Source organism: Stenotrophomonas sp. STEN020 (genome assembly GCF_056760195.1).
Genome location: NZ_JBRREI010000013.1, coordinates 1 through 97,709 on the forward strand (window position 1 = coordinate 1; position 97,709 = coordinate 97,709).

89 protein-coding genes, 5 tRNA genes and 1 pseudogene are annotated in these 97,709 nt (G+C 61.0%); 45 read left to right on the top strand and 50 right to left on the bottom strand.

Features of this window, described 5'->3' with window-relative positions; translation table 11 throughout:
- Positions 1 to 123: 123 nt before the first annotated feature.
- Positions 124 to 1,080, bottom strand: a complete 957-nt coding sequence (locus ACVOLZ_RS07560; protein ID WP_481515644.1) for a chemotaxis protein — start codon at positions 1,078 to 1,080, stop codon at positions 124 to 126.
- A 114-nt stretch (positions 1,081 to 1,194) separates the two neighbouring features.
- Between ACVOLZ_RS07560 and flgA the strand changes: the two genes are divergently transcribed.
- The 4 genes from flgA (at position 1,195) to ACVOLZ_RS07580 (ending at position 3,846) form a co-directional block, all read left to right on the top strand.
- Positions 1,195 to 1,839 carry a flagellar basal body P-ring formation chaperone FlgA gene (gene flgA, locus ACVOLZ_RS07565; RefSeq protein ID WP_481515645.1) on the top strand — a complete coding sequence of 215 codons (645 nt, stop codon included), beginning with the start codon at positions 1,195 to 1,197 and terminating at the stop codon, positions 1,837 to 1,839.
- A gap of 62 nt (positions 1,840 to 1,901) precedes the next feature.
- Positions 1,902 to 2,204 (top strand): flagellar biosynthesis anti-sigma factor FlgM, encoded by a 303-nt coding sequence (gene flgM, locus ACVOLZ_RS07570; RefSeq protein ID WP_481510927.1) that lies wholly within the window; start codon positions 1,902 to 1,904, stop codon positions 2,202 to 2,204.
- A 2-nt stretch (positions 2,205 to 2,206) separates the two neighbouring features.
- On the top strand, positions 2,207 to 2,539 hold the full coding sequence (locus ACVOLZ_RS07575; RefSeq protein WP_481515719.1) for a flagellar protein FlgN: 333 nt from the start codon (positions 2,207 to 2,209) through the stop codon (positions 2,537 to 2,539).
- 86 nt (positions 2,540 to 2,625) lie between these two features.
- On the top strand, positions 2,626 to 3,846 hold the full coding sequence (locus ACVOLZ_RS07580) for an ATP-binding protein (protein WP_481515646.1): 1,221 nt from the start codon (positions 2,626 to 2,628) through the stop codon (positions 3,844 to 3,846).
- A 181-nt stretch (positions 3,847 to 4,027) separates the two neighbouring features.
- Here ACVOLZ_RS07580 and ACVOLZ_RS07585 read toward each other — a convergent pair whose 3' ends face one another.
- The gene (locus tag ACVOLZ_RS07585) at positions 4,028 to 5,758 is read right to left on the bottom strand and encodes an EAL domain-containing protein (RefSeq protein ID WP_481515647.1); all 1,731 of its coding nucleotides are present in this window, start codon (positions 5,756 to 5,758) and stop codon (positions 4,028 to 4,030) included.
- Positions 5,759 to 5,778: 20 nt separating this feature from the next.
- Positions 5,779 to 6,759 (bottom strand): annotated as a pseudogene (locus ACVOLZ_RS07590) (sensor histidine kinase); the annotation flags it as partial.
- 400 nt (positions 6,760 to 7,159) lie between these two features.
- On the opposite strand from ACVOLZ_RS07590, the gene ACVOLZ_RS07595 reads away from it, so the two are divergent.
- Complete coding sequence (locus ACVOLZ_RS07595; RefSeq protein WP_481515720.1) at positions 7,160 to 9,934, top strand: bifunctional diguanylate cyclase/phosphodiesterase; 2,775 nt, start codon at positions 7,160 to 7,162, stop codon at positions 9,932 to 9,934.
- 433 nt (positions 9,935 to 10,367) lie between these two features.
- On the opposite strand, the gene ACVOLZ_RS07600 is transcribed toward ACVOLZ_RS07595, so the two are convergent.
- The 6 genes from ACVOLZ_RS07600 to ACVOLZ_RS07625 form a co-directional block, all read right to left on the bottom strand.
- Positions 10,368 to 10,619, bottom strand: coding sequence for a hypothetical protein (locus ACVOLZ_RS07600; protein ID WP_481515648.1), 252 nt, complete (start codon positions 10,617 to 10,619; stop codon positions 10,368 to 10,370).
- A 77-nt stretch (positions 10,620 to 10,696) separates the two neighbouring features.
- The gene (locus ACVOLZ_RS07605; protein ID WP_481515649.1) at positions 10,697 to 11,896 is read right to left on the bottom strand and encodes a methyl-accepting chemotaxis protein; all 1,200 of its coding nucleotides are present in this window, start codon (positions 11,894 to 11,896) and stop codon (positions 10,697 to 10,699) included.
- Positions 11,897 to 12,022: 126 nt separating this feature from the next.
- The gene (gene hflD / locus ACVOLZ_RS07610; protein WP_481515650.1) at positions 12,023 to 12,637 is read right to left on the bottom strand and encodes a high frequency lysogenization protein HflD; all 615 of its coding nucleotides are present in this window, start codon (positions 12,635 to 12,637) and stop codon (positions 12,023 to 12,025) included.
- A 9-nt stretch (positions 12,638 to 12,646) separates the two neighbouring features.
- Positions 12,647 to 13,768 (bottom strand): tRNA 2-thiouridine(34) synthase MnmA, encoded by a 1,122-nt coding sequence (gene mnmA / locus ACVOLZ_RS07615; RefSeq protein WP_481515651.1) that lies wholly within the window; start codon positions 13,766 to 13,768, stop codon positions 12,647 to 12,649.
- Entirely contained in the window at positions 13,765 to 14,229 is a 465-nt protein-coding gene (locus ACVOLZ_RS07620) for an NUDIX hydrolase (protein WP_481515652.1), read from the bottom strand. Before ACVOLZ_RS07620 ends, mnmA begins: the two co-directional genes overlap by 4 nt.
- 2 nt (positions 14,230 to 14,231) lie before the next feature.
- Positions 14,232 to 14,708: a type III secretion system chaperone family protein gene (locus ACVOLZ_RS07625; protein ID WP_481515653.1), complete on the bottom strand. Its 477-nt coding sequence runs from the start codon at positions 14,706 to 14,708 to the stop codon at positions 14,232 to 14,234.
- Between the two features lie 104 nt (positions 14,709 to 14,812).
- Between ACVOLZ_RS07625 and clpS the strand changes: the two genes are divergently transcribed.
- The gene (gene clpS / locus ACVOLZ_RS07630) at positions 14,813 to 15,133 is read left to right on the top strand and encodes an ATP-dependent Clp protease adapter ClpS (protein WP_282272346.1); all 321 of its coding nucleotides are present in this window, start codon (positions 14,813 to 14,815) and stop codon (positions 15,131 to 15,133) included.
- 323 nt (positions 15,134 to 15,456) lie between these two features.
- Positions 15,457 to 17,736, top strand: coding sequence for an ATP-dependent Clp protease ATP-binding subunit ClpA (gene clpA / locus ACVOLZ_RS07635; RefSeq protein ID WP_481515654.1), 2,280 nt, complete (start codon positions 15,457 to 15,459; stop codon positions 17,734 to 17,736).
- 352 nt (positions 17,737 to 18,088) lie between these two features.
- Here the strand turns inward: clpA and infA are convergent, their stop codons facing one another.
- From infA to trxB, 5 genes are all read right to left on the bottom strand, one after another.
- A complete protein-coding gene (gene infA / locus ACVOLZ_RS07640; RefSeq protein ID WP_005409596.1) occupies positions 18,089 to 18,307 on the bottom strand; it encodes a translation initiation factor IF-1 in 219 nt (72 codons plus the stop codon).
- 98 nt (positions 18,308 to 18,405) lie between these two features.
- The gene (aat, locus tag ACVOLZ_RS07645) at positions 18,406 to 19,140 is read right to left on the bottom strand and encodes a leucyl/phenylalanyl-tRNA--protein transferase (RefSeq protein ID WP_481515655.1); all 735 of its coding nucleotides are present in this window, start codon (positions 19,138 to 19,140) and stop codon (positions 18,406 to 18,408) included.
- A complete protein-coding gene (locus ACVOLZ_RS07650; RefSeq protein ID WP_481515656.1) occupies positions 19,137 to 20,279 on the bottom strand; it encodes a GNAT family N-acetyltransferase in 1,143 nt (380 codons plus the stop codon). Before ACVOLZ_RS07650 ends, aat begins: the two co-directional genes overlap by 4 nt.
- Positions 20,276 to 21,169: a metallophosphoesterase gene (locus ACVOLZ_RS07655; protein WP_481515657.1), complete on the bottom strand. Its 894-nt coding sequence runs from the start codon at positions 21,167 to 21,169 to the stop codon at positions 20,276 to 20,278. The genes ACVOLZ_RS07650 and ACVOLZ_RS07655 overlap by 4 nt, the downstream gene beginning before the upstream one ends.
- Positions 21,170 to 21,192: 23 nt before the next feature.
- Positions 21,193 to 22,161, bottom strand: coding sequence for a thioredoxin-disulfide reductase (trxB, locus tag ACVOLZ_RS07660; RefSeq protein ID WP_282270462.1), 969 nt, complete (start codon positions 22,159 to 22,161; stop codon positions 21,193 to 21,195).
- A gap of 289 nt (positions 22,162 to 22,450) precedes the next feature.
- Between trxB and ACVOLZ_RS07665 the strand changes: the two genes are divergently transcribed.
- The 7 genes from ACVOLZ_RS07665 to ACVOLZ_RS07695 all read left to right on the top strand — a co-directional run bounded on the left by ACVOLZ_RS07665 (position 22,451) and on the right by ACVOLZ_RS07695 (position 30,288).
- Positions 22,451 to 24,817 (top strand): DNA translocase FtsK, encoded by a 2,367-nt coding sequence (locus ACVOLZ_RS07665; RefSeq protein ID WP_481515658.1) that lies wholly within the window; start codon positions 22,451 to 22,453, stop codon positions 24,815 to 24,817.
- 93 nt (positions 24,818 to 24,910) lie between these two features.
- Entirely contained in the window at positions 24,911 to 25,549 is a 639-nt protein-coding gene (gene lolA / locus ACVOLZ_RS07670) for an outer membrane lipoprotein periplasmic chaperone LolA (protein ID WP_481515659.1), read from the top strand.
- A 125-nt stretch (positions 25,550 to 25,674) separates the two neighbouring features.
- On the top strand, positions 25,675 to 26,970 hold the full coding sequence (locus ACVOLZ_RS07675; protein ID WP_481515721.1) for a replication-associated recombination protein A: 1,296 nt from the start codon (positions 25,675 to 25,677) through the stop codon (positions 26,968 to 26,970).
- 36 nt (positions 26,971 to 27,006) lie between these two features.
- The gene (crcB, locus tag ACVOLZ_RS07680) at positions 27,007 to 27,393 is read left to right on the top strand and encodes a fluoride efflux transporter CrcB (RefSeq protein WP_481515660.1); all 387 of its coding nucleotides are present in this window, start codon (positions 27,007 to 27,009) and stop codon (positions 27,391 to 27,393) included.
- Positions 27,394 to 27,482: 89 nt separating this feature from the next.
- The gene (locus ACVOLZ_RS07685) at positions 27,483 to 28,523 is read left to right on the top strand and encodes a glucokinase (protein WP_481515661.1); all 1,041 of its coding nucleotides are present in this window, start codon (positions 27,483 to 27,485) and stop codon (positions 28,521 to 28,523) included.
- 23 nt (positions 28,524 to 28,546) lie between these two features.
- A complete protein-coding gene (locus ACVOLZ_RS07690; RefSeq protein WP_481515662.1) occupies positions 28,547 to 29,554 on the top strand; it encodes a glycosylasparaginase in 1,008 nt (335 codons plus the stop codon).
- Entirely contained in the window at positions 29,551 to 30,288 is a 738-nt protein-coding gene (locus ACVOLZ_RS07695) for a copper homeostasis protein CutC (protein WP_481515663.1), read from the top strand. Before ACVOLZ_RS07690 ends, ACVOLZ_RS07695 begins: the two co-directional genes overlap by 4 nt.
- Positions 30,289 to 30,410: 122 nt before the next feature.
- Here the strand turns inward: ACVOLZ_RS07695 and ACVOLZ_RS07700 are convergent, their stop codons facing one another.
- Positions 30,411 to 32,588 carry a TonB-dependent siderophore receptor gene (locus ACVOLZ_RS07700; protein ID WP_481515664.1) on the bottom strand — a complete coding sequence of 726 codons (2,178 nt, stop codon included), beginning with the start codon at positions 32,586 to 32,588 and terminating at the stop codon, positions 30,411 to 30,413.
- A gap of 295 nt (positions 32,589 to 32,883) precedes the next feature.
- Here ACVOLZ_RS07700 and ACVOLZ_RS07705 point away from each other — a divergent pair, with 295 nt between their 5' ends.
- From ACVOLZ_RS07705 to ACVOLZ_RS07730, 6 genes are all read left to right on the top strand, one after another.
- A complete protein-coding gene (locus ACVOLZ_RS07705) occupies positions 32,884 to 33,255 on the top strand; it encodes a hypothetical protein (protein ID WP_481515665.1) in 372 nt (123 codons plus the stop codon).
- 94 nt (positions 33,256 to 33,349) lie between these two features.
- Complete coding sequence (locus tag ACVOLZ_RS07710; RefSeq protein ID WP_481515666.1) at positions 33,350 to 33,898, top strand: fimbrial protein; 549 nt, start codon at positions 33,350 to 33,352, stop codon at positions 33,896 to 33,898.
- A 77-nt stretch (positions 33,899 to 33,975) separates the two neighbouring features.
- Positions 33,976 to 34,728 (top strand): fimbrial biogenesis chaperone, encoded by a 753-nt coding sequence (locus ACVOLZ_RS07715; RefSeq protein ID WP_481515667.1) that lies wholly within the window; start codon positions 33,976 to 33,978, stop codon positions 34,726 to 34,728.
- Positions 34,712 to 37,288, top strand: a complete 2,577-nt coding sequence (locus tag ACVOLZ_RS07720; RefSeq protein ID WP_481515668.1) for a fimbria/pilus outer membrane usher protein — start codon at positions 34,712 to 34,714, stop codon at positions 37,286 to 37,288. The genes ACVOLZ_RS07715 and ACVOLZ_RS07720 overlap by 17 nt, the downstream gene beginning before the upstream one ends.
- A complete protein-coding gene (locus ACVOLZ_RS07725) occupies positions 37,285 to 38,634 on the top strand; it encodes a fimbrial protein (protein WP_481515669.1) in 1,350 nt (449 codons plus the stop codon). The genes ACVOLZ_RS07720 and ACVOLZ_RS07725 overlap by 4 nt, the downstream gene beginning before the upstream one ends.
- Complete coding sequence (locus tag ACVOLZ_RS07730) at positions 38,634 to 39,353, top strand: fimbrial biogenesis chaperone (protein ID WP_481515670.1); 720 nt, start codon at positions 38,634 to 38,636, stop codon at positions 39,351 to 39,353. The genes ACVOLZ_RS07725 and ACVOLZ_RS07730 overlap by 1 nt, the downstream gene beginning before the upstream one ends.
- 648 nt (positions 39,354 to 40,001) lie before the next feature.
- Here the strand turns inward: ACVOLZ_RS07730 and ACVOLZ_RS07735 are convergent.
- From ACVOLZ_RS07735 to ACVOLZ_RS07760, 6 genes are all read right to left on the bottom strand, one after another.
- Positions 40,002 to 40,256 carry a hypothetical protein gene (locus tag ACVOLZ_RS07735; RefSeq protein ID WP_481515671.1) on the bottom strand — a complete coding sequence of 85 codons (255 nt, stop codon included), beginning with the start codon at positions 40,254 to 40,256 and terminating at the stop codon, positions 40,002 to 40,004.
- Between the two features lie 69 nt (positions 40,257 to 40,325).
- The gene (locus ACVOLZ_RS07740) at positions 40,326 to 40,982 is read right to left on the bottom strand and encodes a hypothetical protein (protein WP_481515672.1); all 657 of its coding nucleotides are present in this window, start codon (positions 40,980 to 40,982) and stop codon (positions 40,326 to 40,328) included.
- A 391-nt stretch (positions 40,983 to 41,373) separates the two neighbouring features.
- Entirely contained in the window at positions 41,374 to 42,060 is a 687-nt protein-coding gene (locus tag ACVOLZ_RS07745; RefSeq protein ID WP_481515673.1) for a hypothetical protein, read from the bottom strand.
- Positions 42,061 to 42,531: 471 nt separating this feature from the next.
- Positions 42,532 to 42,924 (bottom strand): diacylglycerol kinase, encoded by a 393-nt coding sequence (locus ACVOLZ_RS07750; RefSeq protein WP_481515674.1) that lies wholly within the window; start codon positions 42,922 to 42,924, stop codon positions 42,532 to 42,534.
- A 259-nt stretch (positions 42,925 to 43,183) separates the two neighbouring features.
- The gene (locus tag ACVOLZ_RS07755) at positions 43,184 to 44,422 is read right to left on the bottom strand and encodes a sensor histidine kinase (protein ID WP_481515722.1); all 1,239 of its coding nucleotides are present in this window, start codon (positions 44,420 to 44,422) and stop codon (positions 43,184 to 43,186) included.
- Between the two features lie 17 nt (positions 44,423 to 44,439).
- Complete coding sequence (locus tag ACVOLZ_RS07760) at positions 44,440 to 45,132, bottom strand: response regulator transcription factor (protein WP_481515723.1); 693 nt, start codon at positions 45,130 to 45,132, stop codon at positions 44,440 to 44,442.
- A gap of 74 nt (positions 45,133 to 45,206) precedes the next feature.
- On the opposite strand from ACVOLZ_RS07760, the gene ACVOLZ_RS07765 reads away from it, so the two are divergent.
- Positions 45,207 to 46,850: a phosphoethanolamine transferase gene (locus ACVOLZ_RS07765; RefSeq protein WP_481515675.1), complete on the top strand. Its 1,644-nt coding sequence runs from the start codon at positions 45,207 to 45,209 to the stop codon at positions 46,848 to 46,850.
- Positions 46,851 to 47,140: 290 nt separating this feature from the next.
- Here ACVOLZ_RS07765 and ACVOLZ_RS07770 read toward each other — a convergent pair whose 3' ends face one another.
- The 4 genes from ACVOLZ_RS07770 to ACVOLZ_RS07785 all read right to left on the bottom strand — a co-directional run bounded on the left by ACVOLZ_RS07770 (position 47,141) and on the right by ACVOLZ_RS07785 (position 50,708).
- Positions 47,141 to 47,626, bottom strand: a complete 486-nt coding sequence (locus tag ACVOLZ_RS07770; RefSeq protein ID WP_481515676.1) for a hypothetical protein — start codon at positions 47,624 to 47,626, stop codon at positions 47,141 to 47,143.
- Between the two features lie 353 nt (positions 47,627 to 47,979).
- Positions 47,980 to 48,702 (bottom strand): hypothetical protein, encoded by a 723-nt coding sequence (locus ACVOLZ_RS07775; RefSeq protein WP_481515677.1) that lies wholly within the window; start codon positions 48,700 to 48,702, stop codon positions 47,980 to 47,982.
- Positions 48,703 to 48,814: 112 nt separating this feature from the next.
- Positions 48,815 to 49,657: a methylenetetrahydrofolate reductase gene (locus ACVOLZ_RS07780; protein ID WP_481515678.1), complete on the bottom strand. Its 843-nt coding sequence runs from the start codon at positions 49,655 to 49,657 to the stop codon at positions 48,815 to 48,817.
- A 115-nt stretch (positions 49,658 to 49,772) separates the two neighbouring features.
- Positions 49,773 to 50,708, bottom strand: a complete 936-nt coding sequence (locus ACVOLZ_RS07785; RefSeq protein WP_481515679.1) for a LysR family transcriptional regulator — start codon at positions 50,706 to 50,708, stop codon at positions 49,773 to 49,775.
- A gap of 128 nt (positions 50,709 to 50,836) precedes the next feature.
- Here ACVOLZ_RS07785 and msuE point away from each other — a divergent pair, with 128 nt between their 5' ends.
- The 3 genes from msuE (at position 50,837) to ACVOLZ_RS07800 (ending at position 53,540) form a co-directional block, all read left to right on the top strand.
- Positions 50,837 to 51,424 (top strand): FMN reductase, encoded by a 588-nt coding sequence (gene msuE / locus ACVOLZ_RS07790; protein WP_481515680.1) that lies wholly within the window; start codon positions 50,837 to 50,839, stop codon positions 51,422 to 51,424.
- 74 nt (positions 51,425 to 51,498) lie between these two features.
- Positions 51,499 to 52,482, top strand: a complete 984-nt coding sequence (locus tag ACVOLZ_RS07795) for a DUF1852 domain-containing protein (RefSeq protein ID WP_481515681.1) — start codon at positions 51,499 to 51,501, stop codon at positions 52,480 to 52,482.
- A 29-nt stretch (positions 52,483 to 52,511) separates the two neighbouring features.
- Positions 52,512 to 53,540: a methionine synthase gene (locus ACVOLZ_RS07800; protein ID WP_481515682.1), complete on the top strand. Its 1,029-nt coding sequence runs from the start codon at positions 52,512 to 52,514 to the stop codon at positions 53,538 to 53,540.
- A 126-nt stretch (positions 53,541 to 53,666) separates the two neighbouring features.
- On the opposite strand, the gene ACVOLZ_RS07805 is transcribed toward ACVOLZ_RS07800, so the two are convergent.
- From ACVOLZ_RS07805 to ACVOLZ_RS07815, 3 genes are all read right to left on the bottom strand, one after another.
- Positions 53,667 to 54,230, bottom strand: coding sequence for a dihydrofolate reductase family protein (locus ACVOLZ_RS07805; protein WP_481515683.1), 564 nt, complete (start codon positions 54,228 to 54,230; stop codon positions 53,667 to 53,669).
- Between the two features lie 131 nt (positions 54,231 to 54,361).
- Positions 54,362 to 54,907 (bottom strand): hypothetical protein, encoded by a 546-nt coding sequence (locus tag ACVOLZ_RS07810; protein ID WP_481515684.1) that lies wholly within the window; start codon positions 54,905 to 54,907, stop codon positions 54,362 to 54,364.
- Positions 54,908 to 55,154: 247 nt separating this feature from the next.
- On the bottom strand, positions 55,155 to 55,814 hold the full coding sequence (locus ACVOLZ_RS07815; RefSeq protein WP_481515685.1) for a lysoplasmalogenase: 660 nt from the start codon (positions 55,812 to 55,814) through the stop codon (positions 55,155 to 55,157).
- Between the two features lie 314 nt (positions 55,815 to 56,128).
- Between ACVOLZ_RS07815 and fdhD the strand changes: the two genes are divergently transcribed.
- Positions 56,129 to 56,971, top strand: a complete 843-nt coding sequence (gene fdhD, locus ACVOLZ_RS07820; protein WP_481515686.1) for a formate dehydrogenase accessory sulfurtransferase FdhD — start codon at positions 56,129 to 56,131, stop codon at positions 56,969 to 56,971.
- A 312-nt stretch (positions 56,972 to 57,283) separates the two neighbouring features.
- The gene (locus ACVOLZ_RS07825; RefSeq protein ID WP_481515687.1) at positions 57,284 to 59,560 is read left to right on the top strand and encodes an FdhF/YdeP family oxidoreductase; all 2,277 of its coding nucleotides are present in this window, start codon (positions 57,284 to 57,286) and stop codon (positions 59,558 to 59,560) included.
- A gap of 127 nt (positions 59,561 to 59,687) precedes the next feature.
- Here ACVOLZ_RS07825 and ACVOLZ_RS07830 read toward each other — a convergent pair whose 3' ends face one another.
- Entirely contained in the window at positions 59,688 to 60,494 is an 807-nt protein-coding gene (locus tag ACVOLZ_RS07830; RefSeq protein ID WP_481515688.1) for a TOBE domain-containing protein, read from the bottom strand.
- A gap of 181 nt (positions 60,495 to 60,675) precedes the next feature.
- Between ACVOLZ_RS07830 and ACVOLZ_RS07835 the strand changes: the two genes are divergently transcribed.
- The 8 genes from ACVOLZ_RS07835 (at position 60,676) to ACVOLZ_RS07870 (ending at position 69,348) form a co-directional block, all read left to right on the top strand.
- The gene (locus ACVOLZ_RS07835; RefSeq protein WP_481515689.1) at positions 60,676 to 62,661 is read left to right on the top strand and encodes a TonB-dependent receptor plug domain-containing protein; all 1,986 of its coding nucleotides are present in this window, start codon (positions 60,676 to 60,678) and stop codon (positions 62,659 to 62,661) included.
- 2 nt (positions 62,662 to 62,663) lie between these two features.
- A complete protein-coding gene (locus tag ACVOLZ_RS07840; RefSeq protein ID WP_481515690.1) occupies positions 62,664 to 63,203 on the top strand; it encodes a DUF2478 domain-containing protein in 540 nt (179 codons plus the stop codon).
- Positions 63,200 to 64,237: an ABC transporter substrate-binding protein gene (locus ACVOLZ_RS07845; protein WP_481515691.1), complete on the top strand. Its 1,038-nt coding sequence runs from the start codon at positions 63,200 to 63,202 to the stop codon at positions 64,235 to 64,237. Before ACVOLZ_RS07840 ends, ACVOLZ_RS07845 begins: the two co-directional genes overlap by 4 nt.
- A complete protein-coding gene (locus ACVOLZ_RS07850) occupies positions 64,234 to 65,253 on the top strand; it encodes a FecCD family ABC transporter permease (RefSeq protein WP_481515692.1) in 1,020 nt (339 codons plus the stop codon). The genes ACVOLZ_RS07845 and ACVOLZ_RS07850 overlap by 4 nt, the downstream gene beginning before the upstream one ends.
- Before the next feature lie 2 nt (positions 65,254 to 65,255).
- Positions 65,256 to 66,026 (top strand): ABC transporter ATP-binding protein, encoded by a 771-nt coding sequence (locus ACVOLZ_RS07855; RefSeq protein ID WP_481515693.1) that lies wholly within the window; start codon positions 65,256 to 65,258, stop codon positions 66,024 to 66,026.
- Positions 66,023 to 66,829 (top strand): class I SAM-dependent methyltransferase, encoded by an 807-nt coding sequence (locus ACVOLZ_RS07860; protein WP_481515694.1) that lies wholly within the window; start codon positions 66,023 to 66,025, stop codon positions 66,827 to 66,829. The genes ACVOLZ_RS07855 and ACVOLZ_RS07860 overlap by 4 nt, the downstream gene beginning before the upstream one ends.
- Positions 66,830 to 67,099: 270 nt before the next feature.
- Entirely contained in the window at positions 67,100 to 68,671 is a 1,572-nt protein-coding gene (locus tag ACVOLZ_RS07865; protein WP_481515695.1) for an SDR family NAD(P)-dependent oxidoreductase, read from the top strand.
- Positions 68,672 to 68,748: 77 nt separating this feature from the next.
- Complete coding sequence (locus tag ACVOLZ_RS07870; protein ID WP_481515696.1) at positions 68,749 to 69,348, top strand: DNA-3-methyladenine glycosylase; 600 nt, start codon at positions 68,749 to 68,751, stop codon at positions 69,346 to 69,348.
- A gap of 183 nt (positions 69,349 to 69,531) precedes the next feature.
- On the opposite strand, the gene ACVOLZ_RS07875 is transcribed toward ACVOLZ_RS07870, so the two are convergent.
- From ACVOLZ_RS07875 to ACVOLZ_RS07885, 3 genes are all read right to left on the bottom strand, one after another.
- Positions 69,532 to 70,533: a 2Fe-2S iron-sulfur cluster-binding protein gene (locus tag ACVOLZ_RS07875; protein ID WP_481515697.1), complete on the bottom strand. Its 1,002-nt coding sequence runs from the start codon at positions 70,531 to 70,533 to the stop codon at positions 69,532 to 69,534.
- 9 nt (positions 70,534 to 70,542) lie between these two features.
- Entirely contained in the window at positions 70,543 to 70,947 is a 405-nt protein-coding gene (locus ACVOLZ_RS07880) for a glutaredoxin family protein (RefSeq protein ID WP_481515698.1), read from the bottom strand.
- A gap of 272 nt (positions 70,948 to 71,219) precedes the next feature.
- The gene (locus tag ACVOLZ_RS07885) at positions 71,220 to 72,119 is read right to left on the bottom strand and encodes a LysR substrate-binding domain-containing protein (RefSeq protein WP_481515699.1); all 900 of its coding nucleotides are present in this window, start codon (positions 72,117 to 72,119) and stop codon (positions 71,220 to 71,222) included.
- 740 nt (positions 72,120 to 72,859) lie between these two features.
- Here ACVOLZ_RS07885 and ACVOLZ_RS07890 point away from each other — a divergent pair.
- Both ACVOLZ_RS07890 and ACVOLZ_RS07895 read left to right on the top strand, forming a co-directional pair.
- Positions 72,860 to 73,495 (top strand): glutathione S-transferase family protein, encoded by a 636-nt coding sequence (locus tag ACVOLZ_RS07890; RefSeq protein WP_481515700.1) that lies wholly within the window; start codon positions 72,860 to 72,862, stop codon positions 73,493 to 73,495.
- 14 nt (positions 73,496 to 73,509) lie between these two features.
- Positions 73,510 to 74,559, top strand: coding sequence for an LLM class oxidoreductase (locus ACVOLZ_RS07895; protein ID WP_481515701.1), 1,050 nt, complete (start codon positions 73,510 to 73,512; stop codon positions 74,557 to 74,559).
- Between the two features lie 169 nt (positions 74,560 to 74,728).
- On the opposite strand, the gene ACVOLZ_RS07900 is transcribed toward ACVOLZ_RS07895, so the two are convergent.
- On the bottom strand, positions 74,729 to 75,940 hold the full coding sequence (locus ACVOLZ_RS07900; RefSeq protein ID WP_481515702.1) for an MFS transporter: 1,212 nt from the start codon (positions 75,938 to 75,940) through the stop codon (positions 74,729 to 74,731).
- On the opposite strand from ACVOLZ_RS07900, the gene ACVOLZ_RS07905 reads away from it, so the two are divergent.
- Positions 75,939 to 76,091, top strand: a complete 153-nt coding sequence (locus ACVOLZ_RS07905) for a hypothetical protein (protein ID WP_481515703.1) — start codon at positions 75,939 to 75,941, stop codon at positions 76,089 to 76,091. The two genes, ACVOLZ_RS07900 and ACVOLZ_RS07905, sit on opposite strands and share 2 nt — an antisense overlap.
- 76 nt (positions 76,092 to 76,167) lie before the next feature.
- Here the strand turns inward: ACVOLZ_RS07905 and ACVOLZ_RS07910 are convergent, their stop codons facing one another.
- Both ACVOLZ_RS07910 and ACVOLZ_RS07915 read right to left on the bottom strand, forming a co-directional pair.
- A complete protein-coding gene (locus ACVOLZ_RS07910) occupies positions 76,168 to 76,662 on the bottom strand; it encodes a (R)-mandelonitrile lyase (protein WP_481515704.1) in 495 nt (164 codons plus the stop codon).
- 261 nt (positions 76,663 to 76,923) lie between these two features.
- On the bottom strand, positions 76,924 to 77,973 hold the full coding sequence (locus tag ACVOLZ_RS07915; RefSeq protein ID WP_481515705.1) for an NAD(P)-dependent alcohol dehydrogenase: 1,050 nt from the start codon (positions 77,971 to 77,973) through the stop codon (positions 76,924 to 76,926).
- A 126-nt stretch (positions 77,974 to 78,099) separates the two neighbouring features.
- Here ACVOLZ_RS07915 and ACVOLZ_RS07920 point away from each other — a divergent pair, with 126 nt between their 5' ends.
- A complete protein-coding gene (locus tag ACVOLZ_RS07920; protein WP_481515706.1) occupies positions 78,100 to 78,987 on the top strand; it encodes a LysR family transcriptional regulator in 888 nt (295 codons plus the stop codon).
- A gap of 85 nt (positions 78,988 to 79,072) precedes the next feature.
- Here ACVOLZ_RS07920 and ACVOLZ_RS07925 read toward each other — a convergent pair whose 3' ends face one another.
- The 4 genes from ACVOLZ_RS07925 to ACVOLZ_RS07940 all read right to left on the bottom strand — a co-directional run bounded on the left by ACVOLZ_RS07925 (position 79,073) and on the right by ACVOLZ_RS07940 (position 81,902).
- Positions 79,073 to 80,242: a zinc-binding dehydrogenase gene (locus tag ACVOLZ_RS07925; RefSeq protein ID WP_481515724.1), complete on the bottom strand. Its 1,170-nt coding sequence runs from the start codon at positions 80,240 to 80,242 to the stop codon at positions 79,073 to 79,075.
- A 268-nt stretch (positions 80,243 to 80,510) separates the two neighbouring features.
- The gene (locus ACVOLZ_RS07930) at positions 80,511 to 81,101 is read right to left on the bottom strand and encodes a helix-turn-helix transcriptional regulator (protein ID WP_481515707.1); all 591 of its coding nucleotides are present in this window, start codon (positions 81,099 to 81,101) and stop codon (positions 80,511 to 80,513) included.
- A gap of 14 nt (positions 81,102 to 81,115) precedes the next feature.
- Entirely contained in the window at positions 81,116 to 81,415 is a 300-nt protein-coding gene (locus ACVOLZ_RS07935; RefSeq protein ID WP_481515708.1) for an AraC family transcriptional regulator, read from the bottom strand.
- 178 nt (positions 81,416 to 81,593) lie between these two features.
- Complete coding sequence (locus tag ACVOLZ_RS07940; RefSeq protein ID WP_481515709.1) at positions 81,594 to 81,902, bottom strand: hypothetical protein; 309 nt, start codon at positions 81,900 to 81,902, stop codon at positions 81,594 to 81,596.
- A gap of 186 nt (positions 81,903 to 82,088) precedes the next feature.
- Between ACVOLZ_RS07940 and ACVOLZ_RS07945 the strand changes: the two genes are divergently transcribed.
- A complete protein-coding gene (locus tag ACVOLZ_RS07945) occupies positions 82,089 to 82,373 on the top strand; it encodes a hypothetical protein (protein ID WP_481515710.1) in 285 nt (94 codons plus the stop codon).
- A 66-nt stretch (positions 82,374 to 82,439) separates the two neighbouring features.
- Here the strand turns inward: ACVOLZ_RS07945 and ACVOLZ_RS07950 are convergent, their stop codons facing one another.
- Both ACVOLZ_RS07950 and ACVOLZ_RS07955 read right to left on the bottom strand, forming a co-directional pair.
- Entirely contained in the window at positions 82,440 to 83,120 is a 681-nt protein-coding gene (locus tag ACVOLZ_RS07950) for a response regulator (RefSeq protein WP_481515711.1), read from the bottom strand.
- Between the two features lie 594 nt (positions 83,121 to 83,714).
- On the bottom strand, positions 83,715 to 84,944 hold the full coding sequence (locus tag ACVOLZ_RS07955; RefSeq protein WP_481515712.1) for an EAL domain-containing response regulator: 1,230 nt from the start codon (positions 84,942 to 84,944) through the stop codon (positions 83,715 to 83,717).
- Between the two features lie 191 nt (positions 84,945 to 85,135).
- On the opposite strand from ACVOLZ_RS07955, the gene ACVOLZ_RS07960 reads away from it, so the two are divergent.
- The 5 genes from ACVOLZ_RS07960 to ACVOLZ_RS07980 all read left to right on the top strand — a co-directional run bounded on the left by ACVOLZ_RS07960 (position 85,136) and on the right by ACVOLZ_RS07980 (position 89,448).
- Positions 85,136 to 88,177 (top strand): hybrid sensor histidine kinase/response regulator, encoded by a 3,042-nt coding sequence (locus tag ACVOLZ_RS07960; RefSeq protein ID WP_481515713.1) that lies wholly within the window; start codon positions 85,136 to 85,138, stop codon positions 88,175 to 88,177.
- 731 nt (positions 88,178 to 88,908) lie between these two features.
- Positions 88,909 to 88,984, top strand: a tRNA-Ala gene (locus ACVOLZ_RS07965).
- 51 nt (positions 88,985 to 89,035) lie between these two features.
- A tRNA-Glu gene (locus ACVOLZ_RS07970) sits at positions 89,036 to 89,111 on the top strand.
- A 134-nt stretch (positions 89,112 to 89,245) separates the two neighbouring features.
- Positions 89,246 to 89,321, top strand: a tRNA-Ala gene (locus ACVOLZ_RS07975).
- Positions 89,322 to 89,372: 51 nt separating this feature from the next.
- Positions 89,373 to 89,448: transfer RNA gene (locus ACVOLZ_RS07980), tRNA-Glu, on the top strand.
- An 88-nt stretch (positions 89,449 to 89,536) separates the two neighbouring features.
- Here ACVOLZ_RS07980 and ACVOLZ_RS07985 read toward each other — a convergent pair.
- Both ACVOLZ_RS07985 and ACVOLZ_RS07990 read right to left on the bottom strand, forming a co-directional pair.
- Positions 89,537 to 89,686, bottom strand: coding sequence for a hypothetical protein (locus ACVOLZ_RS07985; RefSeq protein ID WP_481515714.1), 150 nt, complete (start codon positions 89,684 to 89,686; stop codon positions 89,537 to 89,539).
- 448 nt (positions 89,687 to 90,134) lie between these two features.
- Positions 90,135 to 90,221, bottom strand: a tRNA-Leu gene (locus tag ACVOLZ_RS07990).
- A gap of 122 nt (positions 90,222 to 90,343) precedes the next feature.
- Here ACVOLZ_RS07990 and ACVOLZ_RS07995 point away from each other — a divergent pair.
- Positions 90,344 to 90,712, top strand: a complete 369-nt coding sequence (locus ACVOLZ_RS07995) for a response regulator (protein WP_481515715.1) — start codon at positions 90,344 to 90,346, stop codon at positions 90,710 to 90,712.
- Positions 90,713 to 90,850: 138 nt separating this feature from the next.
- Here the strand turns inward: ACVOLZ_RS07995 and ACVOLZ_RS08000 are convergent, their stop codons facing one another.
- The 7 genes from ACVOLZ_RS08000 to ACVOLZ_RS08030 form a co-directional block, all read right to left on the bottom strand.
- Positions 90,851 to 93,229, bottom strand: coding sequence for a Tex family protein (locus ACVOLZ_RS08000; RefSeq protein ID WP_481515725.1), 2,379 nt, complete (start codon positions 93,227 to 93,229; stop codon positions 90,851 to 90,853).
- Between the two features lie 114 nt (positions 93,230 to 93,343).
- Entirely contained in the window at positions 93,344 to 93,559 is a 216-nt protein-coding gene (locus tag ACVOLZ_RS08005) for a hypothetical protein (protein ID WP_481512018.1), read from the bottom strand.
- A gap of 126 nt (positions 93,560 to 93,685) precedes the next feature.
- On the bottom strand, positions 93,686 to 94,120 hold the full coding sequence (locus tag ACVOLZ_RS08010; protein ID WP_481515726.1) for a hypothetical protein: 435 nt from the start codon (positions 94,118 to 94,120) through the stop codon (positions 93,686 to 93,688).
- A gap of 55 nt (positions 94,121 to 94,175) precedes the next feature.
- A complete protein-coding gene (locus tag ACVOLZ_RS08015; RefSeq protein WP_481515716.1) occupies positions 94,176 to 94,550 on the bottom strand; it encodes a YfeK family protein in 375 nt (124 codons plus the stop codon).
- Positions 94,547 to 95,614 (bottom strand): class III poly(R)-hydroxyalkanoic acid synthase subunit PhaC, encoded by a 1,068-nt coding sequence (locus ACVOLZ_RS08020; protein ID WP_481515717.1) that lies wholly within the window; start codon positions 95,612 to 95,614, stop codon positions 94,547 to 94,549. Before ACVOLZ_RS08020 ends, ACVOLZ_RS08015 begins: the two co-directional genes overlap by 4 nt.
- Complete coding sequence (gene phaE, locus ACVOLZ_RS08025; protein WP_481515718.1) at positions 95,611 to 96,753, bottom strand: class III poly(R)-hydroxyalkanoic acid synthase subunit PhaE; 1,143 nt, start codon at positions 96,751 to 96,753, stop codon at positions 95,611 to 95,613. Before phaE ends, ACVOLZ_RS08020 begins: the two co-directional genes overlap by 4 nt.
- A 54-nt stretch (positions 96,754 to 96,807) precedes the next feature.
- Complete coding sequence (locus ACVOLZ_RS08030; protein WP_282266279.1) at positions 96,808 to 97,422, bottom strand: CDP-alcohol phosphatidyltransferase family protein; 615 nt, start codon at positions 97,420 to 97,422, stop codon at positions 96,808 to 96,810.
- Between the last annotated feature and the right edge of the window lie 287 nt (positions 97,423 to 97,709).

Genomic DNA, 97,709 nt, shown 5'->3' on the forward strand with positions numbered 1-97,709 from the left:
CCCCCGGCTCGGTTCTGGTGGGGTTGGGGGGGGGGGGGGGGGGGCGGTGTGCTGGGGGGGCGTGGTGCCCTCCCCCCCTCCCCCCCCCCCCCCCCCCCCCCCCCCCACTACAGCAGGCCAGACTCAGCTATACGCGTACTGCGTCTGGGCCACATGGCGCAGACGCTGCAGGACGAAATCAGCCAGCTCATGCGGGCTGTACTTGGCCACGAAGGCATTGGCACCCACCCGTTCCACCATGGCGTTGTTGAAAACGCCCGACAACGAGGTGTGCAGCAGCACGTACAGGCCGGCCAACCCTGCATGGCGGCGGATTTCCGTCGTCAGGGTGTAGCCGTCCATCGCTGGCATCTCGATATCGGAGATCACCATGGCGTAGCGCTCGGCCGGGTTCTCGCCCGAGGCATGGATCTGCAATAGGTGTTCCAGTGCCTGCTTGCCGTCGGAGAGCAGGGTGGCGCTCACCCCCAACTGGTCCAGCACGCTGCGGATCTGCTGGCGGGCGACGCGGGAATCATCGACCACCAGGACCTGCATCGCTGGAGCGTCGTCGGGCAGTGCCATGGATGGATCGAGCACCGCTTCGCTGCGTACCTGGGCGATGTCTGCGAGCACGCTTTCTACGTCGATGACCTGGATCAACTCACCCTGAAAGCGGGTAACGGCAGTCAAATACGTCGATTCGGCGCCCAATTCCGGCGGCGGGTGGATATCTTCCACCGCGATATTGACGATGCGTTCAACCCCGCTGACCAGAAAACCCTGTACCGAGCGATTGAACTCGGTCACCACCAGGTAACCCGGTGAGGTGTCCGCCTCGGGCTCGCGCTCAGGGTGCCCGATGGCAAGGCCAAGGTCCAATACCGGCACCGAGCGGCCGCGCACATCAGCCACGCCGGCGAACTGGGCGGGCAGGCCGGGCACCTGGAACAATGCTGGGCGGCGCAGCACTTCCTGCACCTTGAATACATTCACGCCAAAAAGCTGACGACCGCCAAGGCGGAACAGCAGCAGCGCAAGGCGGTTGTGGCCGGCCAGCCGGGTGCGCTGGTCAATTCGGTTGAGCAGGTCTTGTGACATAAGTGCTGTATCGGCGGCGGGTGGCTGTAACTTGAGTGCCGCCGCCGGTCCAGAGTGGCACAGCACTTGCAGCTGGATCCATCGAACTATTCCAGAGCCGGGTGGCCGCGACCGATGCGCTTACTCTTACTTATATGCCTGTTGTTGCCTTCGCTGGCTTTGGCTGCCGCGTTCCAGCCGGTGGAAACCATCCGAGCCGCGGCTTTGGCCACTTTGGCGGCTGGAGAGAGCGGGGAGGCCATTCTGGACGCGAACCTGCGCCTGCCAGCGTGTGCGCAACCATTGCAGGCCAGCGTTACCGCCAACACGACCGTCGAGGTCACCTGCCCACAGGCTGGCGGTTGGCGATTGTTTGTCCCGGTCAAGGTCCGCCGTGAGCAGCAGGTGCTGGTGCTGGCACGCGGCGTGGCTGCTGGAGAAACCCTGGCGCCGGCCGATATAAGCAGCGTCAAGCGTGATACAGCACGTTTGGCCGGTGCAGTGTTGTTGAAGCCGGAGGCGGCCGTGGGCCGGGTCGCACGGCGTGCATTGAGCGCCGGCAGCCTGCTATCGGCGACAGACCTGGTTGCGCCTCGCACCGTCCGTCGTGGCGATAATGTCGCCCTGGTGTCGCGCCGGGGCGGGGTAGAAGTGCGGATGGCGGGCAAGGCGCTGGGGGATGCGGGTGAGGGCGAGCGGGTCTCGGTCGAGAACCTGTCTTCACGCCGGGTGATGCAGGGAATTGCCACCCCTGCCGGCGACGTGTTGGTCAGCCGATAAATCGCTAAAGAATCCCCGGGCATTGCCGTTATCGTTTTTGAACCGAATCAGGACTCCATCACATGAGCCAGAAAATCGACGGTGGTATTCCGGCCGCAGCGCAGCTGCGCAGCGTAGCCATCAACACCAAAGTGGCCGCCGCAGGCGATGCCAAGCCCAAGCCCGTTGAGGCCGCCGACAGCGTGCGCCTGACCGGTGAGGCCACCCAGCTGCAGGCCGTACAGCGTGAGCTGAGCGCCGCCCCGGCCATCGACCAGGCCCGTGTGCAAGCCGTGCGCGAGGCGCTGGAAAACGGCAGCTACAAGATCAATCCCGATGCCATTGCCACGCGCATGCTGGGCCTGGACCAGCAGTTGCAGGGATGAACCTGTCCATGGGCGACCCGTTGCAGCGTCTGAGCGAGGCGCTTGACCGCGAACAGCGCGCCTTGGCCGAGCACGACGTGCCGGCCTTGGTTGCCGCCACTGGCAACAAGCTGGAAGCCCTGCGCGAGCTGGAGCGGCAGCCGCCGCTGCACGAGGCTGAAAAGCTCAAGGAGCTGGCAGAGCGCAACCACGCCAATGGCGTATTGCTGGCGCGCCGCCGTCGCGAGGTCAACTGGGCGCTCCGTCAGCTGGGTCGTAGTGAGAATGCGCCCTCTTACGATGCCAAAGGCCAGGCACAAACCGTGCATGCGCGACGGCCGTTGGCTGTAGCCTGATCTGTTTCAAAAGCGGCGCCCGCGCCGCGATCGAGTACCCACATCCGGCTATAGTGGCGGCCTGTTCCTAGCCTGTCCCGAACGCCGTGACCCAGATCGATAGCAGCATCCTCATGCCAACCCCTTCGGCGGCCACATTGCGAGCCCTCGGCGAGCGCGTCCAGCACGGGATGCTGGTGTTCAACGGCAAGTTCGAAGTCAGCATCGCCAACGGTCTGGTGCGCGAGTTGTTTGGCGTGGATGGCCCCGGAAGTATTGATCTTGGCCGCCAGCTTGAGGCCTTGTTGCCTCCATTCGCGCTGTCGCAGGCCCGCGATTCGGGTAGTTGGGTCGGTAGCCTGCCGGTCGGTGAACGGGTCATCACTCTGCACCTGCATCATCACAGCGACGAGGTCGGCGAGGCTTTTCTAGCCCTGTTCCAGCACATAGACGGCCCTGAGGACTATGAGCGCGAGCTGCAGCAGCGCCATGCCGAGCTTCGCCAAGCCTATCTGCGCTTGAACGGCACCCAGGAAAAACTGCTGCAGTCCGAGAAAATGGCCTCCATCGGCCAGCTAGCCGCTGGCGTTGCCCACGAAATCAACAACCCGATCGGCTACGTCCACTCCAATCTGGGCAGCCTGCAGGAGTATCTACGCAGCCTGTTCACGGTGATCGAAGCCTATGAGCGGGCCTTGCGGGCACCTGATCCGAAGGCCTTGATTCCGGAAATCGACGATATCCGCGACCGCCTGGACATCGATTTCATCAGCCGCGACCTGCCGCAGCTGATGGCTGAATCACGCGAGGGCATCGAGCGGGTTACCCGCATCGTGCGCGATCTCAAGGACTTCTCGTACTCCGGCCGCGACGAGTCGTGGAAGCTGGTCGACCTGCATGCTGGTCTCGAATCGACCATCAACATCATCTGGAACGAGCTCAAGTACAAGGTCACGTTGGAGCGTCACTACGGCGAACTGCCGATGATCGAATGCCTGCCGTCCGAGCTCAACCAGGTCTATATGAACCTGCTGCTCAATGCCGGTCATGCCATCGCTGATCGCGGCAATATCGTGGTCAGCACCGGGGTCAGTGGTGATGAAGTCTGGGTTGAGTTCAAGGATGACGGCGCCGGAATCTCCCCCGAGCTGCGCCAGCGCATTTTCGACCCGTTCTTCACCACCAAGCCGGTTGGCAGCGGCACTGGTCTTGGCTTGTCGATCTCCTACGGCATCATCAACAAGCACCACGGCCGCATCGACCTGGACAGCACGGTAGGCGAGGGCTCCTGCTTCCGTATCGTGCTGCCGATCCGTCAGCCGAAGTAGGAGCGGCGTAAGCCGCGAAGCTGGCGTTGTACCAGTCGTCGCGGTATCCGCGATAAGCGATCCCCTGCAATGGCCCTTTCGTCGATGCATCGTGCAATTGCGGCGGATGCATGCTGACCCCAGTCATCAGTAGCTTCGCGGCTGACGCCGCTCCTACAAGAGATCAAAAGCGTCCAAATGCCTACGCCGTCCCCACACCCTGTTTTTCATCATGTGTGCGGAACGCCTGGCGGATATGCTCGCGCAGGTCGTCGTCGTTCCAGGGTTTAGTCAGGAACCGATAGATCGCACCACGGTTGATCGCATCGGTGACGGTGTTCAGGTCGGTATAGCCTGAGAGCACCAGACGGATCGTGTCCGGATACAGCATCTTTACCCGGCCAAGGAACTCGGTGCCGCTCATGTCACTCATGCGCTGATCGGACAGGATCACCTGTACGTCGTTGATCGCCAGCAGATCAAAGGCGTCACGTACATTGCCGGCGGCGAGGATTCGGTAGCCATCGCGGCGGAACAGGCGCACCAGCGAGCGCAGTACGTTTTCTTCGTCGTCCAGCAGCAACAAGGTGCGGTCAGGGCGGGTCTCGGCGAAGGCTTCCGGTCGCAGGTAGCGTCGACGCAGGGTCATGCCGGCGGCGTCGGCCGACATCGGCTCGCCAAACAGATAGCCCTGGAACACATCGCAGTCATTGCGGCGCAGGAAGCCCAGCTGGGCCTGCGACTCGACGCCGTTGGCGATCACCGTCATGCCCAACTGGTGACCCATCGCGATGATGGCGCGGCTGATCGCGGCCTCGCGGTTTGCGGCGGGCGCGCTCTTGATGAAGCTACGGTCGATCTTGAGCTTGTCCACCGGATAACGGACCAGCGCGCTCAAGCTCGAGTCACCGGTGCCGAAGTTGTCCAGGCACAGGCTGATACCTTCGTTGCGCAGGTTGGCCAGGGTTTCGTGGACGAAGTTGACGTTGTTGGTCAGCGCGCTCTCGTTGATTTCCAGGGTCAGCATGCGTGCCGGCACGCCGATGGACTGCAGCATCGCCATCACTTCGGTGAAGAAGTTCGGGCGCAGCAACTGCAGGGTCGACACGTTGACCGCGACGTTGAAGTCTTCGAAGCCCTGATCGCGCCAGACCTTGGCTTGGCGGAGGGTGGTTTCCAGCACCCAAGCGCCGATCTGCACGATGATGCCCAGCCGCTCGGCGGTGCGCATGAAGCGCTCGGGTACCAGCATGCCCAGGGTAGGGGATTGCCAGCGCAGCAGCGCCTCCATGCCCATGACGTGACCATCGCGGGCGCTGACCAGTGGCTGGTAGCGCAGGCGAAGCTCACCGTTGTCGATGGCGTCCACCAGTTGCCGCGAGATGATGCTTTCGCTGTGGGCGCTGCTGGGTTTGTGCAGCACGTGCACATGAACCGCATTGCCGCCTTCGCGACCGGCCTGGTGCAGGGCATCCTCGGCCAGATCCAGCACTCCGGTAGCGGTGTTGGAATGCTCCGGGCAGAGACCAACCCCGATCTTGGCGGTCAGGAACAGGGTGTACGGCAGTACCGATAGAGGCAGCTCGATCTGCTGGCGTACCTGCTCGGCAAAATCTTCCGGTGCGGGCGTCTGGCTGCCGCGGGGTACCGCGATCAGGAATTCATCGCTGCCGTGCCGCCACAGCTTGCCGCGTTCACCGAGAAATCCGCGCAGACGTTCAGCAATCAGGATCAAGGCCTGGTCACCCACCTCGGCACTCATGTTCTCGTTGACCGAGGCAAAGTGGTCGATATCCAGATGCAGCAGCATCAGCGACGTGCCGGTACGGTTGGCGGCATCCACCAGGGTTGCCAGTTCCGGATTGCCGGCGCCCAGTCGGGCAGGGCGCGCGTCATTGCGGTCACCAAGCGAAGGGGGGCTGGTATTCCACATCGGGCGGGGTCCTTGGGGAGTCACAGTGCGTCCATTGCGTAGGGTAAACGCAGATCAATACGGGTGCCGGCGCCCGGCGCGGTCTCGATATGCAGGCTGCCGCCCGCACTCTGGGCGCGCTCACGCATCACGATCATGCCAAGGCCGCGCGGCCCGGCAGGGTCAAAGCCTTCGCCATCGTCCACCACCTGCAGGTGCAGATCGCCATTGTTGCTGTTGCGCAACGACAGCGATACCTGGCTTGCGCTGGCGTGGCGCAGTGCGTTGGTCAGGCTTTCCTGGGCAATACGGAAACACGCCTGCTCGACCTCGTTGCTGGGGCGGCGCGGCAGCGCGGCAACATCCAGCAGCAACTCCACATCAGTGGAGCGGAACAGCAGGCCCGCTTGCCAACGCAGCGCAGCTTCCAGGCCAAGGGCATCGAGCTGCGGTGGCCGCAACAGCATCGACAGATTCCGTAGCTTGATCACAGTGCTGTCTGCCAGCTCGATGATCTGGTCGATATCGTCCTGCCGCCGTGGCTTGTTGTCCTCATCGCGCGCGGCGCAGGCGGCCAGCTTCATCGCGGTGATGGCCTGGCCGATATCGTCATGCAGATCACGTGAAATCGAGCGCCGCTCATCCTCCTGCAAGGAGAACAAGCGACCCGCCATGGCTTGCAGCTCGGCGTTACTGGTGGCCAAGGCAAGCCTGCCGTGCTCCAGCTCACTCAAGTCGCGAATGACAGAAAGCTGGCGGGTCCTGCCGCCATGTTGCAGTTGCTGGGTGATCACCATGGCGTGGAAAGGCTCGCCGCCCATCCGTGACAGCTGCACCGGCAGTTCGCTACTGCTCGAACGCGGGCCATGGCCGCTCAAGCCGGCCAGCAACTGGACGGCACCGTCGCCGCGCCCGCCGCCAATGCCCAGAATGTTGCTTGCAGCTGGATTGGCATAGACAACTGTATCGCCGTCAGCGATCACAACGCCGTCCGGCAGCAGCGCCGCCAACTGCTCGAACTCGGCAGGCGACGGCTGGCCGGAGCTGTTGGCTGGTTTTGATGACCAGAGCTGCCACCAGAGCAAAAGGAGCGTCGCACAAATTGCCACCGCGATCGCCGTCACACTTTGTGTCCGCCAGCCGGATGATTCCGTGTCGCTTGCCGACAGTGCCACGAGGCCGGCCGCCAAAAAAGCGGCTCCGGCAAGCAACCAAAGCGTGCATGCGCGCCGCCGCGGGGAGGCGACGGGCACGGATGGAGCGGAAGAGGCCGGATCGGCTTGCATGGTGAGAGGGGGTTTGGACAAGCGTCGCCCCAGTTTAACGGCTTGTGCACAGAGCGCACGACGAAGTGCTCAATTCTGCCGAGTTGGTGCCGTTATCGAATGGGTACCCGGTTTGTCGGGCATGGAGATAGATCGCGTGGATCGCGGCGTCATAGCTAGCCTGCTTCGTCATCCGTTGAACGCGGCCGTTGTGCTGTTGGACACGGACGGGCAACCATTGGCCGCCAATGGCATGGCCAGAGAGCTTGGCCTGCCCGAACGCCTGTCACGTTATTGCTTGCAACTTGCCGGCATCCGCCAGGGACTGGATCAGCACGAGGCAGTGGCCTGCCCGCTGCCGGGGACCGGTCAGCGGCTGGACGGTTGGCTCAGTGTGGTTCAGTCGCCCTCTGCGACCCCATTGGGCTATCTGTATTCCGTGGCCAGCGACACTGAGGCGCGCAATGCCCGATGGGCGATGGCAATGGAGTCGGCAGGACATAGCCTCTGGGACTGGGATATCGTCAGCGATGCGGTTACCCGCGCCAGCCCGGCGCATGTCCCCAATGCGGCGCAGCCCGGCATCGGCCTGCTTGATGAAGCACATCCGGAAGACCAGCTACTGCTGCGCCAGGCCATTGCCGCGCACCTGCATGACCCGCGGGTGCCCTTTGCCTGTCAGTTTCGGCTGCGTCAGGCCGACGGCAGCTGGCGGTGGGTGCTGGACCGCGGTCAGGTAGTCACCCGTGCTGGCGATGGCCAGCCGTTGCGGATGGTTGGCACCTATACCGACATCCAGCAACAGAAATCGCTGGAGGACGAGCTGCGTTCGCAGCAGGCCTTGTTGCGCCGCGCGCAGCGCGTCGCCGGCATGGGCAGCTGGGTATGGGAACCGCAGCGTAAGCGCGTGCAGTGGTCTGAGGAATTCGCTGCCGCAATTGGCTGGAGCGATGCCGCACTACCGACCGGGCGGCAGTGGTTGCGCAACCTTGCCAGCGACGCCCGCACGCATCTGTTCTGCAGCTGGCGGCGCGTTCTGGATGAGGCCAAAGGTGGAAGCTTCGATATCACCTGGGGGCGCGACCCGGTGACCCAGCAGCAGCTGCGCATCTGGGTGGAGCTTGATTACGACGCCGCTGGCTGCCTGCACCGGGTGTTGGGGCAGGTGCAGAACATCAGCAATCAACGCCGTACCGATGCCTTGATACGCTGGCGTACCGAATTGCTGAACCGGGTGTCCGCACTGGGCCGTATTGGCGGCTGCGAGATCGAGGTGAGTACCCGCGCAATGCAATGGACCGAGGAGTGCTACCGCATCCACGGCCTGCGCAAGGCACCGGTGACCCTGGACCAGGCATTGGACCTGTACATCCCGGACTCGCGCGACAATTTTGAGTCGGCGTTGCTGCGCATCGCCGAAGGCGGGCTGCCAGAGCAGCTTGATCTGTGTTTCTATCGCCCCTCCGGGCAACGGGTATGGGTGCAGGTGCTGATCGAACTGGATCAACGCGACGGCCTGCCTGAGCGCTTTGTGGTGCTGTTCCGCGATATCACCCGCGAACGCGAAGCCGATGAGCGGCTGGAACTGTTGGCGCATTACGACCTGCTGACCGGCCTGCCCAATCGCATGCTGCTGCGTGAGCAGGGTTCGGAAGCGATCATCGAGGCACGCGAACGCGGTGCCATCCTGGCAATGCTGTTCATCGATCTGGATGGCTTCAAGAGCATCAACGACACCTTCGGTCACGCCACCGGTGACATGCTGCTGAAGGCCGCCGCGGCGCGCCTGCACCAGAACCTGCGCAATGCCGATCTGTTCGCCCGCTTCAATGGCGATGAGTTCATCGTGATTCTGCGCAACCTGGTTGAGCCGGACGACGCCGGGCATGTGGCACGCAAGCTGATTGCCTCGTTGGCGGAGCCGCTCTACCGCGAGGATGTCACCTTGAAGGTTGGTGCCAGCGTAGGTATCGCATTGCTGGACGAAGGGCGCAGCGACTTTGACAGTCTGCTGCGTGCCGCCGATGCGGCGATGCATGCGGCCAAAGAAGCCGGCCGCAATACCTACCAGTACTACAGCCAGGATGCTTTGGCGCGTACCCAGCGCCGGGTCGAGATCGAACATGCACTGCATGGTGCGGTCGAGCGCGACGAGTTCAGCCTGGTCTACCAGCCTTTGGTGCACGCCAATGGCGATGCAACCCCCTCGATCGAGGCGCTGCTGCGCTGGAACAGTGGCAGGATTGGCTCATGCAGCCCGGCCGAATTCATTCCGATTGCCGAGAAGTGCGGCGAGATCATCCATATCGGCGACTGGGTGCTGCAGGAAGTCTGCCGGCAAGCAGTAGTCTGGCAGCAGGCCGGGCTGAAGTTCGAGCGTATTGCAGTCAACGTGTCGGCATTGCAGCTACGTGATCGCGGCTTCGCCGAGCGTGTTGTCAGCATCTGCCAACAGTACGGCTGGCCACCACAGCGCTTGGAGCTGGAGCTGACCGAGTCGGCATTGATCCGGGACACCGATGCATTGCGCCAGTGTTTTGACGTCTTCGAGCAACACGGCATACCACTTGCTGTGGACGATTTCGGTACCGGTTTCTCCAATCTGCACTATCTGAACCGTTTTCCGGTGCAGCGGCTGAAGATCGATCGTAGCTTCGTGCAAGGCATGCTGCACGATGCCGGCACCGCCGAGGTCACCCAGGCCATCGTGCATCTAGGGCATGCACTGGGCATGCTGGTGGTTGCCGAAGGCGTAGAAACCCCGGCCGAAGCGACGATGTTGATCCAGCAGGGCTGCGACGAACTGCAGGGCTATCTGTTCTCGCGACCACTGCGGCCGCGCGAGATGGTGCAGTGGTTGCGCAGTGGCCCTGGCGAGCTACTTGAATTGCCGAACCTTGGAACGATCACGACGATCAGCGCAACCCACTGATCGTCGGCGAGAGAAAGCAAAGAGCCCGGTTGCCTGATCCGCAACCGGGCTCTTTGTTTGTATTTCTGAATACATTTCTGCTTGGATGTGGGAGCGGCGTCAGCCACGAAGCTGGTGTTGCTGACAGGACTTCATCTGGCGACGTCGGTGCTTCGCGGCTATTAAAAGGCTGGGCGTGGCCCAGCCAAGCGCAACGCACCAAGGACAGATTGCGGCGCGACGGCAAAGGCTGCAGAGCACCAGCTCTCCGATGCCTTGCACTGATCCAGCTCAGGTTGTTCATTGCATCTTGGGGGCGGCGCAAGCCGCGAAGCCGGCAATGCTGACGGGCCTTCATCTGATGATGTCGTTGCTTCGCGGCTGACGCCGCTCCCACAAAACGGCAGTGCGCGTACATGGAGCCAGGCTATGCGCAGCGCACCACGAGCGGGGCTCAGGGAACGGACAGGTCCCAGTCGATGCAGCTTGTCAGCCAATCTGAGTCTGCGGTAGGGTCAGGGCACTGGACTTGATCGCGCAGTGCACGCAACTCCAGCAGCTCTTGCTGTGCACGCTGTTCCAGCCGCGCAAGTTGTTCGCGCCGGCTCAACGTACTGCCGTTGGCGGTAGGTGATGGAAGCATGGCGTCATCAGCCTGAGATGCTGGCTCGGCGTTGCTGTTGGCAGTGGAACGGGATGTCAGCATATATCAGCGCGGTTGCAGCAACAGCAAAGCCCCGGCCAAGGGCCGGGGCTCGGATGCAGTACGGGTGCGGAGTGAAGTCAGAACAACTCCACCGTGCCTGCACCCATGCTCTGCTGGGACACCGGCTTGTGCGGCGGACGCTCCCATTCCACGCGCATCTCGCGCAGGCGGTTGCCGGTGCGCTGCAGCGCGCTGACCATCTCGCCATCGAACACGCCGCCATTACGGTGCAGCAGTTCCTGCAGCGCGACGGCTTCGCGGTTGATCGCACCCAGACGGTCAAGGTGGGTATGCACGCCGCCCAGGGCCTGGGTGGCGATGTCTTCGAACTGCAGGGCGCGCACGGCTTCAGCGACGCTACCGTCGATGGCGCGGCCACACTCGGAGATCTCGCGCATGCCGTCGCCCAGCGAGGCATTGATGGCAGCCACGCTGTCCAGCATCGAAGCGGCCTCATGGCGCGCTTCGCGGGACCGGTCCATATCGCGCGAGGCCATGTGGGTGACGGTTTCACGCACCTTGGCAATCGCGTCCTTGGAGCTGTGGGCCAGCTTGCGGATCTGCTCGTTGAAGGTGGTGGAGCGCTCGGAGAGGTTACGCACTTCGTCGGCCACCACAGCGAAACCACGGCCGGCTTCGCCAGCACGCGCCGCTTCAATGGCCGCATTCAAGGCCAGCAGGTTGGTCTGGTCAGCAATCGACTTGACGTCTTCGAGCAGGGCGAAAATACCGTCCAGGTGCTGCGCCATCTGGTCGATGTGCTGCACGGTGTTGCTGCTCTGGCCGCTGACCTGCTCCAGCGCTTCCACCAGCTGTTCCATCTGGTGGCTGGCGTTCTGGGCGAAACGGGCGACGTCGACGCCACCATTGCCACCGCCACCCTCATCACCGGCGCGGTCAACGATGCGGGCCAGCGCCTGACTCTGCTGGCGTGACTTGCGGCTCATCGCATCGAAGCTGCCACCGAGGCCGCCGACCGCTTGCCGGATCAGTTCGCGGGCGCGCTCGATCTCGCTGCGCGAGCCGTCGATTTCGTTGCTGACGAAGCTGCGCAGCTCGTTGAGCAGCTGGTCCTGCTCTTTCAGTACCTTGGCGTGCTCAGGCGAGCGCTGGGTTTGCGAATGCACGCTCCACCAGGCAAACACCAGCCAGCTCAACACCATGGTGGTCAGGATCGCCCACAGGGCCGCGGAGGGCCAGGACAGGGCGGCAGCGACCACAACCAGAAGGGTGAGGACAAGCGGGGCTGCCAAACGGATTGCAATACGTGAATACATGGACGTTCTCGGGAGAGTCACGAATGCAGTATCGGCAGTGGGCAGGGTGTCTTTAGCCCACTGGCGTGAATCCCCGGAGGTTTTGCGATGCAGGCCCACAAGCGGAGCGCTTGCAGGCCTGCAGATTCAACGCAGCCGGCGCTCGATGGCTTCGAGCATGGCTTTGCGCGAGAACAGGAAATCCCAGTACGCGCCGCCCAGCTGGCGCCACAGCACCGCCGAGCGTACCGCGGCCAGCAGCAGTGCACGGATCTCCGACACCACCATTGCCTGGCCCAGGTAGTGCGGGTTGCCCTGCACCATGATCTTCGGCTTGAGCTGGCTGATGGTGTCCGCATACAGCGCACCCATCGCACTCAGCACGTCCGGGTGGCAGCTGTCGCCGCGGTCCTGGGCGATGCTGGCGGCACGCTCGATGCCGGCTTCAACCTTGTCGACCGTGGCGCCTTCGCGCACGAAGCGGCGCTCCAGCTGCATCACCGACAGCGCAAGCCGTGGCAGCAGATCGTCCTTGCCCTGGTTACGGAAGTAGTCGCGCAGCAGGCGCAGGCCGGGCTCAACCTGGGTAGCACTGCCGTATACCGCGGCGGGCGAGCTGGCATCAATACGCAGCACGCTGTCCATTGCGGTGCGCACCACAGCGCTCTCCGAATGGCCGGTTTCTGCGATGCGGCGTACCTGCTGCAAGGCCTGGGCAATGCCTGCCAAGGCGAGTACGCGGTCATCGATGGAAAAAGTCATGGTCATCTCTCAAGGGGAAACAGGGGCAGCCAAACGGCGCTCCAGGGGTGCATCGGTAGCAGCGATCACTGCGCCGCCCAGGCATTCCATGCCGTCGTACAACACCAGCGACTGGCCGGGGGTGACGGCGCGTTGCGGGCGTGCGAAATGCACGTCCAGCGTACCGTCATCACGTACCTTCACGGTGCAGGCTTCGTCCGGTTGGCGGTAGCGGGTCTGCGCGGTGCACTCGAATTCACGGGCGGGTGGGGCGCCGGCAATCCAGTGCATGGCTTCGCTGCGCAGCCAGTTGGACTGCAGCCACGGGCTGTCATGGCCCTGGTCGACGTACAGGATATTGCGCGCCACGTCCTTGCCAACCACGAACCACGGCGCCGCCGGGCGCCCGCGCACGCCGCCGATATTCAGGCCTTCGCGCTGGCCCAGGGTGAAATAGAACACGCCGGGGTGACGGGCGATCAGCTGGCCATCGGGGTCGTGGATCTCGCCTTCGCGGGCAGGTAGATACTGACCAAGGAACTCGCGGAAATCGCGTTCACCGATGAAGCAGATACCCGTCGAATCCTTCTTGGCATGGGTCGGCAGGCCGGCCTCACGGGCGATGCGGCGCAGCTCGCTCTTCTCCATGTGCCCAATCGGGAACAAGGTAGCCGCCAGCTGGGTCTGGCCCAGCTGGTGCAGGAAGTAGCTCTGGTCCTTGCCGCGATCGGCACCGCGCAGCAGGCGCCAGCGGCCGCCAGAGTGGTCGACCTGTGCGTAGTGGCCGGTGGCGATGCGCTCGGCGCCCAGCTCGCGCGCGGCATCCAGGAAGTGCTTGAACTTGACCTCGCGGTTGCACAGCACGTCCGGGTTGGGCGTGCGCCCTGCCGCATATTCGGCCAGGAAATGCTCGAACACGCCCTGCCAGTATTCGTTGGAGAAATCGCGGAAATGGAATGGAATGTCGAGCCGCCCGCAGACCGCCACAGCGTCGCGACGATCGTCCTCGGCACGGCAGTGGCCAGTGCCATCGTCAGCCCAGTTCTGCATGAACAAGCCGGCGACATCCAGGCCTTGCTGGACCAGGGTGAGTGCTGCCACCGAGGAATCCACGCCGCCGGAAACGCCCACCACGATATTGGGATTACTCACGGTGCCACCTGTCGCACGATCGAAAGCGGGTAGCGCTGCCCGGCCAGCCAGTCGGAGATCGTATGCCAGACCAGCGGGCTGCGCAGTCGCGCCATATCGGCCTGTAGCGCAACCGGGCTCATCCACAGCGCCTGCACGATGCCGGTATCCAGCGCCTGCTCCGGGTGGTGCTGCAGCGGCTCGGCGGCGAAGGCGAAGCGCAGGAACGGCGTGCCATCGGCAGCCGTCCACTGATAACTGCCAATGAAACCGGTCAGGCGCACCTCCCAGCCGGTTTCTTCGCGGGTTTCACGTACGGCCGCCTCGAGCAGGCTTTCGCCCGGCTCGAGATGGCCGGCCGGCTGGTTCAATACCCGCCGGCCGTTCTTTTCTTCCTCTACCAGCAGCAGTTGCCCTGCGCGGGAGACCACGGTGGCCACGGTCACATGTGGCGCCCATCGCTGGGACTGCAAAGCATTCACGCTCAGTACTCGTCCTTGGACGTCATTTCCAGTTCGATCGCATCGGCGCTCTTGGCGGCAGCGTCGATGGCATCGGAAATCACCTCCGCGCTGGCATCTGCGTCAACCTTGACCACGAACATCGCAATTTCGCCCTGCTTCACCCAGCCGCCGAGCTTGGAGTCGTTGGAGTCCTCCAGCAGGCGGTTGGCGACCAGCGCCGGGAACTGCGGGCCCGAGGACTTGTAGCCCGGTGACCAGATTTCACGGACGTGATGACTGCCGTAGGTCTCGACATTGGAGCGCACGTACACCAGCTGGGTACGGTCGTCATCCATTTCAAAGACCAGCTGGTAGTCGCCATCGCTGTCCACTTCGTACTTGTACTTGAGCGTATCAAGCACGCGACCGACCGCACGGTCCGGTTCACCGGCAAAAGCGCTCCCGACGGCAGCCGTGGCCAAGGCCAGCAAGGCGATGCTGAGTACAGACTTCTTCATTTTTTCCCCAAGGAATGGATGGTTAGCCTGCAAATTGTGCGGGGGCGAGGGGGGTGGCGTCCAATGGTCAAAAGACAGCCACCTGGAACCGCTATAATCAACGGATGTCTCAGAAGACCCAACACGACAGCGAACACGGCCTGCTGGTAGCCCCCGGCAAGCCCGAGGTTGCGCCCCCGCCGCAGTACCAGGTGATGCTGCTGAATGACGATTACACCCCGATGGACTTCGTGGTGACCGTCCTGCAGAGCTTCTTTTCCATGGACATGGACAAGGCGACCCAGGTGATGCTGCACGTCCATACCCGCGGTCGCGGCATCTGCGGCGTGTACACCCGCGAAGTTGCCGAGACCAAGGTTGCGCAGGTCAACGAGTTCTCGCGGATGAACCAACACCCGCTGATGTGCACGATGGAGCGGGCCTGAGCCTGCCTTGGGCGCCGACAGTGCGCCCAGCTCTTTGCCCATGCGGCACGGTTATCAGCATCGCTGCAGCAGTGACCGCTGGTCTGCTGTAAAACTGCAGGTGTGCCAGGGTAAGAGAGTCGGAGTTGGCGGAACGAAGCGTTTCGCTTGATGCCCGCAATCCGACCCCGGCCCCCTGTTTCTGCGTCGAAACTGAATGCAGTATTCACAGGTCCGGGCGATTTGCCGGGTTTAGCGGCCTGACGTCTACATCTTCGTCATTACGGTGCTGGAAAAATCGTTGTCAGGCCGCATATTGTCTCCAACCGCAACCGGAGTGCCTTATGTTCAGTAAAGACCTCGAGCAGACCATTGGTCAGTGCTACAAGCGCGCCCGAGAAGCACGTCATGAGTACATGACGGTTGAACATCTATTGTTGGCGTTGTTGGAGAATGCTTCGGCGCAGGCGGTGCTCAAGGCATGCGGCGCGGACTTGGAACGCCTGGGGCGCGAGCTCGAGAAGGCGATCAATGCCTCGGTCTCGTTGTTGGCCGAGGACGACGGCCGCGATACCCAACCCACCCTGGGCTTCCAGCGGGTACTGCAGCGGGCGGTGTACCACGTGCAGTCCTCGGGCAAGAAAGAGGTCACCGGTGCCAACGTGCTGGTGGCGATCTTCGGCGAAAAAGAGTCGCACGCGGTCTATTACCTCAACCAGCAGGACGTGACCCGGTTGGATGTGGTCAATTACCTGTCCCACGGCGTGGGCAAGAGTGGTGATGATCCGGAGATGTCTTCCCCGCTTGAGGGCGAGGGCAGGGCTGAGGGCGGTGATGGCGAAGGCAAGGGCGATTCGCTGGCCGAGTTCGCCAGCAATCTCAACGAGCAGGCCAAGGCCGGGCGGATCGATCCGCTGGTTGGGCGCCGCGATGAGATCGAGCGCACCATCCAGGTACTGTGCCGTCGCCGCAAGAACAACCCGCTGTATGTAGGCGAAGCCGGCGTGGGCAAGACCGCCATCGCCGAAGGTCTGGCCAAGCGCATCGTCGACGGCGAAGTACCGGATGTACTTGCCGATGCGGTGATCTATTCGCTGGATCTGGGCGCACTGGTGGCTGGCACCAAGTACCGCGGTGACTTTGAGAAGCGTCTGAAGGGCGTTATTACCGCGCTGAAGAAGATCCCCAATTCGGTGCTGTTCATCGACGAGATCCATACCATCATCGGTGCTGGCTCTGCATCTGGTGGCACCATGGATGCGTCCAACCTGATCAAGCCGGCGCTGGCCTCGGGCGAACTGCGTTGCATCGGCTCGACCACCTTCCAGGAATACCGCGGCATCTTCGAGAAGGACCGCGCCTTGGCGCGGCGCTTCCAGAAGATCGACATCGTCGAGCCCACCGTTGGTGAGACCTACGAGATCCTCAAGGGCCTGCGACCCAAGTACGAAGCGCATCACGGTGTGACCTATGCCGACGATGCGCTGCAGGCAGCAGTGGATCTGTCGGTCAAGCACATCGCTGATCGCCTGCTGCCGGACAAGGCCATCGACGTGATCGATGAGGCCGGTGCGCGCCAGCGCCTGCTGCCGGAAGGGCAGCGCAAGGAGCGCATCGACGTCGAGGAAATCGAGACCATCGTTGCCAAGATGGCGCGGATCCCGGCCAAGCAGGTCACTGCGACCGACAAGGATGTGCTGCAGCACCTGGAGCGCAACCTGAAAATGGTGATCTTCGGCCAGGACCAAGGCATCGAATCGCTGGCTTCGGCGATCAAGCTATCGCGTTCCGGTCTCGCCAGTCCGGACAAGCCGATCGGCAACTTCCTGTTCGCCGGTCCGACTGGCGTCGGCAAGACCGAAGTGACCCGTCAGTTGGCCCTGCAGTTGGGTATCGAGCTGGTGCGCTTTGACATGTCCGAGTACATGGAGCCGCATTCGGTCAGCCGCCTGATCGGTGCGCCTCCGGGCTATGTCGGTTTCGACCAGGGCGGCCTGCTGACCGAGAAGATCGTCAAGACCCCGCACTGCGTACTGCTGCTGGACGAGGTGGAGAAAGCGCACCCTGACATCTTCAACATCCTGTTGCAGGTAATGGACCGCGGTGTGCTCACTGACACCAATGGCCGCGAAGCCAACTTCAAGAACGTGATCCTGGTGATGACCACCAATGCCGGTGCCACCCAGGCGGCACGTCGCTCGATCGGCTTCTTGAAGCAGGACCATGCAACCGATGCGATGGAAGTGATCCGCAAGAGCTTCACCCCGGAGTTCCGCAACCGTCTGGACGCGGTGGTGCAGTTCCAGCCGCTGGGCTTCGATCACATCCTGCGGGTGGTGGACAAGTTCCTGATCGAGCTGGAAATGCTGCTGCAGGACAAGCACGTGTCGCTGTCGGCCACCCCGGCTGCCCGCGAATGGCTGGCCCACCACGGCTTCGACGCCGACATGGGTGCTCGCCCGATGTACAGGCTGATCCAGGACAAGGTGAAGCGCCCGCTGGCCGACGAACTGCTGTTCGGCAAGCTGTTGAACGGCGGCAAGGTCAGCATCGACGTCCGCGACGGCGAACTGATCGTGGATACCGAGTCCGAACCGGAGCATCTGTTGCCGGCGACCGTGTAAGCCAGCTCCTGTGGGAGCGGCGTAAGTCGCGAAGCCAGGATTGTGTCGGCGCAAACAAAACCCCGCATCCAACGATGCGGGGTTTTTTTTCTTTTGCTCTGGCCCCTCCCTTGCGCCGAAGGCGTAGGGGAGGGTTGGGGAGGGGGGGGGCTTGTTGTTTTTTGTTTGGGGCTTCGTTTTGGGGTGTTTGTTTTTCTCGGGTTTCGTGTGCGGCCGTGTGTGGCTCGGCACTACAGAGAAGGCATTGCTGGTAACGCCTCTGCCGAGCATGGCTCGGCACTACGGGGCAGTTCCAGCCACGCGAAAAAGCCAGCGCGAGGGCTGGCTTTTTCCTAACGCTCGACTTACCGCATTACTTCATGCGGTAGGTGATGCGGCCCTTGGTCAGGTCGTACGGCGTCATCTCAACCTTGACGCGGTCACCGGTCAGGATGCGGATGTAGTTCTTGCGCATGCGGCCAGAGATGTGGGCGATGATTTCATGCCCATTTTCCAAGCGAACACGGAACGTGGTGTTCGGCAACGTCTCGCTGACGGTGCCTTCGAACTCAATGGAGTCGTCTTTCGACATGTAGTCCTGTGCGGTTCTGCGGACGGCCAATGGGCCTAAGGGCGGGCATTTTACGCTGTCGCGGGCCGGGATGCAAAGTTTGCGTTAAGCACCTGCATTCAGGCCAATGCCGAGGCGGCCAGCTCGCCAAATCTGCGCGTCCAGCTACCGGCATCGCTGGGGCGCTGCACCAGTTCGCGCACGCTCTCCAGAAACACAGCGCGGGGCAGGTGCTCGGCGCCCATCCGCAGCAGGTGCGGGTTCTCCACCTGCGCATCCATCAGTGGCCAGCCCCACTCGGCCAGGGTGCAGGCCAGCGCCGCGAGTGCCACCTTCGAGCCGCCACTGCGGCCGCTGAACATGCTTTCGCCGAAGAACATCTGGCCGATGGCGACGCCATAGATGCCGCCAACCAGCACGTCGCCATCGAATACTTCAACCGAGTGCGCGTAGCCGAGCTGGTGCAGGGCGACATAGGCCTGGTGCATGTCGGCGGTGATCCAGGTGCCGTCCTGGCCGGGTCGCGGCGCCAAGGCGCAAGCCTGCATGACCTCGGAAAAGGCAGTGTCGGCGCGAACCGTCCAGTTGCTATTGCGCAACCCGCGCCGGAAGCGCGAGGACAGGTGGACCTGATCGGTGCGGAACACCATGCGCGGGTCCGGCGACCACCACAGCAGTGGCTGGCCTTCGGAAAACCACGGGAAGATGCCGCCGGCATAGGCATTGAGCAGGCGCACCGGGTTCAGGTCACCGCCAATGGCCAGCAGACCATCGGGCTCCTGCAAGGCAAGTTCGGCAGGCGGGAACGGCGCATCGCTTGCGCTGTCCAGCAGGAACGGACCTTTGTTGCTCATTGCGATGGATCTTCCTGCTTGAAGGGTGAATGGCGCAGGAGGTCAGCCATATAGCTCGCTACATCCTTGCGCTCCTGATCGCACCAGTCATGCACCGCCTCGCGGAACTGCGGATGGGCGAGCCAATGATGGCTGCGTACCTGGGTTGGAAGGAAGCCGCGCGCCAGCTTGTGTTCACCCTGTGCGCCGGGCTCGAAGCGCCGCAGGCCTTCGCGCAGGCAGTACTCGATGCCTTGGTAGTAGCAGGTTTCGAAGTGCAGGCCGGGCAGGGCGGCGCCGCCCCAGTAACGCCCGTACAGCGTATCGGCGCCACGAAGGCACAGCGCGCCTGCGATCGGCTCGCCATCCTGTATCGCCAGGAACAGCACCAGTTGGCGCGACATCTGCTCGGCCATGTGGCGCAGAAAAGCCAAGGTCAGCGCCGGCGCGTTGCCGTACTCGGCAAAGGTCTGCAGGTAGAAGCTGTGCATGGCGCGCAGTTCATCCGCGCTGGCTTCATCGCCATGACGCGCGACGAAGTTGATGCCTGCACGAGCGACCTTGGCGCGCTCCTGGCGGATGTTCTTGCGGCGTTTGTGATCCATCGCGCCGAGGAAGTCATCGAAGTTCTCCCAGCCTGGCTGGCGCTGCCATTGGAACTGCACATCATCGCGTTGCAGCCACTGTGCGCCGAACAGGGGATTCTCATCGGCCAGATGGAAGTTGATGTGCGCCGAAGATAAGTCGTTGTCACGCACATGGCTGACAATCGTCTCAATCAGCGCACGACGATTCACTTCGTTGCGAGCCAACAGGCGTGGCCCGGTAACCGGCGAGTAGGGCACGCCGCACAGCCACTTCGGGAAGTACTCCAGCCCGTGCCGGGCATAAGCATTGGCCCAGGCATGATCGAACACGAACTCGCCATGCGAGTTCTGCTTCAGATAGCCCGGCGCGGCGGCGACAAGCTCTTCGCCGCGCCACAAGCTCAGATGCTGGGCCTGCCAGCCCCATTCCGGGCGCAGGCAGCCATGCTGCTCCAACCCGCTGAGAAAGGCGTGGCTGATGAAGGGATTGCTGCCGTCATGCAGGTCATCCCACTGCGCGGCGCGCAACGCTGCAAGGTCGTGCAGGATGCGCAGTTGCAATGGCGGGCTCATGGGTTCAGCGTCAATACGTCGATGACAGGTGGGTTGAACAGGCGCAGTGGCAGCCCGATCTCTCCGACCCCACTCGTGGTGAAAACACGTATCGGACCGCAAGCGCCCTCCATCACCTGCTCGCCGCGATCAAAGCCATAAGCGCTCGGGATGACCTTGCGATACAGCCAGGGGATGCGGATCTGTCCGCCATGTGTATGCCCGGCGAGCACGACGGCCACATTGCCAGCGCACACCTGCATGGCACTGTCGGGGTTATGGGCAAGGACAATCGTGGGGCCGAGCAGTGCCTCGCCCCCGAGCAGGAAGCGCGCGTCATCCCGGCCTGCCCAGCGGTCTCCAAGGCCGGCCCAGTTCACGCCGTCGGCGTCCCTGAGTAGACGTCCTTCGATAACGTTCATGCCGTGCGCGGCGAGTGCGGCACGCAAGGCTTTGTCGATGTCCGGGCCGGGCTGTTGCTGGTCGTGGTTGCCGAGCACCACAAACGCAGGCGCGCGCAGGTCAGCCAGCGGCGCGAACAATTCCTGCAACGATAGGTCTTGCGGCTCATAGGTCAGGTCGCCGGCGATCGCCACCGCATGGACATCCTGATCGTTGATGCGCTTCACCAGTCGCTCAAGGAAGCGCCGATCCTTGTAGACACCCAGGTGGATGTCACTGACCAGGGCGATACGTGTAGCGGTGCCGGTACCTCCCAGCGTGCTGTGCCTGATCACGATCATCTGCGGCTCGATGAAGCGTGCCCAGACGAACACGCCGCATCCAAGCAGCAGCACCGCAAGCATCGGCCGGTGGCGCGGATTACGCCACCGCCACAGCAGCCAGGCGATGACAGGAAAGACCAGCCAACTGCCATGGAACAGCAGCTGCTTGAGCATCAGCTTGTCCATGGCAGGCTGGCGGGGTGGGGCGCTCAGGCGCCCTTTTCGTCCAGGAAGCGCTCGGCGTCCAGCGCGGCCATGCAGCCGAAACCGGCCGAGGTGATGGCCTGGCGGTAGTGCTGGTCGGCGACGTCGCCAGCGGCGAACACGCCTTCGACCGAGGTCATGGTGGCATTGCCGCCCAGACCCGAGCGGATTTCCAGGTAGCCGTTGTTCATCGCCAGCTGGCCGGTGAACAGTTCGGTGTTGGGCTGGTGGCCGATGGCAACGAAGAAGCCGTGGGCTTCGATATCGCGGGTGCTGCCGTCCAGGGTGGACTTCACGCGCACGCCGGTGACGCCAGCGTCATTGCCCAGCACTTCGTCGACCTGGTGGTGCCAGACGGTTTCGATCTTGCCGGCCGCGACCTTGGCGAACAGCTTGTCCTGCATGATCTTCTCCGCCTTCAAGGTGTCGCGGCGGTGGACCAGGTAGACCTTGCGGGCGATGTTGGACAGGTACAGCGCCTCTTCAACGGCAGTGTTGCCGCCGCCAACCACGACCACATCCTGGTCGCGGTAGAAGAAACCGTCACAGGTGGCGCAGGCGGAGACGCCGCGGCCCTTGAAGGCTTCCTCGGACGGAATGCCCAGGTACTTGGCGGTGGCGCCGGTGGCGATGATCAGCGCATCGGCGGTGTACTGCGCACTGTCACCGGTCAGGGTGAACGGGCGCTTGGACAGATCGGCGGTATGGATGTGGTCGAACACCACTTCGGTTTCGAAGCGCTCGGCATGCGCCTGCATGCGCGCCATCAGGTCCGGCCCCATCAGGCCGTGCGCATCGCCCGGCCAGTTGTCGACCTCGGTGGTGGTCATCAGCTGGCCACCCTGCTGCAGGCCGGTGACGACCAGCGGCTTCAGGTTTGCGCGCGCGCCATAGACCGCAGAGGTCCAGCCGGCGGGGCCAGAGCCGAGGATCAACAGGCGGGAGTGCTTGGTCGGGAGGCTGGAAGTGCTCATGTATACTCGCGAAAGTCAGGATTGGTGGCCCGAACGCGGCATTCCGCAACTGTCCGGGCAAGCCAATAGAGTGGCGGTCTGACCTCGGTGAATCAAGGCACGTGAATGGAACTGCGCGGCCCGTTGCATACAACTCTGCTGTTTCCCGCATTGCCGCCGCCACTGTCTGGCGGCTTTTTGACGTTTTCTGTCTGTCAGCCGTACCGCACTGCGCTGTAATTGGGTGAAACCCGACGATCTGTCGTTTAATATCAATCACTAACCGTGCATTTTTAAGGTCTGGTCAAAGGTGGCGAAACAGGTCCCGGAACGCGACAAGAGCCCCAAGGCTGCCGCTGAAGCGCGCAAGTCGGCGGCTGCAGCAGACAATCCGCGTCGTCAAAAGCTGTGGCGTGACCTTGCGTTGATCGCGATCGCGCCGGCGCTGCTGTACCTGCTGGCCAGTCTGTTCACGTATTCGCCTACCGATCCGGGCTGGTCACAGTCGGGCTCGGTGGTTGCGCCCGTGCATAACATGGGCGGCAAGGTCGGCGCTTGGATTGCCGATGTGCTGCGCCAGCTGTTCGGCTATGTGGCCTACCTGATCCCGGTGATGCTGGCCGCGGTGGCCTGGATCGCCATGTTCGGCCTGAAGAAAACCGATGAGCGCGGGCAGGATGATCTGGGCCCGGCGCTGCGTCTGGTAGGCATCGTCGGTTTCCTGATTGGTGCCACCGGCTTTCTGTACCTGCGTCTGCCGCCGGGCGACGTCGCCCGCGCAGGTGGCGGCCTGGGTGTGCTGGTCGGCAAATCGCTGCAGACTGGCTTTGGCCCGGTGGGCAGCAATCTGTTCCTGCTGGTGCTGTTGCTGACCTCGATCACCCTGGCTACTGGCCTGTCGTGGTTTGCGGTGATGGAGAAGATCGGCAAGTGGGTGCTGGCCTTGGGTCCGTTGCTCAACAAGAAGAAAGAGCAGGCCAACGAGTGGCAGCAGACCCGCGTGCTGCGCGAAGAGCGCGAGGAAGTGCGCAAGGTTGACGCCGAGGTACGCGCCAAGCGCGAGCCGGTGAAGATCGAGCCGCGGCCTGCGCCGGTGATCGAGAAGAGCGACCGTGCCAAACGCGAGACGCAGATTCCGATGTTCCAGGGCGTCAATGGCGACGGCTCGGACATCCCGCCGCTGGCCCTGCTGGACGACCCCAAGCCACAGGCCAAGGGCTATGACGAACAGACGCTGGAGACCCTTTCGCGGCAGATCGAGTTCAAGCTCAAGGACTTCCGTATCGATGCGCAGGTCGTCGGGGCCTATCCGGGTCCGGTGATCACCCGTTTCGAGATCGAACCGGCGCCGGGCATCAAGGTCAGCCAGATCAGTTCGCTGGACAAGGACATCGCCCGCGGTCTGTCGGTCAAGTCGGTGCGCGTGGTTGACGTGATTCCGGGCAAGTCAGTGATCGGCCTGGAAATCCCCAACGTCACCCGCGAGATGATCTTCCTGTCCGAGCTGCTGCGCTCCAAGGAATACGACAAGTCGGCCAGCGTACTGACGCTGGCGCTGGGCAAGGACATCGCCGGCCGCCCCAGCGTGGCCGACCTGGCGCGCATGCCCCACCTGCTGGTGGCCGGTACCACCGGCTCGGGCAAGTCCGTCGCAGTCAATGCGATGGTACTGAGCCTGCTGTACAAGGCCAGCCCGAAAGACCTGCGCATGCTGATGATCGACCCGAAGATGCTGGAGCTCAGCGTCTACCAGGGCATCCCGCATCTGCTGGCACCGGTGGTCACCGACATGAAGGAGGCCGGTAACGGCCTGCGTTGGTGCGTGGCCGAAATGGAGCGCCGCTACAAGCTGATGAGCGCGGTCGGCGTGCGTAACCTGGCCGGCTTCAACAAGAAGGTGAAGGACGCCATCGACGCCGGCCAGCCGATGATGGACCCGCTGTTCAAGCCCAACCCGGAGATGGGCGAGGCGCCGCGTCCGCTGGAACCGCTGCCCTTCATCGTCATTTTCATCGACGAATTCGCCGACATGATGATGATCGTCGGCAAGAAGGTCGAAGAACTGATTGCACGTCTTGCACAGAAGGCACGTGCGGCCGGCATCCATCTGATCCTGGCCACGCAGCGACCGTCTGTGGACGTGATCACCGGCCTGATCAAGGCCAATATCCCGACCCGTATTGCTTTCCAGGTGAGCTCCAAGATCGATTCGCGCACCATCCTCGACCAGTCTGGCGCCGAGGCGCTGCTGGGCAACGGCGACATGTTGTACCTGCCGCCGGGCACGGCCATGCCGGACCGCGTACACGGCGCCTTCGTCTCTGACGAAGAAGTGCACCGCGTGGTTGAGCATCTGAAGGCCAGTGGTCCCACTGACTACATCTCCGGTGTACTGGACGAAGTGCAGACCATGGGCGACGGCATCGTGGTCGGTGCCAACGGCTTGCCTGAAAGCAGTGCCAGTGCTGGCGACGAATCGGATCCTTTGTACGACGAAGCCCTGCGCATCGTTACCGAAACCCGCCGCGCGTCCATTTCCGGTGTGCAGCGGCGCTTGAAGATCGGCTACAACCGCGCCGCGCGCCTGATCGAGGCGATGGAAGCCGCCGGTGTTGTCACCGCGCCCGAGCACAACGGCGACCGCACCGTGCTGGCGCCGCCGCCGCCCAAGCACTGAACGAAAGGGCGGCATTCAGCGATTGATTGCCGCCCATTCAGTTTGAAAGAGGCAGACTCTGCCTCACCACCGACACAACTATCTAAAGCCGCCATGACTGCATTCCTGCGCCACTCCGTTCTTGCTGTTGCCTTGGCTTGTGCCGGCCTTGCCGCGGATGCCCATGCCGGTGCCCGCGATGACCTGAAGTCCTTCACCAGCGGCCTGCGCGGCCTTGATGGCCAGTTCGCGCAGCAGGTGGTGGATCAGCGCGGCCGGGTCAAGGAATCGTCCAGCGGCCGCGTGGCGCTGTCGGCACCGCGCCAGTTCCGCTGGGAATACACCCGCCCGCATCCGCAGCTGATCATCGCCGACGGTAGCAAGCTGTGGGTTTACGAGCCGGACCTGGAACAGGCCCGGGTCAGCCCGCAGGGCACCGAGGAACAGAACAATCCGCTCACCGCCCTGATCAATCCGGCGTTGCTGGAACAGCAGTACGACATCAGCGAAGAAGCCGCGCCGCGCGACGGCATGCAGTGGCTCTCGCTGACCCCCAAGCGTGATACCCAGGCCAGCTTCGATGTCGCCGCACTGGGTTTCTCCGGTGGCGCGCTGTCGCGGATGGAACTGACCGACGCGGTGGGCCAGCGCACCATCATCACCTTCAGCGGCTGGAAGAAGAACCCGAGTTTTGCCGCAGGCACCTTCCGCTTCGTGCCGGGCAAGGACGTCGACGTGGTCGGCGACCGCTGAGTCCAAACCCGGCGCTTGAGGCCGGGGCAGGGCGGCCACGCTGCTAGAATGCAGGCGTGGCCAGATCCCGAAATATCTTTCTTGATGAAGCTCCCGCCGACCTGCTGACAGCGGACCGGGACAATATGCGTCCGCTTGCCGAGCGCATGCGCCCACGTGCACTGGACGAGATGGTCGGCCAGAAGCGTCTATTGGCGCCCAACACGGCGCTGCGCCGTGCGGTTGAATCCGGGCGCGTGCATTCGATGATCCTGTGGGGCCCGCCGGGCTGCGGCAAGACCACGCTGGCCTTGTTGCTGGCGCAGTACGCCGATGCCGAGTTCAAAGCCATATCCGCGGTGCTGTCCGGCTTGCCGGATGTGCGCCAGGTGCTGGCCGAAGCCGCGCACCGCTTCGCCGACGGCCGTCGCACGGTGTTGTTCGTCGACGAAGTGCACCGTTTCAACAAGGCACAGCAGGATGCCTTCCTGCCGCATATCGAGCGCGGCACGATCATTTTTGTCGGCGCCACCACCGAGAATCCCTCGTTCGAGTTGAACTCGGCACTGCTGTCGCGCTGCCGCGTGCACGTGCTGGAATCGGTCTCGCCCGAAGACGTGGTGGAGGCGTTGCAGCGCGCCTTGGACGACAAGGAACGCGGACTGGGCGAGCAGGACATCACGGTCTCGGCCGAGTCGTTGCTGGAGATCGCCCGTGCCGCCGATGGCGACGTGCGCCGCGCCCTGACCCTGCTGGAAATCGCCGCCGAGCTGGCAGCGGGCGAGGGCGGTGAAATCACCCCGGAAACCCTGCTGCAGGTGCTGGCCGACCGTACCCGCCGCTTCGACAAGAATGGCGAGCAGTTCTACGACCAGATCTCGGCGCTGCACAAATCGGTACGCAGCTCCAACCCAGACGGCGCCATCTACTGGCTGGCGCGCATGCTCGATGGTGGCTGTGATCCGTCCTATCTGCTGCGCCGGCTGACCATCATGGCGGTGGAAGACGTCGGCCTGGCCGATCCGCGGGCGCTGGAAATGGCGATCAATGTCTGGAACGCCTATGACCGCATCGGCGCACCTGAAGGTGATATCGCCCTGTCCAATCTGGTCGTGTATCTGGCCAGTACCGCCAAATCCAATGCCGCCTACATGTCCTTGCACGCGGCCCGTGCCGACATCGCCAAGTACGGTACGCAGCCGGTGCCGATGCACCTGCGCAACGCGCCTACCCGTTTGATGAAGACGCTGGGTTATGGGCAGGGCTATCAGTACGACCACGACGTCGAAGGCGGCATCGCACTGGACCAGACCGCGTTCCCGGACGAGATGGGTGAGCAGGTCTACTACAAGCCGGTTGAGCGCGGTCTGGAGATCAAATTGAAAGACAAGCTTGATCGCCTGCGCACCGCCCGTGAACAGGCCCGCGCGCAACGCAAATGACCGCCATTCGCCACCCCGTGCCTGGAGCTTGAACCCATGTGGCTTTCCTTCCTGGCCATCGGCGTTGGCGCGGCACTCGGTGCCTGGCTGCGCTACGGGCTGAGTCTTTGGCTGAATCCGCTGCACAACACCGTGCCGCTGGGCACCTTGACCGCCAATCTGCTCGGCGGCTACGTGATCGGCCTGGCGCTGGCTTTTTTTGCCACCCGGCCCGAGCTGTCACCGCAATGGCGACTGTTCGTTGTAACCGGGCTGCTGGGCGGTTTGACCACGTTTTCGACCTTCTCCGCCGAAGTTGTCTACCTGCTGCAGCGGCAACAGCTGGGCTGGGGGCTGGTCACGATTGGCCTGCATCTGGGCGGCTCGCTGTCGATGACCGCCCTGGGTTGGTGGACCTGGCGCGCGTTGCGGCACCTGACTTAAGTCCGCTTTCAATGCCGCAGTCGATACCGCATCATGCGCCCACCACAAATTGAGCGTTTTCTGGATATGCAGCAAAAGCGGGCACACGAATGAGCAGACCGGCGTCGGATGACGCGGCCCGCAGCGATGCAATCCATGATTCTGAATCGGGGAGCGCCATCATCGGCGCGGATGTGGGTGGCACCTATGCACGCCTGGGCTGGACCCGGCTGGACAGTTCCGGTGCGTTGAGCGTGCAGGGTTTCCGCAAGTACACCTGCGCCGAACACCCCAGCCTTGCCGCGATCCTGCGCGATTACGCCGACTGGCTGGCGCGCGAGACCAACGCGCCACCGATCGAGCACGCCGTAGTCGCCATCGCAGGCGTTCTTGACGGCGACACTTTGCTCAACACCAACCTGGCGTGGCCGGTGTCGCTGGCAACAACCCGGCGTGATTCCGGTCTGGAGACGCTGGAGCTGATCAATGACTTTGTCGCTGTCGCGCAGGCCATGGCGCATGCCGAAGCCGACGCGCTGCATCTGATCTGCGGAAATCCCGCCCAGGTGGTGCCCGGTCCGGCCGTGGTACTCGGCCCCGGCACCGGCTTGGGCGTAGCCGTGTATCTGCCTGGCGGTAATCCTTCGGTACTCGCCAGTGAAGCGGGGCATGCGGCGCTGGCGGGCTCCACGGCACTGGAGCAGGATGTATTGCGCCTGCTGTCGGAGCGATACACGCATATCGACAACGAACGGATCCTGTCTGGTCCGGGCTTGATCACGCTTTACACCTGCTTGTGCGAGTTGCGCGGCAGCGTCCCGCAATGGCAATCGCCAGCCGAACTGGTTGACGCCGCACGCACTGGCAATGACGCATTGGCGACAGAAAGCGTGGAGGTATTCTGCGCGTGGCTGGGCAGCTTGGCCGGCGATCTGGCGCTGACCTTTGGTGCACGCGCGGTCTATCTGACCGGAGGCATCACTGGTCATATAAGTGGGTTTTTGCACGCGGGCGGCTTCCAGCATCGTTTCCTTGCCAAGGACCGGCTGGCGCAGGCGCTGCGGCACGTGCCGGTCTGGCGCGTTGAACATGGTGAGCTTGGAGTACTGGGTGCCTTGGCCTGGCACGTCGACAAGCTCGCTGCACGCTGAGCACAATCCAGGAGAAGCGAGCCATGAGTACCCGCAGACAGTTCCTGCAGTCGTCCGCCTTGATTGGCGCATTGGGCAGTGCGGCGCCGGGCCTGCTGGCATCGCCGCTAGCTGCCAGCGGGGCGCGCGTGGTTTCAACCTGGGACTTCGGCGTCGGAGCGAACCAGGCGGCATGGAAGGTGCTGGCTGCAGGCGGTAGCGCGCTGGACGCAGTTGAAGCCGGCGCACGCTGGGCCGAAAGCGAACTCTGCAATCCTACCGTTGGCCGCTGCGGTAACCCTGATCGCGATGGCGTGCTCAGCCTGGATGCCAGCATCATGGCTGGCGATGGTCGCTGCGGGTCGGTTGCGGCGTTGGTCGACATCCTGCATCCGATCTCGGTCGCCCGCGCGGTGATGGAGAAAACCCCGCACGTCATGCTGGTCGGCGAGGGCGCACAGCAATTCGCCGTGCAGCAGGGCTTCGAGCGCCAGAACCTGCTCACTCCGGAAGCAGAAAAAGCCTGGCGCGAATGGCTGAAGACCGAGCACTACGCGCCGCAGATCAACGCCGAGCGCCGCGGTATTCCCGGTGACAAGGACAACCACGACACGCTGGGCATGATTGCCATCGACGCCAGCGGACAGATGGCCGGCGCCTGCACCACCAGCGGCATGGCATTCAAGATGCATGGCCGCGTTGGCGACAGCCCGATCATCGGCGCAGGGCTGTACGTTGACAACGAAGTGGGCGCTGCCACAGCCTCCGGCATGGGCGAGGAAATGATCCGCAATGCGGCCTCGTTCCTGGTGGTCGAACTGATGCGACAAGGTCGCTCACCGGCCGAAGCCTGCCGCGAAGCCATCCAGCGCGTGGTACGCAAACGCCCCGAAGCCAGCCGCACCTTGCAGGTCTGCTTCCTGGCAATGAACCGCAGTGGCGAAGTGGGCGCTTATGCGCTGCACAAAGGCTTCGTCTACGCGGTATGCGACAGCAGCAAGCAGGATGCTTTGCTCGAATCCGCATCGGTCTATACGAGCACGCAGGCATGAGCTCGCGGTATCTGCTGGAGATCGCCTGCAACTCTGCGATGTCGGCCGTGGCGGCGCAGCAAGGCGGCGCCAATCGTGTCGAACTGTTCGAGAATCTGGAGCAAGGTGGCACAACGCCGTCGTTCGGCAGCATTGCCGTCGCGCGTGAGCGCCTGCAGATTCCATTGTTTGTACTGATACGCCCGCGCCCGGGTGACTTCCACTACGGAAGCCTGGAAGCAGACATCATGCTGCGCGACATCGCCCATTGCCGGCAGCTTGGCTGCGATGGCGTGGTGATTGGCGCGCTGACTGCAGACGGCGAAATCGACATGCCGCTATGCCGCGAACTGGTTGGCGCAGCTGGGCCGATGGACATCACTTTCCATCGCGCTTTCGACGCCGTCCGTGATTTGTCAGCGGCGCTGGAGCAGGTTGTGGACCTGGGCATCAAACGCATCCTCAGTTCCGGTGGCCATGCCAATGCCGCCGAAGGCAGCGCAGTACTTGCCAGCCTGACAAAACAGGCTGGAGCACGCCTCGCCTTAATGGCAGGGGCTGGGCTGAACGCACAGAACATCGCAGACGTCGCCCAACAAACCGGTTGCATGCAACTGCATGCCTCAGCCAAGGCAAAGCAGCGCTCCGCGATGCGTCACCAGAACCCCGCGCTGCAGGGTCTGGATATCGATTGGATTCAAACGGAAAGTTCGCAGGTCAGCGCTTTGCGCGAGGCCCTGGATCAGCTGGGCTGACAGGGCATTCCCATCGATGGCCTTCAATTGAAGTGGAGAGTCACTTTAATTGAAGGTCCGCAGCCCGAAGAACTGCTTCCGTCGATCACGCTACTGCTTGCCGCCTGCATCGCCATCTAGGGCTACCAATCGAAGCGCAGATCCAGCGAAGCATTCCTGGCTTCACCCAAACTGTCCAGGTTCCAATATCTGCGATTGAACACGTTGTTGATGTTGCCTGTCAGCGTGGCGTCACCACCAGCCAGCGTGGTGCGGTACTGGAAGCCGAGATCGGTGACCGTCCGCCCCGGAATCAGGATGCGGTTGGCATCCTCGTAGTACTGCTCACCGGAGTAACGGACCGTGCCGTGCAGGCTGAAGCCTGTCAGCAGGGCAGGGCGGTACTCGAAGTTGCCAACGTAGTGCCGTGGCGCCGAACCGGCCGGTCGGTTGCCGTGCAGCATTGCATTCTCCGGCGAGAGATCTTCCAGGCTGGCATCCAACCACAAACCACCCAGACCGAAATCTAGGCTGTCGGATACCCCGTAGCTGGCGATTGCTTCAAAGCCGCGATACAGGGTGAGACCGTCCTGCGCCAGATAGCGTTGGCCATCACGCCATTGGTCGATCTGCGCGCCGCGTTCAACCCGGAAGGCTGCGGTGGTGAAGCCGAACCTGCCGCTCTGGTACTTGGCGCCGATCTCGTACTGCTTGCTGATGGTCGCGTCCAGCACCTGCCCGGCGTTGGCGTAAGGTGGCTCACTGTCAAAGCCAACGCGGCCAGCAGATTCCAACGACTCCACGTAGCTGCCGTAGATTGATACCGCTTCCACCGGCTTGTAGATCAACGCAAGCGTCGGCGTCAGTGCCGAGGTGGGGTAACGTGAATCCACGGTAGGGTCGCCGTCCTTGTCGCGCTGTTCGTAGTCGACATAGCGCGCCCCGAGTACTGCCTGCCATTTATCGCCGAAGTGCAGGGTGTCACTGGCGAACACCGACTTCTGCCGCTCATCCGAGCTCACCGCGGCGAAACTGAAAAGCGGAACGTGGTACGAAATGAAATCCTGACGCTGGTAAAGATTTCCTGAGAAGTCGTTGCTCCAGTACGAGTCGTTGCCCCATCGGTCCCAACTGCGTTGCACAGATCCGCCCAACACCAGCTCATGTCGAATCGCACCGGTTTCAGCGCTTCCTGTGACCATCACCTGAGCCACGCTGTTACGTAGATCCCCGGCAAAATTGTGGACGCGGCCTTCGTAGTCGCCTGCCTCATTGAGCGGATTGCCGAACATCCTGTTTGAATAATGTTCGCGACGGCTGCCACCAACACTGAAGTCCACGTTCCAATCTTCGCTCATACGCCATTGCAGGCCGGTGGTGGCATTGGTGGTCTTCGCACGGTAGTAGGAATTTCGTACGCGAACGTTTTCGTAGTCGTAGATGGGACGGGGAAGGCGATCGCCCTGATAGTCGTCCCAGTAGATGTACAACGGCTCACGCTTTAGCTTGTTGTCCTCATGCAGCAATTCGGCATGCCATACCAGCGAATCGCCGATCGGTTGCTCCACCGCTATCGCAATTACTTCACGGTCCAGTCCGGCGCCGTTGTATGCATCTCCCCCCTCCTTGGCCAGGTTGACGCGGACGCCAAAAGAATCCGGTCCGTTGATACGTGTGCTGGCATCCACACGAGCGGACCAAGCGCTGTCATTGCGCCAACCAATTGTGGTGGAGAGCATCGGCGTGCTGGTAGGCCGCTTGGTCCCGTAGCTGATGATGCCGCCGGGCGAGCCGAAACCGTACATGAAACCGCCGAGCCCCTTCAGGGCCTGTACCGATTCGACGGCTTCGAGCGGATACTCACCGCCCCATTCCATCATCATCGGCACGCCGTCCACATAGTGGTTGGTGACGCCGATGCCACGGATCTGCGTGCCCCACCACGCGGTGGTGGCCGAAGGCTCGGCTGCATAGACCGACGGATCGTTGATGAAGACCTCGCCGAGCGTGGTGGCGCCGCGCTTTTCAATATCTTCCTGCTCAACCACAGTTACCGAAAACGGAGTGTCCAGCAGCCGCTTGGTGCCCAGCGCGCCGGCGCTGGCGTCCAGGTTGAGGTTCAGGCCCAGACGCTCGCCCTTGACCCTGACGGTGTCGAGCTCGGTTGCCTCCTTGGCAGCTTGGGCGGTGGGAACGGGCGCCGCCGTTTGCGCCTGCACATTCAAGCAGGCAGCTGAAAGGCAGGCGTACAGCACGGAATGACGCGGCAGACGCGCGCGCAAAAGACGAGGCAGCAAGGAGGTGGCCTTGGCAGAAGACACGGACAGGGGCAGGGCGGCGGCGGCCTGCCAGCAGAGGTACGGCGGCGATCCTATTGCGAATGAGTCGTAATATCAATATCCAAAAATGAGCATTGGACAGGCTCGAACAAGCCGCAAGAGAGGCTCTGCCGCATGAATCCGAGTGATTGGTAGGCGTGCTGTGCTGAAGCTGCGACTAGGCGTGCTCCATCTCCACTCCCCAATAGAGTGATGCATCACTAAATATTACGGAGCTCTGGTTCCACGGCACGGGCCTGAGTCATGCCGGGATGGGGCAGGGCACCGAATAGGACTGGTGCTGATCCCTGCCCGGATCATCGTTCGCGCGGGCAGTGAAGCAGCCAATGCCACCGGCAACACCCACCGTTGCGCCGAGGAGCTCTCGTGCGCCAGCACGTCTTGCGAGCTGCTGCCTGTTGCAGCGGATCAGTGCGAAGTATTGGTCGCGATGCTTCCGTCGAGGCAAGCAACTCGGCTTTTTCTGCATTCGAGAAAGACAAAGTACGACGAATCAAAGTCAGTTCGTTTCTTGCGACCGCAGTGCTGCCGCCGTGGGGATCTTCAGCGTTTTGCTGTTACTCCTGAGCCGTTGGACTTCCTGCTTCCGCTTGCTGTGCTCGCGGTGATAACGCACGCGAAGCAAGGAGATCAGCCGTTGTCGAAGTAGAAAACTCTGTGTTTTAGGCCTCGTCCTATGTTCCCTACTGACGCGGAAATCAACAATGCCGCCTCCCAAAACAGAGTTTCAGGAGTAAAACCAAGTGAAGTATCAAGCAAACGGCATTCTGATTTCGTTGGTCGCAGCCATGGCCGCGAGCGCATCGGCCAACGCAACCAATGTCATCACCTTCAATGGTGAAGTGACCGACCAGACCTGTTCGGCCGTCATCAATGGTGGCACCGATCCGACCATCATGCTGAACAGCGTTCCGGTCTCCGACCTCAACGGTGCGGTTGGCAACGCCGCAGGTGAAGGCGTGTTCACCATCACCCTGACGGGCTGTGCCGCGTCCGGCACCGATGAAACCTTCACCACTCTGTTCCAGGCGACCAATCCGACCACCAGCGGCAACCTGACCAACACAGCTGCTGCAGGCGCCGAGGGCGTTGCACTGCAGTTGCTTGATGCTCCGGGCGGTACCCCGGTGAACCTGGCCGGTGGTGCGGCTGTACGTGCTGGCGAGATCCTGCTGGGCGCCGGCGAGACCACCGCCACCCACGACTATGGCGTTCGCTACATCTCTGAAAACGCCGCCGTGACGCCTGGTCCGGTGCTGGGCTCGGTGACCTACACCGTTCGCTACGAGTAACAGCCTTGGTGAGGGCGACCTCTAAAGGTCGCCCTCACGGGTAACGCATTGCCAGCAATTCCATCCGAGGAAAGCACATGCATCAGATCTCTTCCCGTCGCTACGTGGCCAGCACTGCAATAGCCGCCATCCTCGCGCTGTCAAATGTGGGGGAGGCAGAGGCAAGTGTTGTTGTTTCCGGTACCCGCGTCATCTACCCCGCGGATGCAAAACAGGTCACGGTGCAGCTGACCAACCAGGACGCCTTCCCCAATGCCGTGCAGGCATGGGTGGACGTTGATAACCCGCAGTCCACGCCTGCTGATGCCGATGGTCCTTTCGTGGTGACACCAGCGGTTTCGCGCATGGCACCCGGTGCCGGCCAACGGATCCGGGTGATGTTCGCGGGCCAGGACGTGCCCGCCGATCGCGAATCCGTGTTTCATCTGAACGTGCTGCAGGTGCCGCCGATGAACACCGCCCATGCCGACCAGAACAAGGTGATGGTGCTGATGCGTAACCGGCTGAAAATGTTCTACCGGCCAACGGGAATTGCAGGCACACCTGCGCAGATTCCGGAGCAGTTGCGCTTTCGTATCCAGCAGTCGGGAAACAACTGGCATGTACAGGTGGATAACCCGACCGGTTACCACGCATCGTTTGGCGGTGCCACGCTGAACGTAGCGGGTGCCAGCTGGAAGCTCACGCCGGCGATGGTGCCGCCGATGAGCACTGCCCAATGGATGCCGCTTGCAGCCACCCAGCTGCCCGCTGGCGAAGCGGTGGTGAGTGCGCAACTGATCAATGACTATGGTGCAAGGATTGCAGTCACCCATGCCGCGTCACGCTAAGCGCATGCGAATCTCGCGACTCGCCGTTGCGCTCGGTGCTGCGCTTGTTGGCGCAGGCAATGTGGCCAATGCAGATGACGCGATGTACGAGTTCGACGATCGTCTGCTGATGGATTCCACGTTGTCGACCGGCAACCTGCAGCGTTTCAATCGAGGCGACCAGGTGGATGCTGGGCGCTATCTGGTTGATGTCTATCTGAACGACACCTACGCCGATCGTCTTGAGGTGGAGTTCAAGGATGTGGATGGCAGTATCCAGCCGTGCCTGAGCGAGGCGTTCATGCGCGACACCTTGGGTGCTCGTCTGAATGCCATCGACACTGCCGATGGTAGTGATCCAAGCTGCGTGGAACTGAAGATCCGTCTGCCTGGCGCCACCGCCGCGTTGGACGTCGGCCGCCTGCGCCTGGATTTTTCCGTGCCGCAAGTCATGCTGATCAGCAAACCCCGTGACCATGTCAGCCGTGAGATGTGGGATGCCGGCAGGACCATGGCGTTCGCCAACTATGATGTGAACGCCAGCCGCTCTACGTCGCACGGGATGGAGTCGCACTATGCCTCGGCCGCCGTGAATGCCGGCGCGAACATTGGCATGTGGCGTCTGCGCCACCAATCGAACCTGACCTATTCCAGCCGCCCGGGCCAGCACAGCAGCAACTGGAACAGCATCCGCACCTATGCGCAGCGCTCGCTGCCCAGCATTTCCAGTGACATGACCATCGGTAACAGCTACACCGACGGCACCCTGTTTGGGAACCTGAGCTACCGCGGCATCAAGATCGCCACCGATGAGCGGATGATTCCGGACTCGCAGCGCCGCTATGCGCCTGTGGTTCGTGGCACGGCAACCAGCAAGTCGCGCGTGATCATCAGCCAGAACGGCCGCAAGCTGCGGGAAGATGTGCTGCCGCCGGGGCCGTTCGCTATTGATGACATCACTGGCGCGGCCTACGGCGGCGATCTGGATGTGGAAGTGCTCGCGGCGGACGGTAGCGTGCACCGTTTCAGCGTGCCGTTTTCTGCCGTGCCCGAATCCGTGCGCCCTGGCTACTCCAAGTACAGCGCCACGCTGGGTGAGGCAGGTACAAGCAACCAATCAAAGCAGCTTTTTGCTGAGTTCACCTATCAGCGTGGGCTCAGCAATCGGCTCACGGTCAACACGGGCGCTCGAGTTGCTGAGAACTACATCGGCCTGCTGGCTGGTGGAGTGGTCGCGACGCCTTATGGCGCCTTCGGTGGAAACTCGGTGTTCTCGCGTTTGCAGGAAAATGGTGCTGGAACCAAGACCGGCTACCGCATTGAACTGAACTACAGCAAGACGTTCCAGGCCACCGATACCACCTTTACCCTGGCCGGCTACCGTTACTCGTCCAGTGGCTTCCGCGACTTCTCCGAAGCGCTTGGGCAGCCGTGGGAGCAGGAAGCATTTGACGATGATTCCAACCAGCCAGGCCTGCAGCGCAACCAACGCAATCAATTTACTGTCGTCATGAACCAGCGGCTCGGTGACTATGGTTCGCTGTATCTCACAGGTTCGGCGGCGGACTATTTCAATGACAGCCAACGCGATGTGCAGTTCCAGTTCGGTTACTCCAACGCATGGCGGCGCCTGAGCTACAGCCTGTCGCTGTCGCAGCAACGCACATGCGCGGTTGACCGGTGGAATGTTGGTGCAGCATCGCGGTGCCAGTTGGGCCGGTCGCTGGGGCTGACCGTGTCGATGCCGCTCGGAGCATCTGCGTCCGCGCCTGTACTCAGCGCGATCGCCGCAAGGGATACGCGGGCGGGTGAATCCAGTTACCAGTCCGTGTTCAGCGGCACGCTTGGCGAACGCCGGGCCACCAACTATGCGGTGTCGGCAGGCCATAGCGGTAGCGGTAGCCAGTGGAGCGGCAATCTGCAGACCCAGACCGCCTTGGGTAGCGTCAGTGCTGGCGCCTCGGGGGGCTCGGGCATGCAGCAGCTCACCGCCGGCATCCGCGGTGCCGTGGTGCTGCATGGCGAAGGCTTAACTGCCGGGCCCTACGTGGGTGACACCTTCGCCGTGGTGAAGGCAGACGGTGCGCAGGGTTCCCAGGTACGTGGAGGGCAGGGCGCTCGCATCAATCGCAACGGTTTCGCATTGGTGCCATCGTTGTCGCCATACCGCATCAACCGCATCGGGCTGGACCCGCAGGAGATGACGCTGGAAGCAGAGCTGGTCGAGACCGAGCGCACCGTAGTGCCTTTCGCGGGGGCAGCGTTGCGGGTGGAGTTTGAAACCCTGACCGGTATGCCGCTGATCATTCGTGCCCGCCGCGCCGATGGCACGGTGGTGCCGCTGGGCGCTACCGTGGCCAATGAAATGGGCGCCACTATCGGCATGGTGGGCCAAGCCGGGCTGATCTACGCGCGTTCACCGAATCGTGCAGGGCAGCTTTCAGTGCAATGGGCGGAGGCCCTCGGCGGGAGCTGTGTCGTGCCCTATGATCTGGGTACACACGCCTCCACCAGTGCGGCTCCTGTCATCGTCGAGGCCATCTGCCAGGACATGCAGAACTACCAAGCGGACGCGCAATGAACACATTTCTTCGTTTGCTGTTCCCATTTTGCCTGGCTGTTTCGCCGACGGCATGGGCAACCTGCTACAAGGTCGATAGCGTTGGCACTGCGACCACCACGACGCAGACTGCAATCCGGCCGGGCGAGGGCAGTGCGTCGGCTTGGGCTGGTGCCTGTGATACCTGCAATGGCTCACTTGGCCTGCCCAGCGTGATCAATGTCAGCGATCCTTCTTTCCAACCCTATCCCACGCTGATAGCCAGCGCTGTGGCACCAATTACGATGTACGGAGCCACCGGTCGCTATGATCCGGAGAGGGTTTTCTTCCGCTGTGCGCCTGGCGACGCGGTATATGAAATGTTCTCCACCAATGCAGACAACCTCTACAGCGGTTGGTACAACGGCGGCGATGCGCTGGGCAATTCCATTGGATTGCAATCGGCGTACAGGACCGCGTGGCGGAATGTGCTGCTTCGCCTGACCCACATGGAGACCGGTCAATACTTCACCGATGTCTGGGCGGAGCGGCTGTTGCAGGGGCTGGACGTGGATTCCCGCGGCTATAGGTTGGTTAAAGCGAAGAACCTCAGCGCCGTGCGCTCGGAGTTGTTCAGCGCGCCCTTGGAGTCTACTTTTTACTACGCGATTACCCAGTCGCAGCGCTACCTTTACACGCAGCCGGCTGGCTATATAGCAATCAAGGGCCCTGGGTTGGTGTACCCGGAGGTGGGTAAGACCCACAACGCAAACTACGCCGGTTGGCACTACAACTGGCCGGGCGCGATCGGACTGTACAACGGGGTCACGCTGAAGCGTTACCCCACCTGTGCTGTGCTGAACGTCACGCCGCATGTCGTGTTTCCACGGATTTCCATCAACGAGATCAACGAAGGCGTCACTCATGAGATGCCATTCCAGGTGAGCTTCAAGTGCCAGAGCGGTTTCGCCAGCAGCACCGCCAACAACGGCACAGCGCTGGGCATAAAAGTATCCGCGGGCGCCGCTGCCGCAGCCTCATCACTGGGATTGACCAACGCAAATGGTGGCGTTTCCTATCTTGTATCTGACCGCTACAACGAGGCCGGCATGGCCAAGGGTGTGGGAATTCGCTTGCTTCGCAACGGCCAGGTGATGAACCTGCTTACAAACGAAAATTCTGCAGGCGGCGTCGCGGCCACCGCACAGGCGCAAGGCTGGTATCCGGCAGTGGGCGGAGCCACCCAATCAGCGGGTACCACCGCTGGTGTCACCCAATACAATGAGACGTTCACTGCAAGAATCGAAAAACTCTCTGAAGGCACCCGGCCGCAGGTAACCGCCGGCCGCGTTGAGGCAACCGCGCAGATCATCATACGAGTCCAATAATGCCCCTCCAGCGTCTGCTCATCGGTGTTTTGCTGCTGACCTGCGGAAGTGCGATGGCAGGAGTGACGGCTGAACGGACGCGGGTGATCTTCCCGCAGGGGCAGCGAGAGGTGTCGCTGGTGCTCGCCAATCAGAACGACTATCCGGTGGTGGTTCAAACCTGGGTGGATGATGGCTCGCCCGACTCCGGTCCCGACGAGGCCGAAGCGCCCATCATTCCATTACCTGCGATGTTCCAGCTGGCCACCGGCCAACGACAGAGTCTGCGTCTGTTGTTTGTAGGGCCTGCGCCGGCCGAAGACCGCGAGTCGCTTTACTGGCTGAACTTTCTTGAGATTCCCCCAAATGGCCCTGGTGGCCAGGAATCGGACTCCACGCGGCTAACGGTCACGATGCGCACGCAGATGAAGGTCATCTATCGCCCCGCAGCGCTGAAAACGGGGGCAGGGCAGGCAGCAGGGAAACTAAGCTTCCGGCTGGATGGCGCGCGTTTGTTTGCAGTCAATGCAACGCCTTTCTACGTGACACTTTCAGGGCTGGCGCTTTGCAATGGGCAACCAGCAACTGTGGCGGCAGAGGGTTTGCTAGCGCCGTTCTCGGACGTGCCGATCGTTGATACCGTTCCCGGTTGCGTGCGCCAAGACACCGTGGTCCAGTTCAACTGGATCGACGACGATGGAAACAGCCAATCTGGTCGCGCTACGTTCTCTGCCAAATAGCAGCGCAGCTTTAGTCGCTTCGATCCATTTATATGACGCGTCACTAAAATAAAGATCATTTGAAACTGTATCTAGCCAAGCCGTCGGCTCGCCGCGTGTTTCATGCCGCAGCGCGTCTTGTTTCGTGGAGCGCTCTCCAGGCCCACGGAATCTGCCCAAATCTGAAAGCCCAAACTGGTCTGAGTGCACCAGATCTGACGAGAGTTGGAGCCTTGGTGCGAGTGATGTAGCTGCAGGATGTACTGACGACTATCGCTACGTAGCATCGGTGAGGCTTTCGTTGACGCTCGGGAATCAAGGGACAGGCTAGTCGAGAAGCACGGATGGCTGCGTTCGCGGGCAAATTGCCGACAAGCTGGTAGTAAGCAACATCAGTGGCCTAGGCTGTTACTTCATTTTACATAATATACATTATGCGAAATTGCGCATCGCCGGATAAGCTGGATCTGGCTTTGGATCACTTCTCACCTACCATCCCGGCCTCCTAAGGATTCTGCTGACGACCAACAACTTTCAGCAACCGAAGCCTTAATTTCCAGCAAAGCCGACCCATAAGTTCCAGCAGCGCTGAAATCTGGACGTTAAGTTCCAGCAGCGCTGTTCCATCAGACGATATGTTCCTGCAGCTCTGCATCTGGTTCGTCTAGTTCAAGGCCGCTGCTGGAGTTCTTCAGACGCTTGATCGATCAAAGCATCAATCTGGTTACTAAGCTGGTCAGTGACGTCGGCTTGTAAAAACCAGTAGAGGCGAAGTCCGCCCCACTTCTCTTTGATGTCGGTGATCTGGAAAGAACTTCGCTGGTCGGGGGCGAGTAAGTGCCAGATATCCGAAAGAAGTTGATCAATCCGAGGGATCCAATCCGCAGGGGCGCAGATCGGAGGCACATTCTGAAAGTGGCGCATAACCTAAGCCTCTTTTAAGAGAATTCCATCTGTCGATCCTTCTGTCAGATGACCCAAATAACGGGTCGGTCAGGGGCATAGCAAGAAGTTCTTTTGCATCTCCTCGAACACCTGTCGCAACGTGGGTGGAGGCGCGTAGCTCAACATTCCATTTGCGTCATTTACATCAGCCGCTGAAAGATATGTCGAATTTTCCGAATACAGCCCTCGCGACACACCGGAAATATTCATTCGCAAGTGATCAACAGGAGCCTGTTGTTGGCTCAACCTTTCCATCCGGCCATTCTTCCAACGATAGAAATTCGCCTGATATGTTCCCTTGGGCTTGTTCGAGCAAAACCGAGCGAGCCCCTGAACGGGTATGGTGACGAAGTAAACGTCACCATCTATCAAGTCGAAGGATAGCGGCTGCTCCGTCGCAGGCGTAGACCATGAAAACCCCGCCGGCGCATAGTGAATCTCCTGATATAGAACATTCCCTATTTTCGAGTTAGGGAAACCGCTCCTGGCAGATTCCGAGTATCTGTCTATCATTACAACTCGATCGTCATGAAGCCGCGCCTCCTCTTTCCATCGCTTCTCCACCTTGCCGCTACATGCCACCATCGACGACACGGATAGAAGTGAAGCGGTGGCAATAGTCACATGCCACACGCACCGGCGCATGGAGCCGGTGGCATATTTCACATTTAGAAGAATGAGCACGAATTTTTCTTCAATATTCAAATGCGGTCCTCCCTCGTGCACTCAGCCCTGGGAACATCTCAAGTTGACGTCGGCATCGGTTCTTCTTGTGTTCGGTTGGCACCCTATCCTTGCTAGGCGCCAGCACGCAATCCAGCAGCCGTAGCACGGTGAATAGCAGGATGACCTATCCGGATCAAACACGCCCAGCCCCCAAGTCATAACAGAACGCCTACATCGAACGCTACAACCGCGCATGGCTATGCATGGCTCGCTCGGACATTGTTCGCCTCCAATGAAATCGCCAAGCCTAGTAGAAGCAGCCAGCAACACATATACGGAAGAGCTAGCTTTCGCCGGCTTTTCTACAGCGCCGTGATTTCGATGATGCAAAAGTCGAGATTCGAACCCGAACGGAAGTGTGGGAATGCCGTCATTCACGATGCTTCGTCACTTTTGATTGGCAGATCTCCATAAGGCGGCCACCTTCGCTGGATTTCAACTCGATTCGATCACCATCCATCATGGGGGCAACAATGTCGCGAATTTCCCTGGCGGCAGGTGACGATTCAGCTATCGCTTCATCTTTGGCCAGCAACTGTGTACCAGGAAGATTCGCAGCACTGATACTTCCCAACGTGGCAAGCTGCGCACACAGCCCCGTCATATAGGCGGCGGACTCAGATTCTGCAAGTTTGTCGCCTGACAACGCGCCCGCGAGGTGAAACGTCTCGTGCGCGACAAGATCAATGATGTTCGCCAGTGTTCTGTGTTCTTCCATGAACTCCGGCGCCACAAGACTGAGCCTCGGCGTTGATATGCGCCACGAACTTCGGGTGGAACGGAGTCCAATTCCATGCGGGACGAGGTGCAACTCGATTGAAGCAGGCCTATCCGGGTACATCAACGAGACATATGACAGGGCATCGGCCACCGCCCCGCAATAGGATTGAATGGGTATTCGCAAAGGAGCATGGGCAATCAGAGTGATGTCTTTGCCATGATGATCCAAGCACCTGTACTTCGATCCTTGCGCACTGTGTCCTTCGCGCCCAGGGAGATACATATGGGTTTTGACATGAACGATTCCCATGATGCGCGATATTTCTATGTAGTTCACGCCCTCACCCGAAACTCCCAAGGGAACTTCGGGTGTTGTCCGGCAACTGGTCGCCATTCCAATAATGATTGCGCAGCAGCAAAATCTTCGCATATCAGTACTCTTCTGGGCGTGGCGAGGTGGAACTCACCACAGGTCTCCCACGATGAATCACGACACAAGCGTGGAGTGTTTGGCCTGCGTTGGCGGTCGCGGCCGCATCAAAGTTTACGGAGTATGTCGTCTGCAAAGCACCTTCGTACTTGGCTTGATCTGCGATCGCCCGGGGGCCAGTTCCATAGTTGGAGCGGAACGCAACCACTTCATATGAAACTTTATCGGCCGTGCCGGCATTCGCGCAAGCCCAATCAATCCCCTGCCATGAAATGCAACAACCCGCTGCTCACCAAACGCAGGACTTGATGTGGTTTTTCCACGCGCATCAGAAAACGCCAACGAATGTTCTGGATGGCGCTCACCGTTCAATGCCCATCAATCAAACAGAACCACAACCCAAACCCCAGAAACCATAAGCAAGGCAATCGCCTGCGCTGCGCTACCCATATCTTTTGCACGTTTTGAGAGTGGATGAATCTCCAGCGAAATGCGGTCGACGACAGCTTCTATGGCTGAGTTCAGGAGCTCCACCAGCAAGCTGATAAGGCACACCGCCAGCAGGATCGCCCGCTCGGTGGCATTGACGTCCAGTACGCATGCAACGAGAACCAATGCTCCATGCAGGACTAGAAGCTGGCGGAAAGCCGCCTCACTCCTGAAGGCAGCGACAAACCCATCCCGCGAGTAGAGAGCTGTGTAAATGATTCGCCTGACTCCCGATCTCCCATGATCGAACTTGCCTTCTTTCGCAGACCCCGAGGACTCCACAGGACCTTCTCCTTTCCACTGACGAGGGCACAGTGTGCGGCGCTCAGTGTCAGGACTCTGTCAGACCTTCAACCCAAGTGCAGGGATGTCCAAGGGCCCTCCGGGGCGCGAATTTGCGTTCGTTCCGAGTGGCCGCCATGAACCGGCTGGGGAGCGTCGACTACAGGAGCTGTCGCTATCGGGTCAGTTTCCCTGGATGGCTCTCCTTTGAGTTGCACGGAAGCCGAACTGAATACCTCCGGCACAATACCTTCGCCGCTTAGGTCGAGCCGCACATATCGAGCGTGAAGCAACAGCCTGTATCCGAGCTTTCCACCGTCATCTGCCAGCCCAGGTGCTCGACGATGCGCTGCACGATCGATAAGCCAAGGCCTTCCCCACTTTGGGGCGTGCCCGGAACGAAGCGCTGAAACTGACGCGGATCGATGCTTGGGGGGAGGCCGGGTCCGGTGTCGGAAATGGTGAGGCGCGTCCTATCCAGGACAATGCGCACCTCGCCTTGATCCGTGTACTGGCAGGCGTTGCGCATCAGGTTCCAGATGACGCTGCGGGCAAGCTCGGCGTTGGTATGCAGCCTGGTTTCCATGACCACTTCGAACGCCAGTCCTACCGGTTTGTCCCCCAGCCAAGGCTCACAACGCGCCATGCACTCCTCTATCAACGACAACAGCGAGACCTCCGTGCGGGCAAGGCTCTGCGGATCGCGCGAGAGCAGCAGCAGGCAGGTCAGCTGACGCTGCATCTCCTGCGTGGTACGCAGGATCCGCTGGCTACTCGCGACCAGATGGCTATGCGCGGGGAGCTGTTGCTCGATCGTCTCCGCGGCACCGGCAATGATCGCCAAGGGCGTGCGGAGTTCATGGCTCGCATCACCGACAAAGCACCGCTCACGCTGGAGGAAATGCTCGGCTTCGTCGCTGTGCTGTGCGAAGGCACGGGCCAGTACCCCGATCTCGTCGCGTGCGTCCTGGAACGGAAATGGCATTTGCTTGCTCTGAACCGCCTCTGCCAGCCGGGTGATCGGGGAGATTACGCGCGCGGCAGTTACGCGGCCAATCCAGAACCCGCAGAAGATGCAGAAAAGTATGACAACTGCTGCATACCCATCGATCACGTGCTCCAGGTACGCATACATCTGCGCATCCTGCAGCAGGTAGTAGCGCTCGCCGTCCAGATCGAACACGAGCATATGCCAGGCATCGGCTTCCTCGACGCTGTGGTAGCCCGGCCCAAAACGACGTAACCCAACCGGGACCGACGTAGAGTCATACAACCGACTGCCTTCGCGCAAGCTCGGCTGACTCCCCTTGGCCAGGCCCTTCTCCAACTGTTGCGCCTGCTCTTGCAACCCTTTGGAAATCACGTACGCCCGCAGATCGTCGTAGTCCAACTGCTCGGCAGCGATCACCACCCCCATCACCCCCACCATCAGAAGCACGAATGTGATGGTGATGCGCGTTTTGAGCGTAATCCTGCGGACAAAGGAGCCCATGATCATCTTCAGCCCGCCCATCTTTACTGTGCCACGTCCGCTGGGGCCTGCAGACGCCAACCGACCCCGTGCACGGTTTCAATAAGCGCGCTCGAGAATGACTTGTCGATGCACTGGCGAAGTTCATGGATATGTGTGCGCAGCGCACCGCTGTCGGGCGGATCATCACCCCAGAGCAGGTACTCCATCTCCTGCTTCCTGACGACAGCCGGTGCTGCCCGTATCAGGCACAGCAACAGCTTGTGCATGCTCGGCGTCAGGGTGACGACGCGCCCCTCCCGCATCGCCATGGGCACCCGGCTGTCGACCTGCAAGTCAGCCCAGGTCAAAGAACCCTGCACCTGCTTGCCCTGTGCACGTCGTACCAAGGCCTTGATGCGTGCATCAAGCTCCTTGAGCGAGAACGGTTTGATCAGATAGTCGTCAGCGCCCATCTCCAGCCCCTGTATCCGGTCGTCCACCGGGTCCCTGGCTGTGAGCATCAGGACTGGTACGGGGTCCTGGAATTCCTGGCGTAGCCTGCGGCACAACGCCATGCCGTCCAACCGCGGCAGCATGAGGTCCAGCAGGATGGCGTCATAGTCATTCTGCGTTGCCATTCTCAAGCCAGTCGCGCCATCGCGCGCATCGTCCAGCACGTACCCAAGGGGCTCGAAGAAGGCGTACAGATTTGCCACCAGCTCCGGATTGTCCTCGATGACAAGCAAACGCGTCACGGCGGTATCGGCTGACAACTTCCTGACAACGACTTTCTGAGACTGCGCGGACTTTCTATTCATTGGAACCGTGCGTGCTTCATCGTCTGACATCCCTGCGCTTACATCCCGTCCAACTTGGCTGGATAGCCGCACTCTTCTTCGCCAGTATCGGCAACCCTGCCCTTTGGAAAACGCTCGCGGTCACGATTGAGATCCATGACCCGCATAGCTTTTTCTTCTTCCTGAGCGTTCCGGTCTTTCTTTTCTTCGCCTTCAACCTTCTGTTGGCGCCGATACTGATCCTTCCCTACCTGCGCAAGCCGTTGCTGGCGCTGTTGATCATCATCAGTGCCAGCTGCAGCTACTTCATGCTGCACTATAACGTACTGATCGACCGCAGCATGGTTCAGAACTTCTTCGAGACGAACCAGGCAGAACTGGCATCCTACTTTTCGATTTCGTTGCTGCTGACAATCATCGGGCTGGGCATATTACCCGCGACAATGATCGGCCTGTGCAGGGCCAGGAGCGCCAGCGTGGCGCGGACCGCACTTTGGTGGACCGGGAACATCGTCCTTTCCGTGATCGTGCTTGCCACCATTTCGCTTGGATTCTACAAGGACTATGCGTCCCTGTTCCGCAACAATCGCCATATCCGGGATCTGGTCCTTCCGTTGAATGTTGTGCGCCATGCGCATGGCTACCTGACCAGCCACCACGATGCAAAGCGGCAGCCGCTGCAACGCGTAGGCGAAGATGCCGTTCGTCCCCCGCGTTCGCCCGCCGCCCGGCCAAAGCTGGTCGTTTTCGTGGTCGGCGAGACCGCGCGGGCAAAAAACTTCCAGCTCAATGGCTATGCACGCCCGACCAATCCCTCGTTGTCCCGGTACCCGGACATCATCAGTTTCAGGAATGTCTCGTCTTGCGGGACAGCCACGGCCATCTCCGTTCCCTGCATGTTCTCGCGCATGGGCCGTGCGGACTACGATGCCGCACGTGCCATGTCCGAGGAGAACCTGCTCGACATCCTGCAACGCACAGGCATCCAGATCCTGTGGCGCAACAACAACAACGGTGGTTGCAAGGGTGTATGTGAGCGCATCGTCATCGAGGACATGCCGCGCATGAAGATTGCCGACGATTGCCCGAACAAGGATGGAACCTGCCATGACAGCGTGCTGCTCCATGGCCTCCGGACACAGATCGACGCCATGCAAGGAGACGCTCTGGTGGTGCTGCATCAGCTCGGTAGCCACGGGCCGACCTACTTCGAACGCTATCCGCAGCACAATCGGGTCTTCACCCCGACCTGCGACAGCAACCAGATTCACAGGTGCAGCAAGGAAGAGCTTGTGAACACCTACGACAATACGTTGCTGCAGACGGACGAGATGCTCGGTCGGACCCTGGCGCTGCTGCAGCACTATTCCGGTGAGCGTGACGTGGCGCTGGTCTACGTGTCCGACCACGGGGAGTCATTGGGCGAGCGAGGCATGTACCTGCATGGCACGCCATATGCGATCGCACCCCGCGAGCAAACCCATGTACCGATGATCATGTGGTTCTCGCCGCAGTTCCTGCAGAACGCAGCTCTGGACCATGCTTGCGTGCGTGGGAACGCTTGGCGCAACGCATACAGCCATGACAACGTCTACCACTCGATGCTGGGGCTTTTCGACGTCCAGAGCCAGGTCTACCAGCCTGCCTTCGATGCCTTTGCCCCCTGCAGAACCTAAGCAAGCCCTCCGGGAGCGGGGCCATGCCCGCTCCGCCTGATGACATGCGCCTGCACCTGTAGAGGCCTGGAAAAAGGCACCGAGACAGAACGGGCCCTTCCCTACCCCCGATAGCCTTCTCTAACCCGCGCTGTCGCAACCTCTGCAACCCCTCGAAAGCACAACTTGAGCAAAGGTGCCGGGATGATCGACTCATTCAACCCGCAAACCACATTGCAAGCACTACGCTTTTACGCCTCCAGCGGCTTCGCATGCTGACAGCCAATCTGCGACGACACCCCGATACGACTTCATAACCCGGCCCCCAAACCTCCCAGCACGCTGAACACCGCCCATACCCCGGCCAGCATCGCTAGACATAGAACCGTACCCACGCCTAGTTCCCACCACGACAGAACCCGCTTCCACCATATGCTCAATATCACCGGCGCCAGAGCTGTCGCGGCCAACAGGAGGGGCGAAAGGAACCATGCGCCTGCCAACAAAAAGCTGGGTGTCCACAGCAGCAAGCGGCTGATGCGGAAGGCCAGGGGTTTACGCAGGCGCCAGGTGTGCCAGACCAAGGCCAAAAAGCCCAGAACCAAAGCTGACGAGACACCTGCCACTGTCCGTTGCCACCTCAGCTGATCGGCGGCTCTCTCCGCATTCTGTTGCTCCAGCCAGGCGTTGACCGCCGCGGTATATTCGGCCTCGTTGGGCAGCGGCAACTCGGGGGCGGGCGAAGCGACAGCCATGTCGCAGGCCCAGACCATCAGGCCGCAGGCCAGGACGTACATGCAGGGTTTCCACATGGCGTTCTCTTCCTTCTTCGAGGTGTGTGACTGCCGGTTTCTGCCCAGCAGCAGTGTTGTGAGGCTTGGAGCAGCCATTTTTTTCCCGATAGTGGCGCCAGGGGTTTTACCTTGAAATCACGGACGGTTGTGACAGGGTCGAGAAACTCAAGTCGCGTCTAGCGATCCTCCGCCGCATCCGACGGTTGTGCAAACGCTCGATGGAGTCAAACGCATCGGCCTTTGCCGCGAGTTCATCAGGAAGATGCCACATGAACAAAAGAAACCACATCTTTTGCGAAAGACTCCAAGCAGGCCAAGAGCTTCGTGCCGCTGCGCAGATTGGTAGCTATACAGGCCTACCGTGTTTTCGTCGCCTTCGGTACTGACCGCTGCGTCGCCCTACGCTTCCCTCGCATCTTGGCTAGCTTGTTTCCGACTACAGCCTTCAGTTCCTCGACTGGTTCTGGAACCAATGAAGGTTGCATGCTCTGGATCTTGAAGAAATTCTTGCGCGCGCTTGCGAGCTCGAAACCATAGTCCAAGGACTTGATGGCGGTACCTCCAAGCAGCAATCCAAGCAATACCATTACCACCAGCACAGCACCTGAGAGCGTACCAAAGCCTCGATAGCTCAACCAAAGTATCAGCATCGCGGCTGGTGCCAATAGGAAATACATCCCAAATGCCGCCATGATGTTGAACATCGCGGATAGCGCCTTTTCGTGGCGCCTGTTCCTCCATCGAACAAACCCATCGTCAAGCTGAAAGAATCCCGCTGAGAAGCTCAGGGCCCACAGGGTATCCGCGGCCTGGGAGTTCGAAGCTAAGTTGATGACAATCCGCGCCGGCAGGAACTCGCGGCAGTAGTGACGAATCAATACCTCACACCAGAGTGGATCGCGCTTTGCGCGTTCGAAGTCCCAAAGCTGCAGGAACTCTTGCCGTGCTTTGGCTCGGTCACCATTGAGCGAGTAAAGACCTTTAAAAGCCAAAAATAGCAGCAAGGCCAAGACGACAATAATTTCGCCAGCCGTCCTGTGTCCAAAGCTTCCTGCCAACTTGAGTACAAGCTCCTGCACCTGCCCTCCCTCGCCTTCACTGGCTGCACTTTGAATGGATCATAGCCGGGTTCTCCGGCTGTTTGATCGCAGCAGTCTTTATCCGGCGGCAGTCTGGTCGCGTGCACCCGAACTAGATACGAGCGCGGTATTGCTCCACCCATTCCACGGACTGTGCTATGCCGCCGAATGGGAAGATATGCAGGCCCACCGCTCCATGTGCTTCCGTCAGGCCGCTGACCAGGCGATCGACAAAACGATCCGGCCCCGCTGTGCCAATCAGCTTGCCGATTGAGATGCCGTACTTGGACCAGATCGATGCGCTCGCATTGACACCACACATCGCCGCGTAGCGCGCTAGTACCGCAACGCCTGCTGGACCGGGCACGCCCACACGCACCGGGTACTCGATGCCGCGCTCGCGCAGTGTCGAAAGCCACGTCAATACGATATCGGCATCAAACCCGAACTGGGTGACGATCATCGGCGCCATGCCTCGGCTTTCGATGCTGCGGCACTTGCGTTCAAGCATCTCCCAGCGCTCGCTTTCTTTCATTGTCGGGTGGCCTTCAGGATGCCCCGCCACGCCAACGAGTTTGATGCCTGAACGTTCGAGCACGCCCGTTTCAATCAATGACGCACTATCCGAAAATGGCCCCTTGGGGCTGGGCGAATCCCCGGCAATCACGAAGCAACGCTCGACGCCTGCTTCATATACGGCACGAGTGATTAAGGACTCCAGCTCGCCGAGTGAGGCAATTCGCCGCGCCGGGATATGCAACATGGGTTCAAAGCCCAATCCACGAGTTGCCGCCGCAGCAACCAGGCGTGCGCCATTGTCTTCACTCGCTAGGTAGGGAATGAAAACGGTTGAGCCGGGAGCTATCCGGGCAGCTGCTGCAGTCAGCGCTGGAATGGCTTTGCCACTCACTTCCAACGAATAGTCAGCGATGATGATTTGCTTGGACATTGACATATCGCGATGATTCAAGGGTCTTACTGGGATGCATTTCAAGTGAGCGCCCTGCCTCACTCTCTCTGATTGAACGTATGAGGCAAGGGGCGGAAGATCGGATAGGGGTAATCGGGATTCAACGAAGCGGCTTATCTGCAGGCCCCTGCCCAGTAGTCGAAGCAGCCACAGCGGTTGAGTGCCGAGCCAGTTCGATGAAAGCCCGCACGTAATCGATGCTGGTGTCCGTTTCACGCGCGCCGAGGAAGATCTGCTTGGCGATGCCGCGTGCACCCAGCCGTACCGGCACCACGTCCATCCTGGTTGCATACTCTTCCACCAACCAGCGTGGCAATGCGGCCACGCCGCGACCACTGGCCACCATCTGCACCATGATGTCGGTGGTTTCGATGGCTTTGTGCCGTCTGGGGGTGATGCCCGCAGGCAACAGGAACTGGCTGTAGATATCCAGGCGCTCGATATCCACCGGATAACTGATCAGCACCTCGCGGGTCAGCTGCTGCGGCTTCACGTACGCAACGGAAGCCAGTGGATGGTCCTTGGCTACCACCAGCACCTGCTCGTAGTCGAACACGGGCTCGAACTTCAGGCCCGGCTTGAACAAAGGATCAGGCGTGACCAGCAAGTCGATCTCGTAGCCAAACAGCGCCCCGATTCCGCCGAACTGGAACTTCTGCCGGACATCCACGTCCACGTCCGGCCATGCAGCCAGATAAGGCGACACCACCTTGAGCAGCCATTGGTAGCAGGGATGGCATTCCATGCCGATGCGCAGCTCGCCGCGCTCGCCCTGCGCGAACTGGCCCAGGCGTTCCTCGGCCAGGTCCAGTTGCGGCAACACCCGGTTGGCCACCGCCAACAGGTACTGCCCGGATTGGGTAAGCCGCAGGCTTCGACCTTCGCGCAACCAGATGTCGGTGCCCAGCTGCTGTTCGAGCTTGCGGATGCTGTGGCTCAGGGCTGACTGGGTCAGGTTCAACACGCCCGCTGCGGCCGTCAACGAGCCCTGCTTTTCGACCTGCTGGACGATGCTCAGATGGATGCGCTCAAGCATATGAATGAATTTTCTTCATGGAATGGTGAAATTAAACCATTTTACCTCATGGAAAACCGCAACTAGGATCGAACCTCACCAGCCGCTCCATTCAGCTGGCGACGATCCAGCCCCCCATGAAGGCAGAAATGACACACCCTCCCCCACTTCGCGTCGTCGCGGTTTCCGGCGGCCTGCAGCGCCCCTCCAAGGCCGCAGCTCTGGTCGAGCATCTGTCGAACCTGATTGCTGCCGAGGTCCACTGCGAAACCCAGCTCGTCGAGCTGGGCCAACTCGCCCCGCACCTTGCCGGTACAGTCAGGCGCAGTCAGCTGCCCGATACGGTGGAGCTCGGTCTGTCGGCAGTCGAGCAGGCTGATGTTCTGGTGGTGGCCACGCCGGTCTACCGCGGCTCGTACACGGGGCTGTTCAAACATTTCTTCGATTTTGTTGACCAGGATGCGCTGATCGACACGCCTGTTCTATTGGCCGCAACCGGCGGCAGTGAGCGCCATGCGCTGATGATCGACCACCAGTTGCGGCCACTTTTCAGCTTCTTCCAGGCACGCACACTGCCTCTGGGCGTTTACGCCACCGACAGGGACTTCGCCGGTCAGGTACTGGAGAACGACGATCTGATCCAACGCGCCAAGCTCGCAGTCGAACGGGCGTTGCCGGTGCTTGAGCTGACCCGCCGCGCGGCAACAAACCCGCCCAGAACCATCGTCGCTGCCTGAAAGCGAACTCCCCCGCCGAATCAGCATGACGCTGTGCTGGCCCCTATCCGCAGAACCTACGGTAGCGCACTGCCATGAAAGACAACTTTGAATTCAGCATCAAGCGAATTTGCTTCGATGAAAACTACCAGCCATTGGACAGTACGCGGCTGACAACCAACTTCGCCAATCTGGCCAGGGGCAGCAGCCGCCAGGAAAACCTGCGCAATACGCTGAAGATGATCGACAACCGATTCAACAGCCTTGCCGATTGGGACAATCCGATGGGCGACCGCTACGCCGTCGAGCTGGAAATCATCTCAGCCGAGATGGATGTATCCGGTGTAGGCCAGACAGATGCATTCCCGCTGATCGAGATACTGAAGACAACCATCGTTGACCGCCAGACCAAGGCGCGCATTGAAGGAATCGTAGGGAACAACTTCTCTTCCTATGTGCGTGACTACGATTTCAGCGTGTTGTTGCCGGACTACAACAGCAACCGGACCGCTTTTGCCGCACCGGATGACTTTGGCGACCTGCACGGGAAGCTGTTCAAGCACTTCGTGAACTCGCCCGTCTACAAAGAGAATTTCACCAAGTCGCCGGTGATCTGCATCAGTGCGTCGAGCAGCAAGATCTACCACCGCACTGCAAACCAGCACCCCGCACTGGGCGTGGAATACCTGCAGAACGAGCTGTCCTCAACCGATCAGTACTTCGCGAAGATGGGAATGCAGGTCCGCTTCTTCATGCCTCCGGACAGTGTTGCGCCGTTGGCGTTCTACTTCTTCGGCGACCTGCTGGGCGACTACACAGACCTGGAATTGATCGGCACCATCAGTACGATGGAGACCTTCCAGAAGATCTATCGGCCCGAGATCTACAACGCCAACTCTGCGGCGGGAAGTGTCTATCAGCCCAGCCTGAAGCACCAGGACTACTCCCTGACAAAGATTGTCTATGACCGTGAGGAACGCAGTCAGTTGGCAATCAAACAGGGGCGCTTCACCGAAGAGAACTTCATCAAGCCTCACCGGCAAACACTGGAACAGTGGGCCGCCGCCTGCGCGCTCTGATCACTCCAAGGAACACGAAACAAACCGCCATGAAGAAATTGTTGCCCACCTCAACCGCTGGCAGTCTGCCAAAACCCGTTTGGCTTGCTCAACCCGAGAAACTCTGGTCACCGTGGAAGCTTCAGGACGAGGAACTGCTTGAAGGCAAGCAGGATGCGCTGCGTCTTTCCCTGCACGAACAGTTACAGGCAGGTATCGACATCGTCAGTGATGGTGAGCAGACCCGCCAGCACTTCGTCACCACCTTCCTCGAGCACCTCGACGGCGTTGATTTCGAGAAGCGCGAGACAGTGAGAATCCGCAACCGCTACGATGCCAGTGTGCCAACCGTCGTCGGCGCCGTCAGTCGGCAGAAGCCGGTCTTCGTCGAGGACGCCAAGTTCCTGCGCCAGCAGACCAAGCAGCCGATCAAATGGGCCTTGCCCGGCCCGATGACGATGATCGATACGCTCTACGATGATCACTACAAGAGTCGCGAGAAGCTTGCCTGGGAGTTCGCCAGGATCCTCAATCAGGAAGCCAAGGAACTGGAGGCAGCCGGCGTCGACATCATCCAGTTCGACGAACCCGCCTTCAATGTCTTCTTCGATGAAGTGAATGATTGGGGTGTTGCCGCCCTTGAGCGGGCGATTGAGGGGCTCAAATGCGAGACTGCCGTGCACATCTGCTATGGCTACGGCATCAAGGCCAATACCGACTGGAAGAAGACCCTGGGCTCGGAGTGGCGCCAGTACGAAGAGTCCTTCCCGAAACTGCAGCAGTCCAACATCGACATCATCTCGCTGGAATGCCAGAACTCGCATGTGCCCATTGATCTTATCGAATTGGTACGTGGCAAGAAGGTGATGGTAGGTGCCATCGATGTGGCCAGCGACGTCATCGAGACCGCCGAGGATGTAGCCAATACCCTGCGCAAGGCACTGCAGTTCGTAGATGCAGACAAGCTCTATCCGTCCACCAACTGCGGCATGGCACCGCTGCCCCGTCATGTGGCCAGAGGCAAGTTGCATGCACTCAGTGCAGGTGCCGAGATCGTTCGTCGCGAACTGTTGGCCTGATTTTTGTGGCCCGGGTGAGCATGCAGCGCGCCCGGGTTATGAATTCGATAGCCGTCAGAGGCAGGTGTCGAGGTCTAGTCGAAATGTCGATTGGACCGTAGAAACGCTATCTTCCGCTGCAGCTGGTTATGAACCGCACGCACGCCGGTAGTGCATGACAACTACGCCGTTGTGCAGCGGCGTCGATGAGACCAACTCCAGCCGTCGCGTATTGTTCAAGCCGCGCTGGTACAGAGTTGGTCCATGCCCGGCGATCCTAGGGTGGACGAGGAACTTGTACTCGTCGATCAGATCGAGTCGGTCCAGCTCGGTAGCGAGCATGCCGCTACCGAGAAGCACGCCGGCCGGGGTCGCATCCTTGAGTCTCTGCACGTTCGTGCGCAAGTCGCCGACGATGTGGTGGCTATCGGTCCACGGGAAGTCCGTTCGCGTGGACGACACCACGTACTTCGGCTTGGTCTCCAGCTTGATCGCCCAGTCACGCATCGCTGATGTGGCCTTTTGGTCTCCGCGAGCGACCGCCGGCCAATAGGCCTCCATCATCTCGTAGGTCACGCGCCCCCAAAGCATCGCCCCAGCATCGTCCATCAGGCGACTGAAGAAAGCGTGGGTTTCGCCGTCGGCGATGCCCTCCTGGTGGTCGACGCAACCGTCGAGGGTGATGTTCAGGCTGAAGGTCAGAAGTCCCATGCGAGCTTGCTCAGGGTTGGGCGTTCCATTGGATTGTCGCTTGTCGACGGGTGCCTTGCAGCAAAGAACTGGTATCCATGCCGCGATCAGCCGGCGTATCCCGGCCATCTGCGTACGCCATGCAATGCAGCTCAGGGCACCACATTCGATTCCTTGGCTTGTTGGGGCGCGCAATTATTGCCTTCTTCAAACCCCCACGTTCGCAGGATGTGTCTGTACTTTCGCCCTGCACTGCGCTGGCTCTGCTCTTTCAATCCTATCGTCACAAGACTCGGCTCACCCTTCGTGCTGGGACCTGTCAGCAGATTCGTCTCCCGGCCAATAAGCCTCTCTTCAATTGGTACGCGCCGCCAAGCGGTGCCGTCTACCGACTGGTATTCGATATAGGGTGGTATCGGCCTATCCAGCGCATACCAAGTCTCGCAGTAGTAGAACGTCGCCACGATCGACCATGTTTTAGTTTCTGTGTTGTGATCGAGAAGAACCGGCACGTAGTTATCACGCCATTCGGGTGGAAACGTGAAACCATCTGGGGCTTTGCTGATCGAGATCGACATTTCGACCGGATCTCTCCAGCCACCCGTCCCACCAAGCTCCGAGTACGTCTTACCTTGCGCAGTCCGTGCAGCAACGATGACCTGACCATCAGCGAGCCGCACTTCTTCGGACCATTTCACGCTTGCTCTGTCGCACCCGACAAGCGTCAACGTGACCACCAACGCCAATGGAAAAGCTGTCCGTCTCGGGTGAAAAACACTTGTTGCAACTCGTTTGAATGAGAGCATTTTTTCCTCCTGCCTTGTCTTGTAGGGGGATTCAGTTGTCAATCACAACGCTAAAACCCGACCTTTCCAATCCGAGGCCAAGCACCCGGGACAAGACAGATCTGCCGCCTCGAGTAGTGGATGGGAACTGAAGGGACTGTCAGCTGGCACCTGCATGCATCCAGCCAACCGACAAGGCGAGGATGATCTGTGCCCCGTAGTAGAGCGGCAAGCCCCAGAGTTTATTGCCGGCTCCCGGTGCCACGAAACGATTGCGAGCAACGGCGACGTCCGATATCGCAAACATCAGCGCACCAAGCGCAAGCATCCACATTCCGGAAGCTGCGCTTGCGGAAATCGCGAAGGCGCACATCGCAACAATGGCCGTCACGTATGCCGTAACGGCGACGCGATAGATAGCCTTCAAATGGCTCCAAAGCCATGCGAGAACCGCAATCCCGAGACAGCTCATGAGAACGAGCCCCGCGACCAACGCCGTAGCATTGGTAGGCAGGGACGAAAAAGCGACGGCAAAAATCAAATGAGCAAGCAGGAAGCTGGCCAGACCAAGCAGGAACAGGCGGCTCTTCTGAGACAAAAGGAGTGCGTCCCCCACCCAACTGAGTCCAAGTGCCATCAGGATCAATTGCCCATAGGCTGACGCTGTCGCGTTGAGTTGAAGCGCCAAAGCCAGGAATGCCGTACTGGCGACCATTTTCAGTATGGCCTTGCCCATCTTCCAGCCGCGGTACTCGCTGAAGACCAGCCCGGCACAAGCAATAAGACAAACAGCGATTGTGAAGCTTGTTCCAGTCAGCATGATGATCTGTGTTCTCCCCAACGCTGCATTGATGACGAGCTGTGAAGCGGGTGCGCCTGGGTGAACTGTCGGCTGGGATCACTGCGACCATCGCCCAAGCTGGAACTCCAGGCTGCCAGCCACTCCAAGATTTCCTTGGCCAGTGCCTCGCAGGCAACAAGGCCGATTCGGGCCGGGCCGGGCCGGGCCGAACAGGATTATCGTTTTTCGGCAGCGCCCTGATTTTACCATCACATGGTTGAGCTATTCTTCGACCCAAGAAGCGTGCTCCAGAACTCCACATCGCTCAGCCAAGCCGCCAGGTCACCGCCCGCATGCCCAGAGTCGATCCAACTTCTATTGATGAAGCGCTGCCTGGGGTCGCCGCCCGGCGAACGATCCGCTGGTCCAAGGCTGAGCGGAGTCAGTTGGTCGACAGCATCGCCGAGGAAGTCCCGGTTGCGATGCGCTACAACGATGTACCCTTTTCCGTACTGATGGCGACACCCTCAGACTTGGAAGATCTGGCACTGGGCTTCTCTCTGACTGAGGGCCTCGTTGCGGATACCTCTGAGTTGATCGGTGTCGAAGTAAGCCCATGCATCGAAGGTGTCGAGATTCACATTCGGGTGACCAGCACGGCAACTGCGGCTTCCCTGTCCGCCAGCTCGAGCCGGGCGCTACCCGGGCGCAGCGGGTGTGGTTTGTGTGGTGCACGACTGCTGGAGGACGTCATGCGCGTGACACCAGCGATTGAGAGACACTCGACATTTCCTGTGGCTTCATTGCGATTGGCGCTGTCATCCCTTCCCAAGATGCAGCCGATGAACCTAGCTACCGGTTCCATCCACGCCGCTGCGTGGGTGGAACCGGACGGTCGAATCACCCACGTTCGAGAGGATGTAGGACGTCACAACGCGCTGGACAAGCTGGTCGGCGGCCTGCGTCGTGCGTCCATATCGACCGAAGCAGGTCTGGTCCTCCTATCGAGCCGCGCCAGCTATGAAATGGTGAGCAAGGCGGCGCACGCTGGCATGGCCGTTGTTGCTGCCGTTTCCGCACCGACGGCGCTTGCCATCGACCTGGCCAACGCAGCCGGTATCTGCCTGATCGGCTTCGCCCGGCCTGATCGATTCAACGTGTACACGCATCCAGAGCGATTGCTTGGATTTGAATAGGGGATGGTGAAGCCCGAGAAGCAGCGGGTAGAACAATGGCAGAAAACCCCGTTTGGAAATCACATGAAACCAACATCCGAACGCCCAGTGTTGTAGCTCAATCTGGAACCACCGCGTTGCCCGGGATGAAATTCAGGTGGCACCGTTTGTGAGGTCCGCCTGATGACCACTTCACCTCGACTGCGTTCTGTGGAAAAGCAAACGTTTCATAGCCACATCGCTGCCAACGGAGACGGATCCTCCTTGCCGCGCCCCGGATTCAGACTGCGCCTACCCTTCATTGATGTACCCCTACGAGAGTGAGGCATCAACATGACCGAGAAGGACATCCCAGGCATCCGCAAATACGATGCTCCTGCAGGTGGCTGGGGGGCGCTGCGGGCAACGGCAAAAGCGATCAGTGAACAGATGGCCGCCCCGGAAGCTGCGATCACGCTGTTCCGGACCAACAAGCCGGAAGGCTTCGATTGCCCTGGCTGTGCTTGGCCCGATCGCCAGCACACCTCGACCTTCCAGTTCTGCGAGAACGGCGCAAAGGCCGTGACCTGGGAGGCTACCAAGAAGCGGGTTACTCCGGAGTTCTTTGCCTCCAATACCGTTTCTTCGCTTCTGAAAATGACGGATTTCCAGTTGGAGGATCAAGGCCGCCTGACCAATCCCTTGGCCTACAACCCGGAGAAGGACATCTATGAGGCCGTGGAATGGGATGAGGTACTCAGCCGGATCGGGCAGGTTCTGCGCGACCAGCCAGACCCGAACATGGTTGAGTTCTATACCTCCGGGCGCGCCTCCAACGAGGCGGCATTCCTCTACCAGATCTTCGCCCGTGAATACGGAACGAACAATTTCCCCGACTGCTCCAATATGTGCCACGAGGCCACCAGCGTTGGTCTGCCGTCGTCCATAGGCATCGGCAAGGGAACCGTCTCGCTGGATGATTTCGACGCCTGCGAGCTGATCATTTCCATCGGGCACAATCCAGGAACCAATCACCCCCGCATGATGGGAACGCTGCACGAAGTCGCACGCCGGGGCGCTCCCATCATCGTGCTCAATCCGCTGCGGGAACGCGCCCTGGAGCGCTTCGCTGATCCGCAGGATGCGCTGGAGATGGCAACACTTGGGGCAACGGAGATCGCCTCTTCCTACCTGCAGCCGCGCATAGGCGGCGACGCCGCAGCTCTGAAAGGCATCATGAAGGCCCTGCTGGAGATGGAGGCCGACCAAGGTAGAGCTGCCGGCATTCTTGACCATCAGTTCATAGACGAACATACCAATGGGTTCGACGCCTTGGCCGAAGACCTGCGCGCTGTAAGCTGGGAGGGAATCGTTTCGGAATCGGGGGTGCCTGAGGACGATCTGCGCAAGGTCGCCCAAGCCTATGCCAAGTCCAACGCAACCATCGTCACCTATGGCATGGGCATCACCCAACACAGCACGGGCACCAGGAACGTCCAGCAGATTGCCAACCTGCTGCTACTGCGTGGCAACTTCGGCAAGCCCGGTGCAGGCATCTGCCCACTACGCGGGCACTCCAACGTCCAGGGCGACCGCAGTGTCGGCATTACCGAAAAACCCAGCGCCGAGATGATCGATCGGATTGAAAAGCGATTCGGATTCCGCGCCCCAAGTCCGCATGGTCACGACGCCGTTGCTGCCATGCAGGCCATTATTGATGGCCGCTCAACCGTACTCATCTGCCTTGGTGGAAATCTTGCAGTCGCGCTCCCTGATGGCGAAGCCTGTTTCGCAGGCATGCGTAGCCTGGAGATGTCGGTGCACGTTGCGACCAAGCTCAATCGTAGTCATCTGCTGGTCTGCAAGAACACCTTCATCCTGCCCTGCCTCGGTCGTACCGAGCTGGACATTCAAGCCACCGGGCCGCAGGCAGTCACCGTGGAAGACTCGATGTCGATGGTGCATGCATCGCGGGGCAAGCTGAAACCAGCGTCTGAACAGCTGCGTTCGGAGCCGGCAATCGTTGCCGGCATCGCCAGCGCAACACTGCCGTCCAGTCGCGTGCAGTGGATGGAAATGGTGGCTGACTATGACCTGATACGTGAAGCGATCGAAGCGGTGTTCCCCGATTTCTCGGACTACAACGCGAGAATCCGGATTCCCGGCGGCTTCCGCCTGCCACTGCCGCCTACAGAGCGCATCTGGCGCACTGCATCGGGCAAAGCAGAGTTCCTTCGCTTTTCAGGACTGGCTGAAGACCCAAAACCCGTCGACAAGGCGGTGCTGAAGCTGGCCACCATCCGCAGCCACGATCAGTACAACACCACGATCTACAGCCTGGATGATCGTTACCGCGGTGTCTTCGGTCGCCGTGATGTCGTGTTCATGAACGAAGCAGACATGAGCGAACGCGGGATCCAACAGGGCGATCGGATTCGCATAAGAACGGCGCTGGACAACGAAGGCGACAGGGTTCTGGAAAACGTCATTGCAGTGAGCTACCAGATTTCCCGTGGCTCCGTGGCGACGTATTACCCCGAGGGCAACTGCCTTATCCCACTGAGCTATACCGACCCGGCAAGTGGCACGCCTTCCTACAAGTCAGTGCCGGTGCACATCAGCTTGGCGTAGTCGTATGACCGGTCCGCTCGTCACTGCGGAGCCGGAGAATGCTCAGGTCAACAACTGCCAGCGTTGGCATATTCGCGATCGATGTTCACCGCAACAGGCCGCTCCCTACTGCGAGCGCCTCGCCGCTTCACATCGATACGCCAATGATCACACTGGATGCATTGAACAGCACCACCGCCGGGCCGCCCTCCTCCAGCTCCAGCGCGGCTGTCCCGGCCCGGGTGATGACTGCTACAACACTACAGCCGTGGCCGATATCCACCACCACTTCGTCATTGACTGCGCCTTCGGTGATGCGCGCCACCGTGCCGTTGAACTGGTTGCGTGCCGAACACCGCGTGCCTTGACCCTGCGCCAATAGCACCGACGATGCCTTGATCAGTGCGTAGGCTGACATGCCAACCTCCAGCCCCAGCGATTCCATGCTGCCGTGGGTGATGGTCGCCACGACCGTCAGCCCCCGCGCTACTTCAACCTGCACTTCGTCGTTCACGGCACCGGCGGCTACGGCACTGATCCTGCCGTGGAGTTGATTGCGCGCACTCGTGATCATGCCGATTCTCCGTATCAAGGCCATGTCCTCGTCCAATCCGGCGGGAAGCTGCTGGGATTGCAGGAAGGCACGGTGTGCGCGTTCAAGCTGCTCGAAGCGTGCCACCAGCTGGCGACCGCGCTCGGTCAACTGGGCGCCGCCGCCGCCGCGGCCGCCTACGCTGCGTGCCACCAAGGGTTCGCCGGCTGCCGTGTTCATCGCGTCCACTGCATCCCAGGCGTTCTTGTAGGTCATGCCCATGCGCTTGGCGGCCTGGCTGATCGAACCGCAGGCATCGATGAACCCCAGCAAGGCGAAGCGGCCACGACCGCCCAGGCTTTGCCCGGCAACGTTAAGCCATAAGCTGCCTTGCAGCTCCAGCATGGCATCGGTCTCGTTCATCTTGTCTGGTCCCTGCCTGCGATAACTGCGGCAAGTGTAAGCCGCACGCCATCTCCACCCGGCTTGATATCGATCAAGGACGCCCCGGCGCTGGCCACCGAGAATCCCCGCATCGGTCACCAAGTTGACCTCACCGCACCGTTATATCATCTTGGATATAGCGAACCCGAGGATTGCGAGAATGCGCACCTGCCGTTTCGTTCTGCCGCTGTCAGCCCTACTGCTTCCCCTGTTCGCCGCAGCTGCCGACACAGCGGTCGCTCCGCCGGTTTTCACTTTGGGCAGTGTCGATGTTCATGCCGAGCGCGGCACCTCGAGCACCGTCGCTGAGCGCGCCTTGGACGCCGATCGCATCCAGCAGCTGGATCGCAATACTGTTGGTGACGCAGTCAGCGTGCTGCCCGGTGTCAGTCTGGCGCGCAATTCGCGCAACGAGGACATGGTGTATCTGCGTGGCTTCGATCCCCGCCAGGTGCCGGTATTCCTCGATGGCGTTCCGCTCTACGTCCCTTATGACGGCTATGTCGATTTCGGCCGTTTCACCACCTTCGATCTGGCGCGGATCGAAGTCGCCAGCGGCGCCGCTTCACTGCTCTACGGGCCCAATATCCTTGGCGGTGCCATCAATTTGATCAGCCGGCGCCCGGAGCGCCCGTTCGAAGCCGACCTGCGGCTGGGCGTCGCCGATGGCGGCGAGCGCAAGGCTGCGGTCAATCTTGGCGGGCGCCAAGGTGATTGGTACTACCAGCTTGGCTGGTCGATCCTCAAGGCGGATGAATTCCCGCTTCCAGACGGTTTCGTCGATTACAAACGCGTACCGACCGACACCGGCGATGACCGCCGCAATGCTGACCGGGAAGACCGGCGGCTGTCATTCAAGCTCGGCTACACGCCGCGTGAGGGCGATGAATATGCCATCGGCTACGCCCGCCAGGATGGCGAGAAGGGCAACCCGGTATACACAGGCACCGCACGCAGCGGTATTCGCTACTGGCGCTGGCCGTGGTGGGACAAGGACAGCCTGTACTTCATTGGCAACACCCAGCTCGGCCAGCACACGACACTGCGCACTCGCCTGTATCGCGACACCTATGGCAACGGGCTGGAGGCCTATACCGACGGCAGTTATCAAACCGCCTTGGACAACGCCAGTTTCCCCAGCATCTACGACGACAAGACAGTTGGCGGCTCGGTCACCTTGGCGACCGATGCCCTGCCGCGCCAACAGCTGCAGCTTGCGTTGCATTACAAGGAAGACCAGCACAGCGAGCGCAACCCGCACTCGCCGACCAAGGACTTCCGCGATGTCACCACCTCGGTGGCGGTTGAAGATCGTATTGCCTTGACCGATACCGCACACCTGCGGGCCGGCATCGGCTACGACCGTCGTGAGGCCAAGCGCGTCTATTACTGGCCTACCGGCAGCGCCGACGCCACCAATGCGGTACTTGAGTATGTGCAACAGTTGGCGCCGGAGCAGCAGTGGTATGCCAGCGCTGCCCGTCGCACGCGCTTCCCCACCATCAAGGACCGCTATTCGGCGCGTATGGGAGCTGCCCTGCCCAACCCGGACCTTGCCCCGGAGCACGCCACCCATCTCGAACTGGGCCTGCGCGGCAACTGGTGGCAGGGTAGCCAGCTGCAGGCAGCGGCGTTCCACAGCCGCATTGATGACCTGATCCAGACTGCTGTAGTTGCCTCGCCTGAGTGCGGTGGCCGCACCTGCAACCAGGCGCAGAACATTGGCCGCGCCCGCAACGTTGGTGTCGAGTTTGGCCTGCAGCAACGCCTTGGCGAGGACTGGAACCTGCAGGGCAGCTACACCTGGCTGCGCCGTACCAATCTACAGAACCGCGATGTGGCCTTGCTCGACAGTCCGCGGCAACGCTTGTTCATGGCGGTTGCCTGGCAGTTGCTGCCTGAGCTGCGACTGCAGGCCACGCTGGAGGCCGAACAAGGCCGCAAGGTCAGCTATGCCGACGTCACCCGCCCGGTACGTGCCCTGCCCGGCTTCGGCATCGGCGGACTGAAAGCAAGCTGGTCGCCGCGTGGCAACGTCGAGCTCGACCTGGGCGTGCGCAACATCGGTGACAAGTGGTACGAGCTGGCCGACGGTTACCCGATGCCCGGCCGCACCTGGTTCGCCAATGCCAACTGGAGCTACTGACCATGAGCAGCGCGCAGCCCGCACGCATCGCCGCCATCGTGCACGATGGCAACGGCGAACCCGATGGGCTGCTGGCGGCGGTCGCCGCCAGCCAGCTCGCAGCCGGGCACCGGGTCCGCGGGCTGGTGCACCTGCCCCATGCGCCAACAGCCACGGGCAAACGCATGGTGCTGATGGACGTAACCGATCCGCAGTCCCGCTACCCCATCAGCCAGGCGCTGGGCGCCGCCTCTTGCGGATGCAATCTTGATCCCCGTGGCATCGCCGACGCCAGCGTGGTGCTGCGCCGTGCTGTGCAGGAACCCGCAGCACTGGTGATTGCCAATCGTTTCGGCACGCTGGAGTCGCAAGGCGGTGGTATGGCCGATGAACTGTTGGCGCTGATGCTGGCCGGCATTCCGCTGCTGATTGCCGTGAAGCTGCCATATCTCGATGCCTGGCGCGAGTTCACCGGTGGCATGGCGGTTGAACTTCCCGCCACCAACGAGGCATTGCAGCAGTGGTGGGATGGCTGTCGCCTGCACCATCAGGAGGCGATATGAAACGTCGTGCGCTGTTGCAGGTGTTTGCGCTGGCTCCGCTGCTGTTCGCGGGGAGCAGGCTGTTGGCGATGCCCGCGCAACGCGTACTGCGCTTGGGTGAACCCAAAGGCACGCCGCAGCGCATATTTGCCGCGGGGGCACCCGCGGCGGTGCTGATTGCGGCACTCGCGCCACAGCGGCTATTGGGTTGGCCGATGCGGGTCTCGCCAGGTGCACTGACGCAGCTGCCGGCTTCATTACGCGGCCTGCCGATGATCGGCCGACTTGCAGGACGTGGCAGCACCGTCAGCCTGGAACGCCTGCTCGAGCTGCAACCGGATCTGGTGCTGGATGCGGGCGACTTCGACGCAAGCTACCGTGACTCCGCCGAGCGTGTGTGGCAGCAGACCGGGATTCCGGTCGAGCTGGTTGCAGGACGTTTGCCCGATCATCCTGCTCAGCTGCGCCACGTCGGCAAGCTGCTTGGTGTGGCCGCGCGTGGCGAGGCGCTGGCGCAGGCAGCGGAAGCGCAGCTGGCGTTGGTGCGCGAGGTGCTTGCCGCCCGCCCTGCAACCTCGCGTCCGACTGTCTACTACGGGCGCGGCAGCGATGGCCTGGAAAGTGGCCTGGCCGGTTCGATCAACACGGAAGTCATCGAATTCTGTGGCGGCCGCAATGTTGCCGCCGCAGCCGGCAAAGGGGGGCTGGCACGTGTCTCGCTGGAGCAACTGCTGGCCTGGGACCCGGACGTGATCCTTACCCAGGACGCCGCATTTGCCGCAAGCGCAGCACAGGACGCACGTTGGCGCAGCCTGCGTGCGGTGCGCGAAGGGCGCTTGCACTGCGCACCGTCGCTACCGTTCGGTTGGCTGGATGGCCCGCCCGGCGTCAATCGCCTACCAGGCTTGCCGTGGCTGCTGTCGCGGCTGCATCCCGCTGCATCGCTGGCGCTTGCACCGGCAGCGCTGCGCACGCGCATCAACGCGCTGCATCAACTGCTTTGGGGTCAACCGCTACCAGCGGACATCGCGCGCAGCCTGGATGGTCGCCAATGACGGTGCGCCCGATGCCGCGCTGGGCGTGGCATGCCGGCGGCTGGGTACTGCTGGCGGCAATGATCCTGTTGGCATTCTCGGTTGGCCAGTTCCCTGTATCGCCGACACGCGTGGTGCAGGCGATAGGCTGGCAACTGTTTGGCATTGGCGAGCCAAGTCCGCCCGCTGTGCATGCGGCGCTATGGAACATCCGTCTGCCGCGTGTTGTCGCAGCAGTACTGATTGGCGCGGTGCTGTCTGCTGCCGGCGCCGCCTATCAGGCGATGTTCCGCAATCCTCTGGTCTCGCCCGACATTCTTGGTGTATCAGCAGGTGCCGGGCTTGGTGCATCGCTGGCATTGTTCCTCGGCCTGCCGTTGTTGCTGGTGCAGGGCTTCGCCTTCGCCGGCGGGTTGACTGCGGTCGGTCTGGTCTGTCTGGTGGCAGCGCTGGTGCGTCGGCATGAACCGATACTGGTGCTGGTGCTGGCCGGCGTTGCGGTGTCGGCACTGTTGGGCGCCGGCATTTCGCTATTGAAGCTGCTTGCAGACCCTTACACCCAGCTTCCTTCAATCACGTTCTGGCTGCTCGGCGGATTGAATGCCGTTGTCCTTGATGATCTGCGCGTCACCGCACCGCTGCTGCTGGTCGGGTTGTTACCGCTGCTGTTGCTGCGCTGGCGCATCAATCTGCTCAGCCTCGGTGATGAGGAAGCCAGCGCATTGGGAGTAGCGGTCACACCGCTACGCTGGACGCTGATTGCCGCGGCAACACTATGCACAGCGGCTGCTGTGTCACTGGCCGGTATCATCGGCTGGGTCGGGCTGGTGGTGCCACACATCGCGCGCTTGCTGGTAGGCGCCGATTTCCGTCGACTGTTGCCGGCCAGCCTGCTGCTGGGTGCCAGCTTCCTGCTCGCCGCCGACACACTGGCGCGGACCTTGGCCCCGATTGAACTGCCACTCGGCATTCTCACTGCGTTCGTCGGTGTTCCGTGTTTCCTGTTGGTGCTGGCACGCAGCGAGAGCCGGGCATGAGGATGGGCGACGTTCTCCTGCAGGCACGCGGGCTGACGGTAGGCCATCGCCAGCACCCCCTGGGCGAGCCTTCGGACCTGCACCTACATGCCGGCGAAGTGCTGTGCCTGTTGGGTCCCAATGGCTGCGGAAAGACCACGCTGTTCCGCACGCTGCTTGGCCTGCTCCCCGCCATTTCAGGCGAGATAACGTTGCAGGGGCAGCCACTGCATCTGCTCAGCCGCAACCAGCGTGCCCGACAGCTGGCGTACGTTCCTCAGTCAGCGCCGTTCGCCTTTGCCTGGCGGGTGCTGGAAGTCGTTGCCATGGGCCGCGCGGCCCATCTTGGTTTGTTGGCCACGCCCACGCGTGCGGACGAAACAATTGCCCTTGACTGCCTGGATCAGCTCGGCATCGTCGCATTGGCGCAGCGCGTGGTCAGCACCCTCAGTGGCGGTGAACGCCAGTTGGTGTTGATAGCGCGCGCACTCGCGCAACGTGCACAGATCCTGATCATGGATGAACCTACCGCCAGCCTCGATTTCGGCAACCAGCTACGCATTCTCGATACCGTGCGGAGCCTCGCCGATCTCGGTATCGGCGTGTTGCTGTCCACACACCAACCGCAGCATGCACTGCAGGTGGCAGACCGCATTGCCTTGATGGCCAACGGAAGCCTGCACGCGCTCGGTCCCGCCCGCGAGGTCGCCACACCCGAACGGTTGGCGCAGCTCTACAACGTCGATGCCTCGCGCATAGCCATTGCCCTTCCCGACCTGCAGTCACTGTCATGACCACACTTCCAGCCCCCATCGATCACATGGCCCGCTACCGCCAGCACCTGCTGGCCTGCGGCTTCCAGGCCAAGCCCGCCGGCGCGTGGGATGCGCGTGCGGCGCAGTCCAGCTGGAAGCGTCGGCACGACGACTACAGCGCGGCATTCCTGGCGCGGCTCGACCTGAGCGGCGTGAATAGCGTGCTGGACGTTGGTTGCGGGCCCGGCCTGCTCAGCTTGCCAATCGCAGCGCAGGTGAAGCAGGTCCATGCCCTGGACTACAGCCAGGGCATGCTTGATGGCCTGCATGCCGCCATCTGCGCCCAACAGGTCCGCAACATCGAAGCACACCATCTGTCATGGGAGGACGACTGGAACACGCTGCCCGTCTGCGACATCGCCATCGCCTCGCGTTCGCTGATGGTCCCTGAGCTGGAACGGGCGCTGATGAAACTCGACGCACACGCAGCACAGCGCGTCTACGTGACCTGTACCACGCAGCCGCGTACTGGCGTCTTGGAGCTTGCGGCGCTGCTGGGCCGACAATGGATTCCCATGCCGGACCATCGCTATGTGATGGAGCTGCTCTGGGACTTGGGACGGGAGCCCCGGCTCGATTACCTGCCGGTGTCGGCATTGGACCAGACACAGACTGCCGACGACCTGATCCGCCAAGCTGAGCAGTTGTTCGGTGGACTGCAGATGAACGAACACAGCAGGATTGCGGAGTGGCACGGGCATTCGCCTATGAATCGGCTCGGGCTTGCACCCACCAAGCGTTGGGCCTTCATCTCCTGGGAGACCACTGCTCAAAGTCGCTGATGTGGCGCTTGGCGCTGGTGGCCCAGGTCCGTGGGCCTCGGTCCTTGGCCTGGTTCAACCTGCATCAGCTCCGGTGCGCGCGGCCCCGGAAGACAACAATGCAGGCCCTGCGGCCCGCCCATCAACCCGGCATTGGCGCCAACCCCCTGATATCTGGGACAATTGCCACCGACCAGGCGTTCCCGGTCCGCTACAGCATGGACCCGCATCGAGGCGGTCATCGCTCTGCTGTCCATTCACGGCTTGCCGCCGCACTTTCCGGATTGTCATTTGAACACCACCGACACAGCTGTTGCCCCTGCCCTGCCCTTGGCCGATCGCCTGCGCGAAGCGCTGGATCTGCTGGAAGCCATTGAAGCCGATCGCGGCATGCTCGATGCGTTGCCCGAAGCCGACCGCGTGCGCCTGCATCAAGTCGTTGCCAAGGTATTCCACCCCGAACCGAAAGCACGCCGGCAAATGCTCAAGAAGCAGGCCCGTGAGCGCCACCAGGAGAAGGTGCGCAAGTCCGAGGCGCTGCTTGAGCAGACCGGTATCCGCGCCCTGCGCCGCAAGCCGGTGTTCAGCACACCGAATTATTTTCCGCCGCATGCCGCCGGCCTGCACGATGCCAGCAACGGTGAAGGTGCTGCGGTAGCTGAAGAGCCGGTGCATTCACCCGAGCTGCGTCACTGCTACGTGTGCAAGCAGAAGTTCACCCAGCTGCATCACTTCTACGACCAGATGTGCCCGGCCTGCGCCGATCTGAACTACATCAAACGCACCGAAACCGCCGACCTGCGTGGACGCGTAGCGCTGCTGACCGGCGGCCGGGTCAAGATCGGCTACCAGGCCGGTCTGAAACTGCTGCGTGCCGGCGCCGAACTGATCGTGACCACGCGCTTCCCGCGCGACTCGGCAGCCCGCTATGCCGAAGAACCCGATTTCGCAGTGTGGGGCCACCGCCTGCAGGTGTACGGGCTGGACCTGCGCCACACGCCCAGCGTTGAGGCCTTCTGCAGCGAGCTGCTGGCCACGCGTACGCGCCTGGACTTCATCATCAACAACGCCTGCCAGACCGTGCGCCGCCCGCCGCAGTTCTACGCGCACATGATGGCCGGCGAAACTGTTGCCGTGCAGAGTCTGCCGGAAACCATCCGCAAGCTGATCGGCAATTACGAAGGCCTGCGCAGTGCCGACCTGTTGCCGGTCGCGGCGGCTGCACTGCCGTCGCCGGAAGCTGTTGGCAAGGATGGCCTGACCCGCGCTGCCGAGCTGTCGCAGGTACCGCTGCTGGCTGACGAACTGTTGGGCCAGCGACATCTGTTCCCCGATGGCCGCCTTGATCAGGATCTGCAGCAGGTGGACCTGCGTGATAGCAATTCCTGGCGCCTGCGCATGGCTGAAGTGCCGTCAGTGGAGCTGCTGGAAACCCAGCTGGTCAATGCCATCGCACCGTTCATCATCAATGCGCGCCTGAAGCCGCTGATGCTGGCCACACCAGAGCGTGACAAGCACATCGTCAATGTGTCGGCGATGGAGGGCCAGTTCTACCGCAACTTCAAGACCACCCGCCATCCGCATACCAATATGGCCAAGGCCGCGTTGAACATGATGACGCGTACCTCGGCGGCCGATTACCAGAACGACGGCATCCATATGAACAGCGTGGATACCGGCTGGGTGACCGACGAAGATCCGGCAGGCCTGGCAGCCCGCAAGGTGCAGGAAGAGCGGTTCCACCCGCCGTTGGACATCATTGACGGTGCCGCGCGCATCGTCGACCCGATCATCCACGGCTTCAACAGCGGCGAGCACGTCTGGGGCCAGTTCCTGAAGGACTATGCGCCTACCGATTGGTGAGGTAACAAACGTCGATTGAATCGGTGGTTCAGCCCGACTGACTGGGTTGAACCACTGCAATGCGGAGGCGAACCACAATGAAATCTTTCCTGGAAGATATGCAGGTTCTGCCACGCGAGTTCTATCGCCGGCACCCCACTGTGGTGGCGCCGGAGTTGCTCAACAAGATCCTGCTACGTGACGACGGCCGCTGTGCGCGCATCGTTGAAGTAGAGGCCTACGCCGGCAGCCAGGATCCCGCGGCTCACTCATTCCGCGGCAAGACCGCGCGCAATGCGACGATGTTCGGCCCTCCGGGGCACCTGTATGTCTACTTCACCTATGGCATGCACTGGGGAAGCAATGCAGTCTGCGGCGAGGTCGGTGTAGGTGTTGGGGTGCTGCTCAGGGCAGCGCAAGCCTTGAACAAGTTGGATCTCATGTATCTTGCCAGGCCTGCTGCAAAGCGCCCGATCGATCTGGCCAATGGCCCTGGCAAGCTTTCTCAAGCTTTCGGAATCAACCGCGCGCATGACGGCGCTGATCTGGTAAGCGGTGATCGTGGCATCCGGATTGTGTCCGATGGCATGCCTCCACCTGCCACGCCGGTGATAGGTCCTCGGGTAGGGATATCCAAAGCCGTGGATCTGCCATGGCGCTGGTCCGTGCCGGATCAGCCCTATGTCTCCAGAAAATAGCGGCAGGCTACGACCCGAAGGCTGCTTTGGCAACGAGTCCTCGTGTTTGTGAGCGTAGCGCGCAACTAGCGCTGGGCAGCATCATGAGCATCATTCTCTACGGCAGCTTTTCATACACGTTGCGACCGCCCTTTGGTCATGGACCTAGAGGAGAGCCTATGTTTTCAGGATTCCGCACAGCACTCATCCCGGCGTATGGAACACGTCCGCGTGCAGATCACCCGACCGCAGACCATTGGCCTTTGTCATCTGGATAGCCGCTTCCACCATTCCCGGAGGTCCAGCGCAATACGCTTTCCAGCCATCAAGATCCTGCAGGTCTTCGGCAGCAGCTTCCGTTACCAAACCGGTGCGCCAAGCGCTTTCCCCGGAGACATCGGATAGCACGGGCGTGAATGTCAGGTTGGAATACTGCCGCGTAAGATTCCGGAAATGCTCAACGAGGTATAGATCTCTGCTGCTTCTAGCGCCGAAGTAGACATGTATTGGCTGGCGCATACCACTCGCAATTGCTGCCTCAACGATGCATTTGATCGGCGCAAGACCCGAGCCACCCCCGATGCATAGCATCGGCCCTGCATGCTGTTCTCGCAGGAACGAAGATCCAAATGGACCTTCAACAAGCACCGGGGCACCCGGCTTCAGTTGCGCATGGATGGGCTCACTCACCGCACCGCCGGGCACCCGACGAATGTGGAACTCCAACACCTCGCTACCTGATGGGCTGGCAATGGAGTAATCACGGCTTGGCAGGCCGGGGAACGTAAGCCGAGCATACTGGCCGGCAGCAAAGCTCAACGGCTCTCCCTCTTGGTTGACGACCTGGATGCAGTTGATGTCGTGTGTGGCCGTATCGATTGCCGTCACCTTGCAGTTCAGGCGACGGAGCGGATTGGGAACTACCTGATCGTCATCAAGCCAGCTGGCTATCCCATCCGTTGTTGGAATGGCGCGACACGCCAGAATCAATCCTTGAGATTTTTCAGCTTCCGTCAGCGCAAAGCGACTGTGTTCGAGGTATTCAACCTCGCCGCTGACGAGACGGGTCTTGCAGGAACCGCAGCGACCGGAGCGGCATCCGTGTGGATAGGCGATTCCGTTGGCGAGCGCCCCGTCCAGAAGGGTGACACCTGCCGGCACCTCGATGCTGACCCCGGCCTGCAATATTTCCACGTGTATCGTCATGTCCGCTACTCAGGCAGTGTTGGATAGGCCAAGCGCCCCGACCAAGCCTGGTTTCTGCGAGGCAAAGGTGCCGTAGAAAACGCGCTCGCCGACCAAAGTGATCGGCGCGACGCGCACCCCGGTGCGGGCCTTGGCCTCATCGCTGATTGCAGGATCGGTCAGGTCACGCTCTTCAAACACCACCCCTGCCCGGTTGAGCCAATCCTTGAGCATTCGGCAATCGGGGCAAGTCGGTGTTGTGTAGACGATTACGTGCTGGCTGGATGCATTGTTCATGACGACGTCCTCATCGTTTTTGTGGTGTCTCTTGATGCCGCGCTTCGGTATGAGACCAAAGCTGGACCGCTTGGCGTGTGACAGGTGATTCGAACGAATGGATTCCATTCCAAAGGAGCGCAGAACTCCCTGCGTCATCCATTGCTCCTCTGTGTTGGCGCGAAGTCTAAAGATTCCCGCCATTGGAAGGTCAAGGGACTCCAGCAATCTTTCTTCCACAAGTTCCGGAACCGGCACCCATCGTTCCGGAGCGATGCCGCAGCCAGCGTCGGCGTGCCGCACGCACGAGCCTTCGAGGCTCAAGTTTCGCAACGGACGGCTGCTCGGCGACATCACGAGCAACGCATTCGGCCCAAGCGGCAGCTCAGCTATCTATGCAGCGCTGCCGCGACTGTGGGTGCAGTCTGGAATCAAGCCAATGCCTCTTCGCCCTGCGCTTCGCTCTGCACCCAAGACAGAAATGCAGCGGTGGCAGGCTTTTCATCTGCCCCCGGAAGGGTCACGACATAGTAGGCAAACTCGGTGGGCCAAGGCTGGTCCAATGCGACCGCCAATCTGCCAGCGGCCACTTCCGCCTGCACGTAGACATCGCGCACCAGGGCAATGCCCTGCCCCGCCTCCGCCGCGCGGATCAACAGCACATCATCATCGAATGCAGCGCCTCGTTCTATGCGCGGATCGTCCACGACACCCAACGCTTTGTACCAAAGCCGCCAATCACTACGATCCGAGTCCTGCAGCAATGGGAACTTGAGACAGTCGGCTGGCTTGCGGATCGCTTTGCCACTAGCTAATAGCCCAGGACTCGCTACTGGCAGGAATACCGGCGAAGCCAGGTGCCGTGAAACCAGTCCCGGGTACTCGCCAAGCCCATGACGAATCGCGATGTCGATCCGGTCGCGACGCAGATCGACCAAGGCAGATGAAGCTTCAACGCGCACCTCGATATCCGGATGTTTCTCGGTAAACCGGCCAAGTCGCGGCACCAACCAGGACGCAGCAAACCCAGGCACCGTGCTGACGGTCAATGTCTGCCGCCCATTGATCGCCTCCAGTACGGTCATGCTGTCCTGGATGGTATCGAAGGCGCGAAGCAACGCCGGATACACCTGCGCGCCCGCAGGACTGAGCGCAACACCGTGGCGATTGCGGGTGAACAGCGTGACACCGGTGCGATCACTCAGCAGTTTCAACTGCTGGCTCACCGCACCCGGGGTAACGCCCATGACCTCGGCAGCGGCCTTCAAGCTGCCGTGCCGGCCAGTCTCCACAAACGCACGCAGCGCCAACAAAGGTAGGACGGCACTCATGGCTTCAATTTCCCGGTCTTTCCAGCTTGGAAGTGATGGTGTTTGAAGTGAGCCAGTGCCGGTCGATTCATCCCAGCCTGGATCACTTCAGAAGTGAGATTAGCTGAAATCAGTATCAAGCAGCTCAACAAGCTGCACGGGACAGCGCAGCGAACGCCGTGCAGCAGTTCGTTTCGTGCTTTCCTGACACCAGCATCGCGCCTAATCTGCGCAAAATTTACTCATAGTGCGGCTGAAAGGAAGCAGCAGAAGTTAGCTCATCCAACCCGCCGCACCTCATGCCTGAACTACACAGAATAAAGTTAGTAAAACTAATGTTAAGTTGCAGATAAGATCGTTTTCCCGAACTACTCGCGATCGCTAGACTGCAGCCATTTCCAGTCAGCAGGACGACGGAGCAAGCGAACCATGGAGCGCACTAACGTAGGCCCCATCTCTTGCTTCAAAGACCAGACAATCAGCACGCGCCGGCAACTACCAGTCAGTAAACGCGTTCAGTAGAAGGCTCTAGAACGAGATAGCGCCACACGGGCTCCAATACATTCGGGTCAGATCAAGTGCAGTGAACCAACGTTCGCCTGCTGCTTTCACGAAGTGGGTGAAGCGCCGACGACTGCCCAAGCGATTCTGCGTTGGACGATGGCAGCCAGCCGTCTCCTTCCCCTCTTTTCTCATAGCCATGCACCGGGCTTCGCTCCTGTGTGCATTTGCTGAGTTGCACCCTTGAAACAAGAGAACCCATGGAAAATCCAAGACTTCATCTCTATACCGACAGCTCGCCAAACGGCTTCAAGATAAGCATTGCATTGGAAGAGCTGGAACTACCCTATCAGCTGCACCATGTTCGCATTGCTGACGGCGAGCACCAGCATCCGGATTTCCTGAAGCTGCATCCGCATGCACGCATTCCGGTGTTGGTGGACGAATCCGCCGGCATTACCGTCTTCGAGTCAGCCGCAATCCTGCTCTATCTGGCAGACAAGAGCGGCCGCCTTCTGCCAAAGCAGCCGGCAGCACGATGGGAGGCGATAACCTGGCTGATGTTCCATGCCGCCAGCGTTGGACCGATCCTCGGCCAGCGGGTCCACTTCGAGATGTTCGCCAGCGAACAGCTTCCGGCAGCCATTGAGCGCTACCGACGATTGAGCAATGAATTTTTCGCGACCCTGGATCAGCGTCTGGCTGAACGACCTTGGCTGGCCGGAAACGAGTACTCGATCGCCGACATTGCCGGTTTCGGCTGGACGCATATCGCCCGCGTCATCGACATGGACTTCAGCGCCTATCCGCATCTGAGCGATTGGCACGCGCGCGTGGCTGAACGGCCAGCCGTAAAGCGCGGCGTACGTATCCCTGAACCAGCGACCGGCCCATGATTGAGATACAGAACATGAATTCATTGAGTAACAGCGTCGCCACGCAACCTGCCCTTGGCGGGGCATCTGCGCCTGCATTCGCGCACCATCCCGGTTACCAGCGGATGTTCCGTCAAGACACGCTGAGCCTGGGCATCTTCCTGCCGCTGCGTTTCTATCGCGGCGATATGCAAGTGTTGGCGGGCCAATCGGCGTTGGTTGGCCAGCTTGATCGTGCCGGCTTCGCTGCGGTCTGGGTCCGCGACGTACCACTGTTCGATCCATTGTTCGGCGACGCCGGACAGGTCTTCGACCCGTTCACCTACCTGGCGTACCTTGCTGCACAGACCGAGCACATTGCCTTGGCTACCGGCAGCGCGATATTTTCCCTGCGCCACCCAATAGATCTGGCGAAGTCTGCAACAACGATTGACCAGCTGTCTGGCGGCCGTCTGGTGATGGGGATCGCTTCTGGCGACAGGCCGGTTGAGTTTCCAGCGTATGGCATCGAACACGCACAGCGTGCCGAGCGCTTCGCGGATGCGGTCAGCTATGTCCGCGAACTGCTGCAGCCAGGCATGCTGACCATCAACTCACCTCTGGGCCGCGCCCAAGGCGTTGAGCTGCTGCCCAAACCAGTGGCCGGCGCCGTGCCGCTGCTGGTAACTGGAACGTCCCGGCAAACCCTGCAATGGGTTGCCGACCAAGCCGACGGCTGGCTGACCTATCCGGACGCTACGCACCACTCAGTCGGTCCGAAACGCCTGGCCGAGAAGATACGTGCTTGGCGCGGACTGATCGGGGATGGCGGCTTCCGCCCACACGTCACCAACGAGTGGATCGATCTGGTGGAAGATCCCAACCACCCCAGAACCTCCATCGACGGCGGCTACACCTTGCGGACCGGGCGCAACGGCTTGATCGATCTGCTCGGCGAATGGCAGCGTGCAGGCGTCAACCATGCTGCCTTGGGAATCCAGTTCAGTCAGCGCCCACCGCAGGACGTCCTACAGGAACTGTCGGAGTATGTGCTTCCCCTTTTCCCTTCGCATGATGCGCCCGAGCAGCCAGCGATTCGCTGGTAACACGATCATCAAGTTGCCGAATCGCGCTACGTCCGGCACGCATATCTGACCAGCAACATACCTTGGTGGCCTGCGAACATGCCGGGCCACCAAGGCTGTACGAATGGAGCGTATACCTCGCCGAAACACGTTGCACGGACCTGCCAATCAATCGCCCAGAGAAGCGCGACTATGGTCTGGATACAGCGGGAAGGCGAGCGATCACAACGGAAAGCAGCGCTGCCGATGCAAGTACTGCAGCGCTCATGACGAACGTGCTCTGGTAACCGCTGTGATCAAACAGCACGCCGCCAAGCGTCGATCCCAAGGCGATTGCCAGCTGGATCACCGCCACCATCAGGCCGCCGCCTGCTTCCGCATCACCGGGCAGGGTCTGCGCAATCCAGCTCCACCAGCCCACCGGGGCAGCGGTGGCGAGTAGACCCCACAGCGCCAACAGGACGGTGACGGCAGCTAGTGACCGTCCCATCGGGATCAAAGCAAGCGCGATCGCTGCCATCAGCACAGGTATGACGATCAATACACGATACAGGCCCTGCTTGAGCACGCTGCCGACGAGCGCCGTGCCGAGGAATCCGCTCAAGCCTATGCCCAGCAGCACCCAGGACAATACTGACACGTCGAGCTGTGTCACCCTCTCCAGGAACGGCCGCACATAGGTAAATAGTGCGAACTGACCCATGAAGAAAGCGGCGCAGGCTGCCATTCCCAGTGCCACTGCCTTGCGCTTGAGCAGAGGTAGCACGCCACTGGACGCATCGCCGCGCTCCGCGCTCATCGAAGGCAGGCTGCACCACTGCCAGACCAGCGCGATCAGCGCTATCGGCACAAGGCAGAAGAATGCACTGCGCCAGCCCATGACGGATCCAAGATAGCTGCCCAACGGGGCCGCGATGACGGTCGCCAATGCATTGCCACTGTTGAAGATGGCCAGTGCGCGCGGCACCTGTGCCGCTGGTACCAGACGCATGGCGGTGGCCGCGGACATCGACCAGAATCCGCCAACAACCACGCCGATAAGCGCGCGACCAATGAGATAGACCGGATAGTTTGGCGCCAGTGCCACGACACTGCCGGATACCGCCATCAAGGCGGTCAACGCCAGCAGCAGCGTCCTGCGATCGGTACTGCCTGCCAATCGCGATATGCACAGGCTGGTCACTACCGCGAACGCCCCAGAGATGGCGATGCCCTGCCCCACCAGACCTTCACTGACACCCAGGTCAGCAGCCATCGGCGTGAGCAGGCTTACCGGCAGGAATTCGGACGCGATCAAGGCGAATACGCACAGGGTCATGGCGAATACGCCACTCCAGTGTGATGCAACCTCTTCCAGCTCCGGACAGGCACGCGCTGGCGTGCCGACAACGGGAGTCGACATGGAAACCTCTTTCATGATGTTGGTTATGAACGGCAGCGCCACGGTGGCGCAGCTGCCGGCAAAGCAAGCGCGAGCTCTCGGTGTTTCCAGAACAACGACCGGAACATCACCGCTTGTCGGCAATCACTGCCAGTACGCCTTGGATGATTGACTTGTGGTCACGACGAACGAAGCGCGCTTCGCACGTGTTCTGGACCTTCTTCAGGCAGACATCGCTATCTGGCAGGCTATTGAGCCGCGTGATATTGCTCGTCACTCACCTGCTCCATCCACTCGACATTATTGCCATCAAGCACACCGGTGACAGCCAGATGGGTCATGGCCGTTGTGGAGGCGGCACCATGCCAATGCTTGACGCCTGCCGGGCAGTTGACCACGTCACCCGGCCGGATCTCCTGCACAGGCCTGCCCCATTCCTGACAAAGCCCCACCCCGGACATCACCACCAGACGCTGTCCCGCCGGATGCGTATGCCAGGCCGAGCGCGCCCCCGGCTCGAATGTGACCAACGCCCCGGAAGTGGTGAGCGCCGGATCTGTAGACCACACCGGATCGATGCGCACGTGCCCGACGAAGTGCTCTGCCCCGCCTGCCAGCGATGGCTGGCTGCCGGCTCTTGAGACATGCTGCATTGCCGGTGCTGCCGATACAGGCGTCTCTGCAGTTGCGGTCATCGGCAACGCCACCGCAATGAGCCCAAGGCTCTTCAGTGAATCCTGCATATGTATTCCTTGGAGAACCGGCCCGGGCGTGGCTTCCGGACGGTCGAGAAGTTTCCAGCAACGACCCCGAATGTGGGCTGGCTGTTTTTTTGGGGACAGCGCGGGTTGCTGATCTGCTTGATCAGCAACCCGCCGTAGGCCAGATGGCATGGTCGTCCCGGCGGCGGAAACTGCCGCCAGCCATGTTCAACATTGAGCCCTTGCTGCAGCGCTGACCGTCATGGCCAACGCTGCAGATGATTACCGAGTCACCAAGCCGCCTCAGCTGCCCATGGTTGCGTTGTCGATCACGAAGCGATACTTGATATCGCCCTTGAGCATGCGCTCATAAGCCACGTTGATCTCGTCCGCGCGGATCAGCTCGATATCCGCCACGATCTTGTGCTTGGCGCAGAAATCCAGCATTTCCTGGGTTTCCGGAATCCCACCGATCAGCGAACCGGCCAGGGTGCGGCGTTTCATGATCAGGTTGAACACATTGGGTGACGGGTGCGGCGTCGCTGGCGCGCCGACCAAGACCATCGCGCCATCGCGCTTGAGCAACGCAAGGAACGCATCCAGGTCATGCGGCGCTGCCACGGTGTTGACTATCAAGTCGAACTGGTTGGACTTGGCAGCCATAGCCGCCGGATCGCGCGATACCACGACTTCATCCGCGCCCAGCGCCAAAGCCGCCTCGCGCTTGGATTCGGAGGTGGTGAAGGCGACCACGTGCGCGCCCATCGCATGGGCCTGCTTGATACCCATATGGCCCAGGCCACCAATACCAACCACACCTACTGTCTTGCCCGGGCCTGCGTTCCAATGACGCAGCGGCGAGTAAGTGGTGATACCGGCGCACAGCAGCGGCGCTACGGCAGCCAACTGCTGCTCCGGATGACCAATGCGCAGCACATAGCGCTCATGGACCACGATTTCCTGCGAATAGCCGCCCAGCGTCCAGCCAGGTGCATCCGCGGTCGCACCGTTATAGGTGCCGACCATGCCATCGCAGTAGTTCTCCAGCCCGGCGTCGCAGTCGTCGCAGTGCTGGCAGCTGTCGACGATGCAGCCGACACCGACCAGATCTCCTGGCTTGAAGCCGCTTACGTGCGCACCGACTGCCGCCACCCGGCCGACGATTTCATGGCCTGGCACGCAGGGGTACTGGGTACCTGCCCACTCGGAGCGCACCTGGTGCAGGTCGGAATGGCAGATGCCGCAATAGGCGATGTCAATCTGCACATCATGCGCGCCGGGCGCACGACGGCTGATATCCATCGACTCCAGCGGCTTGTCGGCGGCATGGGCGCCATAGGCTTTGACAGACATGGGAACTCCGGCAGTGATTGGGGGGCTGGCGGCCATTGTCCACCGTGAGGACTCGGCTGATAAGGTAATCAATGCTTCTAGCCACTATTAGCTGAACTAATCAATCAGCCGTGCCACACTGCCGCCATGGCACGACGTAACCTCAATGACCTGTTGGCTTTTGTCACCGTCGCCCGTGAAGGGAATTTCACCCGCGCAGGCGCGCTGCTGGGTGTGTCGCAGTCGGCGCTGAGCCAGGCCATCAAGGCGTTGGAAGAGCGGTTGCAGATACGCCTGCTCACCCGCACAACCCGCAGCGTCTCGCCCACTCCGGCAGGCGAAAGGTTGCTGCTGGCCATCGGCAATCGCTTCGACGAGATCGAAGCAGAACTCGATGCCCTCACTGAACTACGCGACAAACCGGCCGGCTCGCTGCGCCTGACCTGTGGCGATCATTCGCTGCAGACCATCCTGCTGCCCAAGCTACTGCCGCTGATGCACCGCTATCCCGACATCCGCATCGAGTTCGACGTCAGCTACGCGCTGCGCGACATCGTCGCCGATCGCTTCGATGCCGGCGTGCGGCTGGGCGAGAGCATCGACAAGGACATGATCGCCCTGCCGATCAGTCCGAAGGTGCGTATGGCCGCAGCCGCCTCACCGGCCTACTTCGAAAAACATCCGATCCCGAAGGTCCCTGCAGACCTGACCCGGCACAACTGCGTCAACATCCGCTTCGCTACTTCGGGCGGTATGTATGTCTGGGAATTTGAGCGCAACGGCAGGCAGGTGAACGTGCGGGTGGAAAGTCAGGCGGTATTCAACACCTCACCGCCGATGGTGCAGGCCGCTCTCGATGGCCTGGGTATCACCTTCCTGCCTGAGGAGGAGTTTGGCACTCATATCGAGCAAGGCCGGCTGATCCGCGTGCTGCAGAACTGGTGCCCGCCCTTCCCCGGCTACCACCTGTACTACCCCAGCCGTCGCCAGCACTCGGCGGCATTCGCGCTGGTGGTGGACGCGTTGCGCATATGAGCTGGGACGGGCTGGTGGCGCCGGCTGCATGGCAGCGCGAGTAGGCGCCGCAGAACGCATTGATGTGCGCTCCTGCTCGCCAGCATCAGTGCTCGAAATCGGTAATCACCACGCGGGCAATCGAGCCATCCTTCAGCTCTTCATAGCCTTCATTGATTTGCGACAGCGCGATCCGCTTTGACACCAGCCCGGCCAGATTCAAACGCCCGGCCAACGCCATGTCTGCGTAGAAAGGAATATCGCGTTTGAGGTTGGACGACCCCATGTAAACGGTCTCGATCCGGTTCTGGTTGAAAAGCAGGCCAAACGTCTGCAGCTCGAGACTTGTCGCACCGTTGCCAACGCCAATAAGGTAGATGCCGCCACCTTTGGCCAGCATCTGCAGGCCCTGCTCTATCACTGGGCGTATTCCGACAACGTCGAACACATAGTCTGCTCCCGCTGGTATCAGCGCCTTCACTGCCGCAACTGGATCAACCTGGCTGGAGTCAACCACATCAGTCGCGCCGAACTCTTTGGCCCGCGCCAGCTTTCCGGCGGCAACATCGATGGCAATAATCCGCGAAGCACCCGCAAGCACTGCACCGCCGATGACACTGAGCCCAACGCCACCGGCGCCAATGACCACGACGGTCTGTCCGTGCTGCACATTGGCTGTATTGAGTACGGCGCCAGCTCCAGTAAGCACCCCGCAGCCAATCAGTGCTGCCTGCTCGAAAGGCAGCGCTTTTGGCACCAGCGCAATCTGGTTTTCGTGGGCCAGCACCTGTGCGGCAAAACCGCCAAGTCCGTACCCCTGATTCACCGCAGTGCCGTCCGTAGCACGCAGGCGAGGCCGCTCACTTTCGCCACGCAAGGTCGCTTCAGGGTGCAGGCAGTCGTGGGTATGGCCAGAAAGGCACTGTACGCATTTGCCACAGAACTGGATCAAGCTGGCGACCACGTGGTCACCAACGCTGAACTCAATGACTTCACAACCTACGGCGGCGACAACGCCTGCCACTTCGTGCCCGAGCACCAAGGGCGGCGCGTAACCCAGCCCTGCGCTTGCGACGGTGAGGTCGCTGTGGCACAGGCCGGAGGCTTTGACATCGATCAGCACCTCCCGGCCGAGTGGCTGATCCAACGCGATCTCCTGCACAGCAAAGGTGCCGCCGATGGAATTGACAACAGATGCTTTCACGATGAGATCCCCGCAGATGGAGGTGGATGCTTTGTGGAAGGTTGTATGTGGTTGACCAAGGCAGGAGATCACCTGGACCAAGGAGATATGCAGATGCTGCCTTCATTCGCCGGCCACCGTTGACCTTGGTTGCTCAGTCCGCCACTGCGCTGGATCAAACGCTTGGAGGTCCGCGAGCATCGTCTGCCGCAACTTCGAGCGAACTGCACGCCAGTTAGGGCTGCAGTACATACGGCAGCAGATTAGAGGGGAGCGATAGGGCCGCGATAGCCTGATATGCGCAGAGTCTTGCCTGATCCTGCCGATCAGCGGCTGTCCTGCGACATCAGGGTACGGGCAATCACCTGGCTTGGTTCGGCGGCAATACGCCGTTGCGAAAACCATTTGCGTCATGCGAGGGCGTAACGCCAAACAAGCTTTTGTACTCACGACTGAACTGGGACGGGCTTTCGTAACCGACAGCGAACGCTATGCTCGCAATGCTGTCCTCCTGCACCACCAACCGCCGCCGCGCCTCCTGCAGCCGCAGTCGTTTCTGGTACTGCAAGGGGCTCATGCCGGTCACGGCCTTGAAATGTCGATGCAGCGTAGACAAGCTCATTCCCGCTCTCCTGGACAGCACTTCGATCTGCATCGGCAATGCGTACTCACGCTTGATATGGCTGATCGTGTTGCCTATCCGCGCCAGCCGGCTGTCGGACAAGGCGAACCGTCTCAGCAGCGCGCCCTGCCCGCCAAGCAGCAGCCGGTACAGAATCTCCCGCTCATACAAAGGGGCCAATACTGCGATGTCGGCGGGCCGGCTCAGCAGCCCCACCAGGCGCGCTAACGGATCAAGCAGTTCATCACGGAGATCGCCTACGACCACCCCACCAGACGGCTGGAGGTCACGCATTTGCTCGCCCATCTCCAACAGAACCGTGGCCAACATGGCCGGCGCCAAGGTCAGAGCGACCCCAAGGAATGGCTGCGCTGGGCTGGGCTGGCCTGGCGAACCTCGCCAGTGCCGGGAAGATGCACCGATGTCACCGCATAGCGCTGCGCAGACAACTCGAATGACTCCCCGCCAAGACTCATGCGTACGCGACCTTGGGCAACCACCAGCAGCCACGCCTCACGAAACGCTTCAGAAGCAGCGCTGACGCTCTCGGAGCGCATCAGCGCAACACGCGGAATAGGCGTAGGAGTGAAGCCGGCGTCACTGTACCGGGCAATTGCTCGTTGCAGTTCCTTTACGCTGGCCATGCCATCAGCTTAGTCAGCAGACTGTGGAAAGGAATGACCGAAACCCGCTTTTGGCAGAACTCGCAATAGTGACCAACGCGTCTGTCAGCATCGGCCTGGCACTATTGCCTGCACCACAGCCGAACTGGCGGATTACACGCGCAAGTATCAGCTGTGCCCCGCTGGGGGCCAGCTTGACTCACTTGAACACAAGTTTTCCTTTGCTGTGATGCCGTCGCACCAGCTCTTCCAGATAGATATCCAACGCAGCGCGGGCATCTTCAGAAGTCTCTTTGTTCTTCAATGCCCAACTCAAGCGATCCATCAGCACCGGGTCACGGCAATCACCCAGACTGCTTTCATCCCATTGCCGCGCTTTGCGATAACGCTTGGCACGCTCCGCCTGCGATAGCGGCGTGTCGTACAGTCGCGGCCGGCCACGCCGTTTTGCAGGTGCGGGGGCAGCCCCGGCTGCGTCCGCGGCGCTGTTGTCGTCAATCATCGTCATGCCCTTTCCAGATCGGACTCAATAATAAAGTGATCCATCACTTTTTGCGCGGTGTTTTGTCGCATTTCGTCCGCTAGCGAGGTCGTTGCAGCTCAGTTGCTGGATACCTGCTGCAAGCCAAATCCGAATCCGATTCCATTGGTCAACCAAAAAGCAATACCAAGAATCGTCATTGGGACGGGTCCTATGGCTGCACTGGACCGCTTATCACAACATGAGCAAATTCTTGTGCGGCGCCGGTGTGGCGCTCGCACGCGTGCTTTGCTTTTGAGCTGCGGCTGGGAACATACCAAGATGGACAAGAAAACCGCGGACGTCAGACGGCTGCTTATCGATTTCGCCCGACTATCCACTCTCCAGAAAAGCCTGTTTCTGGAGACACTCAACCTCTTCATGTACGCCTCGCCACAACGCAGACGCAAAATCATGCTGCAATGGGAATCGGGGAAAAATGGACTGGACATTGATTGATGCTGCCCGGTGCAAAAGCAAAACAACGCACCGGTTGGACACCAGAATGCGTTGGTATTTGCGTGCTCAAGATGCAGCTGGTGTACCGCCTGAAGACGTCACCAATCCGTTCTCCATAGCGTAGCGCAGCAAGTCAACATCCTTCTCGATGGACAGCTTCTCCATCGCACTGGCTTTCTGCGTACTGATGGTCTTCTTGCTGCGGTGGAGACGTTCGGCGATCTCATTGACCGTCAGGCCGGAGGCATAGAGCCTAACGACTTCGGATTCACGGATGCTCAATACACCAGCAGGGTTGCGGCTGCGTCTGTTGAGCTCGATTCCCTGCACAACCTTCTCGATCGTGGGTGAGTAGTACTTGCCCCCGCTCTGCGCTGCGTGAACTGCAGGCACCAGGTGCGTCAACGCATCCGATTTGCTGACAATGCACATCACCCCCTGGGTCAGCAGGGTATGCAACACCGCCGGGTTATCAAGCATGGTAAGCACCACCAACTTCACTTGCGGATAGCGCCTGGAAATCATCCCAAACAAGGCGATGCCATCGCCAAAGTCGCCAGCCGGCATCGCATAGTCCGAGATCACGACATCACATGCCACGCTGCCGAGCAATGCCATCAGTTCAGTGGAATCAGCTGCGGTCCCGACAAGGTCGAGGGTAGCCACTGATGACAGCTCGTACTTCACACCGGCGATCATGCCCGGGTGATCGTCGGCCAAGACCACTCTGATCTTGAAACCACTCATGGCAAAGCTCTCCGTGAAGTGCACTGGCAGCTGGCCAATCCAGGCTGAGGGGGCATCCCCTGCCCTGCGCGGCACGTCAAGACAGAATTTATGTCACATCACTCTCAAAGACAAAGACTTATGCGTAAAAAAGCGATGATTTCCCCACTACGTACCTAGCGGAACACCGCCAAGCCTTCGGCTTACTCCAGACACGGGCCAAGCCTTACAAAACTGCAGCAGTCGCGCCCCCGCCGACAGCCTCCCCGACGGCCGCGTGCGCCGTAACACCCGCTGCTCCAGCACGAGGAAACATGGCAGCCAGCTCGTCCTTGGTTGCAGCTGCCGGGCACTACCGGGCCTCCGTATCGGCACTGCATTGGTACTCAGTGGACTCGGGCGGACCTTGGCTCCGAGCTGGTTCCGGTAGCGGCCTCTATCGAGAAGCCCATCGCTCCGCGGACGCCTTATGCCGCTACCCCCTGGCCAAGCGACAAGGAGGTAGCAATCCCGGCTATCGGTGCATGACCAAGCCCAGGCCCTTGGATGGCAGATCATGGCTCCCCGTTTGCACCGCGGCTGCTGCTTTGACCGGTTCCTGCAAACTGCGCGGGCTCAGTTCTGGAGGGCAATGTATTGCACGTACTCTGCCTTGGGCAGAGCGCGACTGTGCAGGAAGCCCTGGGTGCTATGGCAACCGAGACTGCGCACCATATCCAGATCCATATAGGTTTCCACGCCTTCAACAACGACTGTAGCTACCATCTGACGCGCCATGGCAATGGTGCTGGCAAGCAGGCAGCGGGCGTGGGCATGCTCACGGGCTTCAACCAACATGCTGCGGTTGATCTTCAACTCGTTGAACGGCACCTGCAGCAGCCTGTCCAATGAAGAATCACCACTACCAAAATCATCAATGGCGCAGTTGAAACCCCGCAACCGCAGCTGGGCAACAGCGCCAGCCAACGCAGGATTGCACAACTCGCCGCCATCCTCGGTGATTTCAATAACCACCCGGCTCGGATCAACGCCAGCGTGGTAGGCATGATCTGCAACAGACTGCGCCCAATGCACACCGGTCGCAACGCGTGCGGGGACATTGACAGCCATCAACAGCGAGGATTCCGCCCCCTCGGCAGCAATGCAGTCAAACGCGCAGGACAGCATGTAGTCAGTGAGAGACTCCAACAGCCCTTCACGCTCGACTGACGGAAGAAACTCAGCCGGGGCCAGCACGGAGCCATCAGCGCGATGCCAACGTGCCAACACCTCGGCACCGCGCAACACACCCGTGATGGCGCAATGCTGGGGCTGGAAGTAGGCTTGGATCTGTTGATCCAGCAATGCCGCGCGTAATTCATCACGCGAGAATCTACGGACAGCGGGCTTTATCGGGGCCAGGCTATCTTGGGCTGACGGCGCCAGTTCGGTGGATGCCGCAATGATGTTCCGGATCTGCTCCGCTTTCAGTGGTTTGCGCAGTGCTGCGACCACAGTGAGGCCCAGGTGCGACGCATAGGCAGAAGCAGCGTTCAGGATGCGGCTGGGCTGGCTGCTGATGATTGCCAGACGCGCTTTGCGGCACCGCCCGGCCAGCAGATCGATCACCTGCAGACCAGTGAGGTCCGCCAGGTCAAGATCGAGGACCACCAGATCCCAGCTGCGGTCGCGCAATGCAGCCACTGCACGGGTCCCATCCAGGGCCGAGGTTACCTCGGAAACCCCCAATTGACGCAGCACCTTGACCATCGGAAGATGCTGAAGCTCGTTGCCATCAACCACCAGCGCGTTCTGGATCATCTGGGTTTCCGGTCGTGGCAACACATATTGTGCGAGAGCGTTCATGGTGCTGTCTCCACGCCAGAAGCGGCGGTATCAGGGAAGGGGCTGTTTTCGATGACGTCATTCTCCCAGCGCTGCCTTCAGGCCTACATCGGCCTAGTCCGAATATTCATCCCGTCCCTTTCAGGCAACGCCGTGAAACCGAACGTTTCACCGCACCAGCGGGCAAAAACCAATTGTGAGTGGAGTCTCAAATGGTCTCCGAGGCAGACACCGCAGACGACAAGCCAAATGCCCAATCACCTGCCCGGGCAAATGCATTGAAGCTGTTGAGCCGACACCAGCGCAGCCTGCTGTATGTGGGCGGCATCGTCACCACGCTGATCCTTGGCGCAGTGACTGCTGTGGTCATTCACTCGCAGATCAAGGACTACATCGCGGAACGAAACGCCGACCAGACAAGCCGCCGGATCGCATTGCAATCGGCGTTCGCGATACGTGAGGGCGCAATGCGCATCACCACCGCGCAGGAAGAGTACGCTTGGGAGTCGCGCCAGAAGCCCGACCCTGAGCTGGTCAACAGGTTCAGCCATAACCGCGGCCGCATGACAATGCAGCGCTCAGCCAATTCGCCGCACGTACTGATCCTAGGGGATATGGATCAGGGGCATACGCTGGAGACCTTCGCACCGTACCTCAAATTGGCTGATGAGATCAGTCATCAGGCCGGCACCTTCGCCCGCGCATTGACGGCATCGATCTACTTCACCAACCCGGATCGGACCTTTCTGGGGGCTGGCCCTCTCCCTGACCGCAACTTGCTGGCCACGCACGCGAAGGAATCCACCGCCGCGCTCATCCAGCGGTTTACGCCAGCTCAACCGAGGGTAGCCACCTCCGACAACCCGCAGTCGGCAGCTGTCGGGCCGGAGTGGCTAGCGGCCGCAAACGACCCGCTTACCGGCAAGCCGTCATTGCTTTTGCGCCAGCAGGCCTTTACCGACGCACAACCATTTGCGGTGTTCGTTGCCTCCTATCCCGTCGAACTCGTCACTACATCGCTCAACTCAACCCAGATTGACGAGTTCTGGGTGATTGCCAACCCTCAGGGCGATTTGTTCCTCGGCTCACAGCAACCTAATGTCCACGAGGTCGCGCAGTTCCCGCTTCATCACTGGGCAGCCGGCGCACCAGCGGACAAGCGCGGCAGGTTCGAGGAGATGAATGGGCGCTTTGTCGCAACAGATCCGGTATCCACCGCCAACGCCGGCTGGTACTTGATCCACACCTTCTCATGGCGAACCATCATTACCGCGTTGTGGCCCAGCCTGCTTGCCTACGTCGCAGCAATGCTGATGGCGATAGGGTTTGTCTGGACGGTATTGCTGCTGATTGAGCGAAAGGTTTTCCGCCCCGGTTATGTGCGTTCAGAGCGCATCATCGAAAGCGAGAACCTCAATCGGACAATGGTCGAGGCCGCGCCATTCGGCCAAGCGCTGATTTCGCCTTCGACAGGTGAGGTTCTGCTGAAAAACTCGGTTATGGCCTCATATGCGGACGCAAGGACTGATTCCAAACGACCCTTGCACCTTGAGTTCCTGGACGCGTTCCGCGCACATGATGCCAAGTCCATCGCATCTCCAGGTGTCGAGTTGAACATCCAGACTGGCGATGGTGCTGATTGCGCTTTGTTGTTGAGCGTTGTCCCCAGCAAGTACCGGGGAACGGATGTCCTGCTATGCAATTTCACCGACATTACCCTGCGCAAGAAGGTTGAACAGGAGCTCGAGAGCGCCCGCGCAGCGTCGCAGGCTGCAAATGAAGCCAAATCAACCTTCCTGGCAATCATGAGCCACGAAATCCGCACGCCGATGAATGCAATCCTGGGCAACCTTGAGCTGTTGGAACGCACTACGTTGACCACCCAGCAAACCAGTCGACTACAGGCAGTCACCTCTTCGTCCTCTGCTTTGCTGAATATCATCAATGACATTCTGGACTTCTCCAAGGTCGAGTCCGGGCAGATGACAATTGAGTCGATACCGTTCGATCTGAGCCAGGTCGCACTGGAGTGCATCGACATGTTCGCGCCCATGGCCCAGGCCAAAGGGTTGGAAATCCACCTCGTTGTTGATGATGGCCTGCAGCCACGCTACATGGGGGATCCAACCCGCATTCGACAGATCATCTTCAACCTGATCAGCAATGCCATCAAGTTCACCGAGGCCGGTGATGTGTTGGTCGAGGTTTACCTGCTGGACGACGAAGCCAGCGACTCGGCGATTGTCCTGGGTGTCAGCGACACCGGCATCGGAATGAGCGCAGCGCAGCAGGCATCGCTGTTCACCACGTTTTCCCAAGCCGACTCCAGCATTGCCCGTCGTTATGGCGGCACCGGGCTCGGACTTGCACTCTGCAAACGCCTTGCGGAACTGATGCAAGGCGGCATCCAGGTGAAGAGCACGCCCGGCAAGGGCAGCACCTTCATGGTGACCTTGCCACTATCACTGCCGGATGCCCACGCCGCAGTGCCGGACCAGCACAAGCCACCCATCATGGTGAGCGCTGCACAGAGCGTCGCACTGCATGTCCTGGTGGTCGATGACCATCCTGCCAATCGGAAACTGCTGCAGCTGCAGTTGGAAGCATTGGGCTGCCGCGCAAGTGCGTTTGAGGACTGCAGCGCAGCGATAGCCACCTTCAACAGCCAGAACTACGATTTGATCCTGACCGATCTGAACATGCCCGGCATGGATGGCTTCGCGTTTTCCCGCTACCTGCGCAAGCGCGGGGTGACCGCGCCCATCATCGCCGTGACCGCACATGCCTCGGACCAAGACAGGTCCCGTAGCAAAGACGCCGGCATCAACAGCATCCTGATCAAACCGGTTTTACTGGAAGCGCTGCGTGCAAGGCTGGCAGAAATCGGCAACGACGCCCTGCCCTTGCAAAGCGAGCGGGGGCAATCGGACATCGCAAAAGGAGTGCTGCCGCCTGAGGTATATGCGCCATTGCTGAGCTCGCTGGAAGATTCAGTCATCGCCATCAGGCAGGCGCTACAACCATCTCCCGCGGACGGTGCTACAGCGATCAACAAGGTGGCCCGGGCTGACGTAATTGGTCAACACCTTCACTCGCTGCGCGGCGCATTCGCCTTCATCCACGAAACAGCCATCACGCAGCGCTGTGCTGCAATGGAGCAATTGCTGCGAGAAGGAGATATGGACAGGCTGCAACAATCACTGCTTGAGCTTGATGCCGCCGCCCACGCAGTACTTGAACACAGGCGTCAGTAAGATATAGGTGGAGCACTCCACGCGCAGTGCCGCACAGCGAAGCGCGTCGCTGGAGCACGGCACGACCACCGTTGAGCAGGCCTTCGTCCACCGTGGCTACCTGCATACCTGATGGACCTTGTTGTCCCAAAAGCTCGACATTGCGAAGTCGCGCTTCAAACCGGCTTTCGCATATGCCCGATCGCGCCCTTGCCGGGCGGTCTCGCAAGCACTGGCCTTCGGCCCTGCAGCGGCGGGACGTCGCCCGGACCGTACGCCGGGCTTTACCGATAGCCTGTCCCGTTGCAGTTGGCGCTGAATTGCCTCCAGCCGTTTGCGCGCGGCCTCGTCTACGGGCGCATCAACAGCGCTCCAACGCTTCAGCTCCAACCCCTCACAAGGTAGGGATTGATAGGAGTGACCTTCGGCAGTCTGGCACTTGTAGACCCAAAATCCCGCTTCACCACCGGTGCTGCCAAGTAGACAGCCCAACACCATGCAAGCAAGAGATGCCACGGCGGACACTCCAACAGGCCTTACCAGCAGCCAGCCTGGCAGTTCGCGACCGCCGGTGATGCAGGCAGTCAACAAAGTCGAGTGTCGGACTTGTCCGCGACTACGCACAAAGGTGGGCTTGTGGCGTCTTTCAGCCCAATCTCATTGGATGAAGAAATTTCTTCACAAATCGCTTGCGGGAAATGTGAAGCCCCGCTATTATTTCTTTCTCGGCAACGACGTAACAACGTTTCACCGGGGCCATAGCTCAGCTGGGAGAGCGCCTGCATGGCATGCAGGAGGTCAGCGGTTCGATCCCGCTTGGCTCCACCAAATCCAAACATTAGGCCGTTTGGATTGTCGACAATTTGATGAGTATAACGCGTCCCCATCGTCTAGAGGCCTAGGACATCACCCTTTCACGGTGGCGACCGGGGTTCGAATCCCCGTGGGGACGCCATTCATCAGGTACAAACGGACCCAGCCGTATCGGGTCTTTTTTTATCGAAGCAATCCTCCCAAGAGATTGCACGGAAGAATAAAAAGCTTCCAATTCGATAAAAAGCCGCTATAATCGCGGGCTAGCAACAACGTGGGGCCATAGCTCAGCTGGGAGAGCGCCTGCATGGCATGCAGGAGGTCAGCGGTTCGATCCCGCTTGGCTCCACCAATTCAGGCCTTAGGCCGCCTGAATCTACAACTTGAGATTTAAAGAATACGCGTCCCCATCGTCTAGAGGCCTAGGACATCACCCTTTCACGGTGGCGACCGGGGTTCGAATCCCCGTGGGGACGCCATTTTTTAGAAAGCTCCGAGAAATCGGAGCTTTTTTTGCCTGATGTTTTTGCTGGCAGTGCACTCCCCTGCCCGCTCGGGTTGAGATCATCAGTCTGCAATCTGACAACCTTGTTGTTCGCGCCATTCAACTGTTGCGACGTCCTGCGATACCGCAGCTTTTGCAGGAGCGGCGTCAGCCGCGAAACCCAGGATCTGCCAGGCATCAGACTGATCGGCAACTGGCGTGACGCCGGCCATATGATTGCGCCATTCCTGCAGCTTGATTTGCCGTGGAGGCCGCCTGCCGAGCATGGCTCTGCACTACGGTCCGGGCATTGCAAAATTGGCAATCGCGCTCCGACATCTACAGGCAAAGATTGGCATCGGCTACGCAGATTCAACTGGCGGTTCCAATTGCCAGCGCTGTCCCTGCGAGGTGATGCATTGGCGAGAAAGCCCGTGCCGAGCATGGCTCGGCACTACAGTGGATTCCCTGCAGCAGAAGTAGCCGCGTTCCGAGATTTGCAGGCCATGAGCCCGCAGCAGCGCAGCCAGCCCACTCAAGCATCGCCGAACCCGCCGGCATCTACTCATTGGTAGAAGTGAATTATCAGCCCGGGTCGATGACTTCGACCTTCCGGAAATTACGGAAACGAACCTCGAATTCCAGGCAAAGAAAAAGGCACCCAAGGGTGCCTGTTTTCTCTGGTGCCGAAGGGGGGACTCGAACCCCCACGCTTTTAAGGGCGGCGGATTTTGAATCCGCTGCGTCTACCGATTCCGCCACTTCGGCTGGCAGGAGCGGAATTATAGCGGAGCTTTGCGCACTTGGGCAGACCCTGGCTGAAAATATTTGTGTAATGCCTGTTTCGGCGACTGGCTATACTTCGACCGATCAAGGTACAGGGGAAAGCGATGGGCTCACTCGAAGGTACGAGAGTGCTGGTCGTGGAGAACGACGAGTTGAACGCCATGCTGCTGCAGATGCAGTTGGAGATGGAAGGGATGCAGGTCGGCGGCGTGGCCGCCTCGGTCAGTACTGCGCTGCAGATGATCGACGAGTTGCAGCCTCAGCTCGTATTCCTGGACTATTGGCTGGCATGCAATGAGAACAGCAGCCCGGTTGCCGAGCGTCTGAGGCAGCGCGGCATCCCGTTCCTGGTAGCCACCGGAATGGAACTCGATCAGCTGCCTGCAGTGTTCGATGCCGGCGTGAAGCTGTCCAAGCCTTACACCGGCAGCGATCTCAGCCAGGCACTGCAACGCGCGCTTGCTCCGGCTTGAGATTCCAGCTTTGTAGGAGCGGTCTAAGCCGCGAAGCAGATAGATCATCGATCGGCACAGATGCCCGGTGCTTCAGCATTGTCAGCTTCGCGGCTTACGCCGCTCCTACAAGATTGATGCGGTCCTGCGGCAGTTGGTTCAGCTGCCGCGCTTTGCTCGTGCAAATGCATCGGCCAGTGCGTTGTTGGCCGGCGCTGCAGACACTACCGGTCGGCCGCCACCATTGCCCGCATTGTTGCGCTGGCCTCGTTGACCGTTGCCGCGCCCAGCGCCAGCAGCACGTCCCTGCCCTGCACCACGCTCGTCACGCTCGGGCTTTTTGGCCGGCGCAGGCGCATCTTCCAGGCGCCGGGTCAGCGCGATGCGCTTGCGTGCCACGTCGACCTCCAGCACTTTGACCTTGACGATATCGCCCGCCTTGACCACGTCACGCGGGTCTTTGACGAAGGTATCGGACAGGGCCGAGATATGGATCAGGCCGTCCTGGTGCACGCCGATATCGACGAACGCGCCGAATGCAGCAACGTTGCTGACCACACCTTCCAGAATCATGCCTTCACGCAAGTCCTTGATGTCCTCGATGCCCTCGGCGAAACGCGCGGCCTTGAACTCTGGACGCGGATCGCGGCCGGGCTTTTCCATTTCCTTGAGGATGTCGCGCACGGTCGGCACACCGAACTTGTCGTCGATGAACTGCTCGGCCTTCAAGCTGCGCAGGTAACTGCCGTCACCCAGCAATGTCTTGATCGGGCGTGCGGCGGCAGCAACGATGCGTTGTACCACCGGGTACGCTTCCGGGTGAACGGCGGAGGCATCCAGCGGCTCGTCGCCGTCGGCAATCCGCAGGAAACCTGCGCATTGCTCAAAGGTCTTGTCGCCCAGGCGCGCCACTTTAAGCAGATCCTTGCGGCGCTTGAACGGGCCGTTTTCATCGCGGTGACGGACAATGTTCTCGGCCACCGTCGATGACAAGCCCGACACCCGCGTCAGCAGCGCGGCCGAGGCGGTGTTGACGAATACACCCACAGCGTTGACGCAGTCCTCGACGCGCGCATCCAGCGCCTTAGCCAAGCGGAACTGGTCCACGTCGTGCTGGTACTGGCCCACGCCAATCGCCTTGGGCTCGATCTTGACCAGTTCGGCCAGCGGATCCTGCAAGCGACGCGCGATGGAAACGGCGCCTCGCAGCGATACGTCCAGTCCCGGGAATTCCTTGGCGGCAAACTCCGACGCCGAATACACCGACGCTCCAGCCTCGCTGACCACTACCTTCTGCAGCTTGGGGTTGGCGCAGGCAGCGATCGCTTCGCCGGCCAGCTTGTCGGTTTCGCGGCTGGCGGTGCCGTTGCCGATCGCGATCAACTCGACGTTGTGCTTGATGCACAGCTGCTTGATTGTCTGCAGCGACTGCTCCCATTGGCGGCGCGGCTCATGCGGATACACCGTATCGGTGGCCAGCAGTTTGCCGGTGGCATCGACCACGGCGATCTTGCAGCCGGTGCGGATGCCCGGATCCAGGCCGAGCACGGCCTTCGGGCCTGCCGGCGCCGCCAGCATCAGATCCTTCAGGTTGTCGCCAAACACCGCAATCGCCTCGGCCTCGGCTTTTTCGCGGGCCTGGTTGAACAGGTCCAGCAGCAGATGCATATGCAGCTTGGCGCGCCAGGTCAGGCGGCAGGCGTCCAACAACCAGCGATCGGCTGGTCGCTCCTTGCTGGCGATGCCTGCGTTGTGGGCGACCCGGCCTTCCGCATACTGGTGCCCGGCTTCAGCGTCACTGCCCGGGTCCAGCTCAAGGAAGATGAACTCTTCGCGGCGCGCGCGGAACAAGGCCAGCAGGCGGTGCGAAGGGATTTTCGCCAATGCTTCGGCATGGTCGAAGTAGTCGCGGTACTTGGCGCCTTCGGCTTCCTTACCTTCGGCGACGCGGGCACGGATGATGCCGTTGCCAGCCAGCCAGTTACGCAGCTCGCCAACCAGGGCAGCGTCTTCACCCCAACGCTCCATCAGGATGGCACGCGCACCTTCCAGTGCGGCCTTGGTGTCCGCGACGCCCTTTTCGGCGTCGATGAAGCCCGCGGCATGAGTCTGCGGATCCAGCATTGGATTGCCAAGCAGCCCATCAGCCAGCGGCTCCAGCCCTGCCTCGCGGGCAATCTGCGCACGGGTGCGACGCTTCTGCTTGAACGGCAGATACAGATCTTCCAGTCGCGACTTGGTATCGGCGCCCATGATCTGCTCACGCAGTGCATCGCTGAGCTTGCCCTGCTCGTCGATGCTGGACAGCACGGCGCGGCGGCGATCTTCGAGTTCGCGCAGATAGGTCAGGCGGCTTTCGAGATTACGCAGCTGGGTATCGTCCAGGCCACCAGTCACTTCCTTTCGGTAGCGGGCGATGAACGGAACGCTGGCGCCCTCGTCCAGCAGCGCGATGGCCGCCTTGGTCTGAGTGGCTTGTGCGCCGATCTCGGCGGCGATGGTCTGCGCGATCTGCTGCGCGAGCTTGATGTCTTGCATTGCCGGTGCGGTAGCCACGGTGACGGGAGCTGCCATTCTGGCAATGCACGGGCTTTGGCGAAAGCCGTTGACAGCACGCGCCGGACCTGCCGCCCGGCGCGTGTGCCTGATTACTCAGGCTAGATGCTGATACAGACGTTGGCTGGCGATGTCATCACGCAGATCTTCCAGCACCATGACCCGCATTGCACCCCTACCAGTCACGCTCATCATCCGTTCGACGTAAATTTCCGGGCCATGCTCGGTATCTGCGCGGGTTTTGCTGAAGCCGTACGGCAACACACCCTTATCGCCATCCTTGCTGCCACCGATATAAAGAACAACTGCCATGGTGGTTCGTGCTCCTGTTGGATCTGTAACAGGTGCAACGATACGCGGGGTGACGTTACAGAGATGTACATAAAAGGTTGTCGTTTGATGTCAGCACTCGCCGCGTCGACATCGACAACTGCACTCTCAGTTGCGACCAGGCCACCAACCGCGGCCGTGCATGGCGTAATAGTCCGCCGCACGTTCAAACGGATTACGCACGCTCACACCGCCGCACAGCAGGTAGACCGGCAGAAACAGTGGGCCCAATACCAAATATTGGAAAACATGCGCGCGCTCATGATCACCCAGACGCACGCGCGGGTGCTCGCAGCGGCCAGCGCGATGTTCGTAGGTTTGACACAGACCATTGAGATCATCACCGGTGTGCAGGATCACCATGCCAAAAGTGATCGCCCCGCCCGGCCCCCAGGGCCAGCGCCGGAATACCAGTGCGCATTCCTTGCGGCTCCAATACGGGCGGGCGCCAGCAAGGCTGCCCAACGAACCAACCACCAAGCCAATCAAGGTATTCGGCGAGGTCCAAACCCCGCCCAGAATGCGCAACCACATCGGGACCATTTCCAGCCGCATGAGACTCAGGCCTGCGCTGTCGATCTGGCGGCCAGCACTGACATCAGCGGGCCGGTGTACGCAGGCGGCGCAGCTGCTGCAGGAACCACGCCGAGGCATCCTGCTCCGGCGCACCACTGCAGGAAACCTTGTACGCCTTGCCACTCATGCTGCTGCGGCTGGCGGCACGTTCAATGAACTGCTCGCTGCTGTCGACCATGTCGCGCTTGAGCAGATAATCGTATTTGCGCTGCAGATGGCCACGGGCAGCCACTGCGTCGTACCAGGTGCCATTGCGCTGAAAGCGGCAGCCGGAGCTTTCCAGCGCCTGCATCAGGCCACTGATCTCACGCTGGGTTGCCGCGCTGGGAGCAGCACTTGCCGGCAAGGCGATCACAGCCAAGCTTGCGGCGAGCAGAAAATTGCAGATCAGCTTCATGCGCGTTTACTCAACCAGTCGTTGATGGCACCGGGCACTTCACGCTGGGCACGCCCGGACACGTAGATGCCGATGTGGCCGCCGCGAAAACCCAGCTCGGTGTAATCCTTACTGCCAACCTGCGCCTGCATCGCCTTGGATGCAGCCGGCGGCACCAGATGGTCCTGTTCGGCATAGATGTTCAGGATCGGCATCTGCACCTGCGCCAGATCCACCGCTTCGTCACCAATGCGGATGCTACCGTTCATCAGGCCATTGGCCTGATAGAACTGTTTGACGAACTGGCGGAAAGTCTCGCCCGCCAGATCGGGGGAATCGAAGATCCACTTTTCCATCCGCAGGAAGTCTTCCAGGGCCTGTTTGTCGTCAAGGATATCCATCAAGCCCACGTACTTCTGCACGTTCAAGCGGAACGGCTTGAGCATCAGGTAACTGGCGTTCATCAGGTCGGCCGGGATGTTGCCCAGCGTATCCACGAACAGGTCCACATCCACATGCCGGGCCCAATGCGAGAGCATGTTGTCCGCGGTATGGAAGTCGACCGGCGTCACCATGCTGATCAGGTTCTGCACCTTGTGCGGGCGTAGCGCGCTGTAACACAGCGCGAACACGCCGCCTTGGCAGATGCCGAGCAGATTGACTGGCGCACCATTGCGCTGCGCACGCAGGTGATCGACCGCACCGTCGATGTAGCGCAGCAGATAGTCTTCCAGGGTCAGGAAGCGCTCTGAGCGGTCCGGGTAGCCCCAGTCCAGTACGTACACATCCTGGCCCAGCGCCAGCAGCTTCTGTACCAGCGAGCGGCCGTCCTGCAGGTCGACCATATAGGGCCGGTTGACCAGTGCGTAGACGATCAACAGTGGCGGCTTGCTGGTATCGGCCTGATCGCTGACGAAGCGATACAACTTGACCTTGCCATCGCTCCACACTTCCTGGCGCTCGGTGACGCCGTAGTCCACGTCTTCAACGCCGGGCAGCAGCTTCAAGCCATCGACCAGTTTGCGCTGCCACTGCAGGGTTTCCTGCAATAGATCGTCGTTGCCGAAACCGAGCGGTCCCTTCATTTGGCACTCCTGCGACGGGCCGGTGCGGACTTCGGCTTAGTGGTCGCCGTTTTCTTGGCGACCACTTTCTTGGCCACGGCCTTCTTTGCTGCAGGCTTTTGCGCGACCTTCTTGGCAGCCGTTTTTGCGACGGCTTTTTTGGCAGTCTTTTTTGTCGCTTGTTGTGCTGCAGGTTTCGCAGGTTTGGTCGCCGGCTTTGCTGGCGAGTTCTTCGCCGTCCGGGGCTCTGCCGTCGATTGCGCCGTAGCGCTGGCCTGCTGACCTGCCGCGATCAAGCGCCGCACCTGCCGCTCCAACTCAGCGATGCGCCGATGCGCCGCGTCCATTTCAGTGCGGGTGGGCACGCCCATGGCATCACAGGCGCGCTCCAGCTCACTCTGCGACGCTGCGCGCAGACGCATCTGGGCATTGGCCAACTCGCCATAAATGCGCTGGAAATCTTCGGAAAGCGCCACCTTGGCATACGCTTCCTCGGCAGCATCAATCCACAGGTCGAACATCGCCCGCGCACTGGTCAATTGGCTACCGGGCACTTCGTGTTCGGCCAGCTTGGCCTCGAAGCGTTTGAAGGCATCATCCAGCACGTTGCGGATCGTATCCACATAGGCTTCGGCCCGCGTCTGGTATTCCTGCTGGATCTTCAGCAAGGCCTGCCAACGCGCCTGATGCTCCCGAGCGGGGCCGAATGCCGGCGCATTCAACCAATCGCCGCCGCCGAAACCACTCTGCGCAGCCTTGGCGAACTCGCGCAGCCAGGGTTGATCGTTCAGGGCATTGCCACCGCGTGCAGCACCCAGCATCCACTGCAGCAGATCCTCGCCCTGCCCTGCCTGCACAGCTTCACGCCAGGCACCGGCGACCTCCGCGGCCGAGGTATCACGGCCAGCAAAGCGCGCAGCCACCTGCTGCATCATGCCCAGCCAATCGCCGGCCTGATGCTGGAAACGCGCGCCCAGCGCCTGCACTTCCGGCGGCGTATCGGTACTGACCAAGCGGGTCCATTGGGCGATGCTTTCACGCCAGGGGAAATCACCGCCTGCCGCTGCGCCAGGGCCGTGCATGGCCTGTGACCATGCCTCCCACGCACCGCGCATGCTGGCCTCGAAATCCGCGTTGTCGTTGTTGCCTGCCGCCGCCATTGCTTTACTCCCGGGATGCCCGGTGATGATAGCAATGCGACCGGCTTACCGGCGTCAGGGCTTGGGAATCCGCAGCGTCTTGCTGATCATCAATGAGCCGGACAGCGCAAACAGCAGGACCAGCGGATGCAGCTGCCATGGGCCAAGCTGCCAGCTGCCACCCCACAGCGCCGGGCCAATCGCATTGAAGTGGGCCGCCAAGGCCAACACGATGACCAAGGCCAAACTGGTCGGAATCGGCGTGCCTTCGAAATACGGCACCTTGTCCGACTCACCGGCGATCTCCACGGCGGTTACGTTGTAGCGGGCCAGGCGACTGACGCCGCAGCAGACGAAGTAGCTCAGGATCAACCAGTCCCAAGCGCCTTGCATACCGCAGGCATAGGCCAGCGCAGCCGGCGCCACGCCGAAGGAAATGACATCGGCGAGCGAATCCAGCTCCCGCCCCAGGGTGGACGAGGACTGCCGCCAACGCGCAACCCGGCCATCCAGCGCATCGAAGATAAACGCCAGCGGGATCAAGGCCATGCCGAACATCAGGAAGCCGCGTTCACCGTCCTGCAGGAAACGCATTGCCGCGAACACCGCGCCGGTGCCGCAGAACGCGTTGCCGAGGGTGAACCAATCCGCGAGCTGGAACTCACGGAGCATCGAGAAATGGCGTTTCATGGGAACTCACGGGATATTGACCGCAACAGGGTACCGCGAGCGCCTGAACAGTGGACAGTACCCGCGCCTGGCCAGCCAGCCTGGCCACAGCTACGGCGCGGGGGATATCAAGCCACCGCTGGACCCGCCGCGCTCGACTCCAGATCGCTCTACCCGCATCGAAACCAGCGATGGCAGCTGGAGCCGGGCTTTGCCAATGAAGACAGACCGGGGCGAATAAAACAGACGGATTGTAACACGCCTGGTTAGGCACCGGCAGTAAAGCAGAAAACACGTGGTAAGCAGGA

What these genes read in the sequence shown, in the direction of transcription:
- ACVOLZ_RS07560 (WP_481515644.1), bottom strand. Translation starts at nt 1,080, where the DNA reads ATGTCACAAGACCTGCTCAACCGAATTGACCAGCGCACCCGGCTGGCC.
- flgA (WP_481515645.1), top strand. Translation starts at nt 1,195, where the DNA reads ATGCGCTTACTCTTACTTATATGCCTGTTGTTGCCTTCGCTGGCTTTG.
- flgM (WP_481510927.1), top strand. Translation starts at nt 1,902, where the DNA reads ATGAGCCAGAAAATCGACGGTGGTATTCCGGCCGCAGCGCAGCTGCGC.
- ACVOLZ_RS07585 (WP_481515647.1), bottom strand. Translation starts at nt 5,758, where the DNA reads ATGTGGAATACCAGCCCCCCTTCGCTTGGTGACCGCAATGACGCGCGC.
- ACVOLZ_RS07600 (WP_481515648.1), bottom strand. Translation starts at nt 10,619, where the DNA reads ATGCTGACATCCCGTTCCACTGCCAACAGCAACGCCGAGCCAGCATCT.
- ACVOLZ_RS07605 (WP_481515649.1), bottom strand. Translation starts at nt 11,896, where the DNA reads ATGTATTCACGTATTGCAATCCGTTTGGCAGCCCCGCTTGTCCTCACC.
- hflD (WP_481515650.1), bottom strand. Translation starts at nt 12,637, where the DNA reads ATGACTTTTTCCATCGATGACCGCGTACTCGCCTTGGCAGGCATTGCC.
- ACVOLZ_RS07625 (WP_481515653.1), bottom strand. Translation starts at nt 14,708, where the DNA reads ATGAAGAAGTCTGTACTCAGCATCGCCTTGCTGGCCTTGGCCACGGCT.
- clpS (WP_282272346.1), top strand. Translation starts at nt 14,813, where the DNA reads ATGTCTCAGAAGACCCAACACGACAGCGAACACGGCCTGCTGGTAGCC.
- clpA (WP_481515654.1), top strand. Translation starts at nt 15,457, where the DNA reads ATGTTCAGTAAAGACCTCGAGCAGACCATTGGTCAGTGCTACAAGCGC.
- infA (WP_005409596.1), bottom strand. Translation starts at nt 18,307, where the DNA reads ATGTCGAAAGACGACTCCATTGAGTTCGAAGGCACCGTCAGCGAGACG.
- aat (WP_481515655.1), bottom strand. Translation starts at nt 19,140, where the DNA reads ATGAGCAACAAAGGTCCGTTCCTGCTGGACAGCGCAAGCGATGCGCCG.
- ACVOLZ_RS07650 (WP_481515656.1), bottom strand. Translation starts at nt 20,279, where the DNA reads ATGAGCCCGCCATTGCAACTGCGCATCCTGCACGACCTTGCAGCGTTG.
- ACVOLZ_RS07655 (WP_481515657.1), bottom strand. Translation starts at nt 21,169, where the DNA reads ATGGACAAGCTGATGCTCAAGCAGCTGCTGTTCCATGGCAGTTGGCTG.
- trxB (WP_282270462.1), bottom strand. Translation starts at nt 22,161, where the DNA reads ATGAGCACTTCCAGCCTCCCGACCAAGCACTCCCGCCTGTTGATCCTC.
- lolA (WP_481515659.1), top strand. Translation starts at nt 24,911, where the DNA reads ATGACTGCATTCCTGCGCCACTCCGTTCTTGCTGTTGCCTTGGCTTGT.
- ACVOLZ_RS07675 (WP_481515721.1), top strand. Translation starts at nt 25,675, where the DNA reads ATGCGTCCGCTTGCCGAGCGCATGCGCCCACGTGCACTGGACGAGATG.
- crcB (WP_481515660.1), top strand. Translation starts at nt 27,007, where the DNA reads ATGTGGCTTTCCTTCCTGGCCATCGGCGTTGGCGCGGCACTCGGTGCC.
- ACVOLZ_RS07685 (WP_481515661.1), top strand. Translation starts at nt 27,483, where the DNA reads ATGAGCAGACCGGCGTCGGATGACGCGGCCCGCAGCGATGCAATCCAT.
- ACVOLZ_RS07690 (WP_481515662.1), top strand. Translation starts at nt 28,547, where the DNA reads ATGAGTACCCGCAGACAGTTCCTGCAGTCGTCCGCCTTGATTGGCGCA.
- ACVOLZ_RS07695 (WP_481515663.1), top strand. Translation starts at nt 29,551, where the DNA reads ATGAGCTCGCGGTATCTGCTGGAGATCGCCTGCAACTCTGCGATGTCG.
- ACVOLZ_RS07715 (WP_481515667.1), top strand. Translation starts at nt 33,976, where the DNA reads ATGCATCAGATCTCTTCCCGTCGCTACGTGGCCAGCACTGCAATAGCC.
- ACVOLZ_RS07720 (WP_481515668.1), top strand. Translation starts at nt 34,712, where the DNA reads ATGCCGCGTCACGCTAAGCGCATGCGAATCTCGCGACTCGCCGTTGCG.
- ACVOLZ_RS07725 (WP_481515669.1), top strand. Translation starts at nt 37,285, where the DNA reads ATGAACACATTTCTTCGTTTGCTGTTCCCATTTTGCCTGGCTGTTTCG.
- ACVOLZ_RS07730 (WP_481515670.1), top strand. Translation starts at nt 38,634, where the DNA reads ATGCCCCTCCAGCGTCTGCTCATCGGTGTTTTGCTGCTGACCTGCGGA.
- ACVOLZ_RS07735 (WP_481515671.1), bottom strand. Translation starts at nt 40,256, where the DNA reads ATGCGCCACTTTCAGAATGTGCCTCCGATCTGCGCCCCTGCGGATTGG.
- ACVOLZ_RS07755 (WP_481515722.1), bottom strand. Translation starts at nt 44,422, where the DNA reads ATGATCATGGGCTCCTTTGTCCGCAGGATTACGCTCAAAACGCGCATC.
- ACVOLZ_RS07770 (WP_481515676.1), bottom strand. Translation starts at nt 47,626, where the DNA reads ATGTACGTCCTGGCCTGCGGCCTGATGGTCTGGGCCTGCGACATGGCT.
- ACVOLZ_RS07780 (WP_481515678.1), bottom strand. Translation starts at nt 49,657, where the DNA reads ATGTCAATGTCCAAGCAAATCATCATCGCTGACTATTCGTTGGAAGTG.
- ACVOLZ_RS07785 (WP_481515679.1), bottom strand. Translation starts at nt 50,708, where the DNA reads ATGCTTGAGCGCATCCATCTGAGCATCGTCCAGCAGGTCGAAAAGCAG.
- msuE (WP_481515680.1), top strand. Translation starts at nt 50,837, where the DNA reads ATGACACACCCTCCCCCACTTCGCGTCGTCGCGGTTTCCGGCGGCCTG.
- ACVOLZ_RS07795 (WP_481515681.1), top strand. Translation starts at nt 51,499, where the DNA reads ATGAAAGACAACTTTGAATTCAGCATCAAGCGAATTTGCTTCGATGAA.
- ACVOLZ_RS07800 (WP_481515682.1), top strand. Translation starts at nt 52,512, where the DNA reads ATGAAGAAATTGTTGCCCACCTCAACCGCTGGCAGTCTGCCAAAACCC.
- ACVOLZ_RS07805 (WP_481515683.1), bottom strand. Translation starts at nt 54,230, where the DNA reads ATGGGACTTCTGACCTTCAGCCTGAACATCACCCTCGACGGTTGCGTC.
- ACVOLZ_RS07815 (WP_481515685.1), bottom strand. Translation starts at nt 55,814, where the DNA reads ATGCTGACTGGAACAAGCTTCACAATCGCTGTTTGTCTTATTGCTTGT.
- fdhD (WP_481515686.1), top strand. Translation starts at nt 56,129, where the DNA reads ATGCCCAGAGTCGATCCAACTTCTATTGATGAAGCGCTGCCTGGGGTC.
- ACVOLZ_RS07825 (WP_481515687.1), top strand. Translation starts at nt 57,284, where the DNA reads ATGACCGAGAAGGACATCCCAGGCATCCGCAAATACGATGCTCCTGCA.
- ACVOLZ_RS07830 (WP_481515688.1), bottom strand. Translation starts at nt 60,494, where the DNA reads ATGAACGAGACCGATGCCATGCTGGAGCTGCAAGGCAGCTTATGGCTT.
- ACVOLZ_RS07835 (WP_481515689.1), top strand. Translation starts at nt 60,676, where the DNA reads ATGCGCACCTGCCGTTTCGTTCTGCCGCTGTCAGCCCTACTGCTTCCC.
- ACVOLZ_RS07840 (WP_481515690.1), top strand. Translation starts at nt 62,664, where the DNA reads ATGAGCAGCGCGCAGCCCGCACGCATCGCCGCCATCGTGCACGATGGC.
- ACVOLZ_RS07845 (WP_481515691.1), top strand. Translation starts at nt 63,200, where the DNA reads ATGAAACGTCGTGCGCTGTTGCAGGTGTTTGCGCTGGCTCCGCTGCTG.
- ACVOLZ_RS07850 (WP_481515692.1), top strand. Translation starts at nt 64,234, where the DNA reads ATGACGGTGCGCCCGATGCCGCGCTGGGCGTGGCATGCCGGCGGCTGG.
- ACVOLZ_RS07855 (WP_481515693.1), top strand. Translation starts at nt 65,256, where the DNA reads ATGGGCGACGTTCTCCTGCAGGCACGCGGGCTGACGGTAGGCCATCGC.
- ACVOLZ_RS07860 (WP_481515694.1), top strand. Translation starts at nt 66,023, where the DNA reads ATGACCACACTTCCAGCCCCCATCGATCACATGGCCCGCTACCGCCAG.
- ACVOLZ_RS07870 (WP_481515696.1), top strand. Translation starts at nt 68,749, where the DNA reads ATGAAATCTTTCCTGGAAGATATGCAGGTTCTGCCACGCGAGTTCTAT.
- ACVOLZ_RS07875 (WP_481515697.1), bottom strand. Translation starts at nt 70,533, where the DNA reads ATGACGATACACGTGGAAATATTGCAGGCCGGGGTCAGCATCGAGGTG.
- ACVOLZ_RS07880 (WP_481515698.1), bottom strand. Translation starts at nt 70,947, where the DNA reads ATGACGCAGGGAGTTCTGCGCTCCTTTGGAATGGAATCCATTCGTTCG.
- ACVOLZ_RS07885 (WP_481515699.1), bottom strand. Translation starts at nt 72,119, where the DNA reads ATGAGTGCCGTCCTACCTTTGTTGGCGCTGCGTGCGTTTGTGGAGACT.
- ACVOLZ_RS07890 (WP_481515700.1), top strand. Translation starts at nt 72,860, where the DNA reads ATGGAAAATCCAAGACTTCATCTCTATACCGACAGCTCGCCAAACGGC.
- ACVOLZ_RS07895 (WP_481515701.1), top strand. Translation starts at nt 73,510, where the DNA reads ATGAATTCATTGAGTAACAGCGTCGCCACGCAACCTGCCCTTGGCGGG.
- ACVOLZ_RS07905 (WP_481515703.1), top strand. Translation starts at nt 75,939, where the DNA reads ATGGAAACCTCTTTCATGATGTTGGTTATGAACGGCAGCGCCACGGTG.
- ACVOLZ_RS07900 (WP_481515702.1), bottom strand. Translation starts at nt 75,940, where the DNA reads ATGTCGACTCCCGTTGTCGGCACGCCAGCGCGTGCCTGTCCGGAGCTG.
- ACVOLZ_RS07910 (WP_481515704.1), bottom strand. Translation starts at nt 76,662, where the DNA reads ATGCAGGATTCACTGAAGAGCCTTGGGCTCATTGCGGTGGCGTTGCCG.
- ACVOLZ_RS07915 (WP_481515705.1), bottom strand. Translation starts at nt 77,973, where the DNA reads ATGTCTGTCAAAGCCTATGGCGCCCATGCCGCCGACAAGCCGCTGGAG.
- ACVOLZ_RS07920 (WP_481515706.1), top strand. Translation starts at nt 78,100, where the DNA reads ATGGCACGACGTAACCTCAATGACCTGTTGGCTTTTGTCACCGTCGCC.
- ACVOLZ_RS07930 (WP_481515707.1), bottom strand. Translation starts at nt 81,101, where the DNA reads ATGTTGGCCACGGTTCTGTTGGAGATGGGCGAGCAAATGCGTGACCTC.
- ACVOLZ_RS07935 (WP_481515708.1), bottom strand. Translation starts at nt 81,415, where the DNA reads ATGGCCAGCGTAAAGGAACTGCAACGAGCAATTGCCCGGTACAGTGAC.
- ACVOLZ_RS07940 (WP_481515709.1), bottom strand. Translation starts at nt 81,902, where the DNA reads ATGACGATGATTGACGACAACAGCGCCGCGGACGCAGCCGGGGCTGCC.
- ACVOLZ_RS07945 (WP_481515710.1), top strand. Translation starts at nt 82,089, where the DNA reads ATGGCTGCACTGGACCGCTTATCACAACATGAGCAAATTCTTGTGCGG.
- ACVOLZ_RS07950 (WP_481515711.1), bottom strand. Translation starts at nt 83,120, where the DNA reads ATGAGTGGTTTCAAGATCAGAGTGGTCTTGGCCGACGATCACCCGGGC.
- ACVOLZ_RS07955 (WP_481515712.1), bottom strand. Translation starts at nt 84,944, where the DNA reads ATGAACGCTCTCGCACAATATGTGTTGCCACGACCGGAAACCCAGATG.
- ACVOLZ_RS07960 (WP_481515713.1), top strand. Translation starts at nt 85,136, where the DNA reads ATGGTCTCCGAGGCAGACACCGCAGACGACAAGCCAAATGCCCAATCA.
- ACVOLZ_RS07985 (WP_481515714.1), bottom strand. Translation starts at nt 89,686, where the DNA reads ATGGCCGGCGTCACGCCAGTTGCCGATCAGTCTGATGCCTGGCAGATC.
- ACVOLZ_RS07995 (WP_481515715.1), top strand. Translation starts at nt 90,344, where the DNA reads ATGGGCTCACTCGAAGGTACGAGAGTGCTGGTCGTGGAGAACGACGAG.
- ACVOLZ_RS08000 (WP_481515725.1), bottom strand. Translation starts at nt 93,229, where the DNA reads ATGCAAGACATCAAGCTCGCGCAGCAGATCGCGCAGACCATCGCCGCC.
- ACVOLZ_RS08005 (WP_481512018.1), bottom strand. Translation starts at nt 93,559, where the DNA reads ATGGCAGTTGTTCTTTATATCGGTGGCAGCAAGGATGGCGATAAGGGT.
- ACVOLZ_RS08010 (WP_481515726.1), bottom strand. Translation starts at nt 94,120, where the DNA reads ATGGTCCCGATGTGGTTGCGCATTCTGGGCGGGGTTTGGACCTCGCCG.
- ACVOLZ_RS08015 (WP_481515716.1), bottom strand. Translation starts at nt 94,550, where the DNA reads ATGAAGCTGATCTGCAATTTTCTGCTCGCCGCAAGCTTGGCTGTGATC.
- ACVOLZ_RS08020 (WP_481515717.1), bottom strand. Translation starts at nt 95,614, where the DNA reads ATGAAGGGACCGCTCGGTTTCGGCAACGACGATCTATTGCAGGAAACC.
- phaE (WP_481515718.1), bottom strand. Translation starts at nt 96,753, where the DNA reads ATGGCGGCGGCAGGCAACAACGACAACGCGGATTTCGAGGCCAGCATG.
- ACVOLZ_RS08030 (WP_282266279.1), bottom strand. Translation starts at nt 97,422, where the DNA reads ATGAAACGCCATTTCTCGATGCTCCGTGAGTTCCAGCTCGCGGATTGG.